The organism is Psychromonas sp. psych-6C06, from assembly GCF_002835465.1.
Classification (GTDB): Bacteria; Pseudomonadota; Gammaproteobacteria; order Enterobacterales; family Psychromonadaceae; genus Psychromonas.
This window is the reverse complement of the sequence record NZ_PIZM01000012.1, coordinates 1-90,780: the sequence shown is the minus strand read 5'-3', so window position 1 is coordinate 90,780 and position 90,780 is coordinate 1. Positions and strand designations below refer to the sequence as shown.

Annotated in this window: 75 protein-coding genes; 34 read left to right on the top strand and 41 right to left on the bottom strand. The window is 39.4% G+C overall.

Annotated elements, in window-relative coordinates; all coding sequences use genetic code 11:
* Nucleotides 1–533: 533 nt before the first annotated feature.
* From rapA to pntB, 4 genes are all read left to right on the top strand, one after another.
* Nucleotides 534–3,446, top strand: coding sequence for an RNA polymerase-associated protein RapA (gene rapA, locus CW745_RS15000; protein WP_101109514.1), 2,913 nt, complete (start codon nucleotides 534–536; stop codon nucleotides 3,444–3,446).
* 166 nt (nucleotides 3,447–3,612) lie between these two features.
* On the top strand, nucleotides 3,613–4,290 hold the full coding sequence (locus tag CW745_RS14995; RefSeq protein ID WP_101109510.1) for an RluA family pseudouridine synthase: 678 nt from the start codon (nucleotides 3,613–3,615) through the stop codon (nucleotides 4,288–4,290).
* Nucleotides 4,291–4,623: 333 nt separating this feature from the next.
* Nucleotides 4,624–6,168, top strand: coding sequence for a Re/Si-specific NAD(P)(+) transhydrogenase subunit alpha (locus CW745_RS14990; RefSeq protein ID WP_101109509.1), 1,545 nt, complete (start codon nucleotides 4,624–4,626; stop codon nucleotides 6,166–6,168).
* Nucleotides 6,169–6,170: 2 nt separating this feature from the next.
* Nucleotides 6,171–7,544, top strand: coding sequence for a Re/Si-specific NAD(P)(+) transhydrogenase subunit beta (pntB, locus tag CW745_RS14985; RefSeq protein WP_101109508.1), 1,374 nt, complete (start codon nucleotides 6,171–6,173; stop codon nucleotides 7,542–7,544).
* 387 nt (nucleotides 7,545–7,931) lie between these two features.
* Here pntB and CW745_RS14980 read toward each other — a convergent pair whose 3' ends face one another.
* On the bottom strand, nucleotides 7,932–8,159 hold the full coding sequence (locus tag CW745_RS14980) for a hypothetical protein (RefSeq protein WP_101109507.1): 228 nt from the start codon (nucleotides 8,157–8,159) through the stop codon (nucleotides 7,932–7,934).
* A 90-nt stretch (nucleotides 8,160–8,249) separates the two neighbouring features.
* Nucleotides 8,250–9,449: a multidrug effflux MFS transporter gene (locus CW745_RS14975; RefSeq protein WP_101109506.1), complete on the bottom strand. Its 1,200-nt coding sequence runs from the start codon at nucleotides 9,447–9,449 to the stop codon at nucleotides 8,250–8,252.
* A 117-nt stretch (nucleotides 9,450–9,566) separates the two neighbouring features.
* On the opposite strand from CW745_RS14975, the gene CW745_RS14970 reads away from it, so the two are divergent.
* Nucleotides 9,567–10,529 (top strand): LysR family transcriptional regulator, encoded by a 963-nt coding sequence (locus CW745_RS14970; RefSeq protein ID WP_101109505.1) that lies wholly within the window; start codon nucleotides 9,567–9,569, stop codon nucleotides 10,527–10,529.
* A 17-nt stretch (nucleotides 10,530–10,546) separates the two neighbouring features.
* Here CW745_RS14970 and CW745_RS14965 read toward each other — a convergent pair whose 3' ends face one another.
* Complete coding sequence (locus CW745_RS14965) at nucleotides 10,547–11,395, bottom strand: SAM-dependent methyltransferase (protein WP_101109504.1); 849 nt, start codon at nucleotides 11,393–11,395, stop codon at nucleotides 10,547–10,549.
* Between the two features lie 393 nt (nucleotides 11,396–11,788).
* Between CW745_RS14965 and CW745_RS14960 the strand changes: the two genes are divergently transcribed.
* Nucleotides 11,789–12,079 carry a hypothetical protein gene (locus CW745_RS14960; protein ID WP_153069770.1) on the top strand — a complete coding sequence of 97 codons (291 nt, stop codon included), beginning with the start codon at nucleotides 11,789–11,791 and terminating at the stop codon, nucleotides 12,077–12,079.
* Between the two features lie 322 nt (nucleotides 12,080–12,401).
* Here CW745_RS14960 and CW745_RS14955 read toward each other — a convergent pair whose 3' ends face one another.
* Nucleotides 12,402–13,046, bottom strand: a complete 645-nt coding sequence (locus CW745_RS14955; RefSeq protein WP_101109502.1) for an alpha/beta family hydrolase — start codon at nucleotides 13,044–13,046, stop codon at nucleotides 12,402–12,404.
* Between the two features lie 286 nt (nucleotides 13,047–13,332).
* Between CW745_RS14955 and CW745_RS16730 the strand changes: the two genes are divergently transcribed.
* Nucleotides 13,333–13,500: a hypothetical protein gene (locus CW745_RS16730; RefSeq protein ID WP_193755626.1), complete on the top strand. Its 168-nt coding sequence runs from the start codon at nucleotides 13,333–13,335 to the stop codon at nucleotides 13,498–13,500.
* An 83-nt stretch (nucleotides 13,501–13,583) separates the two neighbouring features.
* On the opposite strand, the gene CW745_RS14950 is transcribed toward CW745_RS16730, so the two are convergent.
* Entirely contained in the window at nucleotides 13,584–14,741 is a 1,158-nt protein-coding gene (locus CW745_RS14950; RefSeq protein ID WP_101109501.1) for an FAD-dependent monooxygenase, read from the bottom strand.
* Nucleotides 14,742–14,926: 185 nt separating this feature from the next.
* Here CW745_RS14950 and miaB point away from each other — a divergent pair, with 185 nt between their 5' ends.
* The 9 genes from miaB (at nucleotide 14,927) to CW745_RS14905 (ending at nucleotide 25,030) form a co-directional block, all read left to right on the top strand.
* A complete protein-coding gene (gene miaB, locus CW745_RS14945) occupies nucleotides 14,927–16,348 on the top strand; it encodes a tRNA (N6-isopentenyl adenosine(37)-C2)-methylthiotransferase MiaB (protein WP_101109513.1) in 1,422 nt (473 codons plus the stop codon).
* Between the two features lie 12 nt (nucleotides 16,349–16,360).
* Nucleotides 16,361–17,383, top strand: a complete 1,023-nt coding sequence (locus CW745_RS14940) for a PhoH family protein (protein WP_101109500.1) — start codon at nucleotides 16,361–16,363, stop codon at nucleotides 17,381–17,383.
* A complete protein-coding gene (gene ybeY, locus CW745_RS14935) occupies nucleotides 17,383–17,856 on the top strand; it encodes an rRNA maturation RNase YbeY (RefSeq protein ID WP_101109499.1) in 474 nt (157 codons plus the stop codon). The genes CW745_RS14940 and ybeY overlap by 1 nt, the downstream gene beginning before the upstream one ends.
* Nucleotides 17,857–17,865: 9 nt before the next feature.
* A complete protein-coding gene (corC, locus tag CW745_RS14930; protein ID WP_101109498.1) occupies nucleotides 17,866–18,729 on the top strand; it encodes a CNNM family magnesium/cobalt transport protein CorC in 864 nt (287 codons plus the stop codon).
* Nucleotides 18,719–20,284: an apolipoprotein N-acyltransferase gene (gene lnt / locus CW745_RS14925; protein ID WP_101109497.1), complete on the top strand. Its 1,566-nt coding sequence runs from the start codon at nucleotides 18,719–18,721 to the stop codon at nucleotides 20,282–20,284. The genes corC and lnt overlap by 11 nt, the downstream gene beginning before the upstream one ends.
* 5 nt (nucleotides 20,285–20,289) lie before the next feature.
* Nucleotides 20,290–21,669 (top strand): MATE family efflux transporter, encoded by a 1,380-nt coding sequence (locus tag CW745_RS14920; protein ID WP_101109496.1) that lies wholly within the window; start codon nucleotides 20,290–20,292, stop codon nucleotides 21,667–21,669.
* A 120-nt stretch (nucleotides 21,670–21,789) separates the two neighbouring features.
* Nucleotides 21,790–22,527 (top strand): ATP-dependent zinc protease, encoded by a 738-nt coding sequence (locus CW745_RS14915; RefSeq protein WP_101109495.1) that lies wholly within the window; start codon nucleotides 21,790–21,792, stop codon nucleotides 22,525–22,527.
* A gap of 16 nt (nucleotides 22,528–22,543) precedes the next feature.
* Nucleotides 22,544–24,070: an inactive transglutaminase family protein gene (locus CW745_RS14910; RefSeq protein WP_101109494.1), complete on the top strand. Its 1,527-nt coding sequence runs from the start codon at nucleotides 22,544–22,546 to the stop codon at nucleotides 24,068–24,070.
* 3 nt (nucleotides 24,071–24,073) lie between these two features.
* Complete coding sequence (locus CW745_RS14905) at nucleotides 24,074–25,030, top strand: alpha-L-glutamate ligase-like protein (RefSeq protein ID WP_101109493.1); 957 nt, start codon at nucleotides 24,074–24,076, stop codon at nucleotides 25,028–25,030.
* A gap of 226 nt (nucleotides 25,031–25,256) precedes the next feature.
* On the opposite strand, the gene CW745_RS14900 is transcribed toward CW745_RS14905, so the two are convergent.
* From CW745_RS14900 to CW745_RS14850, 11 genes are all read right to left on the bottom strand, one after another.
* Nucleotides 25,257–25,667 carry a ClpXP protease specificity-enhancing factor gene (locus CW745_RS14900; protein ID WP_202973207.1) on the bottom strand — a complete coding sequence of 137 codons (411 nt, stop codon included), beginning with the start codon at nucleotides 25,665–25,667 and terminating at the stop codon, nucleotides 25,257–25,259.
* A 24-nt stretch (nucleotides 25,668–25,691) separates the two neighbouring features.
* Nucleotides 25,692–26,321 (bottom strand): stringent starvation protein SspA, encoded by a 630-nt coding sequence (gene sspA / locus CW745_RS14895; protein ID WP_101109491.1) that lies wholly within the window; start codon nucleotides 26,319–26,321, stop codon nucleotides 25,692–25,694.
* Nucleotides 26,322–26,436: 115 nt separating this feature from the next.
* The gene (locus CW745_RS14890) at nucleotides 26,437–27,183 is read right to left on the bottom strand and encodes a cytochrome c1 (RefSeq protein WP_101109490.1); all 747 of its coding nucleotides are present in this window, start codon (nucleotides 27,181–27,183) and stop codon (nucleotides 26,437–26,439) included.
* Nucleotides 27,183–28,460, bottom strand: a complete 1,278-nt coding sequence (locus CW745_RS14885; protein WP_101109489.1) for a cytochrome bc complex cytochrome b subunit — start codon at nucleotides 28,458–28,460, stop codon at nucleotides 27,183–27,185. Before CW745_RS14885 ends, CW745_RS14890 begins: the two co-directional genes overlap by 1 nt.
* The gene (petA, locus tag CW745_RS14880; RefSeq protein ID WP_101109488.1) at nucleotides 28,460–29,050 is read right to left on the bottom strand and encodes a ubiquinol-cytochrome c reductase iron-sulfur subunit; all 591 of its coding nucleotides are present in this window, start codon (nucleotides 29,048–29,050) and stop codon (nucleotides 28,460–28,462) included. The genes CW745_RS14885 and petA overlap by 1 nt, the downstream gene beginning before the upstream one ends.
* A 234-nt stretch (nucleotides 29,051–29,284) precedes the next feature.
* Nucleotides 29,285–29,809, bottom strand: coding sequence for a non-heme ferritin (ftnA, locus tag CW745_RS14875; protein WP_101109487.1), 525 nt, complete (start codon nucleotides 29,807–29,809; stop codon nucleotides 29,285–29,287).
* A gap of 336 nt (nucleotides 29,810–30,145) precedes the next feature.
* Nucleotides 30,146–31,465 carry a DEAD/DEAH box helicase gene (locus CW745_RS14870; protein ID WP_238596839.1) on the bottom strand — a complete coding sequence of 440 codons (1,320 nt, stop codon included), beginning with the start codon at nucleotides 31,463–31,465 and terminating at the stop codon, nucleotides 30,146–30,148.
* 152 nt (nucleotides 31,466–31,617) lie between these two features.
* A complete protein-coding gene (locus CW745_RS14865; RefSeq protein WP_101109486.1) occupies nucleotides 31,618–31,920 on the bottom strand; it encodes a DUF406 family protein in 303 nt (100 codons plus the stop codon).
* Nucleotides 31,921–32,030: 110 nt separating this feature from the next.
* Complete coding sequence (locus CW745_RS14860) at nucleotides 32,031–34,580, bottom strand: glycogen/starch/alpha-glucan phosphorylase (RefSeq protein ID WP_101109485.1); 2,550 nt, start codon at nucleotides 34,578–34,580, stop codon at nucleotides 32,031–32,033.
* Between the two features lie 349 nt (nucleotides 34,581–34,929).
* Nucleotides 34,930–36,582 (bottom strand): phosphoglucomutase (alpha-D-glucose-1,6-bisphosphate-dependent), encoded by a 1,653-nt coding sequence (pgm, locus tag CW745_RS14855; protein WP_101109484.1) that lies wholly within the window; start codon nucleotides 36,580–36,582, stop codon nucleotides 34,930–34,932.
* A gap of 205 nt (nucleotides 36,583–36,787) precedes the next feature.
* Complete coding sequence (locus tag CW745_RS14850) at nucleotides 36,788–37,438, bottom strand: replication initiation regulator SeqA (protein ID WP_101109483.1); 651 nt, start codon at nucleotides 37,436–37,438, stop codon at nucleotides 36,788–36,790.
* 143 nt (nucleotides 37,439–37,581) lie between these two features.
* Here CW745_RS14850 and CW745_RS14845 point away from each other — a divergent pair, with 143 nt between their 5' ends.
* From CW745_RS14845 to fur, 5 genes are all read left to right on the top strand, one after another.
* Nucleotides 37,582–38,388 (top strand): alpha/beta fold hydrolase, encoded by an 807-nt coding sequence (locus CW745_RS14845; RefSeq protein ID WP_101109482.1) that lies wholly within the window; start codon nucleotides 37,582–37,584, stop codon nucleotides 38,386–38,388.
* A 47-nt stretch (nucleotides 38,389–38,435) separates the two neighbouring features.
* The gene (locus CW745_RS14840; RefSeq protein ID WP_101109481.1) at nucleotides 38,436–38,648 is read left to right on the top strand and encodes a DUF2788 domain-containing protein; all 213 of its coding nucleotides are present in this window, start codon (nucleotides 38,436–38,438) and stop codon (nucleotides 38,646–38,648) included.
* An 84-nt stretch (nucleotides 38,649–38,732) separates the two neighbouring features.
* Nucleotides 38,733–39,005, top strand: a complete 273-nt coding sequence (gene ybfE, locus CW745_RS14835) for a LexA regulated protein (RefSeq protein ID WP_101109480.1) — start codon at nucleotides 38,733–38,735, stop codon at nucleotides 39,003–39,005.
* A gap of 15 nt (nucleotides 39,006–39,020) precedes the next feature.
* Nucleotides 39,021–39,548 carry a flavodoxin FldA gene (fldA, locus tag CW745_RS14830; RefSeq protein ID WP_101109479.1) on the top strand — a complete coding sequence of 176 codons (528 nt, stop codon included), beginning with the start codon at nucleotides 39,021–39,023 and terminating at the stop codon, nucleotides 39,546–39,548.
* Between the two features lie 23 nt (nucleotides 39,549–39,571).
* The gene (gene fur, locus CW745_RS14825) at nucleotides 39,572–39,997 is read left to right on the top strand and encodes a ferric iron uptake transcriptional regulator (protein WP_101109478.1); all 426 of its coding nucleotides are present in this window, start codon (nucleotides 39,572–39,574) and stop codon (nucleotides 39,995–39,997) included.
* 413 nt (nucleotides 39,998–40,410) lie between these two features.
* Here the strand turns inward: fur and CW745_RS14820 are convergent, their stop codons facing one another.
* From CW745_RS14820 to glgX, 3 genes are all read right to left on the bottom strand, one after another.
* Complete coding sequence (locus CW745_RS14820) at nucleotides 40,411–41,382, bottom strand: TAXI family TRAP transporter solute-binding subunit (protein WP_101109477.1); 972 nt, start codon at nucleotides 41,380–41,382, stop codon at nucleotides 40,411–40,413.
* A gap of 20 nt (nucleotides 41,383–41,402) precedes the next feature.
* Entirely contained in the window at nucleotides 41,403–42,737 is a 1,335-nt protein-coding gene (argA, locus tag CW745_RS14815) for an amino-acid N-acetyltransferase (protein WP_101109476.1), read from the bottom strand.
* A 70-nt stretch (nucleotides 42,738–42,807) separates the two neighbouring features.
* A complete protein-coding gene (gene glgX, locus CW745_RS14810; protein ID WP_101109475.1) occupies nucleotides 42,808–44,862 on the bottom strand; it encodes a glycogen debranching protein GlgX in 2,055 nt (684 codons plus the stop codon).
* 346 nt (nucleotides 44,863–45,208) lie between these two features.
* Here glgX and CW745_RS14805 point away from each other — a divergent pair, with 346 nt between their 5' ends.
* A complete protein-coding gene (locus CW745_RS14805; protein WP_101109474.1) occupies nucleotides 45,209–47,164 on the top strand; it encodes a hypothetical protein in 1,956 nt (651 codons plus the stop codon).
* 71 nt (nucleotides 47,165–47,235) lie between these two features.
* Here the strand turns inward: CW745_RS14805 and CW745_RS14800 are convergent, their stop codons facing one another.
* From CW745_RS14800 to clcA, 6 genes are all read right to left on the bottom strand, one after another.
* Complete coding sequence (locus CW745_RS14800; RefSeq protein ID WP_101109473.1) at nucleotides 47,236–47,862, bottom strand: trimeric intracellular cation channel family protein; 627 nt, start codon at nucleotides 47,860–47,862, stop codon at nucleotides 47,236–47,238.
* An 83-nt stretch (nucleotides 47,863–47,945) separates the two neighbouring features.
* Entirely contained in the window at nucleotides 47,946–51,059 is a 3,114-nt protein-coding gene (locus CW745_RS14795; protein ID WP_101109472.1) for an efflux RND transporter permease subunit, read from the bottom strand.
* Between the two features lie 2 nt (nucleotides 51,060–51,061).
* Nucleotides 51,062–52,141: an efflux RND transporter periplasmic adaptor subunit gene (locus CW745_RS14790; RefSeq protein ID WP_101109471.1), complete on the bottom strand. Its 1,080-nt coding sequence runs from the start codon at nucleotides 52,139–52,141 to the stop codon at nucleotides 51,062–51,064.
* Nucleotides 52,142–52,292: 151 nt separating this feature from the next.
* Complete coding sequence (gene erpA / locus CW745_RS14785) at nucleotides 52,293–52,640, bottom strand: iron-sulfur cluster insertion protein ErpA (protein ID WP_101109470.1); 348 nt, start codon at nucleotides 52,638–52,640, stop codon at nucleotides 52,293–52,295.
* 114 nt (nucleotides 52,641–52,754) lie between these two features.
* Nucleotides 52,755–53,465 (bottom strand): DUF6776 family protein, encoded by a 711-nt coding sequence (locus CW745_RS14780; protein WP_101109469.1) that lies wholly within the window; start codon nucleotides 53,463–53,465, stop codon nucleotides 52,755–52,757.
* A 2-nt stretch (nucleotides 53,466–53,467) separates the two neighbouring features.
* Nucleotides 53,468–54,886, bottom strand: coding sequence for a H(+)/Cl(-) exchange transporter ClcA (gene clcA / locus CW745_RS14775; RefSeq protein ID WP_101109468.1), 1,419 nt, complete (start codon nucleotides 54,884–54,886; stop codon nucleotides 53,468–53,470).
* A 179-nt stretch (nucleotides 54,887–55,065) separates the two neighbouring features.
* On the opposite strand from clcA, the gene hemL reads away from it, so the two are divergent.
* Both hemL and degS read left to right on the top strand, forming a co-directional pair.
* The gene (gene hemL, locus CW745_RS14770; RefSeq protein WP_101109467.1) at nucleotides 55,066–56,343 is read left to right on the top strand and encodes a glutamate-1-semialdehyde 2,1-aminomutase; all 1,278 of its coding nucleotides are present in this window, start codon (nucleotides 55,066–55,068) and stop codon (nucleotides 56,341–56,343) included.
* 340 nt (nucleotides 56,344–56,683) lie between these two features.
* A complete protein-coding gene (degS, locus tag CW745_RS14765; protein ID WP_101109466.1) occupies nucleotides 56,684–57,778 on the top strand; it encodes an outer membrane-stress sensor serine endopeptidase DegS in 1,095 nt (364 codons plus the stop codon).
* Nucleotides 57,779–58,072: 294 nt separating this feature from the next.
* Here the strand turns inward: degS and murA are convergent, their stop codons facing one another.
* Genes murA through CW745_RS14730 form a run of 7 tightly spaced genes read right to left on the bottom strand, consistent with a single transcriptional unit; the run spans nucleotide 58,073 to nucleotide 62,572 of the window.
* Nucleotides 58,073–59,332, bottom strand: coding sequence for a UDP-N-acetylglucosamine 1-carboxyvinyltransferase (gene murA / locus CW745_RS14760; protein WP_101109511.1), 1,260 nt, complete (start codon nucleotides 59,330–59,332; stop codon nucleotides 58,073–58,075).
* Between the two features lie 20 nt (nucleotides 59,333–59,352).
* Nucleotides 59,353–59,601, bottom strand: a complete 249-nt coding sequence (locus tag CW745_RS14755; protein ID WP_101109465.1) for a BolA/IbaG family iron-sulfur metabolism protein — start codon at nucleotides 59,599–59,601, stop codon at nucleotides 59,353–59,355.
* The gene (locus tag CW745_RS14750) at nucleotides 59,598–59,876 is read right to left on the bottom strand and encodes a hypothetical protein (RefSeq protein WP_101109464.1); all 279 of its coding nucleotides are present in this window, start codon (nucleotides 59,874–59,876) and stop codon (nucleotides 59,598–59,600) included. Before CW745_RS14750 ends, CW745_RS14755 begins: the two co-directional genes overlap by 4 nt.
* The gene (locus tag CW745_RS14745; RefSeq protein ID WP_101109463.1) at nucleotides 59,876–60,484 is read right to left on the bottom strand and encodes an ABC transporter substrate-binding protein; all 609 of its coding nucleotides are present in this window, start codon (nucleotides 60,482–60,484) and stop codon (nucleotides 59,876–59,878) included. Before CW745_RS14745 ends, CW745_RS14750 begins: the two co-directional genes overlap by 1 nt.
* Nucleotides 60,485–60,486: 2 nt before the next feature.
* The gene (mlaD, locus tag CW745_RS14740) at nucleotides 60,487–60,954 is read right to left on the bottom strand and encodes an outer membrane lipid asymmetry maintenance protein MlaD (protein ID WP_101109462.1); all 468 of its coding nucleotides are present in this window, start codon (nucleotides 60,952–60,954) and stop codon (nucleotides 60,487–60,489) included.
* A 32-nt stretch (nucleotides 60,955–60,986) separates the two neighbouring features.
* On the bottom strand, nucleotides 60,987–61,763 hold the full coding sequence (gene mlaE, locus CW745_RS14735; protein WP_101109461.1) for a lipid asymmetry maintenance ABC transporter permease subunit MlaE: 777 nt from the start codon (nucleotides 61,761–61,763) through the stop codon (nucleotides 60,987–60,989).
* Nucleotides 61,763–62,572, bottom strand: coding sequence for an ATP-binding cassette domain-containing protein (locus tag CW745_RS14730; protein WP_101109460.1), 810 nt, complete (start codon nucleotides 62,570–62,572; stop codon nucleotides 61,763–61,765). The genes mlaE and CW745_RS14730 overlap by 1 nt, the downstream gene beginning before the upstream one ends.
* 200 nt (nucleotides 62,573–62,772) lie before the next feature.
* Here CW745_RS14730 and kdsC point away from each other — a divergent pair, with 200 nt between their 5' ends.
* The 9 genes from kdsC to mgtE all read left to right on the top strand — a co-directional run bounded on the left by kdsC (nucleotide 62,773) and on the right by mgtE (nucleotide 69,942).
* Entirely contained in the window at nucleotides 62,773–63,321 is a 549-nt protein-coding gene (gene kdsC, locus CW745_RS14725; RefSeq protein ID WP_101109459.1) for a 3-deoxy-manno-octulosonate-8-phosphatase KdsC, read from the top strand.
* Nucleotides 63,322–63,882, top strand: a complete 561-nt coding sequence (lptC, locus tag CW745_RS14720; protein WP_101109458.1) for an LPS export ABC transporter periplasmic protein LptC — start codon at nucleotides 63,322–63,324, stop codon at nucleotides 63,880–63,882. It abuts the gene before it with no gap.
* A complete protein-coding gene (lptA, locus tag CW745_RS14715; protein ID WP_101109457.1) occupies nucleotides 63,872–64,405 on the top strand; it encodes a lipopolysaccharide transport periplasmic protein LptA in 534 nt (177 codons plus the stop codon). Before lptC ends, lptA begins: the two co-directional genes overlap by 11 nt.
* A complete protein-coding gene (gene lptB, locus CW745_RS14710) occupies nucleotides 64,405–65,130 on the top strand; it encodes an LPS export ABC transporter ATP-binding protein (RefSeq protein ID WP_101109456.1) in 726 nt (241 codons plus the stop codon). Before lptA ends, lptB begins: the two co-directional genes overlap by 1 nt.
* A 64-nt stretch (nucleotides 65,131–65,194) precedes the next feature.
* Nucleotides 65,195–66,640: an RNA polymerase factor sigma-54 gene (locus tag CW745_RS14705; RefSeq protein ID WP_101109455.1), complete on the top strand. Its 1,446-nt coding sequence runs from the start codon at nucleotides 65,195–65,197 to the stop codon at nucleotides 66,638–66,640.
* Nucleotides 66,641–66,959: 319 nt separating this feature from the next.
* Nucleotides 66,960–67,406, top strand: a complete 447-nt coding sequence (locus CW745_RS14700) for a PTS sugar transporter subunit IIA (protein ID WP_101109454.1) — start codon at nucleotides 66,960–66,962, stop codon at nucleotides 67,404–67,406.
* Between the two features lie 15 nt (nucleotides 67,407–67,421).
* Nucleotides 67,422–68,276: an RNase adapter RapZ gene (rapZ, locus tag CW745_RS14695; protein ID WP_101109453.1), complete on the top strand. Its 855-nt coding sequence runs from the start codon at nucleotides 67,422–67,424 to the stop codon at nucleotides 68,274–68,276.
* A gap of 4 nt (nucleotides 68,277–68,280) precedes the next feature.
* The gene (locus tag CW745_RS14690; RefSeq protein WP_101109452.1) at nucleotides 68,281–68,556 is read left to right on the top strand and encodes an HPr family phosphocarrier protein; all 276 of its coding nucleotides are present in this window, start codon (nucleotides 68,281–68,283) and stop codon (nucleotides 68,554–68,556) included.
* 24 nt (nucleotides 68,557–68,580) lie between these two features.
* Nucleotides 68,581–69,942, top strand: a complete 1,362-nt coding sequence (gene mgtE, locus CW745_RS14685; protein WP_101109451.1) for a magnesium transporter — start codon at nucleotides 68,581–68,583, stop codon at nucleotides 69,940–69,942.
* 147 nt (nucleotides 69,943–70,089) lie between these two features.
* On the opposite strand, the gene CW745_RS14680 is transcribed toward mgtE, so the two are convergent.
* Together CW745_RS14680 and CW745_RS14675 are read right to left on the bottom strand one after the other, a co-directional pair.
* Nucleotides 70,090–70,455 (bottom strand): YacL family protein, encoded by a 366-nt coding sequence (locus CW745_RS14680; RefSeq protein WP_101109450.1) that lies wholly within the window; start codon nucleotides 70,453–70,455, stop codon nucleotides 70,090–70,092.
* A 70-nt stretch (nucleotides 70,456–70,525) separates the two neighbouring features.
* Nucleotides 70,526–71,359, bottom strand: coding sequence for a winged helix-turn-helix domain-containing protein (locus CW745_RS14675; protein WP_101109449.1), 834 nt, complete (start codon nucleotides 71,357–71,359; stop codon nucleotides 70,526–70,528).
* A 607-nt stretch (nucleotides 71,360–71,966) separates the two neighbouring features.
* Here CW745_RS14675 and CW745_RS14670 point away from each other — a divergent pair.
* The gene (locus CW745_RS14670) at nucleotides 71,967–74,774 is read left to right on the top strand and encodes a bifunctional aconitate hydratase 2/2-methylisocitrate dehydratase (protein ID WP_101109448.1); all 2,808 of its coding nucleotides are present in this window, start codon (nucleotides 71,967–71,969) and stop codon (nucleotides 74,772–74,774) included.
* A gap of 408 nt (nucleotides 74,775–75,182) precedes the next feature.
* Here CW745_RS14670 and CW745_RS14665 read toward each other — a convergent pair whose 3' ends face one another.
* The 7 genes from CW745_RS14665 to CW745_RS14635 all read right to left on the bottom strand — a co-directional run.
* The gene (locus CW745_RS14665; protein WP_101109447.1) at nucleotides 75,183–75,437 is read right to left on the bottom strand and encodes a hypothetical protein; all 255 of its coding nucleotides are present in this window, start codon (nucleotides 75,435–75,437) and stop codon (nucleotides 75,183–75,185) included.
* 344 nt (nucleotides 75,438–75,781) lie between these two features.
* A complete protein-coding gene (lpdA, locus tag CW745_RS14660; protein WP_101109446.1) occupies nucleotides 75,782–77,212 on the bottom strand; it encodes a dihydrolipoyl dehydrogenase in 1,431 nt (476 codons plus the stop codon).
* A gap of 126 nt (nucleotides 77,213–77,338) precedes the next feature.
* Nucleotides 77,339–78,904, bottom strand: a complete 1,566-nt coding sequence (gene aceF / locus CW745_RS14655; RefSeq protein WP_101109445.1) for a dihydrolipoyllysine-residue acetyltransferase — start codon at nucleotides 78,902–78,904, stop codon at nucleotides 77,339–77,341.
* A 58-nt stretch (nucleotides 78,905–78,962) separates the two neighbouring features.
* Nucleotides 78,963–81,626, bottom strand: a complete 2,664-nt coding sequence (gene aceE / locus CW745_RS14650; protein ID WP_101109444.1) for a pyruvate dehydrogenase (acetyl-transferring), homodimeric type — start codon at nucleotides 81,624–81,626, stop codon at nucleotides 78,963–78,965.
* 405 nt (nucleotides 81,627–82,031) lie between these two features.
* A complete protein-coding gene (gene pdhR / locus CW745_RS14645) occupies nucleotides 82,032–82,781 on the bottom strand; it encodes a pyruvate dehydrogenase complex transcriptional repressor PdhR (protein WP_101109443.1) in 750 nt (249 codons plus the stop codon).
* A gap of 350 nt (nucleotides 82,782–83,131) precedes the next feature.
* The gene (locus CW745_RS14640; RefSeq protein WP_101109442.1) at nucleotides 83,132–87,919 is read right to left on the bottom strand and encodes an NAD-glutamate dehydrogenase; all 4,788 of its coding nucleotides are present in this window, start codon (nucleotides 87,917–87,919) and stop codon (nucleotides 83,132–83,134) included.
* A gap of 285 nt (nucleotides 87,920–88,204) precedes the next feature.
* Nucleotides 88,205–90,780, bottom strand: a 2,576-nt coding sequence (locus tag CW745_RS14635) for a cellulose-binding domain-containing protein (RefSeq protein ID WP_343226089.1), incomplete at its 5' end; no start/stop codon positions are given.

Below are 90,780 nucleotides of genomic sequence, written 5' to 3'. Positions count from 1 at the left end.
CTTACCTAAATAAGTAACGATTTGTTATTCTGAATTAATGAATTAATTCGTGTGTCACTGATATTGATTTTTTGTCCCGAAGGACTATTTTGAAATCTACTATCAATGCTCACACAGATTGTTTGATTAAATTGTTAAAGAGCGTGCTTACCGGCTAGGCCGTATCAGCGAGGTGCGTATAATACGCTACCTTTGAAGCTTGTCAATCGTTTATTTAAATTACTTTAAACGTTTTAGTTGACTCAAAATCCCTTAACTTAAAGTAAGGAGTTTGTTGCTTCGGACTTAGTTGGTAACTTGCGTTGCCGTCCGTATCTGTGGGGTCGCATTATAGGGATTGAGAAAGCCTTGGCAAGCGTTAATTTTCAATTAAAACCTAACTGCCTATATATTAACCAACCCCGTTATTTCTTCATTTATATGCTAGTTTTATTGAAATTCAACTTTATAGTTTTATGATTAGTAATCAATGCACACATTTAGGTAATATGTGCGCCTTATTTTTCTATGTATTTATTTTTGAGTGGTATTTTATGACATTTTCTTTGGGTCAACGTTGGATCAGTGATGCAGAATCAGAATTAGGATTAGGCACAATCGTCGCTATTGAAGGACGCATGTTGACACTTTTGTTCGCTGCATCAGGTGAACAACGCCTCTACTCCATCACCGACGCCCCTATCACGCGTGTTCGATTTAATGTTGGCGATGAAATCATCAGCCATGATGATTCAAAAATATTGGTGACAGAAATCGACGATGAGGGAGAACTTATCACTTATATAGGTACAGCTGTTGGAAGTGATGAAGTTATTCGTTTAAAAGAGACCTTTCTTAATAACTTTATTAAGTTTAACAAACCACAAGACAAATTATTTGCAGGCCAAATTGATAAATTCGATCGATTTGTACTGCGCTATAAAGCATTACTTAACCAACATACACAGCAAAAATCAAACCTACGCGGTTTATTAGGTCCAAGGGTTGACCTTATACCTCACCAATTTTACATTGCGGAAGAAGTTGGTCAGCGACACGCACCTCGCATTCTTCTAGCCGATGAAGTAGGTCTTGGTAAAACTATTGAAGCCGGGTTAATCATTCACCAACAGATCATTACAGGTCGTGCTAAAAGAGTGTTAATCGTTTTACCTGAAAACCTGCAACACCAATGGTTAGTTGAAATGATGCGCCGCTTCAACTTACACTTTAGTATTTTCGATGACAGCCGTTGTAACGAAGCTTATGTTGATGAGATTAACCCATTTGAAACGGAGCAGTTAGTTCTCTGTAGTATCAATTTATTGCGTAAAAAAGTGCATTTTGACCATGCATTAGAAGCAGAGTGGGATCTATTAATTGTCGATGAAGCACATCACCTTATTTGGGATAGTGAAAAACCGAGCCGTGAATACCAAGTCGTTGAAGCATTAGCGAATGAAACACCTGGTGTACTGTTATTAACGGCAACGCCAGATCAACTTGGTCATGAAAGCCATTTTGCTCGTTTACGTTTATTAGATCCAAACCGTTTTTACGATTATCAAAAGTTTGTGGATGAAGAATCTGGTTACAAACCTGTTGTTGATGCTGTAAATCAATTACTTGATAACCAGCCTTTATCTAATGATGCACAAAACAGTATTACTGAATTGCTCAGTGAACAAGATGTGCAACCACTACTTAAAGTAATCGAAGATTTCCCTCCCGGTGATACTGAACGTAGCCAAGCTGAGCGTGAATTAATCAGTAATTTGCTAGACAGACATGGAACAGGCCGCTTACTTTTCCGTAATACGCGTTCGGCAATTAAAGGGTTCCCTAAACGTATTTTAAAATCGATCGCATTGCCTTTACCGGATCAATATAAAACGGCAATGAAAGTTTCGAAAATGCTGCCTTCTGGTACATTGCAAGATCAAGCCTTTAGCGCACTTTACCCTGAACAGATGTACCAAACCTTTGAAGGTGGCACATCAAATTCTTGGTGTACTTTTGACCCGCGCATTAGTTGGTTAATTGATTTAATTCAGCAATTTAAAGATGAAAAAATCTTAATCATTGCCGCACAAGCTGAAACAGCTCTTGCTCTTGAGGAAGCACTACGTACACGAGAAGCAATTAAGGCAGCTGTTTTCCATGAAGGGTTGTCACTGGTTGAGCGTGATAAAGCAGCGGCTTATTTTGCTCAAACAGAAGATGGCGCGCAGGTAATGCTCTGTTCAGAAATAGGCTCTGAAGGACGTAACTTCCAATTTGCACACCACTTAGTATTGTTTGATCTACCTATTAATCCAGATTTATTAGAGCAACGCATTGGCCGTCTTGACCGTATCGGGCAACGTTGTGATATTCAAATTTATACCCCTTACCTTAAAGATACGGCACAAGAGCACTTACAAAAGTGGTATGAAAATGGATTGTCTGCCTTCACGCAAACAACCCCAACCGGACATACGGTATATGAATTAGTAAAAGATGATCTTATTGCGCTACTTGCAACGGGCGAAAATGAGAATGGTGAGTTCGATAAATTGCTCAACAATACTCGCGCAGAGAATGAAAAATTAAAAGCACAATTAGAGCAGGGACGAGATCGTCTATTAGAAATCAATTCGAGTGGGGTTCTACACGACAGTAACTTGCTTGATGACATCACTGAAATTGATCAATTACCTGACTTTACCACTTTTGCCTTGCAGCTATTCGATGTCGTTGGTGTGCAACAAGAAGATCAAAACGAGCATTGCTTAGTCCTCAAACCTACGGATCATATGTTAACTTCCGATTTCCCAGGCTTGCCAGAGGAAGGGGCAACGGTGACTTTTAATCGACAAACCGCTTTAAGTCGTGATGATGTACACTATCTTACTTGGGAACACCCAATGATTTTAGGTGGTATGGAGATGATTTTAAGTAGTGACACTGGCACAACCTCTGTTGCAGTGCTTAAGAATAATTCACTGCCCCCGGCTTCTACTTTTTTAGAGCTTATTTACGTTGTTGAAACGATAAATACCGACAATGCACAGTTGAGTCGTTTCTTACCAACAACGCCAATACGTTTGTTGTTAGATAAAAATGGTAAAAACCTGGGTGAAAATGTCACTTTTGATAGTTTCGATCGTCAATTAACGCCGATTAATCGCCATATCAGTCGTAAAATTGCCAATACTTCACAGCCTTTGATTCACCAGTTAATAAAAGATTCAAAAGCCACGGCACAAACGTTAATGGATGATATTTTATTAACCGCAAAAACCGAGATGCAACAAACGCTTCAGGGGGATAGAGACAGATTGCAGGCACTACAAGCAGTTAACCCTAATATTCGTGAAGATGAAATCCAATATATTCGCGATCAACAGCATCACTTTGAGCAAATATTAGATCAAACCCAGCTGAAACTTGATGCGATTCGTTTTATTGTTTCAACACAATCTTGAAAACAAAGGCTATAAGGCTTGAGATTGAATGCTTTCCTTATAGCCATACGACTTCGAGCCGAAAGCTAGAGCGCTTGAAGGCTAGAATGCAAACTGAGTAAAGCTTGAAGCTAGCGGGATTTCCCTATAGCCTTACAGCTTTCCAGCCTTAAAGCAGACCTTTACTATGCCACATTTTGTCTACAATCCACCACAAAAGCCCTACCTAGATATCCTTTATCAAGATGATGATATTGTGGTGCTCAATAAACCTTCGGGATTATTGAGTGTACCTGGTCGAGAGAAGAAACATGCAGATAGTTTAGCACTTCGTATTTTACGTGTCTGGCCAACAGCTTGTGTGGTGCATCGATTAGATTTAGCCACATCAGGTATTATTGTTTTAGCGATGCGTAAGTCTGCGCAAAGTCATATCGGCCGTCAGTTTCAGCAAAAAGTGATTGATAAAACCTATTACGCGCGAGTTGAAGGGGTTATCGAGCAGGATAATGGACTAGTCGATCTACCTATTCGTTGTGACTGGGAAAACCGACCTCGCCAAATTGTCGACTTTGACCAGGGTAAAAGCTCACAAACGCAATGGAAAGTACTTAAACGCGAGAAATTAACCACTGTGGTTGAGTTAACGCCACTAACAGGGAGAACTCATCAACTCCGTGTACATATGCAACAACTTGGTCATCCTATTGTTGGTGATGATTTTTATGCAACACAATTTGGTAAATGTTTTTCTCCAGAGCGTTTAGCGTTACATGCAGGTAGCATTACATTAACTCATCCAAGTAGTGAAGAACGAATCACTTTTCATTGCGCTCCGCCCTTTCTCAATGAAACGCCTAATTAAGCAGTTTACCTTTATGTAAATTTATTTCATAAAAGAGTTAAATTTACATTTCTTTAACACCATATAGCGTTTTCTTATATCAAGTAACGCTATTGTTGTAAAAACAACGCCTTTCTCCCCTTAAAAAGCTAGCCTAACTCACATTTTTTAACTAATATTTAACTCTCGATTTCTTGCTGTAAGAAAACAACAGAATCGAAGCAAAGCATTCAAGATTAACGTTACGGCTACAAATAAAGACTGAAAATGATCCAGATCTATTTATCCTTGTAAATTGTACGTAAAATCAACCACTAATTATTCATTATAACAACAAGCGATCACGGACTTACTATGCAAATAGGTATACCTAGAGAGATCCAAGAAAATGAAAACCGCGTAGCAGCGACACCGAAAACGGTTGAGCTGTTAAGAAAACAAGGTTTTACTTTTCTTGTAGAAACAAACGCCGGCGCTAACGCTAGCTTTTCAGACCAATTATTCAGTGAAGCAGGTGCTGAGATTAGTGCAGAAACAAACGCTGTTTTAGCCTCTGATATTATCTTCAAAGTTAACGCACCAACAGAATCTGAAATAGCACAGTTTAAAGAGGGCGCAACTTTAGTGAGCTTTATCTGGCCAGCACAAAACCCAGAACTGCTTAAAAAACTAGAAGCTAAAAATATCAGTGTAATTGCAATGGACAGCGTTCCACGCACATCTCGTGCACAAGCACTTGACGCACTAAGCTCTATGGCAAATATTGCTGGTTATCGTGCCGTTATCGAATCAGCAAATCAGTTTGGTCGTTTCTTCACAGGTCAAATTACTGCTGCCGGTAAAGTACCACCAGCAAAAGTATTAATTATTGGTGCAGGTGTTGCCGGTCTTGCCGCACTTGGTGCAGCAGGAAGCCTTGGCGCAATCGTTCGTGCATTTGATACACGTCCAGAAGTAAAAGAACAAGTTGAAAGTATGGGCGCTGAATTCTTGGTTGTTGATTACCAAGATGAAGAAGAAGTTAGCTCAGATGGTTACGCTAAAACCATGAGTGAAGGATACCAACAAGCGCAAGCAGCGATGATGGCTGAACAAGCAAAAGATGTGGATATTATTATCACAACGGCGCTTATTCCTGGTAAGCCAGCACCAAAACTTATCTCTGAAGAGATGATTAAATCGATGAAGGCGGGTAGCGTAATTGTTGATTTAGCAGCTCAAGCAGGCGGTAATGCAGCATTAACGGTTAAAGATGAAATTTTCACTTCTGAAAACGGCGTGAAGATCATCGGTTACACTGACTTACCAAGTCGTCTACCAACACAATCAAGCCAACTTTACGCCACCAACCTCGTTAACTTGATGAAGCTACTTTGTAAAAACAAAGATGGCCAAATTGACATCGATTTTGAAGATGAAGTTATCCGCGGTGCAACGGTTGTTAAAGAGGGAGAAATCTCTTGGCCACCACCAGCTATCAATGTAAGTGCGGCACCTGCGGCAAAAGCTGAAGAAGCAAAAGAAGCCGTTGTTGTTGAAGAAAAAGCACCAAACAAATGGATTAAACCTGTTGCAGCTATCGTTGGTGCGGGTTTATTTGGTTGGCTTGCAACTGTTGCACCAACTGATTTCTTAGCACATTTCACGGTATTTATGCTGGCATGTATCGTAGGCTACGGTGTTGTTTGGAATGTTGCACATTCACTACATACTCCGCTTATGAGTGTAACTAATGCAATCAGTGGCATCATTATCGTCGGTGCATTATTACAAGTGGGTAGCGATAACGTCGTTGTTACCGTGTTATCTACCATTGCAATATTAATTGCAACGATCAACATTGTGGGCGGTTTTACCGTAACACACCGTATGTTGAAAATGTTCCAAAAGGATAAATAATAATGTCTCAAGGATTAATTACAGCAGCATATATCATCGCTGCCATTCTATTCATCGCAAGCCTTAATGGCTTAAGTAGCCAAGAGAGCGCTCGTAAGGGTAACCTGTTTGGTATTATTGGTATGATCATCGCTGTATTTGCAACAATTGCAAGTGCACAGGTATCGGGTCTTGGTTACATCACCATCGCAATGGCTGTCGGCGCTGCAATTGGTGTGCGTTTAGCATTAAAAGTTGAAATGACTTCAATGCCAGAGCTAATTGCGATTCTACACAGCTTCGTAGGTTTAGCGGCTGCATTCATCGGTTTCAACTCCTACTTAGATCACGGCATCTTATTAGGTGCAGCGAAGACCATTCATGACGTAGAAGTGTTCCTAGGTATCTTTATTGGTGCAGTGACCTTCACGGGTTCTATTGTTGCCTTTGGTAAGCTAAGCGGTAAAGTAAATAGTGCTGCATTATCATTACCAGGTAAAAACTGGATCAACATTGCTGCGGTTACTTCATCTGCATTCTTGCTTGTTGCGTTTGTTAGCGGTGATCTAGGCCTAACAGCATTGATCATTATGACCGTCATTGCCTTAGCATTTGGTTGGCACTTAGTTGCATCTATTGGTGGTGCAGATATGCCAGTAGTTGTATCAATGCTTAACTCATACTCTGGTTGGGCTGCGGCTGCGACAGGTTTCATGCTAGCAAATGATCTACTTATCATTACCGGTGCATTAGTTGGTTCGAGTGGTGCGATTCTTTCTTACATCATGTGTAAAGCGATGAACCGCTCATTTATCAGCGTTATCTTGGGTGGCTTTGGTAACGAAGACACTTCTGCGGCGGCTGATCAAGAATACGGCGAGCATATCGAAACTAACGCACAAGAAGTGGCTGAATCACTTAAAGCGGCTAAAAATGTAATTATCGTACCAGGTTATGGTATGGCTGTTGCACAAGCACAATACCCTGTTGCTGAAATCACTAAACGTCTTCGCGATAAAGGTAAAAACGTTCGCTTTGGCATTCACCCTGTTGCGGGTCGTCTTCCAGGCCACATGAACGTATTATTGGCTGAAGCTAAAGTGCCTTACGATATCGTTTTAGAGATGGATGAAATTAACGAAGACTTCCCTGAGACTGACGTTGTATTAGTTATCGGTGCAAATGATACCGTTAACCCAGCAGCAAATGAACCAGGTACACCTATTTCAGGTATGCCAGTGTTAAGTGTTTGGGAAGCAAGCAAAGTTGTTGTCTTTAAACGTTCAATGGGTGCTGGTTATGCTGGTGTACAAAACCCTCTGTTCTTTAAAGAAAACTCAGAAATGTTACTTGGTGACGCGAAAGCTTCTGTTGATGCCATTTTACAAAATCTGTAAATACGCATAAGTGAAAAATAATAAAAAGCTCCTTTATTTAATATAAAGGAGCTTTTTTGTATTTGTTGTTTTAATACTCTATGGCAAAGGGGGTAACCATTTACGTCAAATCTCGCCTTAAGCTAAGTCATTTTTCTCCGCAAAATTTAGAGCATATACTTAATCCGATTGGCATAATATGTTGATAAGCGGATAAGCGGATAATATTACGTTGCGCTAAATATTGACTGTTTCTTCATACCAAGCCAATTAAGAAAGTCATAATGATTCCGAAGCAACCACTATTCACGGTTTTCTTTCATTTACTATTGCGCGCTAAATACTTCGCTAAAATTATAAAAAAACGGGGCGTAAACGCCCCTATGCAGATTAAAAAACAATAAAAAGCTATAACTTAAAAGTACTCAGGGGTATCTCTTTTTGCTCACCGTAAGTTTCAAATAATGTTCCATCATCTCTGACCGTTACAAAAAAAGTTTTATTAAGTTCACCGGTAAAGGTATGAATGATAGCAACAGATTTTTGCGTACATTGCGTTAGTAATATGCGTTTAAGTGATGCAAGACAGTAACACTTTGCATTTTTACCAAAATTTTTAACCGTAACACAGTTCATATTAACACCCCTTCATCGTTATAATTACTTGTTGATAAAAGATTCTGCCACCTAATCATTGCAATTTTATGACAAAAAAGTCGGTTAATGTTAGCTGAACTGCTCTTGATGCCAATGATTTAATTGTGGTATTAGCATCATGGTTAGCAACAGCAATGATAATCCCCCCATTAAGCTGGCGACTGCATAGGGAGCACTTAGCCCTGTTTGTTGCATCCCCCCCGCTAACAATGCAGCACCACTCATTTGAATACAGCCAAGCATTGCAGATGCAGTACCAGCTCGTTCACCAAAGGCACTCAACGCCATTGTTGTTGCAGGACCCAGTAAAAGAGCAAAGCCAATACATAGCAATATCATCGGTAACATAAAGCTAAAAGCGGCAGCGAGTCCAGCAGTAGGTCCTATTTCTTGTAATGTAAGCTGTATAACAGCTGAAATTAATAAAGTTAAAAGTGCAATGATGGCAGTCGGTCGATTACCATAGCGCTTAATTACTTGTGGAGCGACAAAAGCCGCAATGATATTAATCAGCGCATTTAGTCCAAAGAGCAAACTAAAACTCATTTCAGAAACACCTAAATGGCGAATTAACCAATCCGGTGCATAGGATACGTAGATCAGAATAGATGCCATTCCAACCATACAAGCCACAGAATAAAAAAGAAAATGAGGATCATTTAACACCGGTTTAAAACGCTGCCAGCGGTATAAAGCACCACCATTATGATCACTTTTCGGGCGAGTTTCAGGGAGTTTAAAAGCACTTATCATTAATACAATGACCGCGAATAAAGCCATAAAAACAAAAGTTGAACGCCAACCAAACTGTAAGGCCAGAATACCACCGAGTGTTGGGGCTAAGGCCGGCACCACACAAATAACGCCATTCAAATAACTATAATATTTAGCACTATCGGCGCTATTGAAGCTATCACGTACCGCACTAAATACAACAATAGAGGTTGCACAGGCAGCAATTCCTTGTAGCACTCTTGCTAATTGTAGTAATTGAAAATCATGAGTAAAGACCGCTAATAAGCTACTAAAAATATACAGACATATACCCACTAATGCCACAGGACGACGGCCAAAACGATCTGCCAACGGTCCGATTAATATTTGCCCCACTCCCATAGCAAACATGAATAACACCAAGGTAGATTGAATTTGGCTCGCAGAAACATTGAACTCATTAGCCATCACGGGCATTGAAGGAAGATAGATATCAATGGCTAACGGGCTTAACATAACCATTAGCATCAATATTGGTAAAATAGTTTTACGCATTAGGATCCTTAATAAGGTAAATAGAAGCCACTAGTTTACGCAGAGCAAGATATGAATCATAATGGCATTATTTCAGAACTGAATTGACCTTTAGGAATATCTGACCATAGGAAGCCAATGAATTTAACCCACCTTGCCAAAATTGACCTCAACCTATTAGTTACACTTCAAGCCCTGTTAGAAGAAGAGAGCGCAACCCGAGCCGCAAATCGTTTACACCTAAGTCCTTCTGCATTAAGCAAAGCACTAAATCGACTCAGAGAGGCTCTAGACGACCCGCTATTTTTACGGACCGCACATGGTCTAAAACCGACCGCACACGCTTTACAACTAAAAGAACAACTCCCCGATATTTTGCAGGGTTTATACCAAATGACTTTGCCACCGAGCTTTTCTGCGCTGACAAGTCAGCGTACCTTTTCATTTGCCATGGTGGAGAGTGCTTATGAAACATTATTACCCGCTTATATTGGACCACTTCTAAACCAAGCACCAAATATTAACCTAGATACCTACGGTTGGAATGAGAAATCGATGCAAGGACTATCAAAAGGAGAGCTTGATTTCGGTATTACAGCCCGAGATTTGCACCCAACTTCTGATTATCGATTAAACAACCTACCTGCCGGGATTAATCAAACAACGTTATTTACCGATGAACAAGTTTGCTTAGTGCGACATGGGCACCCTATCTTAGAGAAAGTAAAGCAAAACAAATGGGGTATTGAAGAATACTTGAGCATGAAGCATGTGCAAGTCAGATGTGAAGGGAACGATTGGTGGGCATTGGACTATCACTTAGCCACATCTAACCAACATCGTTTAATTAGTAGTACACTGCCAGATTTTTATGGTGCGGCCAGTGTTTGCGCACATACAGATTTAATCTTTACTTTACCTTCAAGTTTTGTACCTCACGCACAAAAGCTTTATCCATTAATACAAATTCCACTGCCCATCGATTTCTCACCTTTGGCTTATGTTCTTTTGTGGCATCAGCGAAATAATGATGAGCCCGGACATCAATGGATTAGAGAAACTATTTGTCAAAGTATTAAGCTGCAATCAAGCGTCACATAATACTCAAAGCGTCAGCTTTAAGCATTTACCTTAGCCAACACGGTATGTTCGGTTTTCAAACAAGTGAGTGCACGCTCACTCGGTTGTATGTAACGTTTTTCAAATTCAATTGAATCAATATCTTCTACAAGCTGTAAGCCTTGCTTAGCTAAAAAAGCAGATACCTGCTGTGGTTCTAACCCAAACTGCCATTTTACTAGATTTTCTTCAATCTCTTCTTGTGAATATTCAGGGATTAAGCTTTTTAAAATATATGAAAAAATAATCTCACTGCCCTTAGGAAAGCTTGCTACTGTCTTTAATATCGACGTCACTTGTGTTTCCGGTAAAGACTGAGTTTGTCCTTCCCATATAAATAATGTTTTTAATGTATTGTCACAACCAGCCTCTTGAAGGTTTTGCTGTAAGGATTCGTTTTTTAAATTAATAGGAAGATAGGTAACATGCTGGCTAGTACGAATAAGTGGCTGAATATTCTTTTGTTTGTAATCACTCATGGGCGCAGAATCAAGTTCGAAAAAATTTAAACTCTCTAAACCATCGATACGATAAGCGCGCATATCCAGACCAGCGCCAATAATAACGACATTTTTATATCCTTCAAGCGAGGCTTCATTGAGCTTTTCATCCATATAACGCGTGCGACAGACCATATTGCCATAAAGCCCAGGAACCGATTTCTCATAACGTTTAATAATTTTATTTCTAAAATAGCGAAACTTTGTGAGGCCAGAAACCAGTTTAAAAGCAGTACCAGGGATTAATTTTAGTGCATAGGTATCTTCAAAAAAACGCACTTCATGATGGAATGATGACTCAACACCACGTAAAAAAGCGAGCCCTATTGCATGTCTATCTAATTTCATCTTCACCCTATTTTTATCATCATAGATTTTATAGCATCATACGTATCTTAATGAATTTTACGATAAATGCATGTCAACTATGCAAGCTAGCACATATAAATTTTCGCTAATTGATCATAATTTTCCAACCTGTTTAGTAAATAAAGACCAATATAATAAAGTGGTCAAATTAAAGTAACTAGGTTTATTGTTTGTTGATAAAAGTAAAAGGAGAAAATGCAAAACCTCTCTATTTTGGTGAAGCCGTTGTTTTTTGGGTACCGCGTGGAATCGAAAAAATAGGCGCTCTACAGATTCCACTTTATGCAAAATTTTCGGGCAGTTCTCCAGCAAACATCGGAGTTGCTTGCCAAAAATTGGCAATTAATAGCGCAATAATTGTACAAATTGGATATGATGCCACACGATGCTACCAAAAAAGACTGTTTAGAGTTGCATCATGTCAAGCCACAATACCTAATTCGCTCGGTTCATTCGACTGTGATGGCCTTTCTACTCCTTGTTCTACACGGTGGTCGTTCCTTTAGTTTTAATCATCATAGTACCGCTAATTTACATTACCCAAGCGAAACTTTAGATGAAGAGAAGTTTGTAGATGCTGGGATTTTTCAATTCAAACACCTTGGCATACAAGCTATTTATGAATGCACTTTAAAGGCAATGCAATTAGCACATTTACAATAGTTAAGAAACTTTGGTGTTAACCTAAGGTTGATGGTCTGGCCAGATATTGAGCAAGTCAAACTGCGCCTAATGGAAGCTATTTGATTGTGGTGTAAAGGTAAACCTTATCAGTGATGCTCCACACCCCGCTCGTTTACAGACTAAAAATTACCAGAAATTATTGATACCACCACAAGTTGAAGTAGTGGCTATCACCGGAGCGGGAGATGCATTTATCGGAGTTTTTTGGGGATTAATAGAACAGGGTTTACATGGACCGTATTACCGAGCCCTAAAGATATAAAATAGTTATTAATCAATATTGAAACTCTATAAAAAATTATCAAACCGATAGAGTTTGCTTTATAAACCCAGCTAAATGCTCAATCGTTGTATTTATATGTTGCTCATGTGTAAAACCACTTTTTACTCTTGGCTTAAAATCATGATCTCCATCCTCTAGCCAAGCCCATTTTATGTCGTCGGGCAAATGATAGTCTTTCACTTCTTCAAATGAGCCCAATTTATCACGCGTTCCTTGAATAATTAATTGCTGTGATTTAACGGAATCGAAATGTTCAGTGCGCAGTTTTTGAGGTTTCCCCGCGGGATGAAATGGGAAACCTAAACAAGCCACGCCTTTAATTACCATTAATCCATTTTCTTGGTATTTTGACGCGACTAAACTCGCCATACGTCCCCCCATCGACTTACCACCAATCACTAACGGCCGATTACTTTTTTCTGTTAGCTGGTTAATTATCGTTTCAAATTGATTGATTAATTTAGGCGCACGCTCAGGCGGTCTTTTTGAACCCGTTTGGATACGTTGTTGCATATAATCAAAATTAAAACGTATAACTAAAATACCTTTATCGGCCAATCCAATCGCAATACGCTCCATGAAATTAGAGTCACTTGGTGCACCTGCACCATGAGCAAATAGAAAAAGAGGCCCATCGTCAGGGCCGTTTGATATAAAAGTCATGAAAATACCTTTGTCAATGTTGTTAAAATCGTTAAAACGGGATCTATTGGTGATTTGATAATTATATTTGCGATCTAAAGCGGGTTACATCGCCTGAATCAAAAGTAATTATTAAACAGACACTTACTCTATATAAATAAATTCATCTGCCCTTTAAAAAGTAAATATTGACCGTAAAAGTATCCATTCAAGTTGTCATACTACAAAACTACCCTTGCGGGTAGTTCATATTTACTAAAACCTGACCTATCATTGACATCAATAAAACAAATGAGAGGTTTAGAGAATGAATGTATATGTGATGACACAATATTTTACGGTGGCGATGGTACTTACAATAACACTGGGGTTATTTGTTTTAAAACCCGTACAAACAACTAACATGATGGTCACAGCCGACGTTAGTGAAGTTTCTAATTATGAGCAACCAAGCTTTCGTCACGAGTTGCGATAATGATGATAATAATGAGTTGCAAAAGGATTTGCTACGATCTCATTGTTAACCCACGAAGACCCAATCCTTTTAAATCGTTTTTCCTATAATCCCATCGCGTACTTCATAACTCTATTTTTTAATTGCCCACTATTTTGAGCACCAAACAACACTGCCTTTCTAAACATACGTACGATACTAAGCTCACTTTTACTACCTACATAAAAAAGATCCATCGCACTTTGCATCAATAAATTATGTGGTTTACGTTGTAATGCATATCGCTGTAATAATTTATCTATCGGTAAATCACTACTATGTACCAATAACTCAACTAAACATTGCACATCTTTAAAACCAAGATTCACCCCCTGACCTGCTAGTGGATTAATGGTATGAGCAGCGTCACCTAATAACACCACTCTGCCCTTTGAATATTGCTGAGCATGGCGACGGGTTAACGGAAAAGCCCCTTTATCAACCACTTCGAAATCAAAATTAAGCTTAGGAAATTGTAACTGTATCTGCTTTTTAAGCTGCAGGTTATTAAGTGACGTTAGCTGTTTAATCTTTTCAGGGCTGTGGTACCACACCAAGCTAGCATTGTTTTCTGCTAAGGGTAAAAAAGCACAGGGGCCCGTTTCACGAAACTCCTGCCAAGTGATATTTTGTTGCTCACAATCTGTTTTGAGATTGATAAGCATACACTGCTGTCGATAACCCCATGCACTGACGCCAATATTCATCATGGCGCGACATGCGGAATTTGCACCATCACAGGCCACCAACAATTCAGCATTTATCTGTTGCTGATTATCCAACACAGCGCTGACCGAGTCAGAGTGGTTATGTATTGCAAGCAATGCGCAATTGTTATAAAAAATGACGTTATCTAACTCTTTTAAAGCTTGCCATAAAACGGCCTGAATCCACCTATTCTCGGCAATGTATCCCAGAGAATCCATACCAAGCTCTGTGCTATCAAATATCAATTTATGGCTGCCCGCCTCCCAAGTTTGTAAACCTTGATAGGCACATAAACGATTTTCAGGAAGGTTTTTCCATACGCCAGTTTGCGCCAACAGGTTTTGGCTTTGTGCGCTAAAGGCTGACACGCGCAGATCAAAAGGAGAATCTTCATCGGGTACCTGAACGGGGCTTTTTTCAATAAGATGGATCACAAAACCTTGCTGTGCCAGCAGTAAAGCGGTTAACGCCCCAACCATGCCTCCACCAACGACAATTATCTCTCTGTTTTGCATCCTATTATCCTTTTATTTTTTATATCACGATTGTACTCAATTATGCGCATAATTGAAGCGCAAACAAAAAGTAGCAAGTTAGCTGTGATCTGCGTAAAATGTGCGCTCTTTTATTTATATACCCAGTTATTGCCGTTTGCGGTATAACATTCAGCGGTATTTGCACTACAGATGAGTTACAGATTATGAGTTTAAAATTACACGTCAAAACTTGGGGTTGTCAGATGAATGAGTACGATTCATCAAAAATGGCAGATCTATTAAATTCAAGTAATGGTTATATCGCCGTTGAAAACGCAGAAGATGCAGACGTAATTTTACTAAATACCTGCTCAATTCGCGAAAAAGCCCAAGAGAAGGTTTTTCATCAGCTAGGTCGCTGGAAACAGTTAAAAGAGATCAACCCTAACCTTGTAATTGGTGTCGGAGGTTGTGTAGCCTCACAGGAAGGTGATGCAATACGTCGACGTGCCCCCTATGTCGATATCGTTTTTGGCCCACAAACATTACACCGTTTACCAGAAATGATTAAACAGGTGCAATCAGAGGAAGGCTCAGTTGTTGATGTTAGTTTCCCTGAAATTGAAAAATTCGACGCGTTACCTGAGCCTAAAGCGGAAGGTGCAACCGCCTTTGTTTCTATCATGGAAGGCTGTTCTAAATACTGTACGTTCTGTGTGGTTCCCTACACGCGTGGTGAAGAAGTTAGCCGCCCACTTGATGATATTTTATTAGAAGTGGCACAACTTGCAGAGCAAGGTGTACGTGAAATCAATCTGTTAGGTCAAAATGTAAACTCCTACATTGGTGCAACCCACGATGGACATACCTGTAGTTTTTCTGAATTATTGCGCTATGTCGCTTCGATTGATGGCATTGATCGCTTACGTTACACCACCAGTAACCCGATCGACTTTGATGAAGATATCATCGATGTGTACCGTGATACGCCAGAATTAGTCGACTTTTTACATCTGCCAGTACAAGCTGGATCTGATCGTATTTTAAGCTTGATGAAACGTGGTCATACCGTTGCTCAATACAGAGAAAAGATCGCTGCATTAAAAGCAGTTCGCCCTGCTTTAACCCTAAGCTCTGACTTTATTGTTGGTTTTCCTAATGAAACCGATGAAGATTTTGAACGTACCATGGATCTCATCAACGAGATTGGGTTTGATACCAGTTATAGCTTTGTTTACAGTCAGCGTCCAGGCACTCCAGCCGCGGATATGCCAGATGATGTTTCGCTAGATACAAAAAAACAGCGTTTAGCTATTTTACAAGATAGAATTACGCAACATGCACAACAAATTGGTCGCCGCATGGTCGGATCAGTGCAGCGAATTTTAGTGGAAGGCCCATCACGTAAAAATATCATGGAGCTTTGTGGCCGAACTGAGAACAACCGTATTGTTAACTTCGAAGGCGATCATCGCTCAATTGGCGGTTTCGTGGATGTTGAAATAACAGAGGTTCATAAAAACTCGATTCGTGGTAAGTTTATCCGTGGCGAAGCAGAGATGAACCTACGTGAATCTATCCGCCCGAGCGATATCGTAAACAAAAAAACAGCAGACTTAGGTGTTCACACCTATACACAAGCATAAGGTTTAATCACGTTGACAACACAATTAACGACAGTACATCTAGATTTAGTCCCACAGGATAGTGATCGTTTAGCGGTACTATGTGGCCCTTTTGATGACAATATTAAACAGATTGAACGCCGTTTAGGGCTTGAAATAGTTTACAAAGATGCTCATTTTCAGATTATTGGCGAGCATCGTTATGCACAGGCTTGTAGTGATCTATTAAAAGAGTTGTATATCGAAACACAGACTGTAAAGGGTAAAACACCAACATTGACTGATGGTGATGTACACCTTGCCCTACAAGATCTCATTGCTAACCATCGTTTACTTGAAATTCGTTTAGCAGAAGCTAAAACGGGTACGCAGAGCTTAACCATTAAAACCAAGCGTGGTGTTATCAAACCGCGTGGTGAAAATCAGAGCCAGTATGTGAGCAATATCTTAACTAATGATATTAGCTTTGGCATTGGGCCAGCTGGGACAGGTAAAACCTACCTTGCCGTTGCTTGCGCCGTAGAGGCCCTAGAGCGACAAGAGGTACGTAGAATACTGTTAACACGCCCTGCCGTTGAAGCGGGTGAAAAGTTAGGTTTTCTTCCAGGGGATTTATCACAAAAAGTCGATCCTTATCTGCGTCCTCTATATGATGCACTGTTTGAGATGTTAGGCTTTGAAAAAGTCGAAAAACTGATCGAGAAAAATGTCATCGAAATTGCACCACTTGCTTATATGCGCGGCCGTACACTTAATGATGCCTTTGTCATATTAGATGAAAGCCAAAATACTACTGTTGAACAGATGAAAATGTTTTTAACACGTATCGGCTTTAATTCGACCGCAGTGATCACCGGTGATATCACTCAAATTGATCTACCGCGCCACCAAAAGTCAGGCCTTCGCCATGTTATTGAAGTATTAAACGATGTTGAAGAGATAAGCTTTAGTTTCTTTACCGCCGATGATGTTGTTCGTCATCCGGTCGTTGCTCGTATTGTTAAGGCATACGAGGCCTTTGACAGGAAAATGGAAATAGAGTCGGAAAACGTATAATGGAACTGTTTGTTGATTTACAAATAGCCAGCGAAAATCAGGCTGATTTACCTTCATTAACGTTAATTGAACAGTGGGTTTGTATTGCTATTGATGCAGGCTCTTCAAAAACCAGAAAAGAAGCGGAGCTTACTGTTCGTATTGTAGATAGCGAAGAAAGCCAGCAACTTAATGGTGACTTCCGAGCTAAGTATAAACCAACAAATGTGCTCTCATTTCCTTTTCAAAATCCGCCGGGGATCACATTACCTCTATTAGGTGATCTGGTAATCTGTAAGCAGGTGGTTGAAAAAGAAGCAATGGAACAAAATAAAAGTTTAAATGCCCATTGGGCACATATGCTAATTCATGGTACCTTGCACCTCCTTGGCTACGACCATATTATCGAAGAAGATGCAGTAGAAATGGAGAGCCTCGAGACTAAATTAGTTCTCCAGCTTGGTTTTCCTGCTCCTTATAACGAACAAGAGTAAAAAACAGTAATGTCAGAAGAACATTCTACCAACGAGCAGGCCAAAACTGGTTTGCTCGATAAAATTGGCAATTTATTTCAAGCAGAGCCAAAAAACCAAACAGAATTATTAGATCTCATCAATGGCGCTAAAAAACGCGATTTAATAGATCAAAAAACCAAAGAGATGATAAAAGGTGTATTAGATGTCTCGAACTTGCGCGTTCGCGATATCATGATCCCTCGTTCGCAAATGGTAACACTCGGGTTGCAACAAAGCGTTGAAGAGTTTTTACCTATCCTTATCGAATCAGCACACTCCAGATTCCCAGTAATCACTGAAGATAAAGATCATATTGTTGGTTTGCTATTAGCTAAAGACTTAATTCAATATGGATTCAGTGGCGATCCTGATTCATTTAAAATTGAAGATGTGTTACGTAAAGCAGTAGTTGTACCTGAAAGTAAGCGTTTAGATACATTACTTAAAGAGTTTCGGAGTCAGCGTTATCACATGGCCATTGTGGTAGATGAATATGGTGGTGTATCTGGATTAGTGACCATTGAAGATATTCTGGAAGTAATAGTTGGTGAAATTGACGATGAGTTTGATGATATTGATGTTGATGAAATCAGAAAGATTGGTAAGCGCACCTATACCGTTAACGCGCTGACCACGGTAGATGATTTTAATAACTACTTTGGTACGACCTATGACATTGAAAACCAAGATACTATTGGTGGTTTGATCACCCACCGTTTAGGGCACCTGCCAGGTCGCGGTGAAAGCATCACAATCAGCGGTTATAAATATAAAGTGATGAACGCAGATAATCGTCGTTTAGTACAATTACAGGTTCGTATACCAAAAGAGTTAAAAAATATTGAAGAGTAGTGTAATCAATGGCATTGATAAATTAAGCCAAACATTAGCAGGGCAACTTTTTTTTGCTATTGCTTTAGGCGCTTTACAAGTCTTTGCTTTCGCTCCCTTTGAGTATTGGTGGACCCTCTACCCCTCATTCATTGGTTTATTCTTTCTTTTACAGCAGGTTGAAAAAACAACTAAGTCTTTTTTCTTAGTTAGCTTTATTTTCAACCTGAGTATGTTCATTGCTACGATCCATTGGGTTTACGTCAGCATGGCGCTCTTTGGTGGTATGCCCACCATTGTTAGCGTATTTTTAATCGCTCTACTTTGCGCATATCTTGCTATTTTTCCCTCAACAGCACTGTGGGCATCATTACGCTTACGCTTTCTCTCCAAGGCGCAACGTTATTTAATCATCTTACCTGTTTTTTGGTTATTAATGGATTGGTTTAGAGGCTGGTTTTTAACTGGATTTCCTTGGGTTTATTTAGGTTATAGCCATGCTGATACGCCTTTAGTCGGTTTCGCGCCCATTTTAGGTGTACAGGGGATCACATTAGCAATCCTCCTTATTTGTGCGGCGATGATGCTACTTATACAAAAACAACATATAAAACTAAGCCTTTTATTAATCAGTAGCTTGGTTATCAGTGGCTATTTTCTCCAGAAGGTAAAATACACTGATTTACAACCCGCTATTAAGGTCGCATTAGTGCAGGGTAATATCGATCAAAATGAAAAATGGGAAAAAAGCCAACTCTACCCTTCTCTCTTTAAATATTTAGATTTAAGCGAGGCTGGCGATAATAGCGATCGTGAAAATGAACTCGTCATTTGGCCAGAGTCCGCTGTTGCAGCACTGGAAATTGATATGCAGCGCTTTTTACAACCCCTTTCTAAAGAACTGTCTATGAAAGGTAAAACCTTGATGACCGGTATAATTGAATACGATATTAATCAAGATAGGTATTATAACGGCATCATTATGCTTGGAAAATTACCAATTGGTGCCGATTATTCGCAAAAAAGCAGCAATCGATACCGTAAACATCAGCTATTGCCTATCGGAGAATTTGTTCCTTTCGAAACATTTTTAAGACCACTGGCTCCCTATTTCAACCTACCAATGTCAAGTTTTCAGCGTGGTAATGAAATACAGCAGAATCTTCAGACAAACTCTGTAAAATTAGCCCCAGCACTTTGTTATGAAGTTGCATTTCCTGAGTTACTGCGCAACAACGTATTAGAAAATACCGGCATGCTATTAACTCTAAGCAACGACGCATGGTTTGGTAGCTCTATTGGACCAGATCAACATCTAGAAATAGCAAGAATGCGCGCCATTGAATTTGCAAGACCAATTTTACGTAGTACCAATAACGGCATCACTGCAATTTATGATGATCAAGGTAATGAGCTAGGACGCCTACCTTCAAATAAAGAGGGCGTATTACGCCAACAGGTACAACCCGCATTAGGCTTGACACCCTATCAGCGTGCGGGCTCTATTCCACTTTATTTATACTGTTTTTTCATGCTAATAGGGATATTTCTATACCATTATAAGCGAGTAAAATAGCCCTCATGAAGAACAAGCTAGCGACCTTTCGCGCCCCTGATTTTCAGCATAAACTCTGGAAACTAGCGCTACCAATCACCTTTCAATCTTTACTGTATTCATTTTTGGGCTTGGTTGATATTTTAATGGTTAGCCAACTGGGTGAAAGTGAAATTGCAGCCGTTGGTTTAGGCAATAAAATTTTCTTCTTTAACTTATTAATGATGGTAGGTATTAGCCATGCTGGAGGTGTACTAGCGGCACAATATTATGGCGCAGAGGATCTTTCAGGGCTTCGCAGAAGTCTAGTCGTATCATTACTGTTTAGTATTATCAGCGTAATCCCCTTTATTCTCCTATATACACTGTCACCACAAACCGTCACAGGCTTAGCAAGCGAGGATGCAACCTTACTCAGTTTATCCAACGATTATTTAGTGATAACAGCCTACAGCTTTATATTTACAGCCGTTGTATTACCTTTAGAAACAGCCCTTCGTTCGGCAGGTGATACAAAAACAGCGATGAATATCAGCTTTTTAGTTTTACCTTTAAATGCGCTACTTAATTACATCTTTATTTTTGGCCATTTAGGTTTTCCTGAAATGGGTGTAGCAGGAAGTGCATGGGGAACAGTATTAGCACGCTTGGCACAAATGCTGTTGATGCTCATTTTTGTCGTTAAAAAACGGCCTTTCATTATTGCTAAAATAGAAGAGGTGAAGCAAGCACTTACTCTTTTTGAGATAAAACGCTACACCAAATTAGCATTACCAATGGTGCTCCATGACAGTGGCTGGGCACTTGGCGTATTAGTTTACACACTTATATTCGCAATGATTGGTGTGCAAGAGCTCGCGGTGATGAGCATGGTATCAACGATAGAACAAACGATATTTGCTTTGTTTATCGGCATCGCCATTGCAAGTGGAACAATGATAGGCCATCAACTTGGTGCTAAAGCCTTTGCCCAGGCATGGCAAGAGGCTTGGACTTTTATTCTTTTTGTACCTATTTTGGCATTTATCATAGCACCATTTATTATTATATTTCGCGAGCCAATTTTATCGCTGTTTCCCAGTTTATCTTTAGAGGCAATGACCAGTGCCTCTCAGGTTTTACTAGTTTTAGCTCTCGTACTATTTATTCGTGTGATCAACTTTATTGGCATTATTGGCGTATTACGCAGTGGTGGAGATATTAATTACAGTACATTCGTTGATATATTTTGCATGTGGTGTGTTGGCATACCACTAACATTTATTGCCGTGAAGTATTATCATTTTTCATTAGTTGAAGCCTATATTGTCATGCTATCCGAAGAGCTTATTAAGGTGTTATTAGTCATTCACCGAGTGCATAAAAAGCATTGGTTAAGGAACATGCTAGGTCATGATCATAAATAGCATAGAAAATATCAACATTTAATCGCTATATTTATAAAAACACCAATATTGGCACTGTTATTTAACCAACAAACTGCTAACATTATTTTCATTTTCTATTTCATTAAGTTAAGGACACCCATGTTTTTCAATAAAAAAACACTATTATCCGCCTTTACAGCTATTGCAATGACAGGCTGTGCAAGCACTGCAAATACCGAGCAACAGGCTCAGATATCTCAACTAGAAAACACACTTAGTGAAGCACAGACTTTAACACAGCAAACCCAGGAAGAGCTTAAAGCTGTCAACGCAACACTCGTTGCAAGTCAAGAAAAAGTAGACTCATTAACATTAGCACTAAAAGAAAGTAAACAATCTGCTAAGAAAACCACTGCAGAAAAGACGACATCAGTAACGAAAGTGACACATGCGAATGACAAAACTATTCTGGGGCAAGCAGAATGGGTTTACGTATCGAAAGTCAAAGATAACTTTAAAGGCCGAATTGATACAGGTGCTGCAACATCATCAATCAATGCTGTTGATATAGAACGCTTTGAGCGTGATGGTGAAAAGTGGGTACGCTTTAACTTAACGCATAAAGAAGGTAAGAAAGCACAGATGATTGAAGCAAAAATCATTCGTATCGCAAAAATCGTGCAATCAAGCAAACCAGGTGAAGAAACCGAGCGCCCAGTTATACAGTTACACGTTCGAATTGGCGATGTAGCACACTTAACTGAGTTCACACTTACTGACCGTTTACACATGGAATACCCTGTCTTAATTGGGCGCACTTTCATGCAGGATGTTGTACTAGTTGATGTCAGTAAAGAATATATTTTTCCAAAATACCAAGCGCCAGCTAAAAAATAATTATTAGGGATTTATTATGAACGCACGCTCTTTTTTCTTTGTACTTGTAGCAGGCTTAATGTCTCTGGGTATATTTCAAACAGTACAACGCCATATGGCATTAGATATTCCGTGGATGCCAGGGGAAACACGTATTATCTGGAATATAGATGCAAAAATTGATTTTAATGCTAATGAAGGCCCTGTGCTTGCTTCACTCACTACCCCAGAAAGACAAGCAGGTTTTACTAAAATAAGCCAAAATGCAGCTTCTCCTGGTTACGGACTTTCATTCATTGATGACGGCGAGACCAATAAAGCGGAGTGGACAATACGTGAAGCGAAGGGAAAACAGACACTTTACTATAATATTCAAGTACTTGAAGACCCTAAAAGCTTAGATCAAGGAATTCTGGAAATGCCAGAGCTTTTTGAAAAAGAGTATGAAGCATCTAATGCTTCGGCAGGCTCAGCTATTATTAAAGCAGCATTAAAAACCAGTGCTGATAGCTTTAGTTTTACGCGAGAAGTATTAAAACAGCTTAATGCAGAAGTCGCTAATCAAAACGTCGCGCTGATTTTAACTAACAAGGTAAGTAAGACTGATCTACTTATTGCACTATTAAACGAAGCTAAAATACCGACTAAAAAAGTTGGTGCGCTCGTTCTAGAAGATGGTCGTCGTCGTCAGCACTTAACACCGTTAGTTGAAGTATTTCAAGAAAAAGACGGCGTAATAACTTCTAAGTTATTTGATGCTAATTCACTGGGCACGGTTAACCGTGATAACCTTTTACTCTGGGATCAAAGCGGTAAAGCTTTATTAGAGCTAACAGGCGGTAGCGACTCCAAGGTTAGTTTCTCAATGATACAACAGGAACAACCCGCACTTTCAGCACTATTACAAAAATCTGAAAATGAGCACCTGTTTAACTTCTCAATTCATAGTTTACCCGTAGAAGATCAGTCATTGTTCAAAGGGATCCTAATGATTCCATTAGGGGTGTTGATTGTTGTAATGATGCGTGTTTTAGTAGGTTTAAAAACCTCAGGTACTTTTATGCCTGTGTTAATTGCAATGGCCTTTATTCAAACAAGCCTGGTAACCGGTTTAGTTGGCTTTATTCTACTTGTAGCAGTTGGCTTATTTATCCGTTCGTACCTTTCGCACCTCAACCTGCTACTGGTCTCACGAATATCCACGGTGATTATCATGGTTATTCTGCTGATTGCCCTATTTGGTGTTCTTTCTTACAAACTGGGTTTGACAGAAGGACTAAAAATCACCTTCTTCCCAATGATTATCCTTTCTTGGACTATCGAGCGTATGTCAGTATTGTGGGAAGAAGAAGGCGCGAAAGAAGTAATGACACAAGGTGGTGGTAGTTTATTAGTTGCCGTGCTTGCTTATTTTGTCATGAGCAACGATGTAACACGTCATCTGATGTTTAACTTTATCGGCTTACAGTTTGTAGTGATGTCATTAGTACTATTACTAGGTAGCTACACAGGGTACCGTTTATTAGAGTTACGCCGTTTTAAACCTCTGGCGGATAAGGAATAAACTATGTTTTTTTCTAGCCCTTTTAAGTTAAAAAGCAAAGGCATCATGGGGATGAATCAGCGTAATAGTGGCTATATTGGTCGCTATAACCCGCGTAAACTCTACCCATTGGTTGATAACAAGTTAAAAACCAAAATCATCGCTCGAGAAGCAAACGTCACTACGCCTGCGCTACTCGGTGTTATCTCTATGCAGGCTGAAGTTGAACAAGTTGAAACCTATATCAAAGACACTCCTGGTTTTGTGATAAAGCCAGCTAAAGGTAGCGGTGGTAAGGGGATCTTGGTAATCACCAAAGTAGAAAACGGTCGATACTATAAACCCAACGGGGATGAAGAGAGTCTAGCTGAAATAAAACGCCATGTGACTGACATTCTTGCCGGTCTATTTAGTCTTGGCGGAAGTGCAGATGTTGCTGTTGTAGAAGGCTTAATTCAATTTGATGATGCTTTTGATGGCTTTAGTTTCGAAGGAGTACCAGACGTACGTGTTATCGTATTTAAAGGTTTCCCTGTGATGGCAATGATGCGCTTATCTACTGCCGCATCAGATGGTAAAGCAAACCTTCACCAAGGGGCAGTTGGAGTCGGAATCGATATTACCTCTGGTAAGGCAATCAATGCAGTACAATTCGATAAACCCGTTAAATTTCATCCCGATACAAATAAAGAGCTCGCTTTGTTAGAAGTCCCTAGATGGGAACGTTTAATCTATCTTGCTTCAAGTTGTTATGAAATGTCAGGCATGGGCTATTTAGGAACAGACATGGTATTAGACCGCGATCTAGGGCCAATGCTGTTAGAGCTAAATGCACGTCCAGGTTTAGCTATTCAAATTGCCAATGGCCAAGGAATTTTACCACGCCTTAAACTTATTGAAAGCCTAGGCAATGACCATGGTATGAGTGTTGAAGAACGTATTGAGTTTTGCAAAAAGCACTTCTCAGACCAGTCGAATTAAGTATATGATCTAAGCTTGGCGCTCGAGCAATGACTTAACTCAAGTCGAAATTTTACGTAAATGGATGCTAGCATTAGGAAATATTTAACTAAAAGATAAGTTATTTTAACCAGTAAAGTCGCTCAACGATTTACTTCATTTGGTAATAAAGCACTAACAAACATTAAAACAAAAAAGCCACGTTTATGTTGCCATAAACGGGGCTTTTTTATTCGCTAATAAAATGCTACTTAACCAACTTTAAGCCAGCCCTATTCGTATTAGGAGAAGGCATTTGCGTTACTTCAGCTTTAATTGGCGCAGTCGTTTCCTCTAATGCTTTATAAGCAAGCTCTTCAGGAAACATAGTACCAGCACCATTTTCACGCGCATATATACCTTCAATTGCGTATAAAGGCACATAAACTTGCATAGGTTGACCAGAGAATCGCGCATTAAACGCAACGGCATCATCATCCATTGAAAACTGCATAACCGATCTCGGTGCAATGTTTAACACGATTTTTCCGTCTTCAACAAACTGCTCAGGCACTTCAACACCAGACTGTGTGGCATCCACAATAATATGAGGCGTACACTCACTGTCTACAATCCAATTGTAAAAAGCAGTAAGAAGATAAGGTCGTTGCACTAACATGCTATTCATTACTATTCTCCGTTATTACCCGACGCGGATTTCACGCTCAGCTTCGGTCATTGAAGCTTGGAAAGACTCACGTTCAAACACTTTTACCATGTAGCTCTTAATGCCTAAGTGGTCCATACCTAAATCAATACCTAGTTCAGGTAAACGCCATAGAAGAGGCGCCATGTAACAATCAACTAGCGTAAACTCTTCAGACATGAAGTAAGCAAAATGGTCAAAAATAGGAGCAACTTCTAAAATCTTATTGCGTAATGTAACACGTGCTTGTGATGCTTTGGCTTCATCATTTGACATGACGATAGCTACAAGTGGGTACCACTCTGTTTCGATACGTTGCATTAATAAACGGCTTTTAGCGCGCTCAACAGGATACACGGGCATTAATGGTGGATGAGGAAAGCGCTCATCTAGGTACTCCATAATAATACGAGAGTTATATAATACTAATTCACGATCAACCAGTGTCGGCACTTCGCTATTTGGTGTTAATTCAGCTAGTTCTTCAGATGGATTTTCATCATCGATATAGGTGATTTCTACGTTAACGCCCTTTTCAGCTAAAACAATACGAGTTTGATGGCTATATAAATCTGAAACACCTGAAAAAAGTGTCATTACAGAACGTTTATTTGCGGCTACTGCCATGGTTATCCCCTAATATTATGAATATTAATAATAATTATATTTCTTTAAAAAACAGAAAAGGCAATGGCGAAAAAATCACCATTGCCTATCAACTAAATTAAGTAACTAACGACGATTAATGAATATCGCGCCAGTACTCTTTCTTCAATAAGTAGCTAACAATAAATAGAACAAATAGGAAAGCTAATACCCAAATCCCTAAGCTTTGACGTTCTAATTTATTTGGTTCACCGGCATATACTAAGAAGTTTACCAGATCAAGTACCGCTCGGTCATACTCATCCGATGACATCTCACCAGATTCATCACTTGTTAATGAAACGACCTTCTTATGCTCTACACCATTTGCATCAGTGGTGATTTCAAATGTAGGCGTTGAGATACCTTGTAACTCTTCTAATACGTGTGGCATGCCCACTTCTGGGAATACCGTATTGTTCACACCAAATGGACGAGATGGATCAACATAAAAAGAGCGTAAGTAAGTGTACAGCCAGTCTGCACCACGAACACGTGCTACCAGTGTTAAGTCTGGTGGTGGAGCACCAAACCATTGACCCGCTTCTTTTTTGTCCATGCTATTGTGCATTAGGTCACCTATTTTACTATCAGTAAAAATAAGATTCTCTTTCATCAAATGCTCTGGAATATCAAGATCTGATGCAACACGCCCATAGCGTTGGTAACCGGTAGAGTGACATGCTAAACAGTAATTCATAAACAGCTTTGCACCACTTTGTAATGACGCTTTATCTGCTAAATCGTAATTTGCCTTATCAAGTGGCACGCTAGGCCCCGCAGCTAAAACAAGCGTCGGTAGCATAGAAAACACTGCCACTAAGGCGATCATTAATTTTTTCATTAGTGTGTCAACCTCGTTGGTAATGGCTTAGTTTTTTCATTTTTACTATAAATAAAGAGTGCAATGAAGAAGCTAAAGTATCCGACTGATGTAATTTGCGCAATGATAGTGTAAAGCGGTGTAGCTGGAAGCGCACCTAATACACCAAGAATGATGAAACAGATAATAAACTGCGTCACATTGATTTTATGAGCCAAGCTACGGTAACGAATAGACTTCACTTTACAACGGTCAATCCAAGGTAGTAGGAATAAGATAGCAATTGAACCACCAAAGAATACAACACCAATTAACTTATCCGGTATAGCACGTAAAATTGCATAATACGGTGTGTAATACCAAACTGGGGCAATATGATCTGGTGTTTTCAAACCGTTCGCAGCTTCAAAGTTAGGTGGCTCAAGGAAATAACCGCCCCCCTCTGGAATAAAGAAAATCACCGCTGCAAAGAAGAACAGGAAGAACGACACACCCATAATATCTTTTACAGTAAAGTAAGGATGGAATGGGACCGCATCAACAATATCTTTTTTACCGCTGTATTGTTTATGGAAAGTAAATTTACCTTTCTCCTCTTCTGTTGCAGAGCCTTTCTTACGCTTGATTTCAACACCATCAGGGTTATTTGAACCCACTTCATGTAGTGCGATAATGTGTAAGAACACCAAACCAACTAATGCCAGTGGTAAAGCAACAACGTGTAATGCAAAGAATCGGTTAAGTGTTGCGCCAGAAATAACGTAATCACCACGGATCCAAAGCGTTAAATCATCACCAATAATTGGAATTGCGCCAAACAGTGAAATGATTACCTGTGCTCCCCAGAAAGACATTTGTCCCCAAGGTAATAGGTAACCCATGAATGCTTCAGCCATCAACACTAAGAAGATAAGCATACCAAACACCCAGATAAGCTCACGTGGCTTCTGGTATGAACCATAGATTAAACCACGGAACATATGCAGGTAAATCACCACGAAGAACGCAGATGCGCCAGTCGAGTGCATATAACGTAATAACCAACCATAAGGCACATCACGCATGATGTACTCAATTGACGCAAATGCGCCCTCTGCTGATGGGTTGTAGTGCATGGTCAACCAGATACCAGTTAAAATTTGATTAACAAGCACTAACATTGCTAATGAACCAAAAAAGTACCAAAAGTTGAAGTTAACTGGCGTCGGGTATTGTGCTAGATGTTTATTCCAAGTTTCAGTCATTGGAATACGTGCATCTACCCAGTCAATACCGTCTAATACTAATTTCTTAAGCATTAGGCATCTCCCTTGTCTAGGCCAATAAGAAGTTCTGTATCGCTCACATAATGATGTGGAGGAATAACTAAGTTAAGTGGTGCAGGTACGTTTTGAAAAACGCGCCCAGCCATATCAAATTTTGAACCATGACATGGACAGAAGAAACCTGATTCAACCCCTTCAACTTGCTCAGAGAATGAATCGGGTAAATATGTTGGAGAACAACCTAAATGCGTACAAATACCCACTGCAACGAATATTTCAGATTTTAGAGAACGGAGTGGATTTGTTGCATATTCAGGCTGTTGTGCCTGTTCTGAGGCAGGATCACGCAACATGCTATCTAGTGAGGCTAATTCATCCAGTACTTTTTGACTACGTGAAACAACCCAAACTGGTTTACCACGCCACTCAACACGAATTAGCTGACCAGGTTGAATCTTACTAATATCAACTGCAACAGGGGCTCCAGCCGCTTTTGCTTTTTCACTAGGACTCCAAGATTTCACGAAAGGAACTGCAACAGCAGCAGCTCCAACCGCACCAACAACACCCGTTGTTAGTGTCAGAAACTTGCGGCGACCAGAATTATCAGGCGCATTGCTCATTTAACCATCTCCATTGGGAGTTACCAAAGTAACCCATTAAACATAAAACTGTGAAGTACGACCCCCTAATAATCAATCCACGAACATCAGGCGTACAAAATCTGGCTGAATTCTAAAGAAATCGCCCAATATTTACAAGCTATTAACATTACTTTTACGAGGGGGGATAGATAAAAGCATGGCTTAATTGACCATGCTCTCATTAAGGAAATATTTTATATACAGATTAAAAAATTAAGCAGGCGTATCCATAATTGAAGTCGAACCTGTTTTTGCAAGCTCAGCTAAATCTTTATCGACCCAGAACAACGCTTTACCATCTTCGCCAACAAGATCAATCTTATCTAAAATACCTTTAAATAATTTTTCCTCTTCATGCTGTTCTGCAACATACCATTGGAGAAAATTAAAGGTTGAATAATCATGTGTACTAAAAGCAACATGTGTTAATTCGTTAATTGCTTTAGTGATTAAACATTCATGCGCATAGGTTTCTGTAAAGATATCTTTAAGCGACTTAAATTCATGTGGTGGCGCTTCAATTGCACCTAGAATTGGTAAAGCACCTGTTTCACTGACATACGTAAAAAGTCGATTCATATGCGTCATCTCTTCAGTCGCATGCTCACGAAGTAGTAAAGCCGCACCTTCAAAGCCTTTATCTTCACACCATGCACTCATCTGTAAGTATAAATTAGATGAGTAAAACTCAAGGTTAATCTGTTCATTTAGTTTTTCAACCATTGTGCTAGCTAACATATTTTTCTCCATTTTATTAATTCCTCTAACCATAAACGTAAATGGCTTTTTAAGCAAAACTGTGACAATTTATCAATTCAAAACTTATACATATAGTTAATACATTACGAATACCAACTCAAAAAAGTTTAATAACTTTGCGTTAATATAGAGTTTTAAAAATTGATACTCATACCAATTGAATTAAGTATGTGATCTAAATTTTGCGCAGAAAAAATAACTTACCCCAAGGGGTAACACGTAAGCTATTGTTTATTTGGCAAAAAAATTAAAAGAATAAGTTTTTTAACCAACAAAATAGATCAACAATTTATTTCGTATAGTATCATTAGGTCATTACTCATCAGACTTCTTTTTTCGGCGCATAGGAGTAAAACCGACATCGGTTGCTTCATGGAAGGTTTTATTAACAGACTTTTTAACTTTCGCCTTTTTCTGCTGCGTTTGCTTTTTATTATCTTTAGCAAACTTACCTGCTGTGGTCGCTTTCGCTAGTACCGGTTTTAACCCCTTGAACTTAGGATTAATTCCATCGACTCTGTCAAAAGTTATCGACTGCTGAACAAAAGATTCAACTTTCTTAAAATTATCCCAATCTTTTGGCCCGATAAGAGAAATTGCATCACCAGAAGCACCTGCACGACCAGTTCGCCCAATACGATGAATATACTCTTCAGTATGTTTAGGAATGTCAAAATTAATTACATGGCTAACATTAAGCAGATCTAAACCACGCGATGCAATATCGGTGGTCACTAATACTTTATCTTTACCACGCGAGAATGAATCCATAATCTGATTACGACTGTTTTGTGATAGATCACCATGTAGAGCAATGGAAGAACAGCCCTTCTCATTTAATACACTGCTTAAACGCTCTGTATCTTTACGTGTCGCGGTGAAAATAATAACCTGCTTAGTATCTTCTTTTTGTACAAAATGAAACAGTAGCTTCTCTTTCTGATTAAGATTATCAGCTAAGAAAAATCGCTGTGTTATTTCACTGTGTTGCTGATTTTCTTCACCTATAGCGATTCGTACAGGTGCTTTTAATAATTCGCTTGCAAATTCGTTCACCTCTGCATGGCCAAGTGTCGCTGAAAAAAGTAGTGTTTGACGTAAGCGATGGTTGGCTTCCTCATTAACCGCTTTTAACTGCTCTGCAAAGCCCAGATCTAACATACGATCTGCCTCATCTAAAATCAGTAACTCTAAACCATGTAGGTGCAATAACCCTTTTTTAAGGTGGTCCACAATACGCCCCGGTGTACCAACAACAAAATGAGGATCTTTATCTAGTTGTTTAACTTGGTCATTGAAGTTTTCTCCACCTAAGACTAACGTCGATTTTAAACTGGTGTTTGCAACTAATAACCGTAATTGAGAGTAAACCTGTTTAGCTAGCTCACGCGTTGGCGTTAATATTAAAACCCTTGGGTCACGCTTGGTTAATGCACGCGTTTTTAAAACGCGTTGCATTGCTGGCAATAAGAAAGCAAGTGTTTTACCTGAGCCTGTCTTTGACGATGCAAGTAAATCCTTCCCTGCTACGGCAACAGGAATTGCCTGTGCTTGTATTTCTGTGGTTTCAGTAAACCCCAAATGTGAAAGGGACATCAATAAACGGCGATCAACGGGTAAATCATCAATGAGCAAAGGACTCTCCAATGTATAAAATAGATAGAATAGGGTAATAATCTGAATAGTATAACGATTAAGCTAGAAAAGGAGAAATTAAGATTTTCAACAAGTAAAAAAGAGCTTACAAGGTAAGCTCTTCACAAATGAAGTCTACAACAACATGAAGGTTAAATTGAACTTAATCCCATCTCAAAAATTAGTTTTTCAGCTGTACATTCAAACTTCAAACTTACTTCGCAGGAAAAGCCTTGTTCCGTAGCACTATTAACTTGGCTAACTTCAACTGTTTCAAAGCGTGCTTTAGCTGCGTTAATATATTTTTCAGCTAGTTTATTTACGTCCGCTTGCTCTGCGCCTGCAAATGGAAGTACTAAAACCGTATCGTCTTCTGCGATCACACTGCCAAGCTCAACAATCGTACCACATGCTTCACATACATCTGCTTCACATGAATTTTTATCTTCAGACATAAAAACCTCTTTAACTCTCTAAAATTTCAATGCATTAATTGTAACGCCAAACATAAAAAAGGCGATAGTTTAATATCGCCTTTTCATGTTCTAAAACAAGCTTTCAGTGACTAGCTTAGAGGATGTTTAGTCAACTTCCAAATAGTAGATGCGTAATCTTCAATTGAGCGGTCAGAGTTAAATTTACCCATTGCACCGGAATTAAGAATCGCTTTTTCAGCCCAAATAGACTGATTACGGTACATTTCATCAATCTTCAAGTGTGCTGCACTGTACGACGCGTAATCAGCAAGACATAAATACTGATCACCACCTTCCAGTAAAGTACGTTTAATATCTGACAACGCACCAGGTTGACCAGGTGTAAAGAAATCTGAATCTAACCAATCAAGTACAGATTTAAGTTCAGGGTTATTGTAGTAATAATCAAAAGGATTATAGCCTTTCTCCTGTAGCGCTTTTACTTCAGCGACACTTAACCCAAAGATAAACATATGCTCTGCACCGATCTCCTCAGCCATTTCAATATTAGCGCCATCCATCGTACCAACTGTTAATGCACCGTTTAAGGCAAACTTCATATTACCTGTTCCCGATGCTTCGAGACCAGCAGTTGAAATTTGCTCTGACACATCTGCAGCAGGGAAAAGCTTCTCTGCAAGAGATACGCGATAGTTAGGCAGAAATACCACTTTTAATTTGCCTTTAACACGCGGGTCATTATTTACTTTATCAGCAATCTTATTAAGCGCAAAAATGATCTGTTTCGCCATATGGTATCCAGGTGCAGCTTTGGCGCCAAAAATAAACACACGAGGCACCATATCGTAATCAGGATTATCCAATAAACGTTTATATAGCGCTAGGATATGAATCATGTTTAATTGCTGACGCTTGTATTCATGCAGACGTTTAATTTGAATATCAAAAATCGCATCCGCTGATACTTCAACACCGGTTAATTTCTTAATGATTTTAGCCAATTCAAGTTTGTTATCTTTTTTGATGTCCATAAAACGCTTTTGTAAAGCAACATCTTTTGCTTTAGGTAACACGCCACGTAACTTCTCAAGGTTAACAACCCAATCAGCCCCTACTTCTTCATCATATAAGGCAGCAAGTTTAGGATTACACGCTTTTAACCAGCGACGAGGTGTTACACCATTGGTCACATTTACTAGTTTCGTTGGGAATAACTCATGGAACTCTGGGAACAGGTCTGTTTTAACTAACTCAGAATGAACAGCTGCCACGCCATTAACTTTGAAGGCTGTCACAACACATAAGTTGGCCATACGTACTTTACGATCATCGCTTTCTTCAATAATAGAAAGCGTCGCTTTTTTAGCATTGTCACCAGGCCATTTTTGCTCAACTAAATCGAGGAATTGACGGTTGATTTCATAAATGATTTCAAGGTGACGCGGTAATACTTTTTCAAATAAAGCGACAGACCATTTTTCTAAGGCTTCTGGTAACAACGTATGGTTGGTGTAGGCAAATACGTTTTGGCAAATTGACCAAGCAAAATCCCAATCTAAGCGCTCTTCATCAACAAGAATACGCATTAATTCAGGTATCGCAATGGTTGGGTGTGTATCATTTAACTGAATAGCCACTTTCTCGCCAAGTTTTGTCCAATCGCTGTTATGACGTTTAAAACGGCGTAAAATATCTTTTACTGAACATGCACAGAAGAAGTATTGCTGCACTAAACGTAGCTCTTTACCTTCTAATGTTTCATCATTTGGATAAAGCACTTTAGAAACGGTTTCAGCCTGCGACTTTTCAGCCTGTGCATCAACATAACCACCAGCATTAAACACATCCCAATCGAATGCTTCATCAGCACGGCTTTCCCAAAGGCGAAGAATATTTACTGTTTTTGCTCCGTACCCTACAATTGGCACATCCCACGGCACACCCTTTAATTTCTGGCCAGCATGCCATACTTTATGTGACCCTTGCTCATCAAAAACAGTTTCAACATAGCCGTAAAGTGGCACATGCTGAACTGACTCAGGACGACAAATCTCCCAAGGATTACCATACTCACGCCATGTATCTGGGCGCTCTATTTGACGGCCATCTTGGAATGATTGGGCAAATAAACCATGCTCATAATGAATACCGTAACCAATAGCAGGATAACCAAGCGTCGCTAATGAATCGATAAAACATGCAGCCAATCGACCTAAACCGCCGTTACCCAGTGCCATATCAGGCTCTTCATCACAAATCTCATAGAGATCTTTACCAAGCCCTTTTAAGGCTTCTTCTGTTACTTTGAACAGCTCTAGGTTATGTAAGTTATTGGATAGTAAACGTCCCATCAGAAACTCTAGCGACAAGTAATTAACTGAACGAGTATCTTTACCTGAATGGTTTTGTTGTGTTTGTGTCAGTTTATCAAAAACGACTTCATTTACGGCATAACAGGTTGCATTCCACCATGCCTTATTATTTGCTTTTTGAGAATCAGTACCAAGCCCTTTGTGCAAGCGGTCGATAATCGATTGCTGCATCTGCTCGGTCGTACATGAAATGTTAGCAACGTCTTGAGCTACCGCTTTCGATGCAGTGGCCTTCTTTGCTGTTGCTTTCTTAGGCGCTTTTTTTGCGACTGTTTTTTTTGCTTTTGCTTCTTTTATTGTTGCCATGTGACACCCATATTTAAATAATGAAAATTTGAACCAATAAAATTAATATCGATAATATACGCGTTAAGATTCAAGCTACTGATAATAGTTTGTTTTAATTAAATTTTAGTGACATAGTTAATATAAACATGATTAATTTACCACTAATTAGTCATCCCCCTTTAAAGCAATTGATTTACAACAATTACTAGATTACTAGCTACTAATTTTTAGTCACCCTCCCAACTCCTACGCCCCCTTTTTGTATTTGCCATTGCTTAAAAGCAAAAAAGCGAATTGTCATCGCCTAAAAAAGGATGAAAATTCGCTTAGTGGTATTAGCAGGGATAGACATCAACGGTGTAAGTGTTTACAAACCCGCCTTTGAAAAAGCGGAGGCAACGATCTGCTGAGCTTCTTCTTGTATTTTAGCGATATGTTCTTCGCCAATGAAGGATTCAGAGTAGATCTTATAAATGTTTTCTGTGCCAGACGGACGGGCAGCAAACCAACCATTTTCAGTGGTCACCTTGAGGCCTCCAATAGCAGCACCATTACCCGACGCGTGAGTAAGCTTCTCTAGAATTTTCTCACCTGCTAATGTTTCCGCTTCAACCATCTCAGGACTTAAATTTGCTAACACCGCTTTTTGCTCTGGTGATGCTGGCGCATCGAAGCGTGTATAAACTGGCGCACCAAATTTTTCAGCAAACTCAGCATAGTGCTCACCAGGATCTTTACCTGTTACGGCAATAATTTCAGCTGCTAACAACGCTAAAATGATGCCATCTTTATCGGTACTCCAAACACGTCCATCTTTACGTAGGAAGGATGCTCCCGCACTTTCTTCACCACCAAAGCCAAATGATCCATCAAACAATCCATCTACAAACCATTTAAAGCCAACAGGCACTTCAGACATTTCACGACCTAATTGGCCAACAACACGGTCAATCATCGAGCTAGAAACTAATGTTTTACCTACTTTAGCTGTCGCAGGCCAGTCAGGACGATTGGTGAAAAGGTAACTAATCGCCACCGCTAAATAGTGATTTGGATTTAATAAACCAGAGCTTTTAGTCACAATGCCATGTCGGTCATAATCTGGATCATTGGCGATAGCAACATCGAATTGATCTTTTAACTTAATCAGACCAGCCATAGCGTAAGGAGATGAACAATCCATGCGGATTTTTCCATCTTTATCAAGCGTCATAAATGAGAAAGTCGGATCCACCTTATCATTTACTACTTCAATATCTAGCCCGTAGGTTTTTGCAATAACGGGCCAATAGGCAACACCTGAGCCGCCTAATGTATCAACACCGATTTTAATACCCGCTTTAGCAATTGCTTCAACATTTAAAACATTTTTTAAATCGTCAACATAAGGTTGAATATAATCATACTCTTCAACTAGATCCGACTGCATCGCTTCGCTAAAGTCATCTTGTAAAATATCATCATAGTTATCATTAAGGATTTCGTTAGCACGATCTTGAATGATTTTAGTAACGTCACTATCAGCAGGCCCGCCATTTGGTGGGTTATATTTGAAACCACCATCTTCTGGGGGATTATGTGATGGCGTGATCACAATACCATCAGCTAAATTATCAGGATTTGCTTCATTGTATTGCAAGATAGCGTGTGAAATAACAGGGGTGGGTGTATAACCGCCTCCCGCCTGAACAATCACTTTAATACCATTGGCAACTAATACTTGTACTGCAGAAGCAAATGCAGGCTCTGAAAGTGCATGAGTATCCTTACCGATAAACATTGGGCCTGTATAACCTTGCTCCTTACGATACTCCGCAAGTGCTTGGCTAATTGCTAAAATATGCAACTCAGTAAAAGCATTGTTAAAAGAACACCCACGGTGTCCCGAAGTACCGAACGCAACCTGCTCACTTGGCACGGTTACATCCGGGAGGTTAATATAATAAGCAGAAACTAACTTAGGAATATCGACCAAATCGCTAGCGATTGCTGTTTGTCCTGCACGTTCATGAATTGCCATAAATTAAAACTTCCTTTGATATGATAATTGTAACTTTAGGTAGTACTCACAATAAGCACTGCTTTAAATGAATGCGTTATCACAACCTGTAATAACCAGTATAATTATTTTTTAATTCGAAAGTAGCGCTAGAAAGGTAAACGAAGTGTAAAGCTGAATTTACCTTTCTCTATTTGTTTCAGTTCACTCTGCGCAACCAGCGACTTTAAATCTCTTCTTTGATGCGTTCAATAAGGTGGTGAGGATAGCCCATATAAGCCATTACCTGAGTCAGAATAATACGTTTACGCCCAGTATTGGCATTGGTTACCACCCAAAAAGGGGTGTAGGGAATATCACGTGGCTTACTGGCAATTAATAGATCCACTTCTTCTTTATTGTCGGAAGCTAATAACTGTTCCAGGTTTTCCCCAAGGTAATCTCGAGATCGACCTTTGGCCACTTTAGCGGCCTCAATAAATGCGCTTCTATTTTCGTAATACATAGTAGTTAGCATCATTTTAAATTTATTAGTTATTACAGGCTCTTTTTGAAACGTTTCACTTTTAAACAGTGCTTCAATACCATGGGAAAAAGCTTCCGGTAGAGACGCGCCAGCAAAACTATGTGCGCCAGACTTTTCAGCGGGCGCAGGTTCAGGTGAAGCCTTTACCAAATCTTCTTCGATCGCTGTTTCAACGATTATTTTTTCTTCTTCGACCAGAGCCGGAGTGTCAGAAACAGGAGTTTTTTGTGCTGATATTTGTGGGGGTAAATTCAATAGTCGACGTAAAATTTGCGAAGGCGTTTCACCAAACGCCTGTATATTATTCAAAATAAATTTGTATAGATCATCTTCAATATCAATTTGCTTCATTACTTCACCACTTGCTACGATTTATCATTTTTTAACTTATCTATCTCCCAGATAGTTTAAAAAATGACGTTAAAATGTTGCATATATGTTAATATCCAACCACTTAGTTAATCTGACTTTATTTTCACTTAAAATGATATCTTATGCTACTTAATTACCAAATAAAACAGGCCTTTGACATTGATGCAGATAATAAAAATGAGATTATTTTTTTAATCCATGGTTTATTTGGTAGTTTGTCGAACCTCTCAACCTTAGCCACAGAGTTACAAGCATACGCTCATATTGTATTAATTGATGTGCGTAACCATGGAAAAAGTCCGCAAAGTGAAAGTATGACCTATCCAGAAATGGTCGCCGACATTTTTGCCTTGGCGGATCACCTCGAAGTACAGACGTTTTCTATTATTGGGCACTCGATGGGTGGGAAAATTGCAATGGGTTGTGCGTTAACTCATCCCGAGCGAGTTAAGCGCCTTGTTGTGGCGGATATCGCACCAGTTAACTATGCCGATAAACACAGTGAAGTGTTTAATGGTCTATTATTGCTTGATGTTAAAAAGATTAAAAATAGAATGCAGGCAAATGAACAACTGTCACGATATATTGACAGCCCTGAAATAAGACAGTTTTTATTGAAGTCATTGCACAAAAAAGAGCAACACTTTCACTTTGTTTTTCATCTAACCGCGCTTGCGAATAACTATCAACACATTCGAAATTGGCCCTACGAAAAAAGTGTTTTTAATGCCCCTACGTTATTTATTAAAGGTGGTAACTCCGACTATATCTTACCCGAGCATCAAAAAACGATTATGCAACAGTTTCCTAATGCACAACCTAAGATTATAGCTAATACAGGTCACTGGTTACATGCAGAAAAAGCAAAGACATTTAATCGTTTAGTGATGCAATTTTTTCAAGAAAGAGCAGATATTGACGCGCACTAATGTAAATTAATATGTTATATTCCCCTCTTTAAAATGAAGCCTTGAACATGTTACAACAATATACTGAACAAATTGAGACCCTTGGCTTGTACGGTTTTTATCTTTTCCTGTTTTTATTAATGGGGCTCTCTGTACAGGACGTATTAAAACGCAGTAATGTTCCAAAATTTGGACGTCATATTGTGTGGGCCGTTTTGTTTTTTGGTTGTGTCGGTTTTATTTTTAAAGCAATCGTTGAAATTGTTTGGGCATCTAGTTAAATATAAGAAAGAGATTAACGATAATAAAGCGCAACTTTAGATCTTTTTATGTAAATAACTAATCGCAAATTTTTAGGTAGAAAAATGGCAAAAGAATCATTCGATCGTATTACCCACGATCTTTTTGCTGACGAAGTACGTCCAGGTAGGCCTAAAAGCAATCCGCACTCTCGCAAAGTACAGCTTAAAATTAATAAGCAGAAACAGGTGCAGCGTGATAAGCAAAAAGGTTTAAAGCGTATTGAGTTAAAAGTAGACAGCGAACTATTTAGTTTGCTTAATAAGCTTTCAAAAGAGCAGAATATAAATCGCAGCGAACTGATTACGCAGTTACTGCATGCACAGATTAACAATTAACAAAGGTAATAATATATGGCAAGCGTTGGCATTTTCTTTGGTAGCGACACAGGTAATACAGAAGCTGTTGCTAAAATGATCCAAAAAGAGCTAGGTAAAAACCTCGTTGAAGTGAAAGATATCGCGAAAAGTAGTAAAGAAGAGATCGCTGAATTTAGCTTGTTATTATTTGGCATCCCAACTTGGTACTACGGTGAAGCACAGTGTGATTGGGATGACTTTTTCCCGGATTTAGAGGATATCGACTTTAACGAAAAATTAGTTGCTATCTTTGGTTGTGGTGATCAAGAAGATTACGCTGAATACTTCCTTGATGCGATGGGCCAACTAGGTGATATCGTTGAAAGTAAAGGGGCGATTATTGTTGGCAACTGGCCAACCGAAGGTTACGATTTTGAAGCTTCTAAAGCACTTGTTGATGATAATCACTTTATTGGTTTAGGCATCGATGAAGATCGCCAACCAGAACTGACTGCGACGCGTGTTAAAACGTGGTCTAAGCAGATTTTTGATGAAATGTGCCTCGCTGAACTGAGCGATTAATTATTGTTGTAAGGAACACGATTATGTCTTTAGAAAATATAGCGTTAAAAGAAGCGGGTTTAAAAGTAACTTCTCCACGTCTAAAAATCTTACGTTTATTACAACAGCCTGAGAACCAACATTTAAGTGCTGAAGATTTATATAAAAAACTGCTTGAACAAGGCGATGAGGTTGGTGTAGCAACGGTATATCGTGTTTTGAATCAATTTGATGATGCGGGAATAGTCACTCGCCACCACTTTGAAGGCGGAAAATCAGTTTTTGAGCTGACACACCAAGAGCATCATGACCACCTTGTCTGTTTAAAATGTGGTGAAGTGATCGAGTTTAACGATGACTTAATCGAAGAGCAACAAAAGCTGATTGCCGCAAAATATGGTATCAAGTTAACTAACCATAGTTTATATCTCTATGGCGAGCCCGTAGATGGAAAATGCAATCATAAGTAATTCAACATCTTTAAAAAGGTCTATTTACCTAATGGGTAAATAGGCCTTTTTAATTTAGCACCTATAAAAAACACTAATACCAAATCCATTAAATAACTGATCAATCTTACTGGTTAAAAAAGCTATTTTAGCGTTAAAAATTTCGTAAAGGGAGCAACCATTTACATCAATTTTCGCCATGAACTAACTCCTTTTTCCTAGGTAATATTTGATCACTATATTAACGGAATTGGTATAATGAAAACGAAATTATCATCTATATTCATCATTTAACGATTGATCCCATAAAATCCTGATAGTTTTCCATCGTTCAAGCAAATCAGCTTAGCAATAGCTGACTATTGAAAGCTGATTTATCGCAGAAATGTGGGGAAATAGCAGTGCTGTATCGCTTTGCTTATCCTAAGTTGAGGTTATTTAATTAATCCAACCTCTTTATAATAACGAACAGCACCTTTATGGAGTGGCGCTGTAATTGAGTTGCTCACCATCTTATGCTTTTTTAATAACTTAAAAGCAGGGTGTAATTGGATGAATTCAGCATGATTTTCAAAAATTGACTTAACCAATTGATAGGCGACCTCTTCTGAAAGTTCAGATGTGGTTGTGATCACCGCACCAACGCCAAATGTATCAGTCGCATTAGGGCTACCACGATACATACCACCCGGAATCACTGCTTTTTGGTAATAACTAGTTTCCTCCGTAATACGATCAATTTTATCCCCGGCTACATTAACTAATTTAGTTTGACAAGCACCTGATGCCTCTTTAATTGAACTATTGGGGTGACCAACGACATAAATAATGGCATCTACTCTATCATCACAAAGCGCTTTAGCTTGTTCACTTGGCGTGAGCTCTAAAGCGGTTTCAAAATCATCTATTTCCCAGCCATATAAATTTAACAACATTTCCATTGTGGCACGCTGCCCAGAACGAGGTGCACCAATATTAACTCTTTTCCCTTTTAAGTCTTCAAAGCTACTAATATCAGAATCGGATCTAGACAACACTGTAAAAGGTTCTGCATGAACAGAAAATAGTGAACGTAAAGTAGAAAATTTCCCTACTTCTTTATAGCGCCCAGAGCCTTCATAGGCATGGAACTGCCAGTCTGATTGCAGTACGCCAATAGTTAACTCTCCACTTCTAATACCTTCGATATTATAAATAGAGCCAGGCGTACTTTTAATTTCACAATGATAATTACCATCCGTTATTTGATTAGCAAGATGGCAGATAGCACCACCGGTTGGATAATAAACACCAGTCACACCACCTGTCCCAATGGTTAAATATTGCACCTTACTGTGCACTGAAAAAGACAGTAAAAGAAACATGAAAAACGGGATTGTTGCTAATGCTTGATGTGCTAAACGCATAATAGTATAACTTCCTTGAATTAACTGATTTTACGTAGTAACACTTTTGAATTACGTTTCAAGTTATACATCTCTTTCTTAGCAGCTGGTAACTGATTGATATCCGTAAAATCAAAACCGCGTTCACGGAACCAATGAATACTTTGTGTGGTTAAAACAAAAATAGATTCTAAGCCTAACTCACGCGCTTTACGCTCCACATGAGTAACTAAATTATCTGCACGCGCACTGCGTCGATATTTAGGGTGACTAACTAAACAGGCCAACTCGCCCATTTTTTCATCTTTAAAGGGGTACAACGCGGCACAGCCAATTACCATGCCATCGAGCTCAACGATTAAAAAATGATGGATCTCATTTTCTAGTAACTCGCGAGAACGTTTAACTAATACACCTTGCTTTTCAAGGGGCTCAATTAACTCAAGCAATCCGCCAATATCATCAATAGTTGCAGTACGAATCCGCTCAGAGCTCTCTTTTACAATTTGAGAGCCACTGCCGTCACGTGTAAATAACTCTTTAAGTAATGCCCCCTCTTGATAATAACTAATAAGATGGCTTCGAGTAACACCCGCTTTACATGCGGCAATCGCAGCACGTAAAAAACGTAAAGTACCGGGTGCCTCACCAGCTTCATAGGCAATGGCATCAACATGCTTTTGTGCCTCCTCAGGTAAAAGCTCTGAAATAAGTTGCCCTGATTGATCTAACACACCAATATTAGAACAAAAACCAATCAATTTATCTGCCTGTAAGGCAATAGCAACTTGTGTTGCCACTTCTTCTGCTAATAGATTAAACACCTCGCCAGTTACCGAAAAACCTAATGGAGAAATAACAGGAATAGCACCCATATCGAGATGAGTTTTTAAACCTTCCACATCGATCCTTCGTACTTTACCAGCGTGACAATAATCAATGCCATCTTTAACACCAATCGGCTGTGCAGTCACCACATTACCCACTACAGTTCGAATACTTGCCCCCTGCATTGGCGAATTTGCAAGTCCCATCGATAAACGCGCTTGTAACTCTATTTGTACAGCACCAACCGCTTGTTTAATGAGAGCTAAACTTTTCTCATCAGTGATACGGACATCATTTTCAAAGGCACTTTTATGGCCATGTAAATCAAGTTGCTTTTGAATTTGAGGTCGTACACCATGTACTAAAACAAGTTTTACCCCGAGGCTATTCAGCAGTGCAATATCATTGATAATATGCTGAAAGTTATCTGTCTCTAGAGCCTCCCCTCCTAACATTAATACAAAAGTTTTGTTCCGGTGCGCATTAATATAAGGCGCTGAGCTACGAAACCAATTAACCAATTGTTTTGAATTTTGTTCCACTTGCATCGTTTTACCTGTTATGTCTTATACTTAGGGAGACTTTTCTAGTATTTTTATTTTATCAATTCAATCATCGTTATCCAATCAAAATAACCAATGAACGTGCTGCAACTAAGTACTCTTTACAGGCAAAATACTTTTTATCTCCCTCAACATAAATATCTTCTCCTCCCTTTAATGCAGTATCAACGACTCGTTGCCACTTACCACTAGGGGCTGCTGGTAACTCAAAAGTTAAATCTTCCCAATAAGCATTAAATACAACATAAGTTACATGATCAGAAGCAGGTTGTTTGCTCTCCATAGCAATGGCATGCGAGTGCTCTCCCCAATCGGGTTGGTTTACTTTAATACCGTGCCAGCGAATACCTGATTGGGCAATTATGTCATGTAATGAATCACGCCTTGCATCACTTAAATGTACTGCTTCTAATGTCGTACGGTGTTCAATAAGTGCCTTGGTAAACCGAAATAACTCCTTGTTCTTTTTAACATTATCCCAATTAAACCAAAAATCAGGGTTATCTTGGCAGTAGCCATTATTATTGCCAAGTTGACTCCTTGCTATCTCATCGCCCATTAAAATCATCGGTGTGCCTAAAGAGATAAGGTTAATCGCAAGTAAGTTTTTGATCTGTTGTAATCGTAACTGGTTTATTTTCTTATCACCCGTAGGCCCCTCTACACCATGATTCCAACTAAAGTTATCAGAGCACCCATCACGATTTTGTTCTCCATTAGCTAAATTATGCTTATCGTTATAACTGACAAGATCATGGAGCGTAAATCCATCATGACAAGTGATAAAATTAACTGATTTTTCGGGCTCTAGATTATGTTCACCGTATACATCGGGGCTACCAATTAAACGTGAAACAAATTTTCCCACTAACCCAGGGTCTCCGCGTACAAAACGGCGAACATCATCACGAAAATGACCATTCCATTCACGCCAACGCTGCCCAGCAAGGCTTCCAACTTGATAGAGCCCGCCGGCATCCCAAGCTTCCGCGATAAGTTTCACTGGTGATAAAATAGGGTCAGTATCTATACTCCATAATGTAGGAGGGCTGAGCATGGGTCGGCCTAATTCATCTCGGGAAAGAATGGACGCTAAATCGAAGCGAAAGCCATCCACATGCATCTTCTCTACCCAAAAATGTAAGCTATCGATGATCATTCGACGTACTACCGAATGAGTACCATTTAAGGTATTACCACAGCCACTAAAATTCATGTAATGCTTTCTGTCTTCCGACATAATGTAATACACGCTACTGTCAAAACCTCTAAAAGAGAGAGTTGGTCCATTTTCATCTCCCTCCGCCGTATGGTTATAAACCACATCCAAAATTACTTCTATATCAGCAGCATGTAAAGCTTTTACCATATCCCTAAATTCATTAATAGGCCCAAGTACCGATTGATCTGAACTGTACTCTCGATGAGTTGAAAATAGCGATAATGGGCTATAGCCCCAATAATTAACTAGACCGGCATGATGCTCACTGGGATCAAATTGATGCACCGGCATTAATTCAACCGCTGTAATACCAAGTTCTTTAAGGTAGGGGATTTTTTCTACTAAACCTGCATATGTGCCGCGTTTATCTTCACTAACACCTGAGCTTGGATGGCGAGTAAATCCCCCCACATGCATTTCGTAAATAACACTGGTTGCAAACGGATGTCGTGGATGCTGATCATCTTCCCAGTCATAGTCGTCAATATCAACCACGACACTTTTTAAGCATTTATCGACATTAGAGCCCTCTTTAATAGCGGCCTCGCGACAAAAAGATTCTCCCCGCTCAACTAATAGTCCATAGGGGTCAAGCAATACTTTATCGGGTTGGAAAGATAATCCTTCATGGGGACGGTAAGGACCATTTACACGAAAAGCATAAAGCTGGCCAGCAGTCACACCTTCAATAAAAATGTGCCAATAATAGGCAGTGCGGTTGGTTATGTCGGAGAGTTTAAATATTTTACTCGCATCAGCGGAGTCTTTGTGGTCAAAAAACAATAGTTCAACGGATTCGGCTAAACGTGCATAAACACAAAAATTTGCACCATTTTTACTGAATGTAACACCTAGCTTATCGGGTACACCTTGAGACACTTTATACATAATACACTCTAATCCCTGTGATAACTGTTACCAAATTATAGAGGAAATCCCCTCCACGGGGCATAAACAATTAATTAAATGGCAGACAGTGCAAATGGCGATTCATTGAGGCGACTAAAAAGAGAGGTATAGCACATTTTTTAAAGATAAGCGGTCAACTATAATCCCATGATATTTATCATCTTCTCCTTTTTTAGCTAGTTATTTAACAAAAAATAAAATTTATGACGTGGAATTATAAAAAACCCTTGACTACCATTATTTTTGATTGTGGTTTAAATGGGTTTTCTATTATTTATTTACAAATATGGCCTATTTTATTTTTGAGATAATACATGGAGTATTTATGAAATTTCAACAAACGCTAACCTCACTATTTGTCATTGGTGCTTTATCTGCCTGTGGTGGAAGTTCTTCATCAAACTCAGTTGCTGATGAAGCGACTACATCTGTCTCGGGTAAGGCAGCCGACGGCTATCTTCGAAACGCAACAGTATGTTTAGACTTAGATAAAAATAAGATGTGTGATGCAGGAGAACCCTCTGCTACTACAGGCGAAGGAGGAGCCTTTACTCTTGAAGGCGTAACGCAAGCAGAAATTGATGAAAACCCGCTATTAGTGATCGTCACTAAGGGAGAAACGGTTGATGAAGATTACTTAGACGATGCCAATGGTGGTGTAGTACAAAAAGCTTACACGCTAAGTGCTCCAGCCGGTTATACCTTTATCAGCCCACTCACAACACTGGTTCAAAATGAAGTTGAAAATGGTAATAGTATTGAACAAGCGGAATCTTCTGTACAAGGCAAATTAGGTACCACGTTGGCATTGGATAAAGACTATGTTGAGGCGAAAGCATCGGGGGATGACGCAGCCGAATTTAAAAAGCTACATCAAATTGCACAGGTCACCGCCAATGTGATCGCAACCAATATGGATGCATTAAAAACAACAGCTGAAACTGAAGGGGTAGAGCTAGATGAGCTGGTTTCTCTAATCACAACTAAGGTATTTGCGGCCTTAGCTACCATCACACAAACAGTAGAAAGTGCAGCACTAGATGGCGATGATAACTTTGATGTTGAAAGTATCGCAACGGATATTAATGAAGATCATGTAGCGATTGAAACAGAAGGTCTAAAAGAACAGGTGGCGCAAAATGAAGCGACAAAAACTTCAATGCAGATTAGTTTAGCTGAATTAATTAAAGATGGTGGCATTCATTGGTTTTGGAGTGAAGAAGACGACGATACTATTTTCTTAGAGTTTGGCATGCTCAAGCTAGACAGTGCTGGCGATGTTATTGATGACGAATATGAAATTGATGAAAATGATGAGCAACAGGTACTTACCTTTGAAGTTGACCCCAAACAGTTAATACTCACCGACAAGGGGTGGGTTGCCGAAGATGACAATATAAAAACTATCACGCTTAATGCAGATGGAAGCATCACATTAAATATGGGTACAACGGCGCTAAACGAAACCGTAACAGCTAAGGAAATTGCGATAGAAGGTCTCAGTGTGCAAGCTGCACTGCAAAACTCTGGTGGGGATGGCACTTGGGCTGAGGCAGTTTCAAGTACACTTAAATTCCCAGCTGGTTCAAAAGCCTACCAACTCGACTTTACACCATCTTCAGCCTCAAGCCCCTATGGATTTAATCTCGGCGATTGGTGTGAAGAGGGTAACCCAACAAGATGGGAGCAGTTAGGCGAATCATGTAATGGTGTTGATTGGGATGGTGAACCAGCAACAACTTTAGATCCAATGATTATCAATGCAAGCGCAAGCACTCCCCCTTCTATGGCAGAAAATAGTATCTATATTGCAGGATTAACCGAAAACCAAGTAAACGGCGATATTATTATGCAAGTAATACAAGGAGGGAAAGCTGATTTTTATAAACGCTTATTCTATCCAACTGATAGCACTACTAAGCTTGCCTCAGGAACATGGAAAGACATTACCGTACACGGCAAAGTACTTCGCGAATTCAGTGTTCCGAGCTCAGTTGCCAATATAGATACGAACTGGTCAGATGTTAATGAGGACAACAATAAGTTCTTCCATACTGTATATAATGGCTTTGTACGTGTAGTATGGGAAGATACAGAAGATGGCGATGATGGTGAACTTGTATTTAACGAAGTGGCGAAGAATACAATTCTAACTAATGCCTCTCGAGATATGCTACCAGAGAAAGAACAATCTGAAAATGGTGGGGAAACTGAACAACCTGAAAATGAGGAAGAAACTGAAATCCCATCAGGGACAGAACAAGCGATGTCGCAAGGCTAACCCGCCCCAAAAATTCCTCACATTTAAAGCCCGTTCAGTTAAGTTTCGGGCTTTTTAGTTTTCCTCGCCCATTAAGCTTCTCTATCACTACTAAACACAGGTAAAGAAAGATGCCAATAAATTGCCGATAACCTCAGAGAGAGTGTGCCTAGCATCGCAATCATCATTGCGACAATCGGACCGAATGCTAAATAGTCACAGATAACATACAAGGTGGCGCCTAAAATAGACGCGGTTGCATAAATCTCTTTCTGCAATACGAAGGGAATTTGCCCACTGAGCATATCTCGGATCATTCCGCCTACAACCCCTGTGACACAGCCCATCACAATAGCAACTGGACCACTAAAGCCAAAAGCGAGTGCTTTTTGGGCACCGATAATGGTAAAAATAGCCAAACCGAAAGCATCCAAAATAGGCAGTAGGTAAACGGGAAAGCGATGTATGCGATGTAACCAATACACTGAAATAATGGCAGTTAATAAAATGACATAAATGTAAGTATTATCAATTATCCAAAAAACTGGCGTCGCCCCCATCATCATGTCACGAATCGTCCCCCCACCAATACCTGTCACACCGGCAAGAACAGTTATCCCAAATGGATCCATACGTAAGCGAGTGGCCACTAACACACCTGAAATGGCGCAAGCAATAACCCCAATCATATCGGAAATATAGATAAATTTTTCAAGCATTAACAGACTTTCCATAGCAAGAATATTAGGCGGCGAATATTAACCACCTAATAGCTATGTTGCAAGTTAGACGATAGGTTTTATCATATCTTTTTTAGGCGTAAGTCAACGTAACGCGCACAGTTCGCACCTATCATTAATAAACAGGGGGTTAATATTAATGTCAATAATGTGGCAAAGGTTAGACCACCAGCAATAGCCGTTGCTAATTGTGCCCACCACTGGGTAGAGGGCGCACCAAACTCAACGGTACGTGCCACAAAATCGATGTTCATTTTTAATACCATGGGCATTAAGCCAAGGATTGTCGTCACTGTTGTCAGTAATACAGGGCGAATACGTTGCGCACCGGTACGAAGAATTGCATCGTGCGTAGTTAAACCCCGATCCCTAAATACATTATAAGTATCAATTAAAACGATATTGTTATTGACCACAATACCCGCTAAAGCGATTACGCCTATTCCAGACATCACAATACCAAAAGCACTTTGGCTTAAAAATAGGCCAATAAAGACGCCCGCTGTCGAAAATATTACGGCACTCAAAATCAGAAATGCTTGATAAAAAGAATTAAACTGGAGTACTAAAATAAGTGCCATGACTCCAAGAGCAACCATAAATGCATTTTGTAAAAACAACGAGGCTTCTTGTTGCTCTTCATTTTGACCGCGCACTTTTATGCTCACTCTTGGATCTAACCCAAGATCAGGTAACTCAGCCTCCAGTTCAGGTAAGATAAGGCTAAGATTATAGCCCTCTGCCATATCCGCACTAACCGTCATCACAATGCGCCCATCTACTTTTTTAATCGATGATTGCTTAGGCATTGGAGTCAGGTCGACGAAATGGCTAACTGGTATTTGCCCTGCTTCAGTTTGTATACGTAGTTCGGTCAATTTGCTCAAGCTTCTCTCATCAGCAGGGTAACGAACGCGAATATCTAATTCATCATCAACATCATCAGGTCGATAAGTACCTAACATCAACCCATTAGTTAAGAACTGGACACTGCTCCCCAATAATGTTGCATCTGCACCATAACGGGCGGCATCTGCACGGTTAATTTTAAATTGCCATTCAACTCCCGGTTTAGCTCCATCATCTTCTAGGTTGATGAAGTAAGGTTTAGCAGCCAGTGCATGGTGCAACTTATCAGCAGCTTCCTGTAATAACTCAGGAAAACGAGAGCTTAATTCAATCTGCAGCGCTTTTCCTGTTGGAGGCCCTGCTTGATCTTTTTTAAGTTCTATTTCAACACCAGGTAATGCCACCGTACGAGCTTGAATATCTGCAATTATTTCATTTGCACTACGTCGTTCATGCCAATCTTTAAGGTTAATTCGCATCGATCCAACCGTTTCTCCGGTTGAGTCGCCTGTTTTTACATAAAGCGTATCGATTTCATTTTGTAAAGGAAGTATTTTTTCCTCAATGGTAGACATTATTTTATCTTGTTCATCAATCGAAAAGTCACCATAAGAACGTACTTTCACATTGATTCCGGGTGGCTCTACTTCTGGGAAGAACTCCACACCTAAATTAGACTTGATAAAAAGCGTCATACCAGATGCTGCAATGGCAATCGCGATCAATAACACCCACCAAGGGCTATTTATGGATTTATTTAAGGTTTTAACATAGGCACCGGTAATGCCGGTTAATGAAAGCAAATCACCTTTGTCGGCAATAATCGCTTCTCGTTCATTTTTCTCTGAAAGTACACGTGGTTTACCAAAAACACTTCCTAACACAGGAATAAATATAAGGGCCATTAAGAGTGAAGCACTTAAGGTTGCGATTAATGTTAAAGGGAGATACTTCATGAACTCGCCGGTCACACCTGGCCAAAAAAGTAGCGGAGCGAAAGCGGCTAAGGTCGTTGCTGTAGATGCAATAATAGGCCATGACATACGTTTCGCGGCCGTCACATAGGCCTTATGACGCTTTACACCAGCACTCATTTCACGATCGGCAAATTCGGTGACTACAATGGCGCCATCAACCAGCATACCAACAGCCATGATCAGTGCAAATAACACAACAATATTGACCGTGATCCCGAACATCCATAGAACTAAAATACCCGTTAAAAATGAGCCGGGAATAGCCACACCAACTAAACCTGCGCTGCGAACGCCTAAAATGGCTATGATCACAATCACCACTAATAAGACTGCACTTATAACATTGTTCTGCAAGTCATTAAGCATCTGCTTTACATCTTTGGATTTATCTCCCGCATAACTAACCTGAATGTTATTTGGCCAAAATTGGCGATTTTCATCGATTAGAGTTTTCACCTTGTCCACGGTTTCAATGATATTTTCCCCGGGGCGTTTTATCACCTCAAGTGATACCGTAGGCAAACCATTAACACGGACAAAATTGTTAGAATCTTTAAAGGTACGACGAATCTGTGCAACATCAGCAAAGGTGATGACTTTATCCCCAGTTACCTTTATCGGCATCTCCATGACATCTTTAACCGAATCAAATACCGAGGGAACTTTAATGGGAAAACGCCCCTTACCATTATCTAACACACCTGCTGCAACAAGACGGTTATTACGAGAGATAAGGTTATAGATATCGGTCATATTAAGTTGATAGCTTTCCATTAATAACGGATCTACTAAGATCTCAACCATATCTTCACGGTCACCGCCTATCCTTACCTCTAAGATTTCGGCAAAACTTTCTAACTTATCCTGCATTAATCGAGCAAGGGTTATCATTGCTCGCTCGGGCGCATCGCCGGAAAGTAAGATAGTTAACGCAGGGTTTTCGGTTGCTAAAGTAACCTGCTTAACAATTGGTTCATCAGTATCCTGGGGTAATTGCCCTTTGGCTTGGCTAACTTGCTCTCTTACATCAATCAAAGCATTCTTAATATCGATGCCAACATAAAACTCCAGTACCACTGAAGCATGACCAGAGCTTGCCGTAGACTTCATCTCTTTTATGCCTTCAATACTGCGAAGTTCTTGTTCTAATGGGCGTAACAATTGTCGCTCTGCATCCTCTGGAGAGATCCCCTCATGGCCCACAGAAACATAAATAATAGGAATGGGTACATCAGGATCAGATTCTTTAGGAATGTTAATATACGCCGAAAGCCCTGCAATGAGTAAAAATGCAAGCATCATTAATACCGCGCGTTTTCGTTGTAATGCGCCCTCAATAATTGCGTTCATGACTACTCCTCAACTGCGCTTGCATCAACCTGTGCGCCGGGTTTTACAAAACCTTGTCCTAAAGTAATAATATCTACTGGCTCATCAAAGCCAGATAACCAAGCTCCATCATTATCAGCCTCAACCAGTTTAATTGCTTTAAAGACAACGACGCCATCTTTCACTAATTTCACCCCCAAGTTACCCGCTTCATCCAAGGCTAAAACCGAAGGAGAAACATATATCGCATCAACAGGGTATAGTGGTATCGTTAACCTTGCACTAATACCTGAAAATATACTGAACTCAGGATTATCAAACTCCGCTTCCACACGAAAGGTACTACTTTGACTGTCCGCCATTGACGATATGTAGGTTAATTTCCCTTCAATAATATCACCGGAGAGAAGCTCAGCAGTGACTTTTTGGCCTTTTTTAAGTTGCGTAACATGATGCTCTGTTGCATCCCCTCTAATTACGATGGGATTCGTATTCTCAATACTAAATATCGGGTCGCCTACTTGTACATAATCCCCTTTATCAGAAAACTGCTCCTGTAAAACACCAGAAAATGGTGCAACCACATTAGTACGTTTTAACTGTAGTTTGAGTTGACGAACCGTAGTTTGTGCAGCAAGAAATGTACTATTTACTTCCGCCAAACGAACGCGTCCTTGCAACCCTTTTTCATTTAAAGATTTAACCGCTTTATAATTTAATTCACTCTCTTTTAATTGCGCTTCTGCTTGTGCCAAACGTTCAGGAATTTCACTTTTTTCAATATTGGCAATACTTTTATTTCGTTTTACATAATGGCCTTTTTCTGCGCCAATTTTTATAATTTTGCCAGGTACTTCAGCGCGAATAATCGCCCGGCTGTTTGCTTCGCTTTTACCATATAGATTAAGTTCTTTAACCATTTTTTGTGGTACAAAATGGGTTGTCTGCACTTTCGGTAAAGGGGCTTCATCAACTTTTGGGTCATTGTTGCTTAATTGACTTTGTGCAGGGGAGGATAACATCCAAAAAAACAACAAGCCGACAATCACTAATGCTAAATAATAAGGGCGTAATAGAAAATATCTCAGTGCAGAAGCAAGCATAATAAACCTCAAGAAATAATAAAAAAAACACAAGGGATATATTATAGAGATTAGAATTTAATGCGAGAGGAAATATAGTTTTTTGTTAGTTAACAACAGCTTTGCAGTAAAAAAATGGTGCTAGTCAATAGCACCATAAAAGGGGAGATTGTTAGATAGAGAATGACGATCCACAACCACAGGTTGCAGTTGCATTCGGGTTATCAACAAAAAAGCGTGAACCATCAAGTCCGCTTGTGTAATCAACGGTACCACCGACTAAATATTGCAAGCTCATTGAGTCTACGATTAAGGTCACTCCGTTTTTTTCAATTTGCGTATCACCTTCATTTATTTTTTCATCAAAGGTAAATCCGTATGAGAAACCTGAGCATCCCCCACCAGTGACATAAACACGTAATTTCATATTGGGATCTTCGTCGGCCATCAGCCCTTTTACTTGATTTGCAGCGCTTTCGCTGAAATTAATAGGCATTGCCATTTCTACTTCGGATGTCATGTTAACCTCTAATATAATATGCTCTATTAACTATTATGTAATACCTGACTATTTTGTTCAACTACTATCGCCGTTATACACAGACTATTTAAGCCTATATACATAATGAATATATTAGCGAATTTCAAACTCCCCCATTTCACTACTGTCTAAACTTGTTAGTACACGCCAATCGTAGCGTTCTTCAATACTTTGTGCTTTATACCAGCGATTTCCAGCTACATTTAATTGTACAATAACTTCATCTACAGTTGTATTTTCTGGAAGCGAAAATACACCTTCTAGCGTCTGGAAGTATTTAAATTTAAAACCATCTGTTGCTCCTTCCATAAGAGTAGATAAAGGAACCAACTTCAATATTTCGCCTTCAAATACCGACAACGAAATAGTATAGGTTCCATTTAAGAAGCGACGCTCTTTTTGTGATTGCATCAATACTAATTGATATTGCCACTCTTCTGTTAATTCGTTTTGATTTAATTCAAATGAATATACTTTCACCCCAGGCTGTTCAAGCTCTGGAGCGATAACACGCTCATAAAAAAACAGTTTATTATTTGCTGTTAATAACTCATTTTGAAGCTGTTTATTTGATTCAGCTAAGCTTTTAATGGTTTCTTTTTGTGAAATATCTTCTACCTCTAAGCGAGACACTTCGCTTTGTAAAGACTCATTACGCTCATTTAAAGCCTTTACTCCGTTGGTCGTTTCCAACAATTGCTCATGTAAAATATCTTGTTTAAATTTACCAAGCAAAAAACCTAATAATAAACAGATCAACGCAACAACTAACCACTTTATAAGACTATACCTTAACCTTTTCAAAATTATTCCTTAGGCTCTGTCGATGCCAAACGAGACATTGCTTTACGTGTCGTTTCTTCACGTTTACGGCGCATAGACAAACGCATTGTTCGCTCTAACAGCTGAGTATAAATTGGGCGTCCACCTAAAGACTGCGCCACCATGGTTGCTCCCAAACAAGTTACAATCAGCGGTAAAATCATTTCATAATTACTCGTCATTTCAATAACTAATAATATGCCAGTAATTGGAGCACGCACCGTTGCTGCAAATAGCCCGCCCATGCCAGCAATCGCAAAAGTGCCTGGCGTAGTAATTAAATGCGGAAATAACTGCTGTGCACCAAGACCAAATAACATACCAAAAAGTGTCCCTAATGCTAATGTAGGTGCAAAAACGCCACCCGGTGCTCCTGAACCGAAACTGAGTAAGGTAGCAACAATACGAAACAAGAAAATTGTTAATAAACCGCCCATTAAATAGTGACCCGCTTCTACTTCTGGAATTAGCTCCATACCACTAAAAGCAAGATCCGGCTCAATAATCGATAGTGCTCCAAAAATCGCACCTAAAAACACACCAATCATGACAAAGCGCCAACGCTGATTTTGATGGATAAAAAGATACATGTCTTGAGTAGCAAGAATCATTTTATTAAACAAAATACCTATAACACCAAAACAAAAACCAAGTAGAAGGTACAGCCATAACGAGATTAAACTTGGGTGACTATATTGAGTTACCGTAACAACTGCATCTTGATCGGTAATAAGGCGCATCACAATAGTTGCCATTATTGCACTCATGAAAACGCTTTTTGTTGATGTCAGGTTATAGTTAAACTGCGAGCGCATCTCTTCGATTACAAACATGATACCCGCCAGTGGCGCATTAAAGGCGGCAGCAAGTCCACCAGCAGCACCTGCAGCTAATAATGCTTGAGCATCAGCTTTATTAACTTTAAAAATATCAGAAATCATGCGTCCGATATTTGCACCAAGCTGTACAGAAGGGCCTTCTCGCCCTAGTACCATGCCACTGCCTAAAGCGAGTAAACCACCAAAAAATTTGACCGGAATAACACGCTTCCAGCGCACAGGGCGCATACCTTCCATCGCACCTTCGATTTCAGGAATACCGCTACCACCGGCTTCTGGTGCAAATCTGTGAGTAATGTAAAAAGCCACCCCAGCCATTAGTGAAGAGATTGGAATAGCGACCAACCACATAGGTGTCGTTGAATCGCTGTAGGCTTCAATAAATAACAGACGTAATTCAGCAACCCAAATAATGCCATGATCAAAGAGTGCAGACATTGCACCGGCAAGGACACCAATAAACACCGATAACCAGATAAGCAATGCACTACTTTTACGAGTGAAAAACCTATCGACAAAACGGCGCAGATTATTGATAAAAAATGATGAGATGGTCTTGAACATACAATTAAGACTACTTTATGAATTGAAAGACAAAAACAATCATTATATAAAAATATTAGACCTTAAAGAGTTGATGCAGTTCAAATAAATCACTTACAACAAATATAATTGACTGTTTTTTTCTACCTAGAGAATCTGATATATTAACGTTATTCAAACATAATTATTATAGGCATCAGATGAGCAATTCAGAAACCCTTTTCCAACGCGCACAAAATATTATTCCAGGTGGTGTAAATTCCCCCGTTCGTGCATTTAATGGTGTCGGTGGCGGGCCACTATTTATTGAGCGAGCGCAAGATGCTTATATTTTTGACGCTGATAAAAAACAATACATTGATTATGTCGGCTCATGGGGGCCGATGATCTTAGGGCATAATCACCCTGATGTTAAACAGGCCGTTATTGAAGCCGCAGAAAATGGTTTAAGTTTTGGAGCTCCGACTGAATTAGAAATAATCATGGCCGAAAAAGTAAAGAGCTTGGTGCCTTCAATGGAACAACTTCGCATGGTTAGCTCAGGTACAGAAGCGACCATGAGTGCCATTCGCTTAGCTCGCGGTTACACCAACCGTGATAAAATTTTAAAGTTTGAAGGTTGTTATCATGGTCATGCTGATTCGCTATTAGTAAAAGCGGGCTCAGGAGCACTCACTTTAGGTCAACCAAGTTCTCCAGGCATACCTGCCGATTTTGCTCAACATACATTAACAGCAAACTATAACGATCTTGAGTCTGTTGAAGCATTATTTACAAATTACCCCGAACAAATAGCTTGTATTATTGTTGAACCCGTTGCCGGAAATATGAACTGTATCCCCCCTGCTGATGGATTTTTGCAGGGCTTGCGCGAGATCTGTGATAAGTCAGGTGCCCTACTGATTTTAGATGAAGTGATGACAGGTTTTCGTGTTGCATTAGGTGGTGCACAGGCACACTATGGCATCACGCCTGATTTAACAACCTTAGGGAAAGTCATTGGAGGCGGTATGCCAGTCGGTGCATTTGGTGGTAAGAAAGAGGTGATGCAACATATCGCACCAACAGGACCAGTTTATCAAGCAGGTACTCTTTCAGGAAACCCTATTGCAATGGCAGCCGGTTTAGCCGCGCTTAACGCCCTTGATACCCCTGAATATAAACAATTAGCAGATAAAACAGAACGCCTTGCGCTTGGTTTAAAAAGGGTAGCAAAAGAAGTAGGTGTACCATTGACAGTAAACTATGTCGGTGGAATGTTTGGTTTCTTTTTCACCGATGCAGAGCAGGTAACTAATTTTTCAGAAGTTTGCGACTGTGATGTAGATAAATTTAAAAAGTTCTTTCATCTGATGCTTGCTGAAGGTATCTACTTAGCTCCTTCTGCATTTGAGGCAGGCTTTCTATCGCTTGCACATAGCGATCAAGATATTGAAAACACATTACAAGCAGCAAAACGTGCATTAGAAATGATTTAATAACAACAGGCTAAATAACCTCAGTTCTGGATAAGTAAAGCGATACAATACCGCTACTTCCGCGAATTTCGGCGTTAAATCATCTACCAATAACCCGTTATTGCGACGATAATTTGCCTTGAACTACGCAAAACTAACGGCACTGTATTATAAAAGTAGCAATATCATGATTTTAAACGCCATAACGCTTCCATTAACCAGAATTGAGGCTAAATAAGAAATTTATTTGCCCTTATTTAGCCTTATTTCTTTTAAAATCACAAAACGGTCACCTTAAAAACAGAGTTTAAACAAGTGCTTTACTATATAATGTCACCTTTTACATAATTGGCTTCGCTGTATGAATTTTAAAACGCAACTTTTCTATTTTCTAAAGCCTATTTTTTGGGGAATTATTATCGCGCTGGTTGTGCTATATGGCGCAAACTTTGTCAATGTTGTAGGTAAATTTTTTGATAACAATCAAGTTGCAAGTTACAGTGATGCAGTAAAAAAAGCATCTCCTGCCGTAGTGAACATTTACTCTCAGCAATATATCGACTCAGGTATTGATAATAAACAACACTTACAACCAACAGGGTTAGGGTCTGGAATTATTGTCGATAATAAAGGCTATATCCTCACTAACTTTCACGTCGTCTCACAAGCGGATCAAATATTGATAGCATTGCAGGATGGTCGTTTATTTAGCGCTAAAGTGGTAGGAAGTGATTTGATTACCGATTTAGCAGTATTACAGATCGAAGGTAATAACTTACCAGTCATTCCTCAAAATCCAAGCTATATCCCTCAAGTGGGCGATATTGTTTTAGCCATAGGTAATCCGTATAACCTAGGTCAAACGATTACTCAAGGCATTATCAGCGCGACTGGCCGAAATGGTATGAGCTCTTCGGGTCGACAAGATTTTTTACAAACAGATGCAGCGATCAATGAAGGTAACTCCGGTGGGGCTTTAATTAATAGTCGAGGAGAGTTAGTGGGCATTAACACATCTGAGTTTTATACCAACAGTCAAAATATTAGTAATGGCATCAGTTTTGCTATTCCCTACCAATTATCACAACGTATCATGGAAAGTTTGATACGTGATGGACGTGTTATTCGTGGCTCTCTTGGCTTAGTTGCAGAAAACTTGGATCCATTATTAGCCCGATTGTGGGGGTTAAAATCACAAAACAGCATTATCATCAAAGCAGTTAATGAGAATGGACCAGCCTTTAATGCTGGCGTAGAAGTGAATGATATCTTATTAAAAATTAATGGAAAGTCAGTTGAAAACTTAGTCACTGCAATGGATAGTGTTGCAGAGCTAAAACCAGGCTCAGAAACAACCTTAACTCTACTTAGAAAAGGCAAAGAGCTACAACTACCTGTTATTATTGGCGAACTAACTACACCTCAATTTAAAGCAGAAACATCGAAACAAAACTAGTGGCTCAATTATTGGCACTTATACCAAATCCACTAAATAACTGATCAATATTAGCGAAATTGGTATTATACCAAACGAAATAAATAGCTGATCTATTTTGCTGGTTAAAGCAAACTGCCTCTTCGTTGAATCTTTCGTAAAGGGAACAACCATTTACGTCAAGTTTCGCCTTGAGTTAAGTCACTTTTCCTGCGCAGAATTTAGATCACATACTTAATTCGATTGGTATTACGATTAAGTATTAGCAATAAAAAAGGGAAGCATTAGCTTCCCTTTTTTATTGTCTATCGAAGCTTACTCTTCAATACGTTTCATTTTAGCACCCAGCGGAATTAACTTATCTTCGATGGATTCATAACCACGATCAATATGATAAATCTCATCGACGATAGTTTCACCTTGAGCAATAAGTCCAGCAATAACTAAACTTGCTGAGGCACGTAAATCAGTTGCCATTACTTTAGCACCACTTAGCTGATCATGATCGCCACAAATAGCTAAATTACCTTCAAGCTCAATATTTGCACCCATACGTTGTAATTCAGGAACGTGCATAAAGCGGTTTTCAAAGATATTTTCTTTAATACGTCCAGTTCCCGGAGCAACAGTATTTAATACTGTAAATTGAGCTTGCATATCGGTTGGAAAGGCAGGGAAAGGTGCTGTAGTGATATTGACAGACTTAAGCTCTCTGTTATGCATATCAACTTCAATCCAATCTTTACCAGAGGTTACTAATGCCCCTGCTTCTTCAAGCTTAGCCAGAACAGCTGTTAATAGATTAGGATCTGTTTTAAGGCATTTAACCTTACCGCCACTAACTACCCCAGCAACTAAAAAGGTACCTGTTTCGATGCGATCTGGTTGTACTTCATAATGGCAGTCACCTAAAGACTCTACACCTTCAATAACAATAGTATCAGTTCCAACACCACTGATTTTTCCGCCCATCGCATTTATAAAATTAGCTAAATCTACAATTTCAGGTTCTTTAGCTGCATTTTCAATGGTTGTTGTGCCCTCAGCAAGAGCGGCCGCCATCATGAGGTTACCAGTACCAGTTACACTGACCATATCCATATACAGATGGCATCCTTTAAGACGCCCATCTACACGAGCTTTAATAAAACCATCTTCTACCTTAATTGTTGCTCCCATCTGTTCTAAACCGTGGATATGAAGATTCACGGGGCGAGCACCGATCGCGCAGCCACCAGGTAGAGAGATATCAGCTTCACCAAATCGCGCTACTAATGGGCCTAATGCCAAAATAGAAGCTCGCATACTACGGACAAGCTCATAGGAAGCGGTATAATTTTTTACTTGAGATGCATTGATATGAACATGATGCTGATTTTGTGTAGCGTCCGCACCAAGCTCTTTAAGTAACTCTATTGTTGTTGAAATATCCTTTAATAGAGGCACATTAGTTAAGTTAACATCGCCTTTAGAAAGTAGCGTGGCAAAAAGAATTGGCAATGCCGCATTTTTGGCACCTGAAATGGTTACTTCGCCATTTAGCTGGCAACCACCTTGAATTAGAAACTGACCCATCGAACTACCCTTCCCACTTACTAAATAAAATGTTTTTGTTTTTGCCATTCATCTGGCGTTAATGCCTTGATGGTTAGCGCATGGATTGCATTAGAAGCAATCTCTTCTGTTAATGGAGCATAGATTGTTTGCTGTTTTTTTACTCGGCTCATGCCAACAAAAAAATCAGCAACTGCAATCACTTGAAAGGTACCGTTTTCACCTTTGACAATACACTCTTGAAGCACTAATGCGCTCTCTAATTTTTCTTTAATTATTTCAATATTCATTGAAAGCCTCGTTCCGTAAAGAGAAAATCAACCCCATATAAAGCTGATAGTATAAATATTTTTTCAGCACTGTTGATAAACTGTATCGTTGAGAAGGCTGTTTTAATTTGTGCTAAGTAAGCAATACCCGCAGAGTCTATAGTTTTTACCCCCTGCAAATCAATTGTTTTTATATTGCTGTAACTTTTTATATCTGGATATCGCTGTAAAGAAAGCGCTTGAAGTACTAAATCGCCAGAAATTTCATATTGTTTATGATTAATATTACCCACCATCAAAACTCACTATTTTTCTTTTCTAGTAACGTAATCACATAATCGACCCCATGCTTATGAATAAGTTCATTTAACTCTGACTGTTTTGTGTCGAGCATACTTATCCCTTCAGCAATCACATCAAATACTTTCCATTCACCTGTTTTTTTGTTTTTTCGTAATTTAAAAGCTATCTGAGTAATGTTGTCATTTTTATCGCGAATTTTAACAGGAATTGTAATGATACGTTTACCTTGAAAATGGCGATTATCGAGTATTTCTACCTCTTGTTGATCATACTCAAATAAAATATGTCCATAGGCGTTAATTAAATACGTTTTAAAAGCTTCAACAAACTGATCACGTTGTTCCCTTGTGGTATTTTTTAGGTGGCTTCCCATTACCTTATAGGCTGCAAATTTATAATCAAAATATGGAATCAACTGCTCTTCAATGATCACTCTAATATGATCAGGTTGCGCTTGAAGCTTTTCTTTGTCCGCATTAATACGTGCAAAGGTATTAACTGATACCGAGTGAATAACTTGATTAGGATCACTCTCTACGTTTGTCTGCGCATGAGTTAGAAAAGTAGCGATGATTAAACAAACAGCAAATACAATTCTCATTATTAATCCTTATTTATTGAGTAGATGAATTGACCGATTAGATCTTCTAATATCAGCGCAGACTTAGTATCTTCAATGCTGTCTCCATCCCCCAACATTTCGATATCTTCATCAACAAACCCCGGTGTTATGCCGATATATTGCTCGCCTAACAATCCCGACGTTAAAATAGAAAGTGAAGACGTTTCTGGGTATATCCCTTTACTTTCATACATAGATAAACGCACAATTGGCCTATAAGTTTGCGTGTCTAAGGTTATCTCTTCTACTCGGCCAACGACTACACCACCTAATTTTACCGGCGCGCGCACCTTAAGCCCACCGACATTTGAAAAGCTTGCAGATAAGGTGTAACTCTTACCTTCGCCTTTAAATGACAACCCCGCAACACTAAAAGCAAGGATAGCAAGTGCGATGATGGCGCTAATTACAAATGCACCTACCCATAATTCAATTTTTTTAACAGACATATTTAATTCCAATTTAATCCAGTTTACAAATACTAAGCACCAAACATTAAGGCGGTTAAAACAAAATCCATTGCTAATACTAACAAGGATGACACAACCACCGTTTTAGTGGTTGAGTGGCTGATACCCTGCGCGGTAGGGACTACATAATAACCATTATAAAGTGCGACCCAAGCTATCATTATTGCAAAGACAACACTTTTAAATACTCCGTTCATCACATCGGGCATATATTCAACACTGCCTTGCATCACAGACCAGTATGCCCCACCGTCAACCCCCATCCAATTTACACCGATTAAATATCCTCCCCAGATAGCCACCACATTAAACAATAGTGTCAGCATTGGTAATGTTATAATAGCAGCCAATAATCGAGGGGCAAGCACGCGCTTATAGGGTGAAACCGCCATCATTTCCATGCTTGCCAGCTGCTCAGTACTTTGCATTAGCCCTATTTCTGCGGTCAAAGAAGAGCCAGCTCTCCCTGCAAATAATAAAGCGGCGACAACAGGCCCTAGCTCTCTTAATAACGACAGGGCGACAAGGCTACCTAAACTTTGTTCGGCGGCGTAATCCACTAAGACATAATATCCTTGCAAACTCAGTACCATACCGATAAATAAGCCAGAGGTTAAAATAATAGGTAACGAGAGAATACCTAATTGGAAAATTTGCTGAATGAGCAATGGAAACAGTTTCTTATGTGGCTTTCCTGAAAGCGTGAACCACAGCATTAAACATGCTCGACCGATACCTTGCGTTAACGATAAACTCACCCTGCCAACATGACGAATAAAAGTTATCATTACTTACTTACCTGTTTAAGTTGCTCGGAAAATGGTAATGCTTGCATATGGAAAGGGACGGGGCCTTCACTTTTTCCGAGTAAGAACTGTTGCAATAAAGCATTGTCTTTTTGCTTAATTACCGCATCTACAGAACCACTCGCTATAATACGTTTATCTGCAAGCACGTAGACGTTATCGGCAATCGAAAGTACCTCGTTAACATCATGCGAGACGATGATAGAAGTCAAACCAAGGCTTTTGTTTAGCTCTTTAACAAGCTTTAAGAGTACATTCATTGATATAGGATCTTGCCCTGTAAAAGGTTCATCGTACATGATCAGTTCAGGATCTAGGGCAATCGCTCGTGCGAGTGCCACCCTACGAGCCATCCCTCCCGATAGCTCTGCTGGTTTTAGATCTTTAGCGCCACGCAACCCAACTGACTCTAACTTCATTAGCACCAAAGTAGTCAGTAAAGATTCCTCCAATTTGAAGTGTTCACGTAATGGAAAGGCAACATTTTCAAAAACAGAAAGATCATTAAATAGGGCACCACTTTGAAATAACATGCCCATTTTTTTACGTGCTTCATAACGAACTAGATCACTGCAATTATGAATTGCTTGCTCGTTAAAAAAAATCTCACCGCTGTCTACAGGTAATTGACCGCCAATGAGTTTTAATAATGTCGTCTTACCTATTCCACTTGGACCTAAAATAGCAGTAACCTTTCCACGCTCAAACTGAAAGTCTAAGTTGTCGAATAACAGTCGATCATTACGAGAAAAACAGAGCTGATTTATTACTAGATGATTTAATTGCGTCATAAATTGTGAGGTTCATTTGATAATATAAACATTAGTTTATGGGATATATACAAAGATTCAAACCTTAAAGCGCTTAATTTATCTATTTTGTAGCAATATTGTAGTAAACAGATAATCATTACTCGCCTTGGAGGAACCATTTTGCTATTTTATTTATGATAGACATAATTTAAATTAAAAACCCTTAAATTGAGAATCCAATGGTCACAACTCCTTACGGCTTAATTAGTAATGAAAACTATCATCGCGCAGCACAGATAAAATTACTTATTTGCGATGTAGATGGTGTCTTTTCAGATGGTCGGATCTACCTTGGTAATGCAGGCGAAGAGCTTAAAGCATTTCACACCAAAGACGGATTTGGTATGAAAGCGATCATGAATATGGGCATCGAGATTGCTATTATAACCGGCCGACAATCAAAAATAGTCGAACAGCGTATGCACTCCCTAGGAGTAACACATATATTGCAAGGCATTGAAAATAAAATCGATGCCTATCAGTTATTAATTAAAAAATTAGGCCTTTCTAGCGAGCAAGTGGCTTATATCGGCGATGATGTAGTTGACCTCCCGGTCATGCAACATTGTGGGTTAGGTATTGCTGTTATGGATGCCCACCCTATAGTATTACAAGGTGCCGATCTGACTACCTACACTCGTGGAGGATTTGGCGCAGTACGTGAGATATGTGATCTATTTTTACAATGCCATGACAAACTAGATACAACACAGGGTAAAAGCCAATAAATGAGTATACGACAAGCGCTCCCCTACGCTCTTTTGTTGGTTGTTTTTTTAATCTGGTTATATCTAAAGCCACAACAACAATTAGAAGTACTACCAGAGCATCATCCAAGTTATATTGCGTACAACATTAGTAGCGATCATTTTGATGAAACCGGTATGATCACTCATCAAGTGCATGCTTCTAAAGCAACCAGTTATAGCGACAAAGAGATAACCATTTTTGAAAATCCTAAAGTGTTAATGTATGTACAAAATGAGCAAGAAAATAGTATCACAACCTGGCAAGTAACTAGTGAAGATGGACAATTAAGTGGTAATAATCATCTAATTCTTTCTGGTGATGTTTGGGTAAAAAATTTAAGTTTAGATCAATTAGTACAGACAATGAGTACTGAAAAACTAACTATATTATTAACAGAAAAAGAGATCAGTACAGACCTATTTGTTCATTGGCAAGGGCCACAAATGGATCAACAAGGCATTGGCATGTGGGCATCACTTGTTAGTGAAGAATTAATCGTTAAAAAACAGATAAAAGCGGTATACCTAAATGAAAATTAATAAAATTAGCTTAATCGTTGGCATGATATTCTGCTCGCTTTCAGTACAATCTTTAGAGTCTGATTACGATCAACCAATTAATGTAAGCTCAGTTAGCCAACATGCAAAAATGAAAAGTAATACAGTAACCTTCCTAAAAGAAGTGTTGCTAACCCAGGGAACCATTAAAATTACAGCAAATGAACTGGTTGTCATTCGTGGCGAGAAAGCCAATCAAGAAATTATGATTGCCAAAGGTGATGTAGCGACTTTTTACCAAACCCAAGAAGATGGTAAGCCCTTTGATGCAGAAGCGAATACTATTCATTACGATGTAGCGAAAGCCAAGATAACCTTAACGGGTAACGCACAAGTAAAACAGCTAGATAGTCAAATTAATGGTTCTAAAATAATCTACTTTTTAGAAACAGAAGAGTTGATTGTAGAAAGCGACAAAAATAGCAAAGAGCGTGTAAAGACGGTATTTTTACCAGCACAATTTGAAAATAAAGATGACAATACACAACAGGCTGAAGATAAATAATGGCTGAGTTAATCGCAAAAGGTTTAGTAAAAAGCTATAAAGGCCGTACCGTAGTAAATGGTGTAGGCTTAACCGTCAAGACGGGAGAAATAGTTGGGTTACTCGGCCCAAATGGGGCAGGCAAAACCACTTCATTTTATATGGTCGTTGGCTTAGTGAAGCAGGATGAAGGCACCATTATTGTCGATGGTGAAGATATATCACATCACCCAATGCATATACGAGCACAAAAAGGGATAGGCTATTTACCTCAAGAAGCCTCTATTTTTAGACGTTTAACAGTCACTGAAAATATCATGGGTATCTTAGAAACACGTAAAGAACTTACCAAAGATCAACGCCTCGAAAAACTGAATACGCTATTAGAAGAGTTTCATATTACCCATATTCGTAATAATAAAGGCATGAGCCTTTCGGGTGGCGAGCGTCGACGTGTAGAGATTGCCAGAGCACTAGCAACCGAACCTAAATTTATTCTACTAGATGAGCCCTTTGCAGGTGTTGATCCAATTTCAGTCATTGATATCAAAAATATTATCGGTCAACTTCGCGATCGAGGCTTAGGCGTCCTAATTACTGACCATAACGTGCGTGAAACGCTTGATGTCTGTCAACACTCATACATTGTTAGCCATGGTGAAATTATCGCAATTGGGACACAAGACGAAATATTGGCAAATGATCATGTAAAACAAGTGTATCTAGGTGAAGAATTTAAACTATAGTTATTGTAAATATAGTTATTAAGACATAGCTACTAGTTATTTATATCAGGAAATACAAGCTTTGATGAAACAAGGGTTACAATTGAAAATGGGTCAGCAACTTGCGATGACCCCACAATTACAACAAGCGATCAAATTATTACAACTATCCACCCTTGATTTACAACAAGAGATTCAAAATGCGCTTGATGAAAACCCATTACTAGAGCAAGAAGATAACAGCTCACTTCAAGATGTCGTCAAAGAGCAAGACAGTAGTCAACTTGATACAGCCGAAGCACTTACCCAACAAGAATTTTCACAAGAGCAACCTGATGAAAGCAACTGGGAAGAAGCTTATACACCGCCTCCAACAACTTCAATTTCCTCAGGTTCATCCTCTTTTGAAGGCGAAGATAGCGTCTATCAGGGAGAGTCATCTATTTCTCTTCAAGATCATTTAATATGGCAGATGCAACTAACTCCCTTTTCTCAAACCGATCTCTTAGTCGCAACCGCTATTATCGACTCCATTGATGAGTTTGGCTACTTAACCAGTAGCTGCGAATCGATACTGGAAGCGTTGAGTAATGAAGTTGAAGATCTTGAGTTAGATGAGATCGAAGCAGTTTTAAAACGAATACAGCATTTTGATCCCATTGGTGTTGCGGCTAAGTCAGCACAAGACTGCTTACAAATACAGCTACGGCATCTCAGTGATGATACCCCTTGGCGTGCAGAAGCATTAATGATTCTCGAAGAACATATGGACCTATTAGGTAACCGAGATTACCGTACTTTAGCGCGCAAGACCAAACTGAAAGAGAATGAACTCGCAGAAATTATGCGCCTAATTCAAACCTTAGAGCCACGTCCTGGAAATCAATTCGAAGATACGCAAGCACAATACGTTGTACCTGATGTCTATGTGAAAAAAATAGGTGGACAATGGCGCGTATCGCTAAATCAGGACTGTGATCCGAACCTTTCTATCAATCAACAATATGCAGACTTATGCAAAGGTAATATTAGTAAAACAGATTCGCAATTTATTAAGGGTAACCTTCAAGAAGCGAAGTGGTTTATTAAAAGCCTCGAAAGTCGTAATGAAACATTGTTAAAAGTATCAAACTGTATCGTGCAACAACAGCAAGCATTTTTTGAATATGGTGACGAAGCAATGAAACCAATGGTGCTCAATGATGTTGCCTTTGAAGTTGAAATGCATGAATCTACTATTTCTCGAGTTACCACCCAAAAGTTTATGCATACACCCCGCGGTATTTATGAATTAAAATTTTTCTTTTCTAGCCATGTTGCTACCGAGAGTGGTGGCGAATGTTCATCGACTGCTATCCGTGCGTTAATTAAAAAGTTAGTAAATGCAGAGCTCACTACTAAGCCACTCAGCGATAACAAAATCACTCAGTTACTTGAAGAGCAGGGGATAAAAGTAGCAAGACGCACTATTGCTAAATATAGGGAGTCCTTAGGTATCCCACCCTCTAATCAACGCAAGCAGTTACTATAAGTTTAGATAACTAACCTAAGTTCTGGATAAGCAAAGCGATACAATACAGCTATTTCCGCGAATTTCGGCGTTAAAACATCTACCAATACCCCATTATTGCGACGATAATTTGCCTGAACTACGCAAAAATGAAGGCACTGTATTATAAAAGTAGCAGCATCGTGGTTTTAAACACCATAAAGCTTTCATTAACCAGAATTGAGGTTAAGTAAGCTAAATCGCTTAATATTGATTAATATTAAAAAATGGGCGTTCTTGTATAGCCATTCTTATTTAACCTGATAAAATCGCGCCAATTGTGCCACTAGAAAATAATATTATGAAAATATCTGACCTATTAGATAAAGACTCTGTGTTTAGCCAAACTAGCTGCAGCAGTAAGAAATGCGCATTAGAAAAAATCAGCATTATTGCAGCTGAAAAATTAGATATCGACTCGCAGCAATTATTCAATTCGCTTATTGCACGAGAAAAAATTGGCTCTACTGGAGTTGGGCTAGGAATTGCTATTCCACACGTTAAAATTGACAGTAGCTATCCAGCTACTGCTATTTTTATGCAATGCCATTCAGGGATCGATTATGATTCTTACGATGGTAATAAAGTCGATATATTATTTGCTATTTTTGTTCCTGAAGATAAATGCCAAGAATACTTACAGGCGCTCTCAGAAATAAGTCAAAAATTGCTCGACAAACCCTATTTGCGACAACTAAGAAGCGCACAAACTAACGAGCAGTTATATAACCTATTGCAAATTGAATAACTGCGAGGGAAAAAAATGAAATTAATCATCATCAGTGGACGTTCCGGCTCAGGAAAAACAATCGCGCTACATGTGCTTGAAGATCTAGGCTATAACTGTATCGATGGTGTGCCCTTCCAATTATTAGATCAACTCCTCGATACCGTTGATGTAGAAAATAATAAAATAGCCATCACTCTAGATGTTCGTAATCTACCAGGTGACTCTGATGCAATTGACTCCTTGCTAGCAACATTAAAATGCAAAGTAAAAATAGATATCATCTATATAGATGCGATTAGCACAGAACTCATTCGACGTTATAGTGAAACTCGCAGATTACACCCTCTGTCAAAACAAAAACTGTCTTTATCACAGGCATTAGAGCAAGAAAATACATTATTAGCCCCTATCAGGAAATCAGCAGCACTTGAAATAGATACCACCACACTATCTATTCATAATCTCAATGAACGCATCAAACTTTTTTTACAAGGCACGAGCAAAAGTAAGTTACTGATCATATTTCAATCCTTCGGCTTTAAGTATGCATCGCCTGAAGATGCAGATTATATTTTTGATGTTCGTTTTTTACCTAACCCGCACTGGGAACCCTCATTACAAAAATTTAACGGTACAGAGCAACCTATTATTGACTATCTAGACTCTTTTCCAATAGTTAAGCAAACGGTTAATCAAATTGAGAATTTATTTCAATCTTGGATGCCACATTTAGAGGATAATAACCGCAATTATGTGACTATTGCTATCGGCTGTACAGGAGGTAAACACCGCTCAGTTTATGTAACGGAAAAGATTGCGGCTCGTTTCGGTAACAAATATCAGGTACAAGTTGAGCATAAACGACTTGCAGGAAAAGAAGGCTTATAAAAAAGTGGATATCATCAAACAAACTATTACAATACAAAACAAACTCGGTTTACATACACGAGCTACCATCAAACTAGTTGAATTGGTTAATAATTTTGATGCTAAGATCACGATTAGCCACCACGGTAAACAAGCTGATGCTGATAGTGTACTAGGGTTAATGGTATTAGAAACCTGTTTTGGACAAGAGATAGAAATAACGGCAACGGGTAATCAAGCACAACAGGCAATGTCTGCCGTTACTAGGCTAATAGAAGATAAGTTTTTAGAAGAAGAATAATAATAATAATTTAAAGGAAAACAGATGCTGGAAAAAAACGAATTAAAAGATACCCAGCAATACCTCCGCGAAGTCAATAAAGCAATCGAAAGTGGCATGTTTGTTCTTGCTCGCAGTATTATCGAAAAGATGCCTGCCTGTGATGTCGCATTACTACTTGAATCCTCACCACCAGCAAATCGTAAGGTATTATGGAACCTTACAGACCATGATCAACAAGGTGAAATCCTCGAAGAATTAAACGAAGATGCTAAAGACGGTATTATCAGCCTAATGGATGCGGCCAATTTAGTTGCTGTTACTGAAGGGATGGACACTGATGATCTGGCTTACATTCTTCGTGGCATCCCAAATAGCCTTTACCGAGCTGTTTTAGAGCAGATGGATGCACAAGATAGGCATCGAGTTGAAACAGCACTCGCTTACCCTGAAGATACAGCTGGCTCAATTATGAATACAGACACCATAACACTCCGACCTGATGTATCTATTGATGTTGTACTTCGATACTTACGCCTTAAAGATGAGTTGCCAGAAGCGACAGATACTTTATATGTTGTTAATTCTGATGACCATTTAATTGGTGATGTTCCATTATCTTTATTATTAACGGTTGACCCTGCACTTTCTGTTGCTGAAGTGATGAACACTCAAACAGGTAGTTTATTGGCTGAAATGCCCGAGCTTGAAATAGCAAAGCTCTTTGAACGACATGATTGGATATCTGCACCAGTCGTAGATCATAACAATCAACTACTAGGGCGTATTACCATTGATGATGTCGTTGACATTATTAGGGAAAATGCAGAGCACTCAATGATGGGTATGGCAGGTATGGATGATGACGAAGATACCTTCGCCCCTATCTTGCCCAGTGCCAAACGCCGAACGGTTTGGCTTTCTATTAATTTAATCGCAGCCTTTATTGCAGCGTCTGTTTCTAATATGTTCGAAGCAACACTGGAACAGATGGCAACACTCGCCGTATTAATGACAATAGTCCCTAGCATGGGTGGGATAGCAGGCAATCAGACACTGGCATTAGTAATACGTGGTATTGCAGTCGGCCATATCGGTAACAGTAATACACGCTGGCTAATTGGAAAAGAGGCCGCAATTGGTGTTTTAAATGGTATGGTTTGGGCTGTATTGGTAGCCACAGCAGTCGTACTTTGGAAAGGTGATATTGCAGTTGGGTTTATTATTGCTGGAGCAATGTTTATTAACCTTTCAGTCGCAGGTATTGCTGGGGTAACTATTCCACTGATCATGCATAAATATAAAATTGATCCTGCTTTAGCTGGCGGAATGGCATTAACAACGGTAACCGATGTGATTGGCCTCTTCTCATTTTTAGGAATGGCAACATTGGTACTACAACACTAGAGTTTGAGTAAAGTAAAGCGTATGTAGCATAGTCACTCTATGCTGAATGAGTCTAACGCAGGGTAAGGTGAGTTATTTTAAAAGAAACTCCCCCTAAAAATAAGAAACCGATTAAAAGCGAGTTAAAACTTGCTTTTAATCGAATGTTTAAGCAATAAACTCAAGCCATGATTGTAATAGATTTTCAAAGTCTTCTAAGCCACAACAAGCTTCAATTTCCGCATTATAAAATGATAAATCATCCGCAAGCTCTTCATCCGTGTCTGGCTCTAGCAAACGGTGATTGACTACCTGTGCTTCAGAATGCGTTAATAACAAACTAAACTCACTCCCTATAAGTTTATATTCAGTTATTTTCCGACTTTGTAAATCGCTAATCTGGTTCAACAAAGATGTTACCCAGCTTTCCTCCTGCCCTTCCATTTCAAGCCACGTCGCGAAAGCTTCATGGTCCATTTCAGTTTGCACCGTTGCCTGACCGGTTATAAAATCTTTTCTAAATTCGAATTCCATTTTACTATCTTCTTAAAGCAAAAAAGGCCCCCATGTTTCCATGGGAGCCTTTAAGTAATTTAACTATCGATTAACTATTAATTGCTTTTGCTTGTGCAACAATTTCTAATACATTTGTTGGTACAAGCTCATAAGCTGCTTGTGGTTTTAAAACAACATTTGATTTAGTTGCGACCATTAGCATCTGTTTTAAACGACTAGACTCGAAAGGTTTAAGCAATAAACCTTGAACGTCTAGTAAGCTGTTTAAGCCAAGTAGCTCTCGTTGAACATCAAAGTGCGCACTTAAAATACAAATATCAGCAGCTGCAGATGTTTGGCCCGTACGGATGTTTTTAATTAACTCTAAACCAGAGTTATCATCCAATAATGTATCTACAATAACTAGATCAAAATCTTGTAGTGCTACTGAGCGTTCAGCTTCAATCGTTGTTGCAACACCTTCAACATAGGCAACGTCGAGATCTTCTAATAGTTCAATTAACTGAATACGTTGTGTCGCTTCAGCTTCAACAACTAACACTTTCATTCCAGTGACTACATTTGTTGAACTTTCAGATTGTGCGATAGGTGCAACATTATTTTCAGATACGCCAACACCTTCCATGCGTGCAATATAGCCTCGCTTAGGGATCGTTGAAATATTTAAACCATGTAGGCTTAATGTGCCGATGCTTTTACGTAGTTGGGAGATATGTTGATTAATTGTATGGTCAGTCACTAAGCGCCCCCATACATGCTGTGCTAAATCTTCACGCGTCACTACCGTATTTACATTTTTGCATAAAAAATGCAGTAATGATGTACGTAATGGCCCAAGGTAAACTTTACGGCTACCGTGAATTAAACTGTTTTGACTTGTGTCGATGTGGTATTCGCCCACAACTAAGCTTTTTTCTAACATAATAGTACCCACTTTTATGATTATTTAAATTGTAAATTCCGAAATAATGCTTTACCTATTTTGGTAAATGCTACTTTTCGGTTTTCGTTTGTTTTCTTGTTGATTAATAATGGACTGTTTAGACAGTCTCTCTTTTTTATCATATTTTAAGATAATATCAATTTTTGGTGAAAAAACAAGCTAATTTAGCCACTTTCATTAATTTGTCATAGTACTTTGGTTGACGCTTATATTAATCAACAAGTTATGCTGTTAGTCATTTACTGAGCAGATACCTAATTAAGGTTAAACAATATATGAAAAAACGTTTCTAGAGTTTTTTGTCAAACAGGTAAAGCTAAATTAGGATAAGTTAAAGCAAGTCTTTTCTATTTCATCATTTAGCTTATTATCACATCAGCTGTATTATGTAAGTTTTGTGCCATATCAAATTTCAGCAGACTTACTATTGCTTCTATCAAACATAAATCACATGAATAGTGTTAATTTAATGTTAATTTAAGCAAAGCCTAGTCGTAGCTAGAAAATCAGGTAAACTACAGGCAAATTTTTCCGTGCTGATAATGATATTGTTGTTAGCGCATTAGAACTAGAGAGAGAGTTTTAAATGAGTCTATATTTAGAGTACATCAAAGAAATTGAAAACCGTAAAAATGAGCTAGGATTGGCTCCTCTGCCAATTGATTCAGCCGATCTATTATCGGAAGTTATTGCTCAAATTAAAGATTTGGGAAATGAATACCGAGAAGATTCTCTTCATTTCTTCATTTATAACACCTTACCTGGTACTACCAGCGCAGCAAATGCAAAAGCGGCCTTCCTTAAAGAGATCATTTTAGGTGAATCAGAAGTTGCGGAAATCACACCAACTTTTGCATTTGAACTGCTATCTCATATGAAAGGTGGGCCTTCAATTCAAGCACTACTTGATTTAGCACTATCGGATGACACGTCAGTTGCTACCTTGGCTGCTGATGTACTAAAAACACAAGTCTTTTTATATGATGCAGATACGAGCCGTCTTGAAGCAGCATTTAAAGCAGGTAATGCGGTTGCTAAAGATATTCTTGAAAGCTATGCCAAAGCAGAGTTTTTCACAAAATTACCAGATATAGCTGAAGAGATTGAAGTCGTTACATATATCGCAGGTGAAGGCGATATCTCTACGGATTTATTATCACCTGGTAACCAAGCACACTCACGTGCTGACCGTGAATTACATGGTCAATGCATGATATCACCAGAAGCACAGCAAGAGATTCAAGATCTACAAGCTAAACATCCGAATGCCAAAGTAATGCTTATCGCAGAAAAAGGCACCATGGGCGTTGGCTCATCGCGTATGTCAGGCGTAAATAACGTTGCACTTTGGGCAGGTAAACAAGCAAGCCCATACGTACCATTTATTAATATTGCCCCTGTTGTTGCAGGTACAAATGGTATCTCACCAATCTTCTTAACAACTGTTGATGTGACAGGTGGTATCGGTCTTGACCTTAAAAACTGGGTGAAAAAAGTCGATGCTAGCGGTAATACAATCACTGATGAAAATGGTGAGCCCGTATTAGAAGAAGCATACTCTGTTGCGACTGGCACAGTATTAACTATTAATACGAAAGAGAAAAAATTATACAACGGCGCTCAAGAACTAGTAGATATCTCATCTGCGTTTACACCACAAAAAGTTGAGTTCATGAAAGCGGGTGGATCATACGCTGTAACATTCGGTAAGAAATTACAAACCTTTGCAGCAGAGGCATTAGGTGTTGAGGCCACAAATGTTTATGCTGCATCGAAAGAAATTTCACACCAAGACCAAGGTTTAACAGCCGTTGAAAAAATATTTAATAATAATGCAGTCGGTGTTGCCTCTGAAACTGCATTACACGCCGGATCAGACGTTCGTGTTCGCGTTAATATTGTAGGTTCACAAGATACTACCGGACCAATGACCTGTCAGGAATTAGAAGCGATGGCAGCTTCTACAATTTCACCACTAGTGGATGGCGCATACCAATCAGGTTGTCACACTGCTTCTGTTTGGGATAATAAAGCAAAAGCTAACATTCCAAAATTAATGAGCTTTATGAACAAGTTCGGTCTTATCACTGCACGTGATCCGAAAGGTGAATATCATGCAATGACTGACGTGATTCATAAAGTATTAAACGATATTACTGTTGATGATCGCGCTATTATTATTGGCGGTGACTCTCATACACGTATGTCTAAAGGCGTCGCATTTGGTGCAGATTCAGGTACAGTTGCTATTGCACTAGCAACGGGTGAATCAGCGATGCCGATTCCAGAATCAGTAAAAGTGACTTTTAAAGGTAACATGCAAAGGCACATGGATTTCCGTGATGTGGTACATGCTACTCAAGCACAAATGCTTAAGCAATTTGGTGGTGAAAACGTATTCCAAGGTCGTATTATCGAAGTACATATCGGTACATTATTAGCTGACCAAGCGTTCACTTTTACTGACTGGTCTGCAGAGATGAAAGCAAAAGCTTCAATCTGTATTTCTAACGATGAAACCTTAATTAAATCGATTGAACTTGCTAAAAGCCGTATCCAAATCATGAAAGATAAAGGTATGGAAAACCAAGCAGGTACACTCAGCCACTTAATCAGTTTAGCCGATAAGCGTATTGAAGAAGTAAAATCAGGCTCTAATCCCGCTTTAGCACCGGATGATACTGCTAAGTACTACGCTGAAGTTGTTGTCGATTTAGATATCATAGATCAACCTATGATTGCTGACCCTGATGTAAACAATGAAGATGCTTCTAAGCGTTACACACATGATGTAATCCGTCCTGTTTCATACTACGATGGCAAGCCTGTTGATTTAGGCTTCGTTGGCTCTTGTATGGTCCATAAAGGTGATATGCAAATTATCGCACAGATGTTACGTAACATCGAAAAGCAAAACGGCAGTGTAAGCTTTAAAGCCCCTCTTGTTGTCGCACCACCAACATATAACATTGTTGATGAGTTAAAAGCAGAAGGTGATTGGGATATTCTTAAAAAATACTCAGGTTTTGAATTCGATGATGCTAATCCGAAAGCGGCTGCTCGTACTAAATACGAAAACATCATGTATTTAGAGCGTCCAGGATGTAACTTGTGTATGGGTAACCAAGAAAAGGCAGAGCCTGGAGATACAGTACTTGCGACTTCAACACGTCTATTCCAAGGACGTGTTGTAGCAGATACTGCGGAGAAAAAAGGTGAATCTTTATTAGGCTCAACACCATTAGTTGTACTTGCAACAGTGCTTGGACGTTTTCCTACATTAGCAGAGTATAAAAGTGCAGTAGAAGGAATCGATTTAACGAAGTTCACTCCTCCCACTGAAGCGATGAATACCAAGTTTGTTGGTCAAGCGGTACCGATTAAAACACTCTAAGAGGCTTATCAGACTCTATAATGACTAGGGGGTCTGTTCCCGTAAAGTATATAGATTGCTTTATGGGAACAGCCCCCTTTTTTATACACAAGCCAAAGAATAGTAATAGCTGATACCAATCAGCATAAGTATCTGCCCCATCTTATTGGTTAAAAGAATAGATAGTTGCATTCAATTGCAATAGCGAGTTATTACTCAATCTCGCGCTTTGCTGTCTATTATTTTCCTTAATAAGCCCTGAGCACAATATTATTAGGAATGGTATAAGAGAGTTAAGAGTAGAGGATATTATTTCGTCAATTTAATATTTGCTAAAGTACTAAACAAGCCATATAGCTGATTTTAAAATAATGGGTAAGGTATTTGAGAAAGAATAATAAAGGGGCATAGCCCCTAATAATAGTGAAACTACGCGCTTTTATCGAAACTTTGAATCAATGACACCACTTCAGCACATTGTTTTTTATCTAAATTAATAGATATATTCATTTGTGGGTTAGTGAGTGTTTCTAAGTCAATATGACTACCACAGATAGAATTAATGATTTGCACCACTTCTGACATTTTCTTATCTGTCATCTCAATACTAATGACTTCTGGTTTTGCAAGCAGGTATGATGAAAAGCTCATCAATGCAAACATGACTGTCAATATTTTTTTCATTATACTTCCTTGATATATCATAGAAAATTATTAGATCTAGGCGATCATACACAGAGATCCAAAATGATCAATGAGAAATCAAAGATAAGCATAATTAGACCGATTCCATTAAGTATGTGATCTATATTTAACGCAGAAAAAATGCCTTAGTTCAAGGCGTAAGTTGATGTAATTTGTTGTTTCCTTGGAGAAAATCACAACGCAGAAATAAGTTATTTTAGCCAGTTAAATAGATCAGCTATTTATTTCAATTGGTATTAAGACGCTTTGGTATTTTTGATCGCAAAAAAAAATGGCTTGTTATCAACAATAACAAGCCATTCATCAATTAAACTAATAAAAGATTATTTACGCTTAACTGCTTTTGCATTTGGAAGGTCAGTGATTGAACCTTCGTAAATTTCAGCAGCTAGACCAACAGATTCATGTAGTGTTGGGTGAGCATGAATCGTTAGTGCGATATCTTCAGCATCACAACCCATCTCGATTGCAAGACCAATTTCGCCAAGTAGTTCACCCGCATTAGTACCCACAACAGAGCCACCGATAATACGGTGTGTATCTTTATCAAAGATAAGTTTAGTCATACCATCAGAACAATCGGAAGCGATTGCACGACCGGAAGCTGCCCAAGGGAATACTGATTTCTCAAAGTTAATACCTTGCTCTTTCGCTTCACGCTCAGTTAAACCAACCCATGCCATCTCTGGCTCAGTGTAAGCAATTGAAGGAATTGTTTTCGGATCAAAGTAGTGTTTCTTACCAGCAATAACTTCAGCTGCAACATGACCTTCATGCACACCTTTATGTGCAAGCATTGGTTGACCAACGATATCACCAATTGCATGGATATTAGCAACGTTAGTGCGCATCTGCTTATCAACTTCAATAAAGCCACGCTCAGTTACTTCAATACCGGCTTTTTCTGCATCAACAGAGAAACCATTTGGTACACGACCTACAGCAACTAGCACAGCATCGTAGGCTTTCGCTTCAGCAGGCGCATTTTTTCCTTCAAAAGAAACATATAGCGCGTCTTCTTTTGCATCCACAGCTGTCACTTTAGTAGATAGCATAATGTTGAATTTATCTTTCACTTTCTTAGTGTAAACTTGCACGATATCTTTATCGGCAGCTGGTACTAATTGATCGGCAAACTCTACAACGTCTACATCAGAACCTAAAGATTTGTATACCGTACCCATTTCAAGACCGATGATACCACCGCCTAGAATAAGTAAACGTTTAGGTACTGATTTAAGCTCAAGTGCATCCGTTGAATCCCAAACACGTGGATCATCATGTGGAATGAACGGTAGCTTAACTGGACGAGAACCAGCAGCAATAATTGCGTTATCGAAAGTAACTGTTGTTACTTCACCTTCACGATTAGTTGCTTCAATAGTATTAGCACTTGTAAAGCGTCCCCAACCATTAACAGTTGTCACTTTACGCATTTTAGCCATGCCTGATAAACCGCCAGTAAGTTGAGAAACTACCTTCTCTTTCCAGATACGAATTTTATCGATATCAGTCGTTGGCTCACCAAAAAGTACACCATGCTCAGACAGTGCTTTTGCTTCTTCAATGACTTTTGACACGTGTAAAAGTGCTTTCGACGGGATACAACCAACATTCAGACAAACACCACCAAGTGTTTCATATTTTTCGATTAATACGGTTTCTAAACCTAAATCTGCTGCACGAAATGCTGCTGAATATCCAGCAGGGCCTGAGCCTAATACAACAACTTGTGCTTTGATCTCTTTACTCATCTTGACCTCTTTTTTGATCTCTGTACGGATCACAATAATATGAACGATTTAAATAGTGTTTGATTCTATTTAAATGTTAAATAAATGCAAAATAAAAGGTCGACAAATGCCGACCTGTTAACATTATTACAGGATCAGAGTACGTAAGTCTGATAGGTAATTATTGATTGCTGTAATAAAGCGAGCACCATCTGCACCATCAATTACGCGATGATCGTATGAAAGTGCTAAAGGAACCATCATGCGAGGGGCAAATTCACTGCCATTCCATACTGGTTTGATTGCTGATTTTGATACACCTAAGATAGCAACCTCAGGCGCATTAACGATAGGTGTAAACTGCGTACCACCGATACCACCAAGGCTAGAAATACTCATGCTTCCACCCTGCATATCTTTCGCAGTTAATTTACCAGCACGTGCTTTCTTAGAGATTTCACCTAACTCACGAGAGATATCGTAAATACCTTTGTTAATCACATCTTTAACAACAGGTACAACAAGACCGTTTGGTGTATCTACCGCAATACCGATATTGATATATTTCTTCAGGATAATACTTTCACCGTCAGTAGACAGTGAAGAGTTGAAGTTAGGGTATGCTTGTAATGCTTTAGCAACCGCTTTCATCATAAATACTAATGGGCTAATTTTAAGACCTAAATCTTGTTTAGCTGCAATGGCATTTTGCTCTTTACGGAACGTTTCTAAATCAGTGATATCAGCTTCATCGAACTGTGTAACGTGTGGGATAGTTACCCAGTTACGGTGCAGTGTCGGGCCAGAGATCTTCTGAATACGAGAAAGTGGCTTAACTTCAACTTCACCAAATTTAGAGTAATCAATATCAGCATACGGAAGTACTTGTAAACCACCACCGCCACCGCTTTTTGCGATAGCCAATTGTGCTTTAACAAACGCTTGAACGTCTTCTTTAGTAATACGACCTTTTTTGCCTGTCGCAGGTACTTTCGCTAAATCTAAATCAAACTCACGAGCAACACGACGTACTGAAGGCGATGCTTTAATAGAACCAGTAGTAACAGGTTCAGCGGCTTTAGCAGGAGCAGGTGCTGCTTTAGGCGCCTCAACAACAGGCTTAGGTTCAACAGGTGCAGAAGCGACAGGTGCTGCAGGCGCACTTCCTTGAGCTTCAACGATTAAGATTAATGTGCCTTCAGACACTTTATCGCCAGCTGCGATTTTAATCTCTTTTACAATACCAGCAAACGGTGCTGGTACGTCCATTGATGCTTTATCGCCTTCAACAGATAAAATATCTTGGTCTTCAACAATCGCATCACCAACAGAGACTAATACTTCAGTTACTTCAACTTCATCACCGCCGATATCTGGCACGCAAACTTCTTTTAATTCGCTTGCAGCAGCCGGGGCAGCTTCTGGTGCTTTCTTTTCTGCAACAGGTGCAGCAGGAGCTTCAGCTGTCGCTTCACCAGCAACTTCAATGACAAGCACCACTTGACCTTCAGAAACGCTGTCACCAACATTCATTTTGATCTCTTTAACCGTACCGCCAAATGCAGCCGGTACGTCCATTGACGCTTTATCACCTTCAATTGAGATCACATCTTGATCTTCAACAATCACATCACCTACCGAGACAAGAACATCAGTAACATCAGCGGCATCTGCACCAATATCAGGCAGTAAAAAATCTTTTAATTCAGACATAATAATTTTCCTAAATATTTAATGAGCACTGTTTTGTTAGTACTCATTATAAGTTGGTTTATGCAAACAGAGGATTAACTTTGTTTGTATCGATATCAAACTTAGCAATCGCTTCTGTTACGACAGATGCTTTAATATCACCACGTTTTGCAAGTTCATTCAGTGCAGCTACAACAACGTAACCCGCATTCACCTCAAAGTGACGACGTAGGTTGGCACGGCTATCACTGCGGCCGAAACCGTCTGTACCTAATACTTTATATGTATCAGATGGGATAAACGCACGTACTTGCTCTGCATAGTTTTTCATGTAATCCGTAGCAGCAATTGTCGGTTCATCACCTAATACAGTTGCGATGTAAGCTTCTTTTGCTGGTGCTTCAGGGTTTAACATGTTGTAACGCTCTACATCTTGACCATCTCGAGTTAACTCATTGAATGAAGTTACTGAGAAGATATCCGATGCAACGTTGTACTCTTCGCTTAGAATTTGTGCCGCTTTTGTCACTTCATTCATGATAGTACCAGAGCTCAGTAGTTGAACTTTATGGCTACCTTCGTGCGATTTTAGTTTGTAGATACCACGACGAATACCCTCTTCAGCACCTTCTGGCATTGCAGGCATTGCGTAGTTTTCATTCATTACTGTTAGGTAGTAGTAAATGTTTTCAGGGTTATCACCGTACATACGCTCGATACCGTCTTGTACGATAACCGCGAGTTCGTAAGCAAATGTAGGGTCGTAAGAAACACAGTTAGGAATAGTGTTTGCTTGAATATGACTGTGGCCATCTTCATGCTGTAGACCTTCACCATTTAGCGTAGTTCGACCAGCAGTTGCACCTAATAGGAAACCACGTGCTTGTTGATCACCCGCTAACCATGCCATATCACCAATACGTTGGAAACCAAACATAGAGTAGTAGATGTAGAATGGAATCATTGGTAAGTCATTAGTGCTGTACGATGTTGCTGCAGCTACCCAAGACGACATTGAACCAAGTTCGTTGATACCTTCTTGTAATACTTGACCTGATGTCGCTTCTTTATAGTAAGAAACAACGCCTCTGTCTTCTGGCGTATATTCTTGACCTGTTGGGTTATAGATACCCACTTGACGGAATAAACCTTCCATACCAAAGGTACGCGCTTCATCACAGATAATTGGTACGATATTTTTACCGATACCTTTATCTTTTAACAATACGTTAAGAATACGCACGTAAGCCATTGTTGTAGAAATTTCACGCTTTTGCTCTTGTAAAAGTGGCGCAAATTTTTCCAGTGATGGAACAGCTAGTTTCTCAGTAAACTCAGGAAGACGTTGTGGTGTGTAGCCATGTAATTCATCACGACGTGCGTGCAGGTACTTGTATTCTTCAGAGCCTTCTTCAAGCGTTAGATAAGGTAATTCAGAAGCTTTATCGTCAGATAATAGATCTTGTAAACCTAAACGATCACGCAGACTTTGAATATGAGACTCATTCATTTTCTTGACGCCATGAGCAATGTTTTTACCCTCAGCGGCAGCGCCCATACCGTAACCTTTAACCGTTTTAGCAAGAATAACCGTTGGTTTACCCATCGTATCCTGTGCATTTTTAAAGGCAGCAAACAGTTTAGATGAATCATGACCACCACGTTTCAGGGCGAAGATCTCTTCATCAGTCATATCAGCAACAAGTGCAGCTGTTTCAGGGTATTTACCAAAGAAATGCTCACGAACATAAGCACCATCTTTAGATTTAAACGTTTGGTAATCACCATCAACAGTTTCATCCATCAGCTGTAGTAGTTTACCCGATACATCTTTAGCAAGTAACGCATCCCAGTTACTGCCCCAAATAACTTTAACTACATTCCAACCAGCCCCAGTGAATAGGCCTTCTAATTCTTGAATAATACTACCGTTACCCATAACTGGGCCATCTAAACGCTGTAGATTACAGTTTACTAAGAAACACAGGTTATCTAGCTTTTCACGTGATGCGAATGACAATGAGCCACGTGATTCTGGCTCGTCCATCTCACCATCACCTAGGAAAGCGTAAACACGTTGCGCAGTTGTATCTTTAAGACCACGTCCATTTAAGTATTTTAAGAAACGCGCTTGGTAGATAGCTGAAATTGGACCAAGACCCATAGAAACGGTTGGGAACTGCCAGAATTCAGGTAATAATTTAGGATGCGGGTATGAAGGTAAACCTTCACCATCAACTTCTTGACGGAAGTTATCAAGTTGCGAAGCAGATAAACGACCTTCAACAAAAGCACGAGCATAAATACCAGGAGAGATATGGCCTTGGTAATAAACTAAATCACCACCATCCGTTGCGTTAGGAGCACGGAAGAAATGGTTAAAACAAACTTCGTAAAACGCAGCCGCAGATTGGTAAGAAGCCATGTGGCCACCTAAATCTAGGTCTTTCTTAGAAGCACGCATCACGATCATGATTGCATTCCAACGAATAATCGAACGGATACGTTGCTCAAGTTTCACATCACCAGGGTAAGCTGGCTGTTGGCTTGCAGGAATAGTATTCACATAGTTTGTGTTAATGCCATGTGGCAAGTTAACACCCTCTGCACGTGCTTTTTCCATCACTTTTTCAAGGATGAATTGTGCGCGCTCAGAGCCTTCATCTTCAAGAATGTTGGCTAGTGCATCAAGCCATTCTGAAGTTTCTTGTGCATCAATATCACTGTTTAAGATGTCAGTCATGACACTTTCCTTCTCTATACTTAAGTATCTCAGCCAAGTGGCTAAGTGTTTGTTTTGTAATTATTTAGATTCACCCACTACCTGTGGTTAATGCCTTCTGGCAATAAGTAATCTAAATAATTACCCTTGTGATTTTATTAAGTTTAAAAACAATAAGCTTTAAAAACTTAGCCACGTAATATCACAGAACGTGTACTGCAATAACGATTTAGATTCTCTACTTTGGTGCTTAGCAATAAGTAATCTAAATAGCTATAACCAACTCCCCTTGTGATTTTATTAAGTTTAAAAACAATAAGCTTTAAAAACTTAGCCACGTAATATCACAGAACGTATACCGCAATAACGATTTAGATTCTCTACTGCAGTGCTTAGCAATAAGTAATCTAAATGGCTATTAAAATATTAAAACCGCCCTAATTCACGTTTAAATGAACTTTCTTCACGTAAAATCACTGAGCGTGTCTCTTCAATGTATATAAGATGTTGAGCAGATGCTTTTTGTGCAACCGTAGGTTGCTTAGACAGAATAGCATCTAGCAACTGTAGACGATGCTCATGAATTTTTTTAGCAACTTCTGGATACGCGTATAATTGGCGAACATTGTCAGAAATATTTTTTTCTAATAAGGGCTTTATACCGCGTGCTAGATGCATAAAAACGACATTATGTGATGCTTCAATAACAGCAAGATAAAAAAGAGCAACATTTTGAATCTCTAGATCCAGATTATCACTTTTTTGAGCACTCTCAATGGCAATAAATGAAGATTTTATTTTATCAAAGTCTTCGGCTGTTCCTCGAAGTGCCGCGTAATATGCCGAAAACCCTTCTAATGCGTGGCGAAATTCAAGCAGATCATACTGTGATTCAGGGTGAGTATTTAATAGTTCAAACAGTGGATCAGTTAGTTTTTCTCGTAATGCTTCTTTTACGTAAGTGCCACCACCTTGTCGACGGGTTAGTAACCCCTTAGACTCTAGACGCTGAATTGCTTCACGTAGCGAAGGGCGAGACACATCAAACTGCTTAGCTAACTCTCGTTCTGCAGGTAACTTTTCCCCTAACTCTAACGAGCCATCTAAAATCATACTTTCGATACGACTTTCTATCACATCCGCTAGTTTAGGTTGTTTGATTTTAGTGTAAGACATGATGCCCTTTATGAACCAGTTGTAAAATGGTAATACCAATTAGATTTGTAAAAGGAAATTAACAATTTTTTTCTCCAGTGTCTAGTAAATATTGATCTAACTCAAATGTTAAACTGTGATTTACAAATCACTTTAGCCATTGTTCAACAAAAGTTAAAAAGAGTGATAACTAACTGAAAAATTTGTTAAGAAAGTGTTGAATAAAAAGTTAAGTTTTATAGAGACAAAGCCTTTATTGGTTAATTAATAATACAAATGTAAAGATTGTTTTATAGATGTCTTAATAGCAAAAAGCACAACTGTAACGACTCACAGTTGTGCTAACTCTATTTTTATATTTTATTGCTTTGTTAGTTTTGCGATAAATCTAATAATTCACGCAACGCAACCTGACACATACTAAATTCAGGCTTACTCACTGCAAGCATCGCTTCTGCCATTCGTTGCCAGCGCTCAGAAAGAATATGATGCGATGTATGCCATTCTACAAAAGCATCACTAATATCAACACCATCTTTAACTTTCTCTAAAATGCCTTTACTAATGCGCAGTTGTTGCCACTCTAAATCATCTCGCATTGCCTCTCGCGCTAATGATTGCCAATGACTGTCTCCAGGTAGCAGATTAAGTTGTTTACTAATATCAAATAGTTTCAACGATTCGCCACTGTGGAAATACACTTTTAATGCTTGTTCTGGACTGATAGAAACATTTTTAGCGACAGAGATGACACCTAGCATCGCATATATTTGATCGCTACTAGATAATGAAGCAGCTAAATCACGTGGCACATTATCTTCAACGAAACATTCAATCACTGACTGGCGATGTAAAATAGAGCTACCAATCAATAAAGTGTCGAGCTGAGAAACTAACTCTTTTAACGGTTGTTTATAACGTTTAACTAACGCACCAGTATCAAGGTCAGCACGATGATTTCTGACCAGCCAGCGTGTTGCATGTCGCACCATACGTTTTAAACGTTCAATTAAAACCCCTTGTACTTTAGTACTGACTTTATTATCTAATGCCTCAATCTCCAGTAGTGTTTCAGCCATTGCGAAAATATCACGGGCAGCAACCCAAGCTTTACAAACATCCAAGAAGGAACAGCCTGCACTAGCCATAATACGCTGTGCAAAAGTTGGTCCCATGCTGTTAAAGAGATCATTACTTACTTGCGTTGCAACAATCTCTGTCACTAGTGGATGTTGATGCACCTCTTTTTGATATTTCTTCACTAAAGAGGCAGGAAATATTTTTTCCGCTTCTTTTAATAAGTAAGGGTCATCCGCAACTTTTTCATTTGCCAGTGCTTCTTTTAATTCATTCTTCGCATATGACAACATGACAGCAATGCTAGGACGGGTTAATCCACGCTGCGTACTTTTATATTCATTTAACACATCATCATTCGGGATAAACTCTAAGGCACGGTTTAACTTACCTTTTTCTTCTAAATCGATGATCAAGCGACGAAACTCTTCAATACGCTTGAAGCCTTCAAGATACGAGAGGCTTATTGATTGTGCTTGGCGATAGTTGTTCGCAAGTACAATCTGTGCAACTTCATCGGTCATATTAACTAGCCAAACATTACGTTGCTTAACCGTTAAGTCACCTTTTTCCACTAATTTATCAAGTAATATCTTAATGTTCACTTCTAAATCAGAACAGTTTACCCCTGCTGCATTATCGATAGCATCGGTGAAACAAAGACCACCGTTAAGTGCATATTCAATACGTGCACGCTGTGTAAAGCCTAAATTACCGCCTTCACCGACCACCGCACAGCGTAAATCATTACCATTAACACGTAACACATCATTGGCTTTATCACCAACATCGGCATGTGTTTCTTCAGTCCCTTTAACATAGGTACCAATACCACCGTTCCAAAGTAGATCAACCTGGGCTTTTAATAAAATAGTGATTAATTCTGTTGGTGTTACCTGTTTTTGATAGATATCAAATCGCTTCGCCATTTCTGGTGTGACATCAATTGATTTAGCACTACGCTCAAAAATCCCCCCACCTTTGGAAATTAGCTTTTTATCATAATCAGCCCAGCCAGTGCGTGGTGTTTCAAACAAACGTAAACGCTCATTAAAACTCGCCTCTAAATCAAGGGGAGTCGGGTCAACAAAGATATGCAAGTGGTTAAAAGCGGCTAATAAAGAGATGCATTTAGAACTCAACATACCATTACCGAACACATCACCAGCCATATCACCAATACCGATAACACTAATCGGTTTAGTTTGCACATCTGTACCTAATTCACGGAAATGACGCTGCACACTGATCCAAGCACCACGTGCTGTAATCCCCATTTTTTTATGATCATAGCCATTGCTACCACCTGAAGCGAAAGCATCATTAAGCCAAAAATGTCTGTCCGTTGCTAATTCGTTAGCAATATCCGAGAAAGTAGCTGTACCTTTGTCCGCGGCAACGACTAAGTAAGGGTCTTCATTGTCATAGCAAATAACATCACGAGGTGGAATCACCTTGTCAGCATCCAAGTTATCAGTGATGCTCAGTAATGCGGTGATAAATATCTTATAACAGCTGATCCCTTCTGCCATGAAGGTTTCACGATCCATTTTCTGAGTGAGTTTTTTAGCAACAAAGCCACCTTTAGCCCCAACAGGAACAATGACTGAATTCTTAACCTGTTGCGCTTTTACCAGGCCAAGTACCTCGGTACGGAAATCTTCACCACGATCTGACCAACGTAAACCACCGCGAGCCACCTTTCCACCTCTAAGATGTACACCTTCAACGCGAGGCGAGTAGACAAATATTTCGTAATTTAAACGCGGCAAAGGAATTTCACTGATCAGGTTATGATCAAACTTAAAGCTTACGTAATCGTGCGGCTGCCCCTGCTCAGTTTGAAAATAATTACAGCGAACCGTGGCCATGATCAGTTCAACATATTTGCGTAAGACTCTATCTTCATTAAGGTTAGTAACATCATTAAGCGCCGTTAAAATTTTATTGCGTAGTTTGTTTTGTTTTTCTAAGTCACAACTATTTTCAGGGTTAAAACGCAGATTGAACAATGCAACGATCTCTTTCACTAATTTACTGTGCGAAAGTAAGGTTTTGGCAATCGACAGATGACTAAAACCAAAGCGCAGTTGTTTCAAGTATTTTGCGTAAGCACGTAACATGACGATATCACGACAGGTTAGGCTAGCTCCCAAAATCAATTTATTGAAAGCATCGTTATCTGTTTTAGCGTACCAGACTGATAAAAATGCATCGGCAAATCGATCTCGATGCGCATCGGGATCGAAATTTTTCGCCTGCGAATAGATCAAGGTAAAATCATATAACCAAAAGTACTTTTCCCCTGTTGGCACGACTTTATAGGGGTACTCTTCCGCCACTTTTAATCCCATATTTTCTAAAATAGGGATCAAGTCAGAAAGCAATAACGCGCCATCTTGATGAAATAGTTTTAATTTTAACTCGCTACTGTTTGGTTCAATAGAACGATAAAAACGTAATGCCATAGAGCGATTATCATCGCCGTAAAGCGATTCGATACGTTCAATATCGGCAACAGCAACACGTGAACTAAAGCTATCCTGATAACTACTTGGAAAAGCTTCAATATATTTTTTAGTTAATTGAACCCCTTTTTCCTCGCCAAATTGATCAATCAAAGCAACGTGTAGCTCTTCGTCCCAACGACGAGTCAATTGTTTCATTCGCTCTTGAATGGCCTGCTCCTCTAACACTTGATCAAGTGGCGACTTCAAACGTAATACGACACGTAAACGAGCAAGGTTAGATTCACTAAGGTAGGTCTGAAAGTCGATATCTTCGACCTCTAATGTTCGGCAAATCAACTCTTCAAAGGTAAGGCGTACTTTGGTGCTATAGATATCTCGTGGTACATAGAGCGTTGCAATAACAAACTGTTTGTTACCCGCACAACGCATAAATAACTTCAGATCTTTACGCTCTTGCACATGTAAAACTTCAATGACATTGCTGAGCAGAGTTGCTTCGTTACACAGCAATAAATCTTCAACCGGGAAGGTATATAAAATTTGCGACAACTCTTTGAAGTAATGGCTGCCTTGGCTATAGCCGGATTGCGCTAAAACGTTGTTGATTTTGCGGCGAACAATAGGAATTAATTTAGGGCTACCGCTATAAACAGAAGAGGTATACAGGCCGATAAAGCGATGCCCTGAAACTAACTCCCCCTGTTCATTAAAGCGTTTAATATAGATAACATCTGGATAGGCAGGACGATGCACCATGGCGCGCTGCGAGGCTTTACTAAAATGAATAAGCGATTGTTTTTTTAAGGTATCAACAAGCTCAAAGGGGAGTGGTTCCCGTAAAAAATCATCACGCTTTAAAAGTCCAAGCTGGCTATTTTTAACACTGCTAATTTTCCCCTTTTCGACACTAAACTGGTCACAGCCAATAAAGGTAAAGTGATCATCTAATAACCATGTTAAAAATGTTTGTTGCTCAGCTATATCGTTAAAATTTTCACTGGATTTATCCCCTTTACTATATTTTAACTCCTGCTTCACTTTGCGAGTTAATGCACTAAAGTCATCGACCACCAGTGCAACATCGAACAATGCATTTTCAATACTTGTCTGTATTTTTTCACGTTCACTATTAGAGGTCGTTTGATCAATTTCAAAATAGAGTAATAGCTCATCGGCAGAGGTGGCATTTAACGAGGTGAGTTTTCCTGATTTTCCACGTTCGCTACACAGTTCGCAATAAAATACACGGTGCAACTTTATGTTTAACTCATTTATAACCAGTTTTAGGGTATCAATAACAAAGGGGATATTACGACATATTACGCTAATAACAGTATGTGCTGATTGCCACTCATCCTGCTCAACATCGGGATTAAATACTTTAATTTTCGCATCATCACCTTTTCGTAATAATGCTTCACGCCATAAAGAAACCGTTAAACCATTAAGATCTTCCTGCGATATTTGCGTTAAATCCGCAACCGAAACATCACGATAAACACTGTTAATAAATAACTGTAAGGTCTTTTGTTCTTTTTCGCTGAAGTGTTTTTTTAACTGGGTAAATATTTGCTCTAAGATATCATTTTTCTGGTTAAGAGTTGAAGTCATCTGTACCACCTATGTTATTAGTCGCCCTAGTTATATAACACTAGGATAAATAAACTGATTTACCAATACTGCTCATTAAAAAATGATGCTCAGGTAACAACAGTTCATCATTTCAGAAGAATATAAATAGGAATAGGTCAGAACGATAACCAATACAGAAGTGATGACTTAGGATAGGTAACTTTTGCATATCGAATAGCGCGATTAATAACATCGCAGTTAAAAAAAAAGCCAGTCGGTAATTACCGACTGGCTTTTATTAGTTTCAATATAAACTAGTTGTTTTTATTGAGGGTTTAGACCTAGTTTTTGTAATACTAAGTTGAAGTTTGCACGACGTTCTTCAATCGCATGTACTTCACCACTTACTGGACAGTGATCATCTGGACAACCACGGTTTACGATACCAGATACTGCGTCAACAAATGCTGTACCTTTTAAACCACCATCTACATAAGCTTTAAGCTCTTTATGGTAGTTCCAGTCAGCGTATGCGCCACCTTCATCGTTGTATGCTTGTACTGAGCTAACCCAGAAGAATAAACCAGCAATCCATTTGATCTCTTTATGCTCTTCAGAACTACAAACTAAGCCTGGGTTTGAACATAAATCTAAATCAGCGTATAGCGGGCTTTCTGGTGCTGCTTCAACTGTAGTACCGTCAATTGTTGTACCGATTGTAGCTGGATCAACATGTGAACGACCTACGAAGTGGTTAAGCGTACCAAAGTTTTGACGACCAGTGGTTTGAATTACACCACGTCCCCACCAACCACAGCCTTCAACTGTACCAGTAGTATCACTACCGTCCCAGATGAATTTACCTGCTTTTTGTCCTGGGTATACTTGACACTCGCCACGATCGTAAACTTGCTTAGAGCTATCGATTGCTTCAGGAACAGTCATACAGTGACCAGCGTTAGTCCAACGACCAACATTACCATTTACTAATAGACCTTTCTCTTCAAGTACCGCATCTGGTGCTACGAAGATTGGTGCTGGAGCACCGTACCATTTAGCGTGAGTAAGTGCAGTTTGCTCCATTTTGTTGTCACGAGGACAAGAGTATGGATGATCGTTACCTGATACAGGGTGTGTTCCGTAATCAGCGTATTTTTGACCTAGCTGACCACAACTTGCTGTCATTGGGTAATCTACAGCTGCGCCGTATTTTACTTCAGACCAGTTATTCTCATCACATGCATCAAAACGAATTGTTTCTTGCATACTTTGTGATAGGAAAGCTGCGATAGCTACTTTAGCGTACATTGCATTAGTTGCATCATCCGCATTTTCATCGATTAACCAGAACTTGTTACCCGCTACACCAACATTGTGCATTGAGTTTAAGCCAGTTAAGAAGTCATTCCACTTGTAGATAGTAGAAGGAACCCATTGAAGGTTAGGTGTTTCGTAAAGGAATACTTCACTATCAACAACACTTTCAATTGCCGCTAATTCAGCATTTAAAGAAGGAATGCTTGTTAGTGGCGTTGCTGCAGCACCTGCACCTACGTAGTACAATGGAACCTTAGCTGTTTGGTAAGTAGCAATTTTGCTTGTTAGCGCTTCGCTATCTTGATCAAATAGTACTGCAAAGATGTTATTTGCAGCCGCTTTACGGATCTTACTATCACCTAACGTGTTACCCATGAAGTAATTTGTTGCTTGTGAAGTAGGTACCGAAGAAAGCATTGCAGGCGCTTCAACGAAGTCCGTTACTTGCTTAACGTATTCTAAAGCATTATGCCATTGATCACTTGTTAGACTTGCAGTTTGAGCAGACTTAGTGAAAGCGATGAAATCAGCTTTTGATGCGCCAGAGTATAAACCTAGGCTGTAAAGAAGATCAGCAGTTGCTTCAGATGCTTCATCCCATACTGATTGTTTACCAGAGTGAGTATTGAATGCAAAATCACCAATGCTTAACTGCCAACCGAACGTAGCAGCAGGAGCAACATTAGACATAATTAAGTTTTGCGCTAACGCTAAACCTTTCACATCATCACTTAGTGCATTGATTTCGCTATCGCTAATGTTTGCACCAGTTAATGTTACCGCTTCAGTTAACGCTTGTTTAACAGCAACTGAGTTTAGTGCAGCACCTTTGTTACCAGTAAGTGAATCAAGTACATCACTGTTGATGATAATAGATGCAGAGCCTGCTTTTTCAGCAGCTAGGATTAATGCTTCTAGTGCACTTGTTAATTTAGCGTAATCAGCTAGATCAGCAGTGTTAATAGAATCAACAACAATCGTAGAAGGCGCATCTGATGATGGACCAGCTACAACGAAGTCACTTGGCCAGCCATTAAGTTTCAGGCTAACTGGATCCGCAGGAACACGTAAAGAAAGAAGTGGTGCTGTACCAGGTGCTGTACCGTCACAGTTTAAGTGAAGTTCCCAAGTATCATCACTACCAGGCTTACTTGATGTGTAGTACTTAGCAGCGTAAGCGATACCATCTACAACCATGATGTCACCACCAGTTGCGTAAGTTTCTTGAGTCCAATCAGGGTATACATTGAAATCAGCACATAGACCTTCAGCAGGTGGTTGTGTTGGAATAGCTGTTGGCGCTGGTGTAGCAGTCGGTGCTGGTGTAGCAGTCGGTGCTGGAGTAGCAGTCGGTGCTGGCGTTACAGTCGGTGCTGGCGTTACAGTCGGTGCTGGAGTAGCAGTCGGTGCTGGCGTTACAGTCGGTGCTGGAGTAGCAGTCGGTGCTGGAGTAGCAGTCGGTGCTGGAGTAGCAGTCGGTGCTGGAGTAGCAGTCGGTGGAGGTGTTGGCAGTCGGACCTGGTGAGCCTGTAGGTGTGGATACCGATGCGGTTCAGGGCGCTCCAGCGGAACCCAGCTGTCCT

What these genes read in the sequence shown, in the direction of transcription:
- CW745_RS14800 (WP_101109473.1), bottom strand. Translation starts at nt 47,862, where the DNA reads ATGCTTGAAAAATTTATCTATATTTCCGATATGATTGGGGTTATTGCT.
- CW745_RS14900 (WP_202973207.1), bottom strand. Translation starts at nt 25,667, where the DNA reads ATGTTAGTGCAACGACCTTATCTTCTTACTGCTTTTTACAATTGGATT.
- lptA (WP_101109457.1), top strand. Translation starts at nt 63,872, where the DNA reads ATGAAAATTAATAAAATTAGCTTAATCGTTGGCATGATATTCTGCTCG.
- pntB (WP_101109508.1), top strand. Translation starts at nt 6,171, where the DNA reads ATGTCTCAAGGATTAATTACAGCAGCATATATCATCGCTGCCATTCTA.
- CW745_RS14965 (WP_101109504.1), bottom strand. Translation starts at nt 11,395, where the DNA reads ATGAAATTAGATAGACATGCAATAGGGCTCGCTTTTTTACGTGGTGTT.
- erpA (WP_101109470.1), bottom strand. Translation starts at nt 52,640, where the DNA reads ATGACATCCGAAGTAGAAATGGCAATGCCTATTAATTTCAGCGAAAGC.
- CW745_RS14955 (WP_101109502.1), bottom strand. Translation starts at nt 13,046, where the DNA reads ATGACTTTTATATCAAACGGCCCTGACGATGGGCCTCTTTTTCTATTT.
- CW745_RS14745 (WP_101109463.1), bottom strand. Translation starts at nt 60,484, where the DNA reads ATGAGAATTGTATTTGCTGTTTGTTTAATCATCGCTACTTTTCTAACT.
- CW745_RS14665 (WP_101109447.1), bottom strand. Translation starts at nt 75,437, where the DNA reads ATGAAAAAAATATTGACAGTCATGTTTGCATTGATGAGCTTTTCATCA.
- pdhR (WP_101109443.1), bottom strand. Translation starts at nt 82,781, where the DNA reads ATGTCTTACACTAAAATCAAACAACCTAAACTAGCGGATGTGATAGAA.
- pgm (WP_101109484.1), bottom strand. Translation starts at nt 36,582, where the DNA reads ATGGCAATTCATGAACGTGCAGGACAAACAGCAATCGCTAGCGATTTG.
- murA (WP_101109511.1), bottom strand. Translation starts at nt 59,332, where the DNA reads ATGGGTCAGTTTCTAATTCAAGGTGGTTGCCAGCTAAATGGCGAAGTA.
- CW745_RS14790 (WP_101109471.1), bottom strand. Translation starts at nt 52,141, where the DNA reads ATGCTTGCTTCTGCACTGAGATATTTTCTATTACGCCCTTATTATTTA.
- CW745_RS14915 (WP_101109495.1), top strand. Translation starts at nt 21,790, where the DNA reads ATGTTTTTCAATAAAAAAACACTATTATCCGCCTTTACAGCTATTGCA.
- fldA (WP_101109479.1), top strand. Translation starts at nt 39,021, where the DNA reads ATGGCAAGCGTTGGCATTTTCTTTGGTAGCGACACAGGTAATACAGAA.
- CW745_RS14640 (WP_101109442.1), bottom strand. Translation starts at nt 87,919, where the DNA reads ATGACTTCAACTCTTAACCAGAAAAATGATATCTTAGAGCAAATATTT.
- degS (WP_101109466.1), top strand. Translation starts at nt 56,684, where the DNA reads ATGAATTTTAAAACGCAACTTTTCTATTTTCTAAAGCCTATTTTTTGG.
- lptB (WP_101109456.1), top strand. Translation starts at nt 64,405, where the DNA reads ATGGCTGAGTTAATCGCAAAAGGTTTAGTAAAAAGCTATAAAGGCCGT.
- CW745_RS14680 (WP_101109450.1), bottom strand. Translation starts at nt 70,455, where the DNA reads ATGGAATTCGAATTTAGAAAAGATTTTATAACCGGTCAGGCAACGGTG.
- corC (WP_101109498.1), top strand. Translation starts at nt 17,866, where the DNA reads ATGTCAGAAGAACATTCTACCAACGAGCAGGCCAAAACTGGTTTGCTC.
- rapZ (WP_101109453.1), top strand. Translation starts at nt 67,422, where the DNA reads ATGAAATTAATCATCATCAGTGGACGTTCCGGCTCAGGAAAAACAATC.
- miaB (WP_101109513.1), top strand. Translation starts at nt 14,927, where the DNA reads ATGAGTTTAAAATTACACGTCAAAACTTGGGGTTGTCAGATGAATGAG.
- mlaD (WP_101109462.1), bottom strand. Translation starts at nt 60,954, where the DNA reads ATGTCTGTTAAAAAAATTGAATTATGGGTAGGTGCATTTGTAATTAGC.
- CW745_RS14670 (WP_101109448.1), top strand. Translation starts at nt 71,967, where the DNA reads ATGAGTCTATATTTAGAGTACATCAAAGAAATTGAAAACCGTAAAAAT.
- CW745_RS14865 (WP_101109486.1), bottom strand. Translation starts at nt 31,920, where the DNA reads ATGTCTGAAGATAAAAATTCATGTGAAGCAGATGTATGTGAAGCATGT.
- CW745_RS14805 (WP_101109474.1), top strand. Translation starts at nt 45,209, where the DNA reads ATGAAATTTCAACAAACGCTAACCTCACTATTTGTCATTGGTGCTTTA.
- CW745_RS14905 (WP_101109493.1), top strand. Translation starts at nt 24,074, where the DNA reads ATGTTTTTTTCTAGCCCTTTTAAGTTAAAAAGCAAAGGCATCATGGGG.
- CW745_RS14920 (WP_101109496.1), top strand. Translation starts at nt 20,290, where the DNA reads ATGAAGAACAAGCTAGCGACCTTTCGCGCCCCTGATTTTCAGCATAAA.
- CW745_RS14885 (WP_101109489.1), bottom strand. Translation starts at nt 28,460, where the DNA reads ATGCTTAAGAAATTAGTATTAGACGGTATTGACTGGGTAGATGCACGT.
- CW745_RS14890 (WP_101109490.1), bottom strand. Translation starts at nt 27,183, where the DNA reads ATGAAAAAATTAATGATCGCCTTAGTGGCAGTGTTTTCTATGCTACCG.
- ftnA (WP_101109487.1), bottom strand. Translation starts at nt 29,809, where the DNA reads ATGTTAGCTAGCACAATGGTTGAAAAACTAAATGAACAGATTAACCTT.
- aceF (WP_101109445.1), bottom strand. Translation starts at nt 78,904, where the DNA reads ATGTCTGAATTAAAAGATTTTTTACTGCCTGATATTGGTGCAGATGCC.
- CW745_RS14960 (WP_153069770.1), top strand. Translation starts at nt 11,789, where the DNA reads ATGATGCCACACGATGCTACCAAAAAAGACTGTTTAGAGTTGCATCAT.
- aceE (WP_101109444.1), bottom strand. Translation starts at nt 81,626, where the DNA reads ATGACTGACATCTTAAACAGTGATATTGATGCACAAGAAACTTCAGAA.
- CW745_RS14675 (WP_101109449.1), bottom strand. Translation starts at nt 71,359, where the DNA reads ATGTTAGAAAAAAGCTTAGTTGTGGGCGAATACCACATCGACACAAGT.
- CW745_RS14980 (WP_101109507.1), bottom strand. Translation starts at nt 8,159, where the DNA reads ATGAACTGTGTTACGGTTAAAAATTTTGGTAAAAATGCAAAGTGTTAC.
- hemL (WP_101109467.1), top strand. Translation starts at nt 55,066, where the DNA reads ATGAGCAATTCAGAAACCCTTTTCCAACGCGCACAAAATATTATTCCA.
- CW745_RS14975 (WP_101109506.1), bottom strand. Translation starts at nt 9,449, where the DNA reads ATGCGTAAAACTATTTTACCAATATTGATGCTAATGGTTATGTTAAGC.
- CW745_RS14730 (WP_101109460.1), bottom strand. Translation starts at nt 62,572, where the DNA reads ATGACGCAATTAAATCATCTAGTAATAAATCAGCTCTGTTTTTCTCGT.
- mgtE (WP_101109451.1), top strand. Translation starts at nt 68,581, where the DNA reads ATGCTGGAAAAAAACGAATTAAAAGATACCCAGCAATACCTCCGCGAA.
- lptC (WP_101109458.1), top strand. Translation starts at nt 63,322, where the DNA reads ATGAGTATACGACAAGCGCTCCCCTACGCTCTTTTGTTGGTTGTTTTT.
- sspA (WP_101109491.1), bottom strand. Translation starts at nt 26,321, where the DNA reads ATGGCAGTAGCCGCAAATAAACGTTCTGTAATGACACTTTTTTCAGGT.
- CW745_RS14910 (WP_101109494.1), top strand. Translation starts at nt 22,544, where the DNA reads ATGAACGCACGCTCTTTTTTCTTTGTACTTGTAGCAGGCTTAATGTCT.
- CW745_RS14820 (WP_101109477.1), bottom strand. Translation starts at nt 41,382, where the DNA reads ATGCGTTTAGCACATCAAGCATTAGCAACAATCCCGTTTTTCATGTTT.
- kdsC (WP_101109459.1), top strand. Translation starts at nt 62,773, where the DNA reads ATGGTCACAACTCCTTACGGCTTAATTAGTAATGAAAACTATCATCGC.
- CW745_RS14795 (WP_101109472.1), bottom strand. Translation starts at nt 51,059, where the DNA reads ATGAACGCAATTATTGAGGGCGCATTACAACGAAAACGCGCGGTATTA.
- clcA (WP_101109468.1), bottom strand. Translation starts at nt 54,886, where the DNA reads ATGTTCAAGACCATCTCATCATTTTTTATCAATAATCTGCGCCGTTTT.
- CW745_RS16730 (WP_193755626.1), top strand. Translation starts at nt 13,333, where the DNA reads ATGAATGTATATGTGATGACACAATATTTTACGGTGGCGATGGTACTT.
- CW745_RS14860 (WP_101109485.1), bottom strand. Translation starts at nt 34,580, where the DNA reads ATGGCAACAATAAAAGAAGCAAAAGCAAAAAAAACAGTCGCAAAAAAA.
- CW745_RS14840 (WP_101109481.1), top strand. Translation starts at nt 38,436, where the DNA reads ATGTTACAACAATATACTGAACAAATTGAGACCCTTGGCTTGTACGGT.
- CW745_RS14750 (WP_101109464.1), bottom strand. Translation starts at nt 59,876, where the DNA reads ATGGTGGGTAATATTAATCATAAACAATATGAAATTTCTGGCGATTTA.
- petA (WP_101109488.1), bottom strand. Translation starts at nt 29,050, where the DNA reads ATGAGCAATGCGCCTGATAATTCTGGTCGCCGCAAGTTTCTGACACTA.
- mlaE (WP_101109461.1), bottom strand. Translation starts at nt 61,763, where the DNA reads ATGATAACTTTTATTCGTCATGTTGGCAGGGTGAGTTTATCGTTAACG.
- CW745_RS14995 (WP_101109510.1), top strand. Translation starts at nt 3,613, where the DNA reads ATGCCACATTTTGTCTACAATCCACCACAAAAGCCCTACCTAGATATC.
- CW745_RS14755 (WP_101109465.1), bottom strand. Translation starts at nt 59,601, where the DNA reads ATGAATATTGAAATAATTAAAGAAAAATTAGAGAGCGCATTAGTGCTT.
- CW745_RS14705 (WP_101109455.1), top strand. Translation starts at nt 65,195, where the DNA reads ATGAAACAAGGGTTACAATTGAAAATGGGTCAGCAACTTGCGATGACC.
- CW745_RS14850 (WP_101109483.1), bottom strand. Translation starts at nt 37,438, where the DNA reads ATGAAGCAAATTGATATTGAAGATGATCTATACAAATTTATTTTGAAT.
- CW745_RS14845 (WP_101109482.1), top strand. Translation starts at nt 37,582, where the DNA reads ATGCTACTTAATTACCAAATAAAACAGGCCTTTGACATTGATGCAGAT.
- ybeY (WP_101109499.1), top strand. Translation starts at nt 17,383, where the DNA reads ATGGAACTGTTTGTTGATTTACAAATAGCCAGCGAAAATCAGGCTGAT.
- lpdA (WP_101109446.1), bottom strand. Translation starts at nt 77,212, where the DNA reads ATGAGTAAAGAGATCAAAGCACAAGTTGTTGTATTAGGCTCAGGCCCT.
- rapA (WP_101109514.1), top strand. Translation starts at nt 534, where the DNA reads ATGACATTTTCTTTGGGTCAACGTTGGATCAGTGATGCAGAATCAGAA.
- CW745_RS14990 (WP_101109509.1), top strand. Translation starts at nt 4,624, where the DNA reads ATGCAAATAGGTATACCTAGAGAGATCCAAGAAAATGAAAACCGCGTA.
- CW745_RS14700 (WP_101109454.1), top strand. Translation starts at nt 66,960, where the DNA reads ATGAAAATATCTGACCTATTAGATAAAGACTCTGTGTTTAGCCAAACT.
- argA (WP_101109476.1), bottom strand. Translation starts at nt 42,737, where the DNA reads ATGCAAGTGGAACAAAATTCAAAACAATTGGTTAATTGGTTTCGTAGC.
- fur (WP_101109478.1), top strand. Translation starts at nt 39,572, where the DNA reads ATGTCTTTAGAAAATATAGCGTTAAAAGAAGCGGGTTTAAAAGTAACT.
- CW745_RS14970 (WP_101109505.1), top strand. Translation starts at nt 9,567, where the DNA reads ATGAATTTAACCCACCTTGCCAAAATTGACCTCAACCTATTAGTTACA.
- CW745_RS14950 (WP_101109501.1), bottom strand. Translation starts at nt 14,741, where the DNA reads ATGCAAAACAGAGAGATAATTGTCGTTGGTGGAGGCATGGTTGGGGCG.
- glgX (WP_101109475.1), bottom strand. Translation starts at nt 44,862, where the DNA reads ATGTATAAAGTGTCTCAAGGTGTACCCGATAAGCTAGGTGTTACATTC.
- ybfE (WP_101109480.1), top strand. Translation starts at nt 38,733, where the DNA reads ATGGCAAAAGAATCATTCGATCGTATTACCCACGATCTTTTTGCTGAC.